The organism is Streptomyces sp. CHD11 (assembly GCF_018638295.1).
GTDB lineage: Bacteria > Actinomycetota > Actinomycetes > Streptomycetales > Streptomycetaceae > Streptomyces.
This window is the reverse complement of sequence record NZ_JABTTS010000027.1, coordinates 1-112,473: the sequence shown is the minus strand read 5'-3', so window position 1 is coordinate 112,473 and position 112,473 is coordinate 1. Positions and strand designations below refer to the sequence as shown.

The window sequence follows — 112,473 nt, the reverse complement described above, 5'->3', positions numbered from 1 at the left end:
CGTCCGTGCAGAGCGCGGCCCGTACGCCGGACACCTTGTTGGCGGCGATCGAGGCGCCGGTACCGGTCCAGCAGCACACCACCGCCTGGTCGGCCGCCCCGTCGGCGACCTCACGGGCCGCCGCCTCGGAGCAGACCGCCCACTGCGGGTCGTCCCCGGGGTTGAGGGCGCCGTGCACGCGTACGTCGTGGCCGCGCTCGCGCAGTTCGGCGAGGAGGGCGCGGGCCACGGGTTCGTCCATGTCGGAGGAGACGGAGATCCGCATACGGCGAGCCTACCCGCCGTCCCGGGCGTGCTGACGGGCGTTCAGCCGTGCGGGGGCGGCCGGTGGCTTCCGGTCGGGCCGGCCTGGTGCCGGGCCGCGCCGCCCGGTCCTAGACTGGCACCTCGTGACGTGCCGGATGACCTGCTGGAACGCGGTGGCACTGCCCGTTCGTCAGAGTCGAGGAGCGTGCTTTTGTTCTACTACCTGCTCAAATATGTGCTGCTGGGCCCGCTGCTGAGACTGGTCTTCCGGCCGCGAATAGAGGGCCTGGATCATGTTCCGTCCTCCGGGGCCGCCATCGTCGCGGGGAACCATCTGTCGTTCTCGGACCACTTCCTGATGCCGGCCGTCCTCAAGCGGCGCATCACCTTCCTCGCCAAGGCCGAGTACTTCACCGGCCCCGGCCTCAAGGGCCGGCTGACGGCGTTCTTCTTCCGCAGCGCGGGCCAGATCCCGGTCGACCGCTCCGGCAAGGACGCCGGACAGGCCGCCATCCGGGAGGGACTGGGGGTGCTGGGCAAGGAGGAACTGCTCGGCATCTACCCGGAGGGCACGCGCTCGCACGACGGCCGCCTGTACAAGGGCAAGGTCGGAGTCGCGGTGATGGCCCTTCGGGCCGGCGTCCCGGTGATCCCCTGCGCGATGATCGGCACCTTCGAGGCGCAGCCGCCGGGCACGGTGATCCCGCGCATCCACCCCGTGGTGATCCGCTTCGGCGAACCGCTGGACTTCTCGCGCTACGCCGGGATGGAGGGCGAGAAGGCGATCCTGCGCGCCATCACGGACGAGATCATGTACGCCATCCTCTCCCTCTCCGGGCAGGAGTACGTGGACACATACGCGGCTGTCGCCAAGGCGGAGGAGGCCGAGCGCAAGGCGGAGGCCGGGCGCCGGTTCCCGCGTCTGCCGCGGGGCTGAACCCGCGGGCTCTCGGGTGAGGGGGCGGCCGGCGCCCGGTGTCCGGCGTCAGGCGCCGGATGNGCGGCCGGAGCGCTCCGGCCGCCCCCTCACCCGAAGGCCGGAGCGAGGGAGGACAGCGCCTCGTCGAGAAGGCACCGCACCGGCAGGGCGTCCGGCGCCACGGCGGTCAGGAGCACCGTGGGGGCCGGGGAGCGGCAGGACGGCGGCGCCCTCCCCCGGCTCCCCCGCGGCGACCGGCTTCTTCTCGAACTCCGGTCGGGCGACGACGAGCTGACCGACGGCCCGGTGCCCGCCGAGTACGGCGGGACCGTCCCGTCCGCCGGGCGCCCCGGGGCCGCAGGCCAGTTCCTGGTCAAGGACGGTGCGCCCGCGATCCGCGCGGTCAGCCGGGAGGTGAGTCTCCCGGCTGCTCTCCGGCCCGCCCCAGCACCTGTTCCTCACGGAGCACGAGCCGGGCCGGGCGGACGTCCGTGGAGGACGCAGCCCGCTCCCCCCGACGGAGAACAACTGTCGGGGCAGCCGGCGCAGTTCGCCTCCCGCCCCGACGGGTCAGACGTACGTCGTAGCCTGCCTCGGCCGGGTGCCCGCCCGGAAGTGCCAGGCCGGCGGTGGCCGACCGCACCGGAGACGGGCACCCGGTTCCACGTCCGCCCGCAGCGTGAGCCGGTCCCCGCCGAGAGGGGCGCTCATGGCGCCGACCAGCAGGACGTGCGCCTCGGCCGGGCTCCCCCGGGTCCGTCCCAGGGCCAGTTGGCCCCTCGCTCCCCCGCACCGGCGGACAGGTCCCGCCCCGGCCGTCGGCGCGGGCGCGGACCCGGGCGGCGGCCCGCACGCCGGCCGTGTTCACGCGGTCCGCACGGCGAGCCGCTTCCTTACCCAGTCGGCCAGTCCGTCACCCCGGCCCCGCCGCGCAGCGACTGAAGGAGGACGGGCAGCGGGCCATCTGCACGCGGAAGCGCTGTCCAGGGCCCTGCGGGTCCTGGCCGGCGAACGGCGCACGGCCAGGGTCACACTCCCGCCCGCTTCCGGCAGTTGACACCGACGGGTCCAAAGCACGCGGACCCGTCGGCGGAGGCCGGCGGCAGGCGTCGAAACGGACCGAACGGCGTACCACCATCCGGCGTAGACGAACCTCCTGTTCTGAGACCGTTCAAGTTGCGCGGGACCCGTCACCCGAGGACGGAACGGAACATTCCGCCGCTGGTCCGGGGCTCACCCCGGCCCTGGACAACGGATCGAACGGCCCAGCGTTCATCCGAACGGATGAGTGGTGAGTAACAACACAAACCCCCCGTTCCGTTGTGTTTTCGATCGCGTGATGAGCCAAGATCGCTGACTGACGACAAGACCCCGCCGCCGCGGCGGGGCGATCCGGGCGGACGCCGAGTCCTGCCGCCGCGCGGATGACCGGTCGACAGGAGTGGATCGGCAGGAGTGGAGGACCCAAGCACGACGGGTCGCCGGAACCCCGGTTCCGAGCAGCCCTTGGGGTGAAGCCGCACTCGTGCGGCCGGGCCACTTCGCCAGCCCGAATCCGACAGGTCATCCTTCACAGGCGGCTGACGAAGGGTTGCGCATGACTGCGCTCAATCGTGTCCCGTCTCTCATGGCCCGCGCCGGTACGGCCTCGGCCCTCACCCTGGCCGCCGTGGGCGCCTCCCTCGTGGTCCCCGGAGCCGCCTCGGAGGCGGACGCCGCCGGCCACGCCACCAAGGCACTGCGTATCGCCGCGTCCAAGAAGGGCTCGCCGTACCAGTGGGGCGCCACCGGACCGAACCGGTTCGACTGCTCGGGTCTGACGCTGTACTCGTTCAAGAAGGCCGGCAAAAAACTGCCGCGCACCGCCGCGCAGCAGTACAACAAGACGCGCCACATCTCCTCCGGCAGCCGCAAGGCCGGAGACCTGGTGTTCTTCCATTCGGGTGGCTACGTCTACCACGTCGGCATCTACGCGGGGAAGGGCAAGATCTGGCACGCCCCGAAGACCGGGGACGTCGTACGTCTGCAGAAGATCTGGACCCGGAGCGTCTCCTACGGCCGCGTGAAGTGACCCCGCCCGGCGGGAGGCCCGGCTGGGGTCTTGCGTTCGGATCAGGCCGGACGCCGCGAGCCCGGCCTGATGCGAACGAGAGACCCTAAGGCTCCTGCTGTCCCGCCGTGACCGCTTCGGCGGCCGGGACGGCGCCCGTCCAGGGAAGTTCGACCGAGACGGTCTTCCCGCCCTCACGCGTGGGGCGGATCCTGAGTCTGCCCCCGCATTCGGCGGCCAGCCAGCGGATGATGACCAGCCCCCGCCCGTTGTCCTGCTGGACGGCGGCGGGCAGCCGTTTGGGAAAACGGGGATGACTGTCCGTCACGCCGATGTGCACCCGTTCGTCGCGGACCAGGACGACGTCCACCGTGAAGGTGGGTGACTGCCCGCACGTGTGCTGCACCGCGTTGGTGGCGAGTTCCGAGACGATCAGCCTGACGGTGTCGGCCAGCTCCGCGTCCGCCGGCATGCCCCATTCCCCCAGTGTCCCCACCACATGGGCGCGCGCGGCGGAGACCGAGGCGGGCTCGCTCGGCAGAGTGACGGATGCTTCCAGATGGTCTGCCATGGCGATGTCGTCCCTTTCCCACGGGCCGCGGTCCGACACGGAGCGGTTGGTTCGAGTACGGTCCCGCACTGGTGGTTCGTCGCCAGACTGCCATCCCCGCACGGCGCGGGGCTGCGATCCACCAAGATATGCATATATCTGTCGCTCAAAGCGGTGAACTCTGCGACGGGAGACCGTATCCGGGCGGCCCGGAGGGAGTAAGGAGAAGCCCATGCAGCACGGGCCCGCGGTGCGCCGCCGCAAACTGGGCGCCGAATTGCGCGCGCTGCGCACCTCGGCGGGACTCACCAGCGGTGAGGCGGCCCGGCTGGCGGGCTGGCACCAGTCGAAGGTGAGCCGGATCGAGACGGGCACGAGCGGGGTGAAACCGGCCGACGTACGGTTACTGCTCGACGTCTACGGTGTGGCCGATCCGCAGCTGCGGGAGTTGCTGCTGGTGCTGTCGGGCACCGGTGACGACGGCGGCCGGCATCACTGGTGGCACGCCTACCGCGGGGTGTTGCCGCCGACCTACCGGGACTTCATCAGCCTGGAGTCGCAGGCGAGCGCGATGCGCACCCTGGAGACCACGGTGATCCCGGGGCTGCTGCAGACCCCGGAGTACGCGCGGGCGGTGACCGCGGCGGCGACGGAGGGCGCGTCGGAGGAGCGTCTGGACACGCTGGTGGAGGTGCGCCTGGCCCGGCAGGACGTGCTGCGGACGGATCCGCCTCTGGAGCTGAGCGCGGTCCTGGACGAGGCGGTGCTGCGCCGGGAGGTCGGCGGGCCCGGGGTGATGGCGCGTCAGCTCGACCGGCTGGTCGAAGCGGCCCGGTTGCCCCAAGTGCGGCTGCGGGTACTGCCGTTCAGTGCCGGAGCACACATCGGAGTGACCGGTCCTTTTGTAATCTTTTCGTTTTCGCGCACTTCTGATCTCGACGTGGTTGTTCTCGACCACTTGACGAGTAGCCTCTATCTGGAGGGGAAGGAAGACCTCCGGGCCTACATGGAGGCCTTCGACACCCTTTCCCTTCACGCCCTTTCACCCGAGGACTCGCTGGATTTCATCGCCGGCGCAGCAGCCGGCGCGTAAGGAGGCACGATGCCCGCACCGCCTCGGACCATCCCTTCCAGCCGCGCACTCCACGGCGTGCCATGGCTGCGCAGCAGCTACAGCACGGGTGCGAACAACTGCGTCGAGACGGCCAGGCCGGCCGCCGGCCCGCTGGCCGGACTGCTCGCCGTGCGCGACTCCAAGGACCCTGACGGACCCGCGCTGCTCTTCTCCCCCGGGCGCTGGACGGAGTTCGTGACCGCGGTCCGCTGACGGGGCCCCGCATCGACCGACCGGCCCCTTTCACCCGTCGATCCGTCGATCCGTCAACTCGTCACCCCGTCATCGAGCGACGCACGGCCGTGTCCCGCCGACTCATGGTCGCGTCTCGCCGATCACTCGTACAGCGCGTTCGATCTCTGCCCCGGACAGGTCCGCGCGGGCGGTCAGTCTGAGCCGTGAGATGCCGTCGGGCACGGAAGGAGGCCGGAAGCAGCCCACGGACAGGCCGGCCGCCCGGCAGTCGGCCGCCCATCGCACGGCCTGCTCCGGGGTGGGGGCACGCACGGAGACGACCGCGGCGTCCGGACACACCGCTTCCAGACCCGCTGCCGTCAGACGCGTGTGCAGCTCGCGTGCCACCGTTCCCGCCCGCGCCGCGCGCCCGGGTTCGCGGCGCAGCAGCCGGAGCGCCGCCAGGGCCGCGCCCGCCGCCGCGGGGGCGAGTCCCGTGTCGAAGATGAACGTCCGCGCCGCGTTGACCAGATGCTCGATCACCCGCGCCGGGCCGAGCACCGCTCCGCCCTGGCTGCCGAGCGACTTGGACAGCGTCACCGTGACGACGACGTCGTCGGCGCCCGCGATCCCCGCCGCGTGCGGAGCGCCGCGGCCGCCCTCACCGAGCACGCCGAGACCGTGCGCGTCGTCGAGGACCAGACCCGCGCCGTACTCCCGGCACACCCCGGCCAGTTCCGCGAGCGGGGCGGCGTCGCCGTCCACCGAGAAGACGGTGTCGGACACCGCCACGGCGGGTCCGTCGTGCCCGTCCAGCGCCTTGCGTACGGCATCGGGGTCACGGTGCGCCGCGACCCGCGTGGTGCCGCGGGCCAGCCGGCAGCCGTCGATCAGGGAGGCGTGGTTGCCCGCGTCGGAGACGATGGCGGAGCCGTGCGGGGCCAGCGCGGTGACGGCGGCCATGTTGGCGGCGTAGCCGGAGGAGAAGACCAGGGCCGCCTCGAAGCCGCAGAACCCGGCCAGCTCGCGTTCCAGCTCGGCGTGGAGCTCCGTGGTGCCGGTGACCAGCCGGGAACCGGTCGAGCCGCCGCCCCAGGTCCGCGCGGCCCGCGCGGCGCCCTCGGTGACCTCGGGGTGCCGGGCCAGCCCGAGGTAGTCGTTGCTCGCCAGATCGAGCAGCGGCGTGTCGGCGGCCCGGGGACGCAGGGTGCGTACGAGTCCGGCCCGGCGGCGCAGTTCCGCCTGCTCGTCGATCCAGCCGAACGCCATGGGTCCTCCGGGGATTTTGTAGGCAGTGGACAGACAGTAGCCGGGGGCCCGTCGGGCCGCTGTGTGGCAATAGCCACACGCCCGAGCGCCTCTGTTGTACGAACTCTCCTTGGCCCGAGCGGGTCGGGTAGGACAGGATCGGCTCTCATGGACCTGCTGAACACGCTGGTGGACAAGGGGCTTCGGCGCGAGACGCCGACCCGCGCGGAAGCACTGGCCGTCCTCGCGACGTCCGACGACGACCTGCTCGATGTGGTGGCCGCCGCCGGAAGGGTGCGGCGGCACTGGTTCGGCCGGCGGGTGAAACTGAACTATCTCGTCAACCTCAAGTCCGGTCTCTGCCCGGAGGACTGCTCCTACTGTTCCCAGCGGCTCGGCTCCAGGGCGGACATCCTCAAGTACACCTGGCTCAAGCCGGACCAGGCGTCCCGGGCCGCCGCCGCCGGGCTCTCCGGCGGCGCCAAGAGGGTGTGCCTGGTGGCCAGCGGCCGGGGCCCCACCGACCGTGACGTGGACCGGGTCTCCGACACCATCAAGGCCATCAAGGACCAGAACGAGGGCGTCGAGGTGTGCGCCTGTCTGGGGCTGCTCTCCGACGGCCAGGCGGAGCGGCTGCGTGAGGCCGGCGCGGACGCCTACAACCACAACCTCAACACCTCCGAGGCGACGTACGGGGACATCACGACCACCCACACGTACGCAGACCGGGTGGACACGGTGCGCAAGGCCCACGCGGCGGGTCTGTCGGCCTGCTCGGGCCTGATCGCGGGTATGGGCGAGCGCGACGAGGACCTGGTCGACGTGGTCTTCTCGCTGCGCGAACTGGACCCGGACTCGGTGCCGGTCAACTTCCTGATCCCGATGGAGGGCACACCGCTCGCCAAGGAGTGGCACCTGACCCCCCAGCGCTGCCTGCGCATTCTGGCGATGGTGCGGTTCGTGTGCCCCGACGCCGAGGTGCGGATCGCCGGCGGCCGCGAGGTGCACCTGCGCACGATGCAGCCCCTCGCGCTGCACCTGGCCAACTCGATCTTCCTCGGCGACTACCTCACCAGCGAGGGACAGGCCGGCCGGGCGGACCTGGAGATGATCGCGGACGCCGGGTTCGAGGTCGAGGGCACCGGAGAGGTGACTCTGCCGGAACACCGCGCGGGCGGCGGCTGCGGATCGCACGAGGGCGCGGGAACGTGCGGTACCGCGACCGCGGACTCCCGCGGCGGCGCGCCCGAGGAGCCCCGCACCGACCTGGTCGCGGTCCGCCGCCGGGGGGCCGGAACGGATCTCGCGCCCAATGCCTGAGCGGTCCGTCGCCGAACTGCTGGAACTCGACCGGCGGCACGTCTGGCACCCCTACGGCCCCATGCCGGGCCGTCAGGAACCACTGGTCGTGGAGTCGGCGAGCGGGGTGCGGCTGAGGCTCGCCGACGGGTCGGGGGAACTGGTCGACGCGATGGCGTCCTGGTGGTCGGCGATCCACGGCTACAACCACCCGGTGCTCAACGAGGCAGCGCGCGGGCAACTGGAGCGGATGAGCCATGTGATGTTCGGCGGGCTCACACACGAGCCCGCCGTGCGGCTGGCGGAACTCCTGGTCGGTATGGCCCCGGAGGGCCTGGAGCATGTGTTCCTCGCCGACTCCGGGTCGGTGTCGGTCGAGGTCGCGGTGAAGATGTGCCTGCAGTACTGGCGTTCGCTGGGCCGGCCGGAGAAGCGGCGGCTGCTGACCTGGCGCGGCGGCTACCACGGCGACACCTGGCAGCCGATGTCGGTGTGCGATCCCGAGGGCGGGATGCACGAGCTGTGGAGCGGGGTGCTGCCCCGTCAGGTGTTCGCCGACGCCCCGCCCGTGGAGTACGAGGAAGCGTACGCCGCCCGTCTGCGCGAGACGGTCGAACGGCACGCAGGTGAACTGGCCGCGGTGATCGTCGAGCCGGTGGTCCAGGGCGCGGGCGGGATGCGGTTCCACTCCCCCGCGTACCTCCGGGTGCTGCGCGAGGTGTGCGACGCGCACGACGTGCTGCTGGTGTTCGACGAGATCGCGACCGGGTTCGGCCGCACGGGAGCGCTGTTCGCGGCGGAGCACGCGGCGGTGACACCGGATGTGATGTGCGTCGGCAAGGCACTGACCGGCGGTTATCTGACCATGGCGGCGACACTGTGCACCGGCCGGGTGGCCGAGGGCATCTCGCGCGGTGAGGTGCCGGTGCTGGCACACGGTCCGACGTTCATGGCCAATCCGCTGGCGGCGGCCGTGGCCTGCGCGTCCATCGGGCTGCTGCTCGGGCAGGACTGGCTCGCCGAGGTCAGGCGGATCGGGACGGGCCTGCGCAACGGGCTGGCGCCCGCGGCCGCGCTGCCCGGTGTGCGGGACGTGCGGGTGCTCGGCGCCATCGGGGTCGTCCAGCTCGATCACCCCGTCGACATGGCGGCGGCCACCCGGGCCGCGGTGCGTGAGGGTGTGTGGCTGCGCCCGTTCCGCGATCTGATCTACACCATGCCGCCGTACGTCACGGGCGACGAGGACGTGGCGCGCATCGCCCGCGCGGTGTGCGCGGCGGCGAAGGAGGGATGACATGCCGGTGATGGTGATCACGGGCACCGGCACCGAGGTCGGCAAGACCGTGGTGACGGCCGCGCTCGCCGCGGCGGCGCTGGCGGCCGGCCGGTCGGTCGCCGTGCTCAAGGCGGCGCAGACCGGCGTGCGGCCGGGCGAGCCCGGGGACGCCGAGGAGGTCGTCCGGCTGGCCGGCGCCGTGACGGCGGACGAGCTCGCCCGCTATCCCGATCCGCTGGCCCCGGCCACGGCGGCCCGCCGGGCCGGCCGGGCCCCCGTGCGTCCGCACGAGGTCGCCGAGCGGGCCGCCAAGCTGGCCACGGAGCACGATCTGGTCCTGGTGGAGGGCGCGGGCGGGCTGCTCGTACGGTTCGACGCGGCGGGCGGCACCCTGGCGGACGCGGCGGCACTGCTGTCCGCGCCGGTGCTGGTGGTGGCGCCGGCGGCGCTCGGCACCCTGAACGCCGCGGAGCTGACGGCCCGGGAGCTGCGCGGGCGGGGGCTGGACCTGGCGGGTGTGGTGATCGGCAGCTGGCCCGGCGAGCCGGATCTGGCGGCGCGCTGCAACCTGCTGGACCTGCCGGACGTGACGAGGGCTCCGCTGCTGGGCGCCGTACCGGCCGGGGCGGGCGCCCTCGGGCCCACCGCATTCCGTACATCGGCGCCCCGGTGGCTGGCGCCGCGTCTGGAGGGGACCTGGGACGCCGAGGCCTTCCAAGTACGCGAGGCCCCCTGACGCGGGCGCGGCGGGGCCGCCCTCCCCACCGCGAGAGCCGGCACCCCCGCCCCGGCATCCGGCCGCCTGCGCCACACCGGCCGCACCCGCCCGGAGGACTCACCCGACGCGAGCCCCACACCCCGCCGCCCGCCCCGGTACGGGGTCTCTCCGGGATCGTGGCGGATGTCCGGTGATCACCGGGTTCGCCGGAGGGGTCCGGGGGGAGAATCCGCGTAGGCCCGTCCCCGGGGAGGTCCTCATGCAGTCGCGGTCCGCCCGCTTGGCGGGTACGGCACGGGATCCCGTGCACCACCCCGTGTTCGCCCGCTACTACGCCCGGGCCAGCGTGGCCGCGGAGACCCGCCTGGGCATGGCGGCAGTGCGCGGCAGACTGCTCACCGGGCTGTCCGGCCGGGTGGTCGAGGTCGGCGCGGGCAACGGTCTGAACTTCGCGCACTACCCCGGCGCCGTCTCGGAGATCGTCGCCATCGAGCCGGAGCGGGCGCTGCGCGCGCTGGCCCTGGAGGCCGCCCTGCGCGCCGACGTACCGGTGGATGTGGCGCCGGGTACGGCGGAGGCGCTGCCGGTGAAGAGCGGGGCCTTCGACGCGGCGGTGCTCTGCCTGGTGCTGTGCAGTGTGCGGGACGTTGCGCGGGCACTGGCGGAGGTACGGCGGGTGCTGCGACCCGGCGGCGAGGTGCGGTTCTTCGAGCACGGCCGGGGCGGCGGCCGGGTCATGCACTTCACCCAGCGGACCCTGGACCGCACGGTGTGGCCGCCGTTGGCAGGGGGCTGCCACGTGGCGCGGGACGCGGTCGGCGCGCTGCGGGAGGCGGGGTTCGTCCTCGGTCCGTACCGGCGGTTGATGATGCCCGAGAACGGGCCGGCCCTGCCCCAGTCGTACTGCGTGCTCGGTACCGCGTGGCGGCCGGCGGGCGACGACCCCGCCGGCGGCGGCTGACCACTCGTTCCAGCGGCGCTGTCCGGCCGCAGCGCGGTCGCTTCCCCGCCGAGGCCGGCGACGACTCGACAGGACACGACCTTCGCGGAGACCGCGCGTCCACGCCGCCCCGGGCGCCGCGCCGCGCGGCATCGGCATCGGCCCTTCACGGCTCCGTTCGCGGCCCTCGACGGCGCGCCCCTGCACCCGCGTCCACGTCGGCATCGCCCACCCGGACAACGCCCCGACGCGGCGGTCGGCGCTCGTCCAGCGCTCCGGTCTCCGCTCACGCCGCGCGGGAGGTGCTCCCGGTCGCGCCTGCGTTCCGTGACGGAATGGTGCCCCTTACACCGGACTCGGGGGACCCGACCTGGGAGGGAGACGGTCCCGCACTCACGGGGGATATCGCCTGTGGGCGGCATCACACTACCCTCGGCGCGACACACGACCGGATGTCCCTGCACGAGGAGGCGGCCTTGTCCACATCTGCTGCGGAGCACGCCCCCGGCGTCGCGCCGGGTGACGGGGTAGCGGCCCGCGCCCGCGGCCTGACCAAGGCGTACGGCTCCGGCGAGACGGCCGTGATCGCCCTGGACGCGGTGGACGTGGACATCTCGCGCGGACGGTTCACCGCGGTCATGGGGCCGTCCGGCTCCGGCAAGTCCACGCTGATGCACTGCCTGGCGGGTCTGGACACCGTGTCCGCCGGACAGGTGTGGCTGGGAGAGACCGAGGTCACGGGACTGAAGGACCGCGAACTGACCCGGTTGCGGCGCGACCGGGTCGGGTTCATGTTCCAGTCGTTCAACCTCATCCCGACCCTGGACGCGCGCGAGAACATCACGCTGCCCATGGACATCGCGGGCCAGAAGCCCGACGAGGAGTGGCTGGACCGGGTCATCGACACGCTGGGCCTGCGGGACCGCCTGCGGCACCGGCCCGCGCAGCTGTCGGGCGGCCAGCAGCAGCGGGTGGCCTGCGCGCGGGCGCTGGCCTCGCGGCCCGAGCTGATCTTCGCTGACGAACCGACCGGCAATCTCGACTCCCGGGCGGGCCTCGAGGTCCTGGGCTTCCTGCGCGAAGCCGTGGACGGACTGGGCCAGACCGTCGTCATGGTCACCCATGACCCGGGCGCCGCCGGCCACTCCGACCTGGTGCTCTTCCTCGCGGACGGCAGGATCGTCGACGAGATGCCCCGGCCCACGGCGGAGTCGGTGCTGGAACAGATGAAGCGTTTCGACGTGACCCGCGCACCCGAGAAGGACTGACGCCGTGCTGAAGGCGACGCTGAGGAGCTTCCTCGCGCACAAGGGGCGGCTGATGCTGTCCGCCCTGGCCGTCGTGCTCTCCGTGGCGTTCGTCGCGGGCAGCCTGATCTTCTCCGACACGGTCTCCCGTACCTTCGACCGGCTGTTCGCCTCCTCGTCCGCCGATGTGACCGTGACGCCCCCGGACGACCTGGAGTCGTCGGTGCCCACCGGAGCGGTGCGGACCCTCCCGGCCGACCTCGCCGGGCAGCTCTCCCGGCTCGACGGTGTCGAGTCGGCCCGCTCCGATGTCGAGGTCCAGAACCTCACGATCGTCGACAGCGACAACGAGTCGGTCGGACCGACCACGGGCGCACCGACCATCGCTGTGGACTGGTACGTCAGCGACCGCAGTGTGGTGGAGCTGACCTCCGGCCGGGCCCCGCGCGGAGACGGCGAGGCGGCACTGGACGCGGACACCGCCGAGGCCAAGGACGTGGAGATCGGCGACACCCTGTCCGTACAGGCACAGCCCGGCACCTTCCGGGTCGAGATCGTCGGCATCGCCACGTTCACCACCACCAATCCGGGCGCCGCCCTGGTCTTCCTCGACCCCGAGGTCGCCGCCGCCCGGCTGCTGGGCGACGCGGACCGGGCGACCAGCGTCTCGCTGACCGCCGCACCCGGCGTGTCGGACGAAGAGCTCGAGCAGCGGGTCACCGCGGAGCTCGGCGCCGGCGCCTACGAGGTGCGGACGGCCGCCGAGACGGCCGAGACGGCGGCCGAGGAGCTCGGCGGGTTCATCGACGTGATCAAGTACGTGATGCTCGGCTTCGCCGGGATCGCGGTGCTCGTCGGGATCTTCCTGATCGTCAACACCTTCTCGATGCTGATCGCCCAGCGGACCCGCGAACTGGGTCTCCTGCGCGCGCTCGGCGCGGACCGGCGGCAGGTGCGCCGGTCGGTGCTCACCGAGGCGGTGCTGCTCGGCCTGGTCGGCTCGACGCTGGGCCTGGCTGCCGGCATCGGCCTCGCCTTCGGTCTGATCCGGCTCATGAGCGCCTTCGGCATGAATCTGAAGACCGCGGAGATGGCCGTCGGCTGGGCCACGCCCGTCACGTCGTACGCCGTGGGGGTGGGCGTCACCTTCGTGGCGGCGTATCTTCCGGCACGCCGTGCGGCGGGGGTGTCGCCGATGGCCGCGCTGGCCGACGCGGACGGCGGTGGGGCGGGGAGGCCGCTGCGCACCCGTGCGGTGGCGGGGTCCGTGGTGGGTGTGCTGGGCGCGGCCGCGCTGACGGGCTGCGCACTGGCCTCCGACACCTCCTCCGCGGCCGCGCTGCTGGGGCTCGGAGTGGTCCTCACCCTGATCGCGACCGTCATCGCCGGGCCGCTGCTGGTGCGGCCGGTGATCCGGGTGCTGGGCGGGGTCTTCCCCGCGCTGTTCGGTCCGGTCGGCCGGATGAGCCAGCGCAACGCCCTGCGCAACCCGCGCCGCACCGGCGCCACGGCGGCCGCGCTGATGGTGGGACTCGCCCTGGTCAGCGGGATGTCCGTGGCCAGCGCCTCGATGTCCCGGTCCTTCGACGAGCAGATCGACAGGACGCTGGGCGCCGACTTCGTGATCCAGAACGCCAACTTCCTGCCGTTCCCCGGGGAAGTCACCGAACGGGTGCGGGACACGGAGGGCGTGGGGCTGGTCGTCCGGCAGCGGTTCACACCGGTGGCGGTGCGGCTGCCGGACGGGGAGCGGATCGAGACCACCGCGGCCGGGTACGACGACCGGGTCGACGACGTCGCACGCGTGACCTACACGAGCGGCGACACCGCGGCGGCGCTGGCGGACGGCGCCGTCTCCATGGACGCCGGCTTCGCGGAGAAGCATGACGTCCGCGTGGGCACCGCGGTCCCGGTCGAGTTCCCCGGGGGCAGCAGCACCGAGCTGACGGTGGCCGCCCTGACCGATGCCGACGGCAGCGAGGGCTTCGGGATGGAGGGCGCGGTGGTCTTCGGCATCGCGACGGTCGAGGAACACGTGCCGGACGGGCAGGACTCCGCGCTGTACGTCAACGCGGCCGACGGGACGAACGTGGACGACCTGCGCGAGCGGCTGGACGCGGCGCTCGACCCGTATCCGCAGGTGCAGGCCCGTGACCAGGCCGACTACAAGGAGCTGGTGCACGAACAGATCGCCGTCCTGCTGTATCTCGTCTACGCCCTGCTGGGGCTGGCGATCGTCATCGCGGTGCTGGGCGTGGTGAACACCCTGGCGCTTTCGGTGGTGGAGCGCACCCGCGAGATCGGTCTGCTGCGGGCGATCGGCCTGTCGAGACGGCAGCTGCGGCGGATGATCCGGCTGGAGTCGGTGATGATCGCGGTGTTCGGCGCGGTCCTGGGGCTCGCGCTGGGACTGGTGTGGGGTCTGTGCATCCAGCAGGTGCTGGCCCTGCAGGGCATGACCGCGCTCGCGATCCCGTGGGGCACCGTCGTCACCGTGGTGATCGGGGCGGCCGTGGTGGGCATCGCGGCGGCTCTGCTGCCTGCGCTGCGGGCGTCGCGGATGAACGTGCTGGAGGCCATCGCCCACGAGTGAGCCGCGTCGCGGCCGGCCGGTCCGGATGGTGGAATTCCGGGCCGGCCGCGGTGTCGGGTGTCGAGAATCGGCGCATGACCGAGCTGCGGATACGGGTCGCCGGGCCCGCGGACCTGGACGATGTGCCGGCCTTCTGGAAGGTGGCCGCCGAGGGTACGAGCATCAGTGACGACCGGGCCGGGGTGGAGCGCCTGGTCGCCCGTGATCCCGGGGCGCTGATCCTCGCCGAGGGCGACGGTGCGCTCGCCGGCACGGTGATCGCGGGCTTCGACGGCCGGCGGTGCCATCTGTACCGGCTGGCCGTGCACCCGGACCGCCGGCGTCAGGGGATCGCCTCCGCGCTGCTGGCCGCCGCGGAGGAGAGGTTCCTGCGGCTCGGCGGGCGCCGTGCTGACGCGATGGTGCTGGGGCGCAACGAGAGCGCGCATCATGCGTGGCGCGCCGCGGGGTATGCGCCGGAGGAACAGTGGCGGCGCTGGGTGAAGCCCTTCGACGGCTGATCCGCGGCCCGCCGGCCATCCTTTGCCGCTCTTTTGCGCTCGGATGGCCACTCGGTCCTTCATGAAAGGTTGTGTGCGTCCGCCGATGGACGAGCCTCCCGGTCCGCGACACCGCGCATCCGTTCCCGTCCTGTCCGACCATGGGACAGAGGTGACCCGATGACCGAATCGCTCCTCCTGCTGGCGGCGATCCTGCTCTCACTCGCCTGCGGCGTGTTCGTCGCGGCCGAGTTCTCCCTCACCACGGTCGAGCGGGGGGAGCTGGAACGCGCCGTGGAACGCGGCGAGCGGGGCGCGGCGGGCGCGCTCAAGGCCGTACGGAGTCTGACCTTCCAGCTCTCCGGGGCGCAGCTCGGCATCACGGTCACCAACCTGGTGGTCGGCATGCTGGCCGAGCCGTCGATCGCGGCTCTGATCGCGGGCCCGCTGGAGAACATCGGCGTCTCCGGTTCGGTGGCGCGCTCCCTGGCGCTGGTGATCGGCACGGCGCTGTCGACCGTCTTCCTGATGGTGGTCGGCGAGCTGGTGCCGAAGAACTGGGCGATCTCCTCACCGCTGGCCGTGGCCAAGCGGGCGGGCAACGTGCAGCGCTGGTTCAGCGCCGCGTTCCGCCCGTTCATCACCCATCTGAACAACACGGCCAACCGCATCGTGCGCCGCATCGGCATGGAACCGGCCGAGGAGCTGGCGTTCGCCCGCGGGCCCCAGGAGCTGGCGGCGCTGGCGCGGCACTCCGCCAGGGAGGGCGCCCTGGAGCCGGACACCGCCGAGCTGTTCGTGCGCACACTGAACCTGGCGGACCTCACCGCGGAGAACGTGATGACCCCGCGTGTCCAGGTGATCGCCCTGGAGGTGCAGGCGACCTGCGAGGACGTGGCGACCGTGACCCGGGCGACCGGGCTGTCCCGGTTCCCGGTCTACCGCGAGACGCTCGACGCCGTCGTCGGCACCGCGCACGTCAAGGACGTACTGGCGCTGCCGGCGGAGCGACGGGCCCGGACCCCTGTGTCGGAGCTGATGCGCGAGCCGCTCCTGGTCCCCGGATCGCTCACCGTCGACCGCCTTCTCGACCGGCTCTCCGGGCGGCGCACCATGGCCGTGGTGATAGACGAGTACGGCGGCACGGCGGGGGTGGCCACGCTGGAGGACATCGTCGAGGAGGTCGTCGGCGAGGTCCGCGACGAACACGACCCGCACGAGACCCCCGACCTGGACCGGGCCGGCACCGACGAGGACGGGCGGACGCTGTTCTCGGCCGACGGTGCCGCGCGCGTGGACCAGCTCGCCCGGGTCGGCCTGGGCGCGCCGGAAGGGCCCTACGAGACCCTCGCCGGGCTGATCGCCGCCGAACTGGGCCGGATCCCGGACGTCGGCGACACCGTGGAGGTCGCGGGCTGGCGGCTGGACGTGGTGGACGCCTCGGGCCGCCGCGCGGCACGCGTCCTCATGCACGCGCCGCCCGGCGAACGGACCGCCGCGGAACGACGCACGAACTCGGCCACGGACGACAAGGGAGCGCGGCGATGACCGTCGTACAGCTGTTGACCGGTCTGGCGATGCTGGTCGTCAACGCCTTCTTCGTCGGCGCCGAGTTCGCTCTGATCTCGGTCCGCCGCAGTCAGATCGAGCCGTACGCCGACCGGGGCGAACGCCGTGCCAGGAGCGTGCTCTGGGGTCTTGAGCACGTGTCCGCGCTGATGGCGACCGCGCAGCTCGGCATCACGCTGAGCACGCTGGTCCTCGGCATCGTCGCCGAGCCGGCGATCGCGCATCTGCTGGAACCGGTCTTCCACGCGGTGGGTGTCCCCGCCGGCGCGGGGCACGCCGTGTCCTTCGTGATCGCGCTGGCGCTCGCGACCTATCTGCACATGCTGCTCGGAGAGATGGTGCCGAAGAACGTCGCGCTCGCCGAGCCGGTGCGCAGCGCGCTGGCCCTGGGGCCGCCCCTGGTGGCGCTGACCCGTGCGCTGCGCCCGGTGATCTTCACGATCAACGCCTTCGCCAACACGCTGCTGAAGCTGTTGCGGGTCGAGGCGCGCAACGAGGTCGTCGCGACCTTCTCGGACGCCGAACTGGCCCAGATCGTGAAGGACTCCGGCGAGGCCGGGCTCATCGACGACCGCGCGCGGGAGCGGCTGAACGACGCGCTGGAGCTGGGCCGGCGGCCGGTGCGGGACGTGGCGATGCCGCTGGAGCACGTGGTCTACGCGCGCGAGGGTGTCACACCGGAGGGTCTGGAGCAGTTGTCGGCGGAGTCCGGTTTCTCCCGATTCCCGGTGGTGGACGAGCAGCGGCGGATCGCCGGCTATCTGCATGTGAAGGACGCCCTGGACGCCTCCCCGCGCGATGCGCCGTTCCGGCCGGCGGACATGCGGTCCATCGCGCGGGTCCGGGAGAACACCCCGATGGACGACGTCCTCACCGCCATGCGCGGCAGCCGCACACATCTGGCGGCCGTCCTCGGGGCCGACGGGCGGCTGGCGGGGCTGGTGACGATGGAGGACGTCCTGCAGGAGCTGTTCGGGCAGCGGGCCTGAGAACCGGCCGCCCGACCGACCGCCGGGTATGTGCCACGGGATACCATCTCTGTCGCCATGCAGACGAATCCCACTCACAGCAGCCTCGTCGCCCTGGGCGACTCCTTCACCGAGGGCATGTCCGACCGGCTCCCCGACGGCACCTACCGCGGCTGGGCCGATCTCCTCGCCGCCCGGATGGCGGCCGCCGCCCCCGGATTCCAGTACGCCAACCTCGCGGTGCGCGGCAAGCTGATCCGGCAGATCGTCGACGAGCAGGTCGGGGTCGCCGCGGCGATGCGGGCCGACGTCGTCACGCTGGTCGGCGGACTCAACGACACCCTGCGGCCCAAGTGCGACATGGCGCAGGTGCGGGATCTGCTGACCGAGGCGGTGGAGCGGCTGGCCCCGCACTGCGGGCAACTGGTGCTGATGCACAGCCCCGGCCGCCAGGGACCGGTCCTGGAGCGGTTCCGGCCCCGCATGGAGGCGCTGTTCGCCTGTATCGACGAGCTGGCCGAGCGCCACGGCGCACTGGTCGTCGACCTCTACGGGGCACCCGCGCTCGGCGATCCCCGGCTGTGGGACGTGGACCGGCTGCACCTGACCTCGGAGGGGCACCGCAGGGTCGCGGAGGCGGTGTGGCAGACGCTCGGCCACACGCCGGAGGACCCCGAGTGGCACCTCCCCCCGGAGGCGGCCCTCCCGCCGCGCTGGGTGGCGCGCCGGGCCGCGGACGCCCGCTTCGCCCGTCAGCATCTGCTGCCGTGGATCGGCCGCCGCCTCACCGGGCGCTCCTCGGGCGACGGCCTGCCGCCCAAGCGGCCCGAACTGCTGCCGTACGAGACCCGGTAGCCGGGCCGGGCTCTTGTAGCTTCCGCCGAACCACCCGGTGGCTCCGGCCTGCACGAATCGCCAGTAGAATCCGTCCACGTGACTCCTGCGCCCGCCAAGCCCCGTATCCCGAACGTCCTCGCCGGACGCTACGCCTCCGCCGAGCTCGCCACGCTCTGGTCGCCCGAGCAGAAGGTGAAGCTGGAGCGCCGGCTCTGGCTCGCCGTGCTGCGGGCCCAGAAGGACCTCGGGATCGAGGTGCCCGACACGGCGCTCGCCGACTACGAGCGCGTCCTCGACCAGGTCGACCTGGCCTCGATCGCCGAGCGCGAGAAGGTCACCCGCCACGACGTGAAGGCACGGATCGAGGAGTTCAACGACCTCGCCGGGCACGAGCACGTGCACAAGGGGATGACCTCCCGCGACCTCACCGAGAACGTCGAGCAGCTGCAGATCCGGCTCTCCCTGGAGCTGGTCCGCGACCGCGCGGTGGCGGTGCTGGCGCGTCTGGGCAGGCTGGCCGGCGAGTACGGCGAACTGGTCATGGCCGGCCGTTCGCACAACGTGGCCGCACAGGCGACCACGCTCGGCAAGCGGTTCGCGACCGCCGCCGACGAGCTGCTGGTCGCGTACGGCCGGGTGGAGGAGCTGCTGGGCCGCTACCCGCTGCGCGGCATCAAGGGTCCGGTCGGCACGGCTCAGGACATGCTGGACCTGCTCGGCGGGGACGCGGAGCGGCTCGCCGAGCTCGAGCGGCGGATCGCCGCTCATCTGGGCTTCTCGCGGGCTTTCACCAGCGTCGGCCAGGTCTACCCGCGCTCGCTGGACTACGAGGTCGTCACCGCGCTGGTGCAGCTGGCCGCCGCGCCGTCGTCGCTGGCGAAGACCATCCGGCTGATGGCCGGACACGAGCTGGTCACCGAGGGCTTCAAGCCGGGCCAGGTCGGTTCCTCCGCGATGCCGCACAAGATGAACACCCGCTCCTGCGAGCGCGTCAACGGCCTGATGGTGATCCTGCGCGGCTACGCCTCGATGACGGGCGAGCTGGCGGGCGACCAGTGGAACGAGGGCGACGTGTCCTGCTCGGTGGTGCGCCGGGTGGCGCTGCCGGACGCGTTCTTCGCCCTCGACGGCCTGCTGGAGACGTTCCTGACGGTGCTCGACGAGTTCGGCGCCTTCCCCGCGGTCGTCGCCCGCGAGCTGGACCGCTACCTGCCGTTCCTCGCCACCACCAAGGTGCTGATGGGCGCGGTGCGCGCGGGCGTCGGCCGGGAGCTGGCGCATGCGGCGATCAAGGAGAACGCCGTGGCCACGGCCCTCGCCATGCGGGAACAGGGTGCCGAGCGCAACGACCTCCTCGACAAGCTCGCCGCCGACGAGCGGCTGCCGCTCGGCCGGGACGAGCTTCAGGCGCTGATGGCGGACAGGCTGTCCTTCACGGGCGCCGCGAGCGGGCAGGTCACCGCCGTCGTCGGCCGGATCGACGAGATCGTGAAGCGGCACCCGGAGGCCGCCGGATACGCCCCCGGGGCGATCCTCTGACGCGCTTCACCCGGGAGGAGCTCCAGGCCGCCCGCGACCGTCTGGTACCCGACGTGGTCGCGGACGGTCTGCGCGTGCTGTTCTGCGGCATCAACCCCGGTCTCATGACGGCCGCGACCGGCCACCACTTCGCCCGCCCCGGCAACCGCTTCTGGCCGGCCCTGCACCGCTCCGGCTTCACCGCCGTACCGCTGCACCCGTCGGAGCAGCGGGAGCTGCTGTCGTACGGGCTGGGCATCACCAATGTGGTGGCGCGGGCGACCGCGCGCGCCGACGAGCTGAGCGCCGAGGAGTACCGGGAGGGCGGGCGGCTGCTCGCCGCGAAGGTGGCCCGGCTCCGGCCGCGGTGGCTGGCCGTGCTGGGGGTCACCGCGTACCGCGCGGCGTTCGACGACCGGAAGGCCCAGGTGGGACCGCAGGCGCGGACCATCGGCGGGACACGTGTGTGGGTACTGCCGAATCCGAGCGGGCTGAACGCGCACTGGACGCCGGCCGCGCTGGCGGAGGAGTTCGGCCGGCTGCGGGAGGCCGCGGCGCGGGAGTGACGGCCCTCGCTCAGGGCGGCGCGGTCTCCGTGACCACCGCCAGCAGCCGGACCTGGTCGGCCGGGTCCCGGTCGGCCACCGCAACCACGGCCCAGCGGCCGGTGCCCGGGACCTCCCAGACCCACGCCACCGCCGCGCGGGCGCAGAGCCCGGCCCAGGGCTCGGGTATCTTCTCCTCCCCGGTGCGCAGCAGGACCGTCTGCAGGTTGAAGGGGATGACGTCGCCCCAGCGGGAGGCGAGCACCTCGTAGACGGCGTCGCGCTCCTTCTCGAACTGGTCCACGGTGGCCGCCCGGTCGGCCGGGTCGCCGTCGCCCGGCCCGGGGCCGCTCTCCAGGATCGCCACATGGTGACCGGGAGCCCCGGAGCCGACGTCCGACGGGCCGTGTTCCGCCGGGAAGGGGCGGAAGCACAGCTCGTCGATGAGGGCGATGTGCCGGGCGATGTCCATGGGTCCAGTAAACCCGCCGCCACTGACACTTGGCGGTGTGTCAGCCCACCGCGGGTCAGGCGTCCCTGCGGCGCAGGCTCCACGCTCCTGCCAGCAGGGCGGCGGCCGCCCACAGCGCGGTCACGGCAAGTCCCGACCAGGGGCCGAGTGTTCCGTCGGGGGTCTGCCGCAGAACGACCTGTCCGGCCCGGTCGGGCAGGAGGTCGGTGGCGGTGCCCGCCGCGCCGCCGATCACGAAGGACACCACCAGGACGAACGGGATCAGCACCGACAGCGTGGCCACTCCGCTGCGCAGCAGGGCGGCGAGACCGGCCGCGAGAAGAGCCATGAGGGTCAGGTAGACGCCGCAGCCGGCCACCCCGCGGATCTGCTCCGCGGTGGTGAGGTCGTCCGCCGCGTCACCGAGCCCCGCCCGCCCCGCGAAAAGGGCCGCCACGGCGCTCAGCAGCCCGACGAGCAGGGTGGTCACGGCGATCGCCGTGACCTTCGCGGCGAACCAGTGCCCACGCCGCGGGACCGCGCCCAGCGAGAGCCGCAGCGCTCCGTCCTGGTACTCCGCCGATACCGCCGTGGCGCCGAAGGAGATGGCGGCGATCTGTCCCAGTACGGCACCGGACAGGACCGTGAACAGGGGATCGGCGTCCGGTTCGGCGGAGTTGTCCACTCCGGCGACCGCGGAGAACGCCGTGGTCACCGCGAACAGGACGAGCAGCGTGCCGGGGAGCGAGCGGACGGTGCGGATCTTCAGCCATTCGGCGCGGAGCACGGGTGCGAACGGCATGGTCAGGCCTCCTGGTGCCGTGCGGTGAACTCGGTCTCGGCAGCGGTCAGATCCAGATAGGCCTGTTCCAGCGTGCCCTCCTCCGCGAGGAGTTCGAGGATCGGCACGCCCGCGGCGGAGACGAGGCGCCCGATGTCGTCCACCCGCGCGTCCGGCACGGTCCAGTGCCCGTCCGGATGCTCCGCGGCCTCGTGGCCGTGTCGCGTGAGGGCGCTCAGGAGGGCGGCGGGATCGGACGTACGGATCCGGACGGCGGGGCGTACCCGCGCGCCGATGAACTCCCGCACGGGTGTGTCGGCCAACAGCCGGCCCCGCCCGAGGACGACGAGGTGGTCGGCGAACGAGGCGGTCTCGTTCATCAGATGGCTGGAGACCAGGACGGTGCGCCCCTCGTCCGCCAGCCGGCGCAGCATCGCGCGGATCCAGACGATGCCTTCCGGGTCGAGGCCGTTGGAGGGCTCGTCGAGCATGATCACCTCCGGGTCGCCGAGCAGTGCGGCGGCGATGCCAAGGCGCTGGCGCATGCCCAGGGAGTACGTCCGCACCCGGTGGCGGGCGGCCGGTCCCAGGCCGGTCTCCTCCAGCACCTCGTCGACCCGGTGGTCCGGGATCCGGTGGCTCGCCGCGAGGACGCGCAGGTGGTTCCGGCCGGTGCGGGCACCGTGCGCGGCCTGCGCGTCCAGCAGCGCGCCGACATGGCGCAGGGGTTCCCGGATCGCGGCGTAGGCGCGCCCGCCGACGGTCGCCGAGCCCGACGTCGGGTGGTCGAGGCCGAGCACCAGGCGCATGGTGGTCGACTTCCCGGCGCCGTTGGGGCCGAGGAAGCCGGTGACGCGGCCGGGCCGGACGCGGAAGGTGAGGTGGTCGACGGCTCGCCGGGTGCCGTACTCCTTGGTGAGGTCCTGCACGTCGATGCTGGTCATGTGCATCAGCGTGGCCGCCGGACGAGGGCGCCGCGTCCCCCGGGCGGGGAGACCGCCTCCCCCGGGCGGGGGAGGTCAGCGGTCGGCGGGCCCTGACAGGATGCCGCCATGGTCCGCATCCTGCGTCCGCTGCTGCGAGGGACGACGTACACGCGTCTGCTGCATCTCTGGATCCCCGGACTGCCCTTCAGCGTGTGGATGTTCATCGATCCCGGGACGCCCTGGGTGCCCGTGCTCGTGCTGCCGGCGCTGGGACTGGTCCCCGCGGTGCGCAGGGGTGAGGGGGTGCAGGCCGCGCTGCTGCTCACGCCGAGCGAGCGCGAGCCGGGGTTCTCGGAGGAGTTCTCGGCGACATGGCGGGACCGGATGCGTACCGTGCTGTGGCTGGCGGTGCGTACGGTGCTGGCGACGGTGACGGTCTTCGTCACGGTGTGGCTGCCGCTGCTGGGCTACTCCCTGGTCCAGGTGGCCACCGGAACGGTGCCCGGTGGCGTGCCGGTGCTCGAGGACGCGCGGCACCACTGGGCCTACGCGCTGCTCGTCCCGTTCCCGCTGATCGTGCTGGGCGCGGCCCTGGTGGGTCTCGGCGCGCTCGTCACCGCGGTCGCGCGCGGGCTGCTCGGCCCCTCCCCCGCGGAGCGTCTGGCCGCGCTGGAGGCCAGGACCGAACAGCTCCTGGAGCGCACCCGCATCGCACGCGAGCTGCACGACTCCATCGGTCATGCCCTGACCGTCGCCGTCGTGCAGGCCGGTGCCGCGCGGGCGGCCGGCGATCCGGAGTTCACCGACCGGGCGCTGGACGCCGTCGAGGAGACCGGACGGGCGGCGCTGGAGGACCTGGAGCGGGTCCTGGGCATCCTGCGCGAACCCGAGAAGCCCGTCGGCGGCCGGCCGACGCTCGTGGACGCCGGCCGTCTGCTGGAGTCCGCCCGCGCGTCCGGGGCGACGGTCGACGCCGAGGTGACGGGCCCGCTGGAGACGGCTCCCCGGCCGGTGTCCCGCGAGGGTTACCGCATCCTGCAGGAGTCGCTGACGAACGCGCTGCGGCACGCGGGAGCGGTCCCGGTACGGGTGAGGATCCGCGTCGCCGGCAGCACCCTGGTCCTGGAGATCCGCAACCGGCTGACGCAGGACGTGCCGGGCCCCGGGCGCGGGAACGGACTGCGCGGCATACGCGAGCGCGCCGCGCTGCTGGGCGGCCGGGCGTGGACGGGGCCCGACGGGGACGACTGGCGGGTGCGGGTCGAGCTGCCGCTGGGCTGACCTAGGCTGGCCGGATGCCGGTGACCGTACTGCTCGTCGACGACGAACCTCTCGTACGCGCGGGGCTGCGGGCCGTCCTCGAGGCGCAGCCGGACATCGGGGTCGTCGGGGAGGCGGCCGACGGGGTGGCGGTGATCCCGCTGGTTCGGCGGCTGCGGCCGGACGTGGTCGCCATGGACGTGCGCATGCCGCTGATGGACGGCATCGAGGCCACGCGCGCGTTGCTGCGGTCGGTCGGCACGCCGCCGAAAATCCTCGTCGTGACGACATTCGAGAACGACGAGTACGTCTACGGGGCGCTGCGCGCGGGCGCCGACGGGTTTCTGCTGAAACGGGCGCGGCCCGCGGAGATCGTGCACGCGGTGCGGCTGGTCGCCGAGGGCGAGTCGCTGCTGTTCCCCGCCTCGGTGCGCCGGCTCGCCGCCGAGTTCGGCGACCGCGGCAACAGCGCGGCGCGGTCGGTGCTGGAGCGGGCGCGGCTGACCGAGCGCGAGGGCGAGGTGCTGCGGCTGATGGCGCGGGGCCTGACCAACGCGGAGATCGCCGTCCGGCTCGTGGTGGGGACGGAGACGGTGAAGTCCCATGTGAGCTCCGTGCTGGCGAAACTCGCGGCGCGGGACCGGACCCAGGCGGTGATCGCGGCCTACGAGTCGGGCTTCGTGGTGCCGGGGTGAGCGGTGTCCACGGGGCGGGTCCGGGCACCCCCGCCCGGAGGTCGCCGGGGTCCGCCGCGCCGAGTACGATCCGCCCCACACACGCACGAGCTCGGAGGACGGACGGTGGGTCGGCTGACCGGCGGGGACCCCTCGCTGCTGCGGAGGATCAACTCCGCTGTGGTGCTGCACGCGCTGCGGGCCACGGACTGCGCGACGCTGACCGAGGTCACCCGGGTCACCGGACTGTCCCGGCCGACGGTCGAGGGCGTGGTGGAAGGGCTCATCGAGGCGGGGCTCGTCGTGGAGACGGTGGCCGAGGAGGGCATCGCGCGGCGGCAGGGGCGGCCCGCGCGGCGGTTCCGGTTCCGGGCGGAGGCCGGGCATCTGCTCGGCCTGGAGATCGGCGTGCACCGGGTCGCCGCGCTGCTGGCCGATCTGGACGGCCGGGTGATCGGCGCGCAGGCACGGGAGGTCGACGAGACGGTCGACGCGGACGAACGGCTGGAGCGGCTGCTCGCGGCCGTCGAGGAGCTGCTGCGCCGGGCCGGTGTCCCGCGCGGGTCCCTGCGGGCGGTGGGGGTCGGCACCCCCGGGATCGTCGAGGCCGACGGCACGGTACGGCTGGGCACGGCGCTGCCCGGCTGGACGGGGCTGGGCCTCGGCGACCGGCTGAGCCGGTCCTTCAAGTGCCCGGTGCTGGTGGAGAACGACGCCAACGCGGCCGTCGTCGCCGAGCACTGGAAGGGCGCCGCCAAGGACACCGACGACGTGGTGTTCGTGCTGGCCGGGCTGAGTCCGGGCGCCGGATCACTGATCGGCGGACGGCTGCACCGGGGGTACGGCGGGGCGGCCGGGGAGATCGGCGCGCTGCACCTGCTGGGCCGGGAGGCGACGCCTGAGACGCTGCTGTCCACCACGGACGAGCCGCTGCACCCGCTCGACGAGCAGGCCGTCGCCCAGGTCTTCGCCCAGGCCCGCGAGGGTGACGAACGGGCGCGCGCGGCCATGGACCGCTTCATCCACCGGCTGGTCCACGACGTGGCGGCGCTGGTGCTGGCCCTCGACCCCGAACTGGTCGTGATCGGCGGCTGGGCGGCCGGTCTGGACGGTGTGCTGGAGCCGTTGCGCGGCGAACTGGCCCGCTACTGCCTGCGCCCGCCCCGGGTGTCCCTCTCCCTGCTGGGCGAGGCGGCGGTCGCCACGGGCGCGGTACGGCTCGCCCTCGACCATGTGGAGGAGCAGCTGTTCGCCGTGGAGGGCACGGTGACGGCCCGCCGGTAGGCCGGTCCGGTGGCCGTGCCCGCCCGCCGGGGGGCACGGCCACCGTGAGCGCCCGGCGCCGTCGGAGCCTGGCGGACCGTGAGGTCAGGAAGCCTGTCGTTCCGGGCCGTGGTGGATCTGCACGCCGCCGGAGTCGCCGAACGTCAGCCGGCAGGTGTCCGCGCGGTAGGTGGCCACCGAGAGCGCGGCGGTGCGGCCCCGGGCGATGAAGCGCGTGGTGACGACGAGGACCGGTGCGCCGGGCAGCCGGTCGAGTTCCCTGGCGTCGTCCGCGCGGGCGGAGCCCAGCTCCACGGTGTTCTCCTGCCGCTCCAGCTCGAGGTGCTGCAGTTCCCTCAGCACCGCCCGGGCGCGCGCCGCGCCGGACGGCGCGTCGATGCCGGACAGATCGGGCACCGACTCGGCCGGGACGTACAGCAGTTCGGCGGCGACGGGCTGGCCGTGCGAGACACGGGAGCGCCGCACGGTGTGCACGGGCTCGTCGCGTCCGGTCACCAGCGTCTCGGCGACGGTGGCCGGCGGTGTCCCGAGGGCGCAGTCGAGGGTCTGCCAGGCGTCCAGCGGTCCTCCCGGCCAGGCGTGCTGGGCCGTGCCGACGGAGACACCCATACGGGGCGGGGCGACCGTGGTGCCCACGCCGCGGCGGCGCTGCAGCCTGCCCTCCAGTTCGAGCTGCTCCAGGGCCTGGCGGAGCGTGGCGCGGGCGACACCGAAGCGGGCCGCGAGATCGCGCTCGTTGGGCAGGATCTCGCCCACGGTGAACTCCGAGTCCAGCGCTTCGCTGAGCACGGTCCTGAGATGCCAGTACTTCGGTTCCGGCACCGTTTCCAGCTGCGTGGTCCCCACCCTGTCCTCCACGATCGCCGTGTCCGGCGGCGTTTTAGCGCCCTTGTTTATTAAAGGTTGTTTCACTTCTCAGCGACCATAAGGCGGCCCTCACCCTTGGTCAATACCAATGGGCGCGGCGGCGCAGGCCCGGCGGGACGAGGGACCCGGCGCGCAGGGGGCTGCTGCACCACGGCGGGGAGCGGGCGCAGCTTGCCGGGGTTGCGGATGACGCGGACCGCCTGGACCCGGCCGCGTCCCGGGTGGTGCCGGGCATCACCCGGGAGCGGGAGCGGGGCTACCCGTCGGTAGCAATTGCTGACAAGCTGTCTACGGCGTCAGGCGGCGTCACTCGCCGCGAGTCCCAGACGAGGAGAACTCTCATGTCCGCGACCGTCTCCTTCAAGGTCACCTCTCCCCTCGGACCGGTGCCCGTGGCCCTCTCCCACGCGCGCGTGGGCCGCGGTGAACCACTGCTCCTGCTGCACGGCATCGGTCATCACCGCCAGGCCTGGGACCCGGTGGTGGACATCCTCGCGACCGAACGCGAGGTGATCACGGTGGACCTGCCCGGATTCGGCGCCTCCCCCTCGCTGCCCGACGGTCTCACCCACGACCTGCCCACCATGAACGCCGCCCTCGGCGCCCTCTGCGAGGCGCTGGACCTGGACCGGCCGCATGTGGCCGGCAACTCGCTCGGCGGTCTGCTGGCCCTCGGCCTCGGCCGCGAGCGGCTCGTACGGTCCGTCACCGCCCTGTCCCCGGCGGGCTTCTGGACCCCGGCGGAGCGGCGGTACGCGTTCACCGTGCTGCTCGGCATGCGCCGGGCCGCGGAGCTCATGCCGCTTCCCCTGGTCGAGCGTCTCGCCCGTTCCGCGGCCGGCCGGGCGGCACTGACCAGCACCATCTACGCCCGCCCCGGGCGCCGTTCACCGGAGGCCGTGGTCGCCGAGACACTCGCGCTCGCCGGGGCCACCGGGTTCACCGAGACCCTTCGCGCGGGCGCCACCGTACGGTTCACCGACGACGTGCCCGGCATTCCCGTGACCGTCGCCTGGGGCACCCGGGACCGGTTGCTCATTCCCCGGCAGGGTGTCCGCGCGAAGCGGATCATCCCCCGCGCGCGACTGGTCCGGCTGCCGGGCTGCGGCCACGTTCCCATGAACGACGACCCGGCGCTGGTGGCCCGCGTCCTCCTCGACGGCAGCCGCTGAACGTGCGGCCCGGGGGCGCGATCGCGGGCGGCGTGGAAGGTGATCGCCGCCGGCGTGCCGATCGGTCCGTCGCACCGGACGCGACCGGGGGCAGGGAGCGGCGGTCGCGGAGCCGCCGCGGTGTGTGAAACGCCGCCGGATCACCGGCACCGTGTGGCTGACGGCGCCAGGCGCACCCACCCGGCGCGGGACTACCGGACCGACGGACCGCGTCCGGTGACTTCGAGCCGTTCCGGGAGTCCGCCGGGCGGGTGGGGGTGAAGGCGCCGAGCTCTCCCACGTCTCCACCGGGCTGTTCACGAAGACACTGCAGCCGTACCTCGTCGGTCAGTTGTGCAGCACATCGGACAGAAGTACGGCCTTTACCCTTCAGTCACAGCATGTTCGTGATCACGAAACACGATTCCTTCACAGTGCCTGTATGAGTCGTGACATGTCTGAAGTGAAGTACACCCGGCACGGCGGCCCCGCGCAGTCCGGCCGGAACCCGGCCGGACCCGCCGCGCGGTGCACCGCCGCGTTCCACGCGTGGTGGGCACGCCGCCACGGCCACGCGCCTCCGGCGCACGATACCGGCGACGCCCCACCGTCCTCCGCCGCGCGCGGGGAGAGCGTGCTGTGGCGGATGCGGACCACGGTGAAGGACGAGCCGGGTGCCCTGGCCGCACTGTGCACGGCCCTGGCCGAGCGTCAGGTCGACATCCTGAGCCTGCAGACGCACCCGCTGGGCGAGGACATCGTGGACGAGTTCCTGCTGCGCGCGCCGGCGGGCACGGACCTGACCACCGCGGTGACGCTCGCCGGGGGCAGGGACATCTGGACCGAACGGGCCGACGCCCACGATCTGGTGGACGCCCCGACCCGGGTGCTGTCACTGGCCGCCCGCACCGCCTCGGACGCCGCCGAACTGCCCCTGGCACTGCGCCAGCTGCTGGGGCGGTGCACGATCCGCTCACGGCCCGCCGCCCCGGCCTCCGGCGAAACCGCGGCCGGGGCCGTACCGGCGGAGGGGAGCCTGGACGACACCGTCATCCGGCTGCGTGACCCCGAGGGCGGTGTGCTCACCGTGGAGCGGCCGTATCTGCCCTTCACGCCCACCGAGTTCGCCCGCGCCCGCGCGCTGGTGGAGCTGGACGCCCGGCTCGGCCCGCGGATGCCGCGCGGCCGTGATCTGCTCACACTGCCGGAGGGCGGTGACCTCTCCGTGCGCCGGGCGGACACCGGTGATCTGGCAGCCGCGCGGGCGATGCACGAGCGGTGCTCCCCCGAGACCCTGCGCAGGCGGTACCACGGGCCGGTCGGTGACGCCGACCGTTACCTGAACCACCTGCTCAGCCCGCGCTTCGGGCGGACGCTCACCGCACAGACCGCCTCGGGACGGATCGTCGCCCTCGGTCATCTGCTGTGGGACGGTGACGAGACCGAGGTCGCGCTGATCGTGGAGGACGCCTGGCAGCGCCGGGGCATCGGCGGGGAACTCCTCACACGGCTGGTGTCCATGGCGGCCGAGGCGGGCTGCGCCCAGGTGTACGCCGTGACGCAGGCGGCCAACACCGGCATGGTGGCCGCGATGCGCGGCCTGGGCCTGCCGCTCGACTACCAGATCGAGGAGGGCACCCTTGTGATCACCGCCCGCCTGGACGCCGTACCGGCCGGCCGGGTACGGGGGTCCGGTGAGCGGATCGGCCGGCCGTAGGGCCCGTCCGGGCCCCGCGGGCGACGGCCCGGACCCGGTGGCAGGCGCACCCAGCGCGCGGGAACGGGACACGGCCCGGCGCTCGCCGGGCCGTTCCCCGCGTCCGGTGTCTCAGCCCCGGGCCAGCGCCCGGGTGCGGTCGGGCGTCGTCCCGGTCCGCTCCCCCAGGGCCGCGTCCAGATCGGCCCACAGGTCCTCGATGTCCTCCAGACCGACCGAGAGGCGCAGCAGCCGGTCGCTGACCCCGGCGTCCCTGCGGTCGTCGGCGTCGACGATGCGGTGGCTGATGGACGCCGGGTGCTGGATGAGGGAGTCCACGCTGCCGAGGCTCACCGCGGGGGTGATCAGCCGTACGCCGGCGATCACCTCGTGCGGGTCGCCGTTCACCTCGAAGGCGACCATCGCCCCGCCGATGGCCGGGTAGTGCACCCGGCTCACGCGCGGGTCGTCGGCGAGCCGGGCGGCAAGCTCCGCCGCGGACGCGGACGCGGCCCGCACCCGGACCGGCAGCGTCGACAGGCCCCGCAGCAGCAGATAGCCGGCCAGCGGATGCAGCACGCCGCCGGTGGCGAACCGCACCTGGCGCAACCGCCCCGCGAACTCCTCGTCGCAGGCCACCACACCCGCCAGCACGTCCCCGTGACCGCCGAGGTACTTCGTCGCGCTGTGCAGCACCAGTCGCGCCCCCTGCTCGGCCGGGCGCTGCAGGACCGGGGTGGCGAAGGTGTTGTCGACCAGCAGCGGCACGGAGCCGCACGCGTGGGCGACGGCCGGCAGATCGACCTCGGCGAGCGTGGGGTTGGCCGGGGACTCCACCAGCACCAGACCGGTGTCCGGACGCAGCGCGTCGGCGACCCCGGCCGGGTCGGTCCAGGTCACCTCGGAGCCGAGCAGCCCGGCGGTCAGCAGATGGTCGCTGCACCCGTACAGCGGCCGAACGGCGACGACATGGCGCAGCCCCATCGAGCCGCGGACCATCAGGACGGCGCTGAGCGCGGCCATGCCACTGGCGAAGGCGACCGCCGACTCGGTGCCCTCCAGCCGGGCCAGCGCGGTCTCGAAACGGGCGACGGTCGGGTTGCCGAGCCGCCCGTAGACGGGCGGCCCGTCCGGTTCGGCGCCGGTGGTGGCGAAGGCGTCGATACGGGCGGCCTCGGCGCGGCTGTCGTACGAGGGATAGGTGGTGGACAGGTCGATCGGCGGGGCGTGCAGTCCGAGTCCGGCGAGATCGTCCCGGCCGGCGTGCACGGCCTCGGTGGCGAGTGCTCTGGTGGTGCGTCGCGTGTCCATGCCCATGTCCATGGAAGCAGGGTGAACACCGAACGGGTCTGTGGTGGCGGTTGCCGTGCTACGTTCGGCCGATGGCCGAATCTGTCGTACTGGATCCGGTGGACCTTCATCTGCTGCGGCTGTTGCAGAACGACGCCCGGGCGACGTACCGGGATCTCGCCGCGCAGGTCGGGGTCGCACCGTCGACCTGTCTGGACCGGGTGACCCGGCTGCGCCGCTCCGGTGTGATCCTCGGGCACCGGCTGAAACTGGACCCCGCCAGGCTGGGGCGGGGTCTGCAGGCACTGCTGTCGGTACAGGTCAGACCGCACCGGCGAGAGCTGGTGGGCCCCTTCGTGGAGCGGATCCGGGTCCTGCCGGAGTCGCTGACCGTGTTCCATCTGACCGGCCCGGACGACTACCTGGTGCATGTGGCGGTCGCGGACATGGCGGATCTGCAGCGGCTGGTACTCGACGAGTTCACCTCACAGCGCGAGGTGGCGCGGGTGGAGACCCGGCTGATCTTCCAGCAGTGGGACTGCGGCCCGATGCTGCCGCCCTCTCCCTCCGCACAATCCGGGTGACGCGCGGCGGGCCGCGTACCAGGATGGTCCGCATGTCACAGACCAACAGCTCCCTCCCCCGTCAGGTCGCCGACGCCTACGTCGACCAGCTCATCGCCCTCGACCCGATCACCGGCACGTATCTCGGAGTGAAGGAGAGTTCCTCCCTGCTGCCCGACCTCTCGCCGGCCGGGCAGGAAGCGGCCGCCGAGCTGATCCGGGCCACGCTGGGACGGCTCGGCGAGGCCGAGCGGCAGCCCGGCGCGGACAGCGACGCCGAACGCCGCTGTGCCCGTCTGCTGCGCGAGCGGCTCACCGCGGAACTGGCCGTGCACGAGGCCGGCGAAGGTCTGCGCGCGGTGGGCAACCTGGGCACCGTCGCCCACTCGGTGCGCGAGGTGTTCACCGTGACGCCGGCGGGGACGGAGGAGGAATGGTCGGCGATCGCCGGGCGGCTGCGCGCGGTCCCGGCGGCCCTGGCCGGCTACCGGGAGTCCCTGGCACTCGGCCTGGAGCGCAAGCTGTACGCGGCTCCGCGCCCGACGCGGACGTTCGTCGGGCAGCTCTCCGAGTGGGCGGACACGGGCCAGGGCCGCGGCTGGTTCGAGGACTTCGCCGCCGGGGGACCGGACACGCTGCGCGCGGAGCTGGACGAGGGCGCCGGCGCGGCGACCGCGGCCGTCGTCGGGCTGCGGGACTGGATGCGCGATGTGTACGCGCCTGCCGTGGAGGACGCGCCGAACACGGTGGGCCGGGAGCGCTACGCCCGCTGGTCCCGGTACTACAACGGCACCGACCTTGACCTGGACGAGGCGTACGCGTACGGCTGGTCCGAGTACCACCGCCTGCTCGGCGAGATGAGGAAGGAGGCGGAGAAGATCCTTCCCGGCGCGCGGACGCCGTGGGTGGCCCTGGAACACCTGGACGAGCACGGACGCCACATCGAGGGCGTCGACGAGGTCCGCGCGTGGCTCCAGGGCGTGATGGACCGGGCCGTCGAGGCCCTGGACGGCACCCACTTCGACCTCGCCGACCGGGTACGGAAGGTGGAGTCCCGGATCGCCCCGCCCGGCAGTGCGGCGGCGCCGTACTACACACCCCCGTCGGAGGACTTCTCGCGGCCCGGATGCACCTGGCTGCCCACCATGGGACTGACCCGCTTCCCGGTCTACGACCTGGTCTCGACCTGGTACCACGAGGGTGTCCCCGGCCATCACCTCCAGCTCGCGCAGTGGGTGCACGTCGCCGGGAACCTCTCGCGCTACCAGGCCTCGGTGGGCATGGTCAGCGCCAACGCCGAGGGCTGGGCGCTGTACGCGGAGCGGCTGATGGACGAACTCGGCTTCCTCACCGACGCGGAGGAGCGACTGGGCTACCTGGACGCGCAGATGATGCGGGCGACCCGGGTCATCGTCGACATCGGTATGCACCTGGAGCTGGAGATCCCGGCGGACTCGCCGTTCCACCCGGGTGAGCGCTGGACGCCGGAACTGGCCGAGGAGTTCTTCGGGTCGCACAGCAGCCGGCCGGCGGACTTCGTGGAGAGCGAGCTGACCCGCTATCTGACGATCCCGGGCCAGGCCATCGGCTACAAGCTCGGCGAGCGGGCGTGGCTGCTGGGCCGGGCCAACGCCCGCGAGCGGCACGGCGACGCCTTCGACCTCAAGGCCTGGCACATGGCCGCGCTGTCCCAGGGCTCGCTGGGCCTGGACGACCTGGTGGACGAACTGTCGGCGCTGTGAGCCGGGTCAGCGCCGGAATCCGCCCTCGGAGTCGATGACCTGACCGGTGATCCAGTCCGCCTCGTCCGTGGCCAGCCACGCGATGAGGCGGGCCGGGTCGTCGGGCATGCCCCAGCGTCCCGCGGGGAAGAGCGCGGCGACGGCGTCGTACTCCTCGCCGGTCAGGTAATCGGTGTCCACCGGGCCGGGGTTGACGGTGTTCACGGTGACCGCGTGCTCGGCCAGACCGGTCGCCAGGGAGCGCGTGACGGAGGCCAGGGCGCCCTTCTGGAGGGCGTAGGCGATCTCGCCCGGCATCCCGCCGGCGATGTCCTGCCCGGAGGTCATCATCATCACCCGCCCGCCCGGGGTGCGGGCCGGCAGGGCGGCGCGGTGCCGGGCGTGGGCCTGGACGAGCAGCAGCACCGAGCGGGCGTCGACGGCCCAGTGCGCGTCGAGCATGGCGGCGTCGATCGTGTCGAGGTCCCCGTCGGAGCCGCTGAGGGCGTGGTTGGCGACGAGGATGTCGAGACGGCCGCCGAGCGCCTCCGCCGCGCGGGCGTGCAGTGCGGCGGGTGCTTCGGGTGCGGACAGGTCACCGGGTCCGGAGAGCACCCGCGCGCCGGGGTCGCCGAGGGCCTCGCGCACGGAGGCGGTCACGTCCTCGGGGCGGTCGGCGCCCCAGGGCATGGCGGCGTCGTGCGGCACATGGTGGTGCAGGTAGACACTGGCCCCGTAGGCGGCGAGCCGCCGCGCGACGGCGTGGCCGATGCCGCCGCGTCTGCTGGCCCCGGTGACCAGCGCGGTCCGGCCGCGCAGGGGCAGGGGGTCACGGCGGAGCGATTCGGGGGCGGGGTGCGGAAACCTGGGCATGATCGCCCATCATGGGTCACCCAGGGGGCCGGCGCACGCGAATATCCCCGCCCGGGCCGGTACTCCGCCGCCCGGCCCGCCCCACGCCCCGGTTCTGCGTGTCATCGCCGCGTCCGGCGGGTCGGCTCCCTTCCCGGACGGAGGGGCCCGGCATCCCGCATCCCCGGCCGTCGGTGCCCACGGGTGACCGGGTGAGCCGGTGAGCCGGTGAGCCGGTGAGCCGGTGAGCCGCCTACCCGTTCCCGCGCTGCCGCAGCCGCGAACCGGAGCGGTCCTTCACGACCTCCAGCTGGGCGTGTATCCGCCGCCGCAGATCGGCGACGTGGCTGACGATGCCGACGCTGCGGTCGCGTTCGCGCAGGGAGTCCAGGACGTCCAGGACCTCGTCGAGGGTCTGGTCGTCGAGACTGCCGAAGCCCTCGTCGATGAAGAGGGTGTCCAGCCGGACCCCGCCCGCCTCGTCGGTGACGACGTCCGCGAGACCGAGCGCGAGGGCGAGGGACGCGAAGAAGGTCTCGCCGCCCGAGAGGGTCGCGGTGTCGCGCTCCCGTCCGGTCCAGGCGTCGACGACGTGCAGTCCGAGGCCACTGCGGCCGCGGCCGGTGCGGTCGTCGGAGTGGACGAGGGTGTAGCGGCCGGACGACATGCGGTGCAGCCGTACGGTCGCGGCGGCGGCCACCTGTTCGAGCCGGGCGGCGAGGACGTACGACTCCAGGCGCATCCGGCGTTCGTTGTCCGCCGAGGTGCCGGCGGCGAGACCGGCCATGCGGGCCACGCGGTCGTACTCCTCGCGCAGCGGCCCCAGCCGGCGCACCGAGGCGGTGGCCCGCTCGGAGAGCCGGTCGAGTTCGGTGCAGCGCCGGACGGCGGCGTCACGTGCGGAGGCCGCCTCGCGTACCCTGCGGCCCGCGTCGTCGGCGGTTCGCTGAGCGGTGGCGAGGTCGGCGGGCGGCTGCTGCGCGGCGGCCGCCGTCTCCGGTTCGGCGAGGACCGCGCGTACGGCGGCCTCCTCGTGCTGCCAGGCGTCCAGGCTGCGCTGGAGTTCACGGTGCTCCGCGTCGTCCAGGAGGGCGTCGGCCGCGGCCTGCGGGGTGTCGAAGCCCGCGCGGAAGGCGGCGTCGGCGAGCCGTGCGTCGGCCTTCTTGAGGCGCTGGGCCGTTTCCCCGGCGGCCCTGGCCGCGTCGGCGGCGGCCGCGAGCCGCGCCGCGCTCTCCTCCAGCTGTGCGGCGCGCGCGGCGACGCTGCCGGCCTCGCCCCGCGCCTGGACCAGCTCCGCCTCCAGGGCCGCGCGTTCCTGCTCCATGCGCTCGCGGTGGCCCACGCGGGAGCCGGCCCGGACGGCCGCCTCGTGCTGGGCGGTGATCCGCAGTCCGTGCTCGTGCTCCGCCCCGCGCAGCCGCTCCTGCACGGCGTGCAGCCCGGCGGCGGCGTCCCGCTCCCGGGTGTACTGCCGCTCCAGATCCTCCACCGCGCGGGCGAGTTCCCCGGTGGGGGTGTCCCCGGCTTCGGCACTCGCTGCGGCCAGCGCCTCCCGTACGGGGCCGAGCCTCCGCTCGGCGTCGGCGTGCCGCTGGTCGGCCCGCTGGGAGTCGGCCAGGGCTCGCTCCTCCGTCTCGCGGTCGACGTGTCCGTCGACCTTGCGGGCGGGGGCCGGGTGTTCGGTGGCGCCGCAGACCGCGCAGGGTTCGCCGCCGGCGAGTCCGGCGGCCAGTTCCGCGGCGATGCCGTTCAGCCGCTGTTCCTTCAGGTCGAGCCAGCGCCGGCGGGCGGTGAGCGCCTGCTCGTGGGCGGTACGGACCTCGCCGGCGGCCGCCTCCGTCTCCCCGGCGAGCCGATCGCGCGCCCGCGCGGCGTTCAGCCGCCGGAGCGCGGGATCGCGCCGCGCGGCGAGTTCACCGGCCCTGGTCGCCGCCTCCTGCGCGGACGCGATGCCCGCCTGGAGGGCGGCGCGGGTCTGCACCCAGCCGGCCAGCCAGGTCTCCGCTTCCTGGAGCGTCTCCTCGTCGGCGCGTTCCTGGCGCTCCAGACCGGCGCGCTCGTCGTGGAGTTCCGTCAGCCGCCGCTCCGCGCGGCGGGCCGACTCCAGTCCGCCCAGTTCCTCGGCGGCCCGCCGGGCGGCGGCCGCGAGGCCGGCCGCTCCCGCGTCCGCCAGGGAGGCCGGGAGGGCCGCACGCGCGTCCGTCTCCCCGGCGGCCGCGCGCCGGTGCTCGGTCTCGGCGGAGTCCCGTAGCTCCAGGGCGGGGGCGACGGTCTCCGCCTTGCGGGCGCGCTCCATACGGGCCTGGGTCTCCCGGTGGGCGCCGGCCCGCTCCTCGAGCCGTACCGCCCGCTCCCGCGCCTTGGCGAACCGGCGTTGCAGCCGGTCCCGTTCGCGTATGACATCCAGGGAGCGGTCGGCGGCGTCCAGGGCGGACTCGGCGGCGTCCAGGCGGCAGCGGGCGGCGGTGAGCTGCTCCCGGGCGGTGCTGCGGGCGACGGCCGCCGCACCCAGTACGGCATCGGCCAGCCCCGGTTCACCGGGCGCCAGTTCGGGCAGCTCCATGGTGCCGTCCGCGGCCTGCTGCATCCGGTGGGCGTCGGCCAGCAGCTCGGCGTCGCCGTCGCGCACCCTGGACTCGGCCGCCCGCCGGCGCTCGGCGAGGCGCTTCTCCACGTCGGCGAAGCGGCGGGTGTCGAAGAGCCGGCCCAGCAGCTTGCCGCGGGCTTCGGCGTCGGCGCGCAGGAAGCGCGCGAAGTCCCCCTGGGGCAGCAGCACGACCTGGCAGAACTGCTCCCGGCTCATGCCGAGGAGCTGGGTGATCTCCTCACCGATCTCCTGGTGCGAGCGGCTGAGATCCTTCCAGGTGGCCGCGGCGGCGTCGCGTTCGCGCAGCCAGGTCTGGGCCTTGTCCACCGTGGTGCCCGCGCGGCGGCCCTTCTTGGCACGCTCCCAGGGCGGCTGCCGGGTGATCTCCAGCCGCCGGCCGGCCACGGTGAGCTCGAGGGTGACCTCCGTACGCGTGCCCGGGGCGGCGTGATCGCTGCGCAGCGCCATGCCCTGGCCGCTCTGCCGGCCCCCGGGGACGGAGCCGTACAGCGCGTAGCAGACGGCGTCCAGGACGGAGGTCTTGCCGGCGCCGGTGGGACCGTGCAGCAGGAAGAGGCCCGCGGCGGACAGCTCGCCGAAGTCGACGCTCTGCGTGCCCCCGAAGGGCCCGAAGGCCGTGATGTCCAGCCGGTGCAGCCTCATCGCGCCACCTCCCGTACCGTCTCGTCCGCGCGGACCGCGTCGAAGGCGTCCCGCAGGACGGTCCGTTCGTGCGCGTCGGGTCCGGCGCCGCCGCGGACGTGGGTGACGAAGTCCTCGGCGATCTGCTGGTCGTCGCGGCCGGCGAGGCGGCGGGCGTAGGAGATGCCGGGGTCGCCGGCGGCGCGGGCCGGGTCGAAGACGAGGCTGAGGGTGTGCGGGAAGCGCTCGGTGAGCCGGGCCATCGGGTCGGCGGGGCGGACCGGGTCGGTGAGCGTGGCCTCGATCCACGCCTCCTGGTGCCGGGCCAGCGCGGGGTCGGCGAGCAGGTCCTCCAGGGTGCCGCGGATCCGGGCCAGCGCGCGGGGCACGGGGCAGTCGACGCGCTCGGCGGTGACGGTTCCGTCGGCGGCCAGGTCGACCAGCCACATGGTTTTGCGGTGGGCGGTCTCGGAGAAGGAGTACGGCAGCGGGGAACCGGAGTAGCGCACGCGGTCGGTCAGGGTCTGGCAGCCGTGCAGGTGGCCGAGCGCCACGTAGTCCACTCCGTCGAACACTCCGGCGGGTACGGAGGCCACTCCGCCGACGGTGATGTCCCGCTCGCTGTCGCTGGGTTCGCCGCCGGTGACGAAGGCGTGGGCGAGGACGACGGAGCGGGTGCCGGGGGCACGGCCGGCCAGGTCGGCGCGGACGCGGTCCATGGCGGCGGCGAGCACGGCCTCGTGCCCGGCCCGCTCCACCGCGAACTCATCGCGTACCAGGGCGGGTTCGAGGTAGGGAAGTCCGTAGAAGGCGATGTCCCCGTGGGCGTCGGACAGCAGCACCGGAGTGCCGCACGCGGACGGTTCGGTCCGCAGATGGATGCCGGCCCGGCCCATGAGTCCGGCACCGACGCCGAGACGGCGGGCCGAGTCGTGGTTCCCGGAGATCATCACCGTCGGCACACCGAGACCGGCGAGACGGTGCAGGGCGTCGTCGAACAGTTCGACCGCGGCGAGCGGCGGCACCGCGCGGTCGTACACGTCCCCCGACACGACCACCGCGTCCACGTCGCGCTCACGCACGGTGGTGACGAGGTGGCGGATGAACTCGGCCTGGGCACCGAGCATGCCGACCCGGTGGAAGGACCGGCCGAGGTGCCAGTCGGACGTGTGCAGCAGTCTCATGATTCCCGCAGCGTATCCGCCGGGTCCGACAGCACGGGCGGTTACTCCCGTATCACCCCGTCATGACCCGCACCGAACACGCAGATTGCACGACGAAAGGAACATATGGGCATCCTGTCGCGGTGCGGTCACGCGTCACCGTAGGCCTCCCCTCCCAGCTCGAACCCGGCCGTCCCCGCGGTCGCGTCGGCGAGCCAGGCGCGGAAGGCGGGCACGTCGGCGTCCGGGAGACCGATCCCGATCGTGACCTCCTCGCCGTAGTGCACGTCGCGCACCTCGCGTCCGGTGGCACGCAGGTCGTTCTGGACCTTGCCCGCCCGCTGGTGGTCGACGGTCACCGTGGCCAGCCGGAAGCGGCGCCGGGTGATCGTGCCGAGGGTGTCGAGAGCCTCTCCGACGGCTCCGCCGTACGCGCGGATGAGACCGCCCGCGCCGAGCTTGACGCCACCGTAGTAACGGGTGACGACGGCGACCACGTACCGCATGTCCCGGCGGAGCAGCATCTGGAGCATGGGGACGCCGGCGGTACCGCCGGGCTCCCCGTCGTCGCCGGCCCGCTGGGTGGAGGCGTCCGCGCCGATGACGTAGGCGAAGCAGTTGTGGGTGGCGTCCGCGTGGTCCCTGCGGACGGCGGCGATGAAGTCCTGTGCTTCCCGCTCGGTGGCCGCCGGGGCGAGGGCGCACAGGAACCGGGAGCGGTTGACCTCGGTCTCGTGCACCCCCGCGCGGGCGACGGTGCGGTACTCGTCCTGCATCCGGCCAGCCTATGCGCCGACGCGCGGGCGGGGCCGACGGGGCTGTCGCTTCCCGCCCCGGGGAACGGTGAGCGAGGTCAGCAGGGCGGTACGGGGGGCGAGGTCCCGCCAGGCGGGGCCGCGCCAGGACAGTACGGCGATCGCTGAGGTGGGGAACTTCCCGCGGACACGCTCCAGCGTGTCGTCCAGGCCGTCGCCGGCCAGGGTCAGGACGAGGTTCTCCAGTCCCGGGTTGTGGCCGACGAGCAGCAGCGTCCCGACCTCGGCCGGTACCTCGTGGATCACGGCCAGCAGTGCGGGGACGTCCCCGTGGTACAGCCGCGGATCGTGGTGGACCGGCGGCGGTGTGCCCCACTGCGCTGCGGCCCGTTCCCAGGTCCGGCGGGCGCGCACGGCGGTGGAGCACAGCGCGAGTCCGGGCAGGCGGTCCGATGCGGCGAGCGCGCGTCCGGCGGCGGCCGCGTCCCCGCGGCCGCGTGCGGCGAGGGGGCGTTCGTGGTCGGTGACGCCCTGCGGGCGGGCCGACTTGGCGTGACGCAGGACGACCAGCCGGCGCGGCGGTCCCGCGCCGGCGCGTTCGGTCATGCCGGGGATCCCAGATCGCGGGTGAGGTGCAAGCCGAGCAGACGGTCGGCGTAGGCGTAGGTCTCGAAGCGGGCGCCGTCCGCCAGGTCCGGGTCCTTCTCCACCGCGTGGAGGACGCTCAGCACCCGGGCCGTGTCCAGATCGTCCTCCCACGCGGTGCGCAGGTCCGCGCGCACCCGGTCGGGGACGGGCCGCGAGGGCCGGTGTGCCCAGGCCGCCACCGCTCGGCGCCAGCGGCCGAGAGTGTCAGCGGCCTCGTCCAGGGCGGTCGGACCGACGGCCACGGTCTCGTTCCTGGGACGCCCGAGCAGAGTGAGGCGCAGGACGGCGGGGTCGGTGCCGCCCGGCGGGTCGGGTGCTTCCGCTTCCTGGCGCACGGGCGCCACGCGGACGCGCACCCCGTCGGGGATCTCACCGCCCTCGGCCACCACATGCAGCACCTGCGCCTCGCCGAGACCGGGGCCGGAGTCCCGGCCGTCCTCGAAGGGACGGACGCCGAGGGCCGCGCCGGCCGCGCGGAGCTCCGCCTGCTGCCGCTGGCCCCTGAGCAGTGCCCACACCGGCGTGCCGCCCAGCTCCAGGGCGCGGACGAGCAGATCGGCGACGAGCAGGACACGCAGGTTCGTCGGGTCGAGCCCTCCGGTGTGTGCCTCGACACGGGTCAGGCCCCGCCGGGCGGGGGCGGCGTCGACGGGCTGGCCGGTTCGGGCGTCGGTGATGCGCAGCACGAGGTGAGCGTAGGCGCGTGAGTGGGCGTACGCAGGTATCTGGGGCGGTTTTCGGGGTGCCGTACCGGAAACCCGGCGCCGGGCGGTCCCGCGGCCGGTACATTCCACCGCCCCCGCGGAGACGGACGGCGACGGGAATCACCGCGGGTGCCGCGTCGTTGTGGGCGTGACAGCGTTTTTCACGGCTCAAGACGCGGGGACACGCGTCACGAGTCACGACTCCCGGGAGGCCGACGGTGCACGGCGACGAGGCGACGGTACGCAAGATCCTCACCGGACTCGGTGACACCTGGGCCGTGGTGGGCCTGTCGCCGAACCGGCAGCGCGCGGCGTACGGCGTCGCCCAGGTGCTCCAGCGGTTCGGCAAGCGCGTGGTGCCGGTGCATCCGAAGGCGGAGACCGTGCATGGCGAGCAGGGCTACGCCTCGCTCGCGGACATCCCCTTCCCGGTGGACGTGGTGGACGTGTTCGTCAACAGCGACCTGGCCGGAGCGGTCGCGGACGAGGCCGTGGCCAAGGGCGCCGGGGCGGTGTGGTTCCAGCTCGGCGTCATCGACGAGGCGGCCTGTGAGCGGACCCGCGCGGCGGGCCTGGAGATGGTGATGGACCGCTGCCCGGCGATCGAGATACCCCGGCTCGGATAAGGCCTGTTCCGGGGGCGCCGCGCCGCCATAATGGCGCGATGGACCCGAGCCCTCAGGAAGCCGAATCCCCCGCCCCGCGGCGCTTACCGGTCGTGATCGTGGGCGCCGGTCCCGCCGGGCTCACCGTCGCGGCGATCCTCCGGGCGGCCGGTCTGGACTGTCTGGTCCTGGAGACGGAGACCCGGGAGTTCATCGAACGGCGGCCCCGGGCCGGGGTGATCGAGGAGTGGGCGGTACGCGGTCTGCAGCGGCGGGGGCTCGCGGCGAACCTGCTGGAGCGGGCCGAACTGCACACGGCGTGCGAGTTCCGTTTCGGCGGGGAGCGCCACCGGTTCGCGTACCGGGAGCTGAGCGGCAGCCACCACTGGGTCTATCCGCAGCCGTTGCTGGTGACGGACCTGGTGCGCGAGTACGCGGACGTGCGGGGAGGACACATACGGTTCGGCGTACGGGACGTCCGGCTGCACGATCCGGACGGCGACCGTCCGTCGGTGTCGTACGTGTGCCCCGCGAGCGGGCGGCGGGAGGTCGTGGCCTGTGAGTTCATCGCCGGGTGCGACGGGGCCCGCGGGGTGACCAGGGCGTCCCTGGTGCCCGGACGGGCCCGCGTCGCGCGGCACGACTACGGCATCGGCTGGCTGGCCCTGCTCGCCGAGGCGCCGCCGTCCGCCGACTGTGTGCTGTTCGGCTGCCATCCGGACGGCTTCGCCGGTCAGATGCCCCGCAGCCCCGAGGTGACCCGCTACTACCTCCAGTGTCCGCCCGGCGACGACCCGGAGAACTGGCCGAACGAGCGTGTCTGGGCGGCGCTGCGGCGCCGGCTCGGCGCGGCGGGGGCGGCCCCGCCGGCCGAGGGGCGGCTGATCGAGAAGCGTGTGCTGGACATGCACGACTACGTGACCGAACCGATGGCGTTCGGACGGCTGTTCCTGGCCGGGGACGCGGCACACCTGGTGGCGCCGATCGCCGCCAAGGGCCTCAACCTCGCCCTGCACGACGCGTTCCTGCTCGGCGACTCCCTGGTCGCCCGCCTCACCGAAGGTGACGGCACGGCGCTCGCCGGGTACTCGGCCGAGTGTCTGCGGCGCGTGTGGGACTACCAGGAGTTCTCCCAGTGGCTCTCCGAGCTGTACCACGGCGGCGCGGCGGGCGATCCGTTCCGCGCGGGCACCACCCTCGCCCGGCTGCGCCGCCTGTTCACCTCCCCCAGTGCCGCCGCTTCCTTCGCGGAGCAGTACCTGGGCACGGCCGCGCGCTACTGAGGCGAATCCGCGGTCGGATCGCGGCCCGGATCTCCCGCCGGGCGTCACCACGGGCTGACGGCGTCCCTGGTCCACGCCGGCCCGGAACCGGTACCGGGAGCGGCGGACCCGCAGCTGCCGCTGGTCCACCACACGGTGGGCTGACCCTCAGGCCCCGGGCGCCGCGCCGAGCCCTTCCCGTACGACCGCTCCCGGAAGGTCCGCGAACGCCTTGCCCGGCACCAGCAGCTTGCCGCGCCGCCGCCCGCTGCCGACCAGCACGTACGGCAGATCCACGACGGCCGCGTCGACCAGCAGCGGCCAGTCGGCCGGGAGTCCGACGGGGGTGATGCCGCCGTACTCCATGCCGGTCTCCCCCGTGGCCGTGTCCATCGGGGCGAAGGACGCCTTGCGGGCGCCCAGGTGACGGCGTACCGCGCCGTTGACGTCGAGCCGGGTGGTGGACAGCACGACACACGCGGCGAGGGTGGTCCCGGCGCCGCGCCGGCCCGCCACCACCACACAGTTCGCCGAGCTTTCCAGCAGGTCCCGGCCGTAGTGCTCGACGAAGACGGCGGTGTCGGCCCAGCGCGGGTCGGTGTCGACGTAGAGGATCCGCTCGGCGGGTACCCCGCCGCTCCAGGCGCGGACCGCCGCGGCGACCGGGGCGGTGAGCTCGTCCAGGCAGTCGGTGGCGGGGGTGGCGTGGTCGAAGTCGCCGATGGGTGCGCGCATGGTCGCACCGTAACAGCCGTCCCACGGCCGCTCGAGGCCGTCTCAGCGGACGGGCGGAACCGAGACAGCCATGATCATCTCCATCGGCGCCTTGCCCCGATTGCCGTACGTGTGGGGCGTGTTGGCCTCGAAGGAGGCGCTGGCACCGGCCGGGACACGGTGCTCGGCCCCGTCGACGGTGAGCGTCAGCTCGCCCGCCGTGACATGGAGGAGTTCGACCGTGCCGGCGGGGTGCGGGTCGGAGTCGCTGCTCTCGCCCGGCATCAGCCGCCAGTCCCACATCTCCAGCGGTCCCGGGGCCTCCGTGCCGGCGAGCAGCCGGCTGAAGCTGCCGTCCTCGGTGTGCCACAGCCGCACGGCCTGGTCCGCGGGGACGATGCGGACCCTGGGGCCCTGTTCGTAGTCGAGCAGGGTGGGGACACTGACGCCGAGCGCGTCGCCGATCTTGACGACGGTCCCGATGCTCGGATTGGTGCGGGCCTGTTCGATCTGGATGAGCATGCCGCGGCTGACTCCCGCCCGCGCCGCGAGCGTGTCGAGGGTGAATCCGCGCTCGGCGCGCCAGCGTCTGACGTTACGCGCCAGCGACTGGGTCAGCAGGTCGAGGTCCGACACGTCCCATCCCTTCGGTCCGCTGTGGTGAATACCGGGGTTCAGCCTGCTCGACCACGGTGTGGCGCACCCGATCGTGCACCGCACTGTACTGCGGGGCCCACCGTCCCAGCACTCTTCCCCCTGGCCACCGGCCTTCCGTGCGGGCATCGGGGCTGCCGTGGCCGGTCTCGCCGGTGCGGCGGCCGCACGCGGCCGGGGCTGCGGCCGGCGGCGGCGTGCGGATTGCTCAGCTCCCGGGTTCCAGTTCGGCGAGCCGCGCCGGGCCGGCCGCGTCCAGTTCCGCGAGCCGGGCCACGCTCTTCTCGTCCAGCAGCGACAGGGCCCGCAGCTGCTCCGGGGTGACATCCTCCGGAATCGGCACGGGTGCCGGGGTGCGCAGGGGCGGCTGCCAGCCGTCGGCGGGGGTCCAGCGGCGTACGACCCGGGCCGGAGCCCCCGCGACCACGGCGTGATCGGGCACCGTGCCCCTGACCACCGCGCCCGCGGCCACCACCACGTTCCGTCCGACCCGCGCGCCCGGCAGGATGACCGCGCCGGTGCCGATCCAGCATCCGGGGCCGATCTCCACCGGTTCCATCCGGGGCCACTGCTTGCCGATGGGCTCGTAGGGATCGTCGTAGGAATGGTTGGTGGAGGTGACGTAGACGTACGGTCCGAAGTAGCAGTCGCTGCCGATGGTGACGGTCGTGTCGGCGATGACATGGCTGCCGCGGCCCAGGACGACCCCGTCGCCGATGCGCAGGATCGGCTCGGGACCGAGGTCGAGACCGGGCATCAGGCCGGCGGTGAGCGTGACCTGCTCGCCGACGATGCAGTGCGCGCCGATCCGGATCCAGGGTTCGCCGAACACCGTGCCGAGCGGGAAGGCGAGCCTGGTGCCCGTTCCCATGGCGGCGAAGCGGAAGCGGCCGGGGTGCTCGGCGGTGACCGAGCCCGTGCGCTGAGCCCAGGCCCAGCCCGCGTGGACCGCGCGCTGGGCGAGGCGGCGCGGCCAGGACGAGAACGTGTTCTTGCGCTTCGGCACGCGTTCACCGTACTGAGCGCATCACGCCGTGATGCCGTCGACGGGCTGTGATCTTCGCCCCACGGCGTGGCGTACGGTTCCGTCCCGTACCGGACGAGGAGGCGACGATGACGCACAGGGCACTGATCACAGGCGTCGGCGGTAGGGAACCGAAGGTGGCGGACGGGGTCTTCGTGGCGCCGACGGCGAGTGTGATCGGGGACGTGACGCTGGAGGCGGGGGCGAGTGTCTGGTACGGCGCGGTGCTGCGGGGTGACGTGGAACGGATCTCCGTGGGCACTGACAGCAATGTGCAGGACAACTGCACGCTGCACGCCGATCCGGGTTTCCCGGTGACCGTGGGCGAGCGGGTGTCCATCGGGCACAACGCCGTGGTGCACGGGGCGGCCGTCGGGGACGACTGTCTGGTGGGGATGGGGGCGACCGTGCTGAACGGTGCGGTGATCGGGGCGGGGTCCCTGGTGGCCGCGCAGGCGCTGGTGCCGCAGGGCATGGTGGTGCCGCCGGGGTCGCTGGTGGCGGGGGTCCCGGCCAAGGTGCGGCGGGAACTGAGCGCGGAGGAGCGGGAGGGGCTGACCCTCAACGGGGCGATGTACGCGGAACTGGCGACGGCGCACCGGGAGGAGTACGGAGCGTGACGGGAGTCGCGGACGGTCCGGCGGGCGCCGGCCGCGCCCACGCGGCCGGCCGCGGCCGCGCACGTCCCCGTGCCCCCGCGCCTCCGGGCCCCCGGGCGGAGCTCCGCTGCTCCCCGCGGCCACGGCTTCGCCCGGCGCTCAGGCGTTCCAGCTCCACTCGGCCACCTCGGGCAGGTCGGTGCCGTACTCACGGATCCACGCGTGGTGCCGGCTGCGCGCGTCGGCCATCCGCTGCCGTACGGCGGCGGCGCGCACGGCGAGCCCGGGGACGCGGTCGATGACGTCCATCACCAGCCGGTAGCGGTCGAGATCGTTGCGGACCACCATGTCGAACGGTGTGGTCGTGGTGCCGGACTCCTTGTAACCGCGCACATGCAGGTGCGGGTGGCCGTTGCGGCGGTAGGCGAGGCGGTGGATCAGCCAGGGATAGCCGTGATAGGCGAAGATCACCGGCTTGTCCGCGGTGAACAGGCCGTCGTACTCGAACTCCGTCATACCGTGCGGATGCTCCTCGCGGGGCAGCAGCCTGGCGATGTCGACGACGTTCACCACCCGGACCGCGAGCTCCGGCAGATGGCGGCGCAGCAACTGCGCGGCGGCCAGCACCTCCTGGGTGGGCACGTCACCGGCGCAGGCCAGTACGACATCGGGTTCGCCGCCGTTCTCGGTGCCCGCCCACTCCCAGATGCCGGCGCCCCGTGCGCAGTGGACGCGCGCCTCGTCGATCGACAGCCAGTCGTAGCAGGGCTGTTTGCCGGCCACGATCACGTTGACGTAGTCGCGGCTGCGCAGGGCGTGGTCCGCGACGGACAGCAGGGTGTTGGCGTCCGGCGGCAGGTAGACCCGTACGACCTGGGGGCTCTTGTTGAGCACGTGGTCGACGAAGCCGGGGTCCTGGTGGGAGAAGCCGTTGTGGTCCTGGCGCCACACGTGCGAGGTGAGCAGGTAGTTGAGTGAGGCGATGGGCGCGCGCCAGGGCAGCTCGCGCGAGGTCTTCAGCCATTTGATGTGCTGGTTGACCATCGAGTCGACGATGTGCACGAACGCCTCGTAACAGGAGAACAGTCCGTGCCGGCCGGTGAGGAGGTAGCCCTCGAGCCAGCCCTGGCAGAGGTGCTCGGAGAGGATCTCCATCACCCGGCCGTGCCGGTCGAGATGCTCGTCGACGTCGAGGATGCCGGCCTGCCAGGCCTTGCCGCTGGCGTCGTAGACGGCCTGCAGCCGGTTGGACGCGGTCTCGTCGGGGCCCACGAGCCGGAAGTCCCGCCGGCCGGCGGTGTCCCGCATGACCCGTTGCAGGAGGTCGCCCAGGACCCGGGTGGGCTCGTGGAGGGTGGTGCCGGGCTTGTCGACGGGGACGGCGAAGTCGTCCAGGGACGGCATGGGCAGTTCGCGCACCAGCAGTCCGCCGTTGGCGTACGGGGTGGAGCCGAGGCGCCGGGTGCCCTCGGGGAGCGGCGCGAGCACGTCCGCGACGGGCCGGCCCTCGCCGTCGAACAGTTCCTCGGGCCGGTACGACTTCAGCCAGGCCTCCAGTTGCCGCAGGTGCTCGGGGTTCTCGCGGACGCCGGGCAGCGGCACCTGATGGGCGCGCCAGGTGCCCTCGACGGGTGTCCCGTCCACCTCGGCCGGGCCGGTCCAGCCCTTGGGGGTGCGCAGCACGATGAGGGGCCAGCGGGGGCGTTCGCTCACGCCGTCCTCGCGGGCGGCGCGCTGTGCCGCCGCGATGCGGTCCAGCGCGGTGTCCAGGGCCTGCGCCATCGCACGGTGCACGTCGGCGGGGTCGCTCCCGCTCACGTGGAGGGGCTCGTGGCCGTAGCCGCGCAGCAGCGCGTCCAGTTCGGGCTCGGGCAGCCGGGCCAGGACGGTCGGGTTGGCGATCTTGTACCCGTTGAGGTGCAGGATCGGCAGGACGGCGCCGTCGTGCACCGGGTCGAGGAACTTGTTGGAGTGCCACGACGCGGCCAGCGGCCCGGTCTCCGCCTCGCCGTCACCGATCACACAGGCGACCAGCAGGCCGGGGTTGTCGAGGGCGGCGCCGTAGGCGTGGGCGAGGGAGTAGCCGAGTTCGCCGCCCTCGTGGATGGAGCCGGGGACCTCGGGGGCGACGTGGCTGGGCACACCGCCGGGGAAGGAGAACTGCCGGAACAGCCGTGCCATGCCCGCCGCGTCCCGGCCGACGTCCGGGTAGGTCTCGCCGTAGCTCCCCTCCAGCCAGGAGTTGGCCAGCACGGACGGGCCGCCGTGGCCCGGCCCCCAGATGCACAGCGCGTCCAGCCCGCGCGCCGCGATCACCCGGTTGAGGTGGGTGTACACCAGGTTCAGTCCGGGTGAGGTGCCCCAGTGCCCGAGCAGCCGCGGCTTGATGTGCTCGGGCCGCAGCGGCTCGGTGAGCAACGGGTTCGCCAGCAGGTAGATCTGGCCCGCCGAGAGGTAGTTGGCGGCCCGCCAGTGGGCGTCCAGGGTGCGCAGTTCCTCGTCGCTCAGTACGGTCCGGATGTCCTGGTGCTCAGGCATGGATGACTCCGTGAAAGGCCGGTCGTGACGGCCGGCGGCGTCGGCGGGGAGGGCGGCAGGGCACGCCCCGGGCATCGGGGAGCGGGTGACCAGTTTCCCGCGCTTCGACACATCCCGCCCGGCGGAACGGCACCATGTGGCTCAATCGGTCCGCCGGGCGGACGGTGGGGCGCGGGTGCGCCGGGACGGACGGGTGGCGGAGATCCCGGCGCGCCCTGCGCGGCGTGGACACGCCGGGACGGGCGTCGCTCAGCCGTGGGCGACGACGGCGACGGGGGCGGCTCCGTGATGCATCACCGCGTGGGTGATGGCCCCGATGTGGGCGCCGAGCGGGTTGCGGCGGGTCCGGCGGCCGACGACCACCAGCGAGGCTTCCGCGGAAGCCTCCACCAGGCGGACGGACGGGCTGCCGCCGAAGGACTCCTCGACGACCTCCACCCCGGGGAACTTCTCGCGCCAGGGCGCGAGTACCCGGGTCAGGTTCTCCGCCTGCTCCCGGGCGATGTCGTGGTACACGTCCGGCGCGGCCGCGAGGCCGTAGACGTAGTACGGCGGCAGGGCCCAGCCGTGCACCACGCGCAGAGCGGTGTCGCGCCGCTGCGCCTCCTCGAAGGCGAACCCGATCACCGGCTCACGGGGCCGGTCGGCGTCCAGACCGAGCAGCACGGGCCGGTAGCGTGTGGCGGCGGACGGAATGCCGGTGGGATCCGGCTCGTGCTCGTCGGCGGCCTGTTCGCCGGCGCGGACCAGGACGACGGGCCGCTCTGCGCGGGCCACGACGACGAGTCCGACCGAGCCCACCAGGAACCCGCCGAGGGCGCCGAGCCCCCGGGAGCCGAGTGCCAGCAGCTCGGCGTCCTCCGCGGCCCTGGTCAGCACCTCGTACGGCATACCGTCGATCTGCTCGTGCGTGACCTCGAGTCCGGGATGGCGCAGCCGCAGCCCCTCGGCGGTCTCGCGCGGCATGCTCACCCACCTGTCGGCCGGGAGGGCTTCCGGCGCGGGGCCGGGCCGCCGGACGTGGAGCAGCCGCAGCGGCAGTTCGCGCCGTACCGCTTCGCGGGCAGCCCACTCGGCGGCGGCACGGCTCTCCGGTGAGCCGTCGAGTCCGACGGTGATGGCGCGGGTCATGGTGGGTTCCTCCCCTGCGTCGGGACGATCACCACGATTCTGGCCGGGACGCTGTTCCGGCGGTAGGGCCACAGGTCCCGGCCCGCCGCCGGACGGGCCCGGACGACGGCGGGGAGGCGGAGGCGGAGGCGCCGGGCACGGAGCGCCGGGGTCCGACGTCCCGGAGTATGGGCCGACCGGCCCATGGCCCGGGACGGCGGACGGGGTGACGCTGGGAGGACAACGGCAGTCGCAGACGCCCCGTCCGGGAGGCCCGCCATGTTCGCACCCCCGTCCCCCAGCATGCCGCGCGCCCTGCCCCTCGACCACCGGGACCGCCTGGTGCGGACCGCCCGTGAGGTGTCCTTCCCGCAGGGGACCCGGCTGTTCGAGGAGGGCGGCCGCGCGGACCGGTTCTGGGTGATCCGCACCGGCACGGTCGAACTCGACATGCATGTGCCCGGCCGCCGTGCCGCCGTGATCGAGCGTCTCGGGCACAACGAACTCGTCGGCTGGTCCTGGCTGTTCTCCCCGCATGTGTGGCAGCTGGGCGCCGAGGCGGCGACTCCGGTACGGGTCTACGAGTTCGACGCCCCGGCCGTGCTGGCGCTGTGCGAGGAGGATCCCGTACTGGGCCGCGCCGTGGCCCGCTGGGTCGGCGACGTGGTGGCCCACCGGCTGCACGCCTCCCGGATACGGCTGCTGGACCTCTACGGCCCGTACGGCGCGGGCGTGTGAGGAACGCCCGCCGCGGCCCGTACCGGGCCGGGGTCGGCCGTGGGGGCGCAGGGTCCGGACGACGGTCGTCCCACCGGTCACCGCGCCGTCCTCGCGGCGGATGACGATCGACACGGGGAACGGGGGGCGGCATGTGGCCCGCCTCCCGTGGTGGTGGCATTCGACCTGGTCGGGCAGGGCCGGCACGGCACGCTCGGGTGCGGTCTCCAGGAACCGGAGGCAGAGGGCGCGGGTCATCGGCGCCGTGGCGCGAGCATCTCGCCGATGGGCATCCGCTCTGCGCTCACGGCCGGATGTTACCCACGGGTAGCCCCGGCTTGCCGGAGGCACGGCGTTCCCTTTGCTACGTCCCTGTCAAAGGGCGGTGACCTGTTCGTGTCCGGGGCGCGGCTACTGTTGCTGTCCATGTGGCCAGGACAGCAGCCGCCCGGGGGCGAGCAGAACCCGCAGTCGGACAATCCGTACCAGCAGCCGGGGTACCAGCAGCCGAATCCGTATCAGCAGCCCGGCTATCAGCAGCCGGGTCCGTATCAGCAGCAGTGGGGCGATCCGTCCACGGTCGGCATGCCTCAGCCGCCGAAGGGCGGCGGGAACCGGACGAAACTGGTGGCGATCATCGCCGCGACGGCCGTGGTCGTCGCCGCGGGAGTCACCGGGTTCCTGGTGCTCGGCGGTGACAAGGACGAGGAGGCCGACAGCAAGAAGGACGCCAAACCGTCCGCGACCGCGTCCGCCACCCAGGAGACGTCCACGGAGCCGAGCGCCTCCGCCTCGGGCGGCAACCCGCGCGGCGGCGACGAGGAGAAGGCGACGATCGCGGGGTGGCAGGTCGTCGTCAACACGCGCTTCGGCACCAAGTTCGACGTCCCCGCCGACTGGGAGATCGAGACTCCCGGCACCAGTGTCGGCTTCGAGTGGGAGGAGGAGGACGGTGAATGGGGCCGCACCACCGTGACCGCACCGGCCTATCTGAAGTCGAAGTGGTGCACCACCGACGACAACAAGGACGGCCGCGAGGAGGACACCTCCCTCGCCACCGCCGGAACCCGCGGTGAGAACGGCGCCAAGACCACACAGCAGGCGGCCGAGACCCGGGTGCCGTGGTGGATCTACGGCGGGTACACCCAGCCCGACAAGAAGAGCATCAAGCAGGTGAAGCCGAAGCCCTACACCACCACGTCGGGCATCGCGGGCCACGTCACCTCGGCGTACTCGGTGAACACGCCCCAGAAGGGAAAGTGCGAGAGCGACGGCAAGGCGATCACCTTCGGGTTCAAGAACGGCGCCGGTGACTTCGTCACCTGGAACCTGTACGGGGCCAAGGGCGTCAGCGACGAGATCCCGGAGTCGACCGTGCAGAAGATCCTCAGCACGGTGCGCCTCACGGAGGAACCCCCGACGGGGACGTAGCAGGCCAGGGGGCCGGCAGAGCATTTGGCAAGTCGGCCCCCGCCCGGCGATAGTCACGGGGTGCCGACCACCTCCGTCCGCCGCCGTCCCGTCTGGGCCGGCCGCAACTACTCCCTGCTGACCGCCGCCGCCGTGGTGACCAACCTGGGCAGCCACGGCGCACTGATCGCCGCCGCGTTCGCCGTACTGGGTGCGGGCGGCGACGGCGGCGACGTGGGTCTGGTGGCCGCCGCGCGCACCCTGCCGCTGGTGCTGTTCCTGCTGATCGGCGGTGCCGTCGCGGACCGGCTGCCGCGGCACCGGGTGATGGTCGCGGCCAACGTCCTGAACTGTGGCTCGCAGGCCGCGTTCGCGGCGCTGGTCCTGGCGGGCGAGGCACAGCTGTGGCAGATGATGCTGCTCAGCGCGCTCGGCGGCACCGGTCAGGCGTTCTTCAACCCGGCGGCCGAAGGCATGCTGCTGTCCTCGGTGACCGGCGAGCAGGCCGGCCGGGCGTTCGCGGTGTTCCGCATGGCGATGCACGGGGCGACCCTCGGCGGTGCCGCTCTCGGTGGCGCGATGGTGGCCGTGATGGGGCCCGGCTGGGTACTGGCCGCGGACGCGGCGGCCTTCGCGGTGGCAGCGGCGCTGCGGGCGTTCCTCGATGTGAAGCACATACCGCCGCGCGCTGCGGGCGGCGGCATCCTCGGCGACCTGAAGGAGGGCTGGCGGGAGGTCACCGGCCGGCCGTGGCTGTGGGCCATCGTGGTCCAGTTCTCCCTCGCCAACGCGGTCGTCGGCGCGGCCGACGCGGTCTACGGCCCGCTCGTCGCCCGGGACCACCTGGGCGGGGCCGCGCCGTGGGGCGTGGCGCTGGCCTGCTTCGGCGGGGGCACGGTGGTGGGCGCGCTGCTGATGACCCGCTGGCAGCCGCGCCGTCTGCTGCTGGTCGGCACCCTGTGCGTCTTCCCGCTGGCGCTGCCGTCCGCCGCGCTCGCCGTGCCGGCCCCGGTCGGAGTGCTGTGCGCGGTGATGTTCGTGACCGGTGTGTCCGTTGAGGTGTTCGGTGTCTCCTGGATGACCGCGCTGCACCAGGAGATCCCCGAGGAGAAACTGTCACGGGTCTCGGCGTACGACTGGTTCGGCTCGGTCGCGCTGGTACCGGCGGCGATGGCGCTCGCGGGCCCGGCCGAGACGGCGTTCGGCCGCCCGGACGCGCTGTGGGGCTGCGCCGTGCTGGTGGTCGTCGCCACCGCGGCGGTCCTGTGCGTCCCGGACGTCCGCGATCTGCGCCGCCGGACGCACGGCGTCACGGCCGCGCTTCCCGTACCGAGGGACGCGGAGCACTCCGTACGGGATCTCGGGCCGGCGTCCCGGGACTGAACCATGTCCGCGCGGGCGCCGGGCGCGGTCGCGGTCGCCGCGTCGGCCGCCCCCGCCGCCCGGCGCGGCCGGCGGTCGCCGGGCGTCCGTCCGGGCCGCCGCGACCCGGACGAGACCGGGACAGGGCGTGGGGTGCGGCCGGCTGCGCGTCGGTGAGGGGCATCTCGATCCCCGATCCCCGGGAAGGCTCCGCGGAGCCGGTTCGCGGGACCGCGGCGTGTCACACGGTCAGCCGATCCCGAAGGCTCCCGCGGGAGGCGCGGGCGACGGTACCGCGTCCTCGTCCCGCACCGGCCGCGCGCCGGCCATGAAGTCCCGCAGCGCGGCACCGTGTTCCACCCGGGCCGGGAAGGCGTCGGCGGCACTCGCGCGGGACAGGCCGGCGATGTCCAGGGGGTGGTCGGCCCCGGCCAGGACCGCGTTGCCGAAACGCCGGCCGCGCAGGACCCCGGGCTCGGCGATCAGCGCCAGCTCCCCGAACCGCGTCCCCAGAGTGGCGAGCTGGGAGCGCAGGAAGGCGAACGGGGCCGCGTCCGCGAGGTTGGCGAGGTACACACCTCCGGGCCGCAGAACGCGCGCGGCCTCACGGACATAGGCGACGGAGGTCAGGTGCGCCGGTACCCGTGAGCCGCCGAAGACGTCGGCGACCAGGACGTCCGCGCTGTCGTCGGGGGCTGCCTCCAGCCAGGCCCGGGCGTCGGCCGCGTGCAGCGTGATCCCGGCGCCGGCGGGGAGGGGCAGTTCCCCGGCGACCAGGTCCAGCAGTCCCCGGTCGACCTCCACGACGTGCTGCACGGAGCCGGGCCGGGTGGCGGCCAGATAGCGGGGCAGAGTGAACGCGCCGCCGCCGAGGTGCACCGCGTCCAGGGGTGCGCCCCGCTCGGCGACGACGTCCAGGACGTGCCCGAGCCGCCGGGCGTACTCGAACTCCAGGTGCGTCGGCTCGTCCAGGTCGACGTACGACTGCGGCGCCCCGTCGACGGTCAGCAGCCAGGCCCGCTCGCGGTCCACGTCGGGCATCAGCTTCGCGGTGCCGTGACCGACGGTTCGGGTCACGGAGATGGGCTCGCTCACCGCTCCATTGTCCCCGCGGCCCGGACGCGGGACCGCCCCCCCCCCGCACGGGGGCGGGCCGCCGGGCNGCGCGGCACAGGCCAAAACCCCGCCGGCATCCCCCCCCCCCCGTCCGGGGGGCGGGCAGCCGTCCTCCGGTCAGCCGACCGACGTCACCGTGCCGGCCCCGACGGTGCGTCCGCCCTCCCGGACGGCGAAGCCGAGCCCGGCCTCCAGCGGCACGTCACGTCCCAGCTCGACCGTCATCGTCACCGTGTCCCCGGGCCGCGCCACCGCCGTCCCACCGAGGTCGACGTCGCCCACGACGTCCGCCGTACGGATGTAGAACTGCGGGCGGTAGCCGGTCGACACCGGTGTCGTACGGCCGCCCTCGCGAGCCGGCAGCACATACACCCGCGCGGTGAAACGCCGGCCGGGCGCCACACTGCCCGGCGCGGCCACCACGTGCCCGCGCCGCACCGCGTCGCGCGGCACCCCGCGCAGCAGCAGCGCCACGCTGTCCCCGGCCTGCGCCTCCTCCATGGGCTTGCCGAAGGTCTCCAGACCGGTCACCACGGTCTCCGTCTCGGCGCCGAGCACCTCGACCCGGTCGCCGACCCGGACCGTGCCCCGCTCCACCGCGCCGGTCACGACGGTGCCCCGGCCGGTGATGGTGAGCACGTTCTCCACCGGCAGCAGGAACGGCGCGTCCAGGTACCGCTCGGGCATGGGCACATAGGTGTCCACCGCGTCGAGCAGCGCCTCGACCGACGCCGTCCAGCGCGGGTCGCCCTCCAGTGCCTTCAGCCCGGAGACCCGTACGACGGGCGCGGTCTCACCGCCGTACCCGTGCGCGGAGAGCAGGTCGCGGACCTCCAGCTCGACCAGGTCGGCCAGCACCGCGTCCTCGCCGTCGTCCACGGCGTCCGCCTTGTTGAGCGCGACCACGATGTGGTCGACGCCCACCTGGCGGGCGAGCAGTACGTGCTCGGCCGTCTGCGGCATGATCCCGTCCAGCGCGGAGACGACGAGGATCGCCCCGTCGAGCTGCGCGGCCCCGGTGACCATGTTCTTGATGTAGTCGGCGTGGCCGGGCATGTCGACGTGCGCGTAGTGCCGGGTGTCGGTCTCGTACTCGACGTGCGCGATGTTGATGGTGATGCCGCGGGCGGCCTCCTCCGGGGCCCGGTCGATGCGGTCGAACGGCACGAAACTGCCCGTACCGCGCTCGGCGAGGACCTTGGTGATGGCGGCGGTCAGGGTGGTCTTGCCGTGGTCGACATGACCCATCGTGCCGATGTTCAGATGCGGTTTGGTGCGGATGTACGCCGTCTTGGACATGGCGGTACCTCGAAGCCTCTCGGTGGTGACGCGTGGTGACGCGTGACGCCCCCGGGCGCGGCGGATCGGCGCGCGGCCGGGACGGGGACCCCGGGAACCTGGCCGACCCTCCCCCTGGGGGGTCCGCCGGACTATCCGGGGAGGGTCAGCTTCGGGCGCCGTCGACTGCGGCGAGGAGAGCGGGGACGGCAGCCTTCGGGGCATCCGCGACGGCGGATGCTGCGAGGTGGAAGGCGTACCGGAACATGGCTCGATCCTTGCCGACAACCCGCCACGCGTCGACTGGTTTTCGGTGCCGGGCCGCTACGCCCCGATGTTCTTCAGCGCCTCGCGTACCGACAGCGGCGCGAACCGTCCCTGCTCGCGTGCGAGGAAGGACCGCACGGCGTCCGGGTCGGTCCTGGCGTACTCGCGCAGGCACCAGCCGATGGCCTTGCGGACGAAGAAGTCCGGATGGCCGGACCGGCGCAGGCAGAAGGCGAAGAGGCGTGCGCTGTCGGTGTGTTCCCTGTAGCGCAGCTGGTGGAGCAGGGCGGTGCGGACGAGCCACATGTCGTCGTCGGCGATCCACTCGTCCATGTCGGCGGTGAGCCGGGGGTCGGCGGCGACCAGCGCCCCGACGACATGCGCGGCGAGCAGGTCGACGGTGTCCCACCACGGGACCGTGGTGACCAGATGCCTGGTGACGGGCAGAAAGCCGGAGGAGCAGTGCCGTACGTGCCGGCGCAGATAGTCGACCGCGAAGTAGTGGTACTCGCGTTCGGGCAGCTCCCAGCAGCGCAGGGCGACGGCGGCGCAGTCGGCTTCGCCGGGCCGGGGCAGTCCCGCCGTGACCGTACGGGACAGGGCCCGCCGGGCCGGGGCGGTGATGCCGAGGAACGGGGCGACGTCCTTCATGTAGGCCCGCATCGCCGGGGCGCGCTCCGGGTCGGCCGCGGGCCCGTAGGCGGCCGTGAGCCGTTCCAGCACCGTGTCGGCGAGCGGGCTGACCGGTGGACGCGGTGCGGACGCCGCCGTTCCGTCCCCTGTGACGCGCATGAGACGAACACTACGGCGATCACACATATTTGTCGGTTACTGTCGCCGGATGCTCGATGCCACCACCCGCTCTGGGGGCACCGCCGCGGTCTCTCCCCGGACCGCCGCCACCGGCCTGCCGGTCGCCGTACCCCCGCCCGCGCCCGCTCTCGTGCCCACCACACGGTTCGCCGCCCGGTGCGCCAGAGCGCTGCTGTCCCCGTGGTCACGGCTCTCCCTGCTGGTCGTGCTGCTGGCCTCCGCGTCGGCGACGATGCTGGTCCTCGAGCCGCAGCGGCTGCTGACCGACGGCTGGCCGGACCGGCTCGGCGGGGCGGTGGCGGTGGCGGCGTACGCGGTGGCCTACGGGGTGTGCACGGTGTCGTTCGTGCCGCGTCCGCTGCTGAACCTCGCCGCGGGGGCGCTGTTCGGCTCCCAGCTGGGCCTGGTCGCGGCGCTGGGCGGCACGGTGCTGGGCGCCGGGCTGGCCTTCTGTCTGGGACGGGCGCTCGGCCAGGAGGCGCTGCGTCCGCTGCTGCGCGGACGCTGGCTGAAGGCCGCGGACAACCAGCTGAGCCGGCACGGCTTCCGCTCGATGCTGGCGGCCCGGCTGTTCCCCGGCATCCCGTTCGCGGCGTCGAACTACTGCGCCGCGGTCTCCCGTATGGGTCTGTTGCCGTTCCTGCTGGCGACGGCGCTCGGCTCGGTACCGAACACCGCCGCCTACGTCGTGGCCGGCGCCCGCGCCTCCACGCCGACGTCGCCGGCCTTCCTGATCGCGCTGGCCTGCATCACCGTGCCGGGCCTGGTGGGCGCGGTGGTGGCGTGGCGCAAGCGGCACCAGCTGCGCGGCCGGTGAACGTCCCGGCGGTACGTCAGACCCGTTCGGGCGTCGCCGGGTCGGCGGAACGGCTCCCCACGGCGGCCTGATCACGTCACCCTCAGGGCGCCGGGCCGTCATCCCGCTTCCGCCAAGGGTTCATCTCGGGGCGTTACGCTTCCCCCCTCGGCGCACCTGATCATCGATCACCGCACACGGCGTGCGCCCTTCGCCCGTTCACGATCGGCACTTGGACTCCGCTGCCTCATGTCTTGGTTTGAATCCCTCATCCTCGGACTCGTCCAGGGGCTGACCGAGTTCCTGCCCGTCTCCTCCAGCGCCCATCTGCGGCTGACCGCCGCCTTCTCCGGCTGGGAGGATCCGGGCGCGGCCTTCACCGCGATCACCCAGATCGGCACCGAGACCGCGGTGCTGATCTATTTCCGCAAGGACATCGGCCGGATCCTGTCCGCCTGGACCCGCTCCCTGACGGACAAGGAGATGCGGCGGGACCAGGACGCGCGCATGGGCTGGCTGGTCATCGTCGGCTCGATCCCGATCGGTGTGCTCGGCCTGACCCTCAAGGACCAGATCGAGGGCCCGTTCCGGGATCTGCGGCTCACCGCGGCGATGCTCATCGGCATGGGTGTCGTGCTCGGCGTGGCCGACCGGCTCGCGGCGCGGGACGAGAGCGGCGGCCGGCACCGCGCGGCCAAACAGCGCAAGGACCTCGGGGACCTGACGGTCAGGGACGGTCTGATCTACGGCTTCTGCCAGGCGATGGCGCTCATCCCGGGTGTCTCCCGCTCCGGCGCCACCATCAGCGGCGGCCTGTTCATGGGCTACCGGCGCGAGGACGCGGCCCGCTACTCCTTCCTCCTCGCCATCCCCGCGGTGCTGGCCTCCGGCCTGTACGAACTGAAGGACGTGACGGAGGACGGGCACGTCTCGTGGGGCCCGACGCTCTTCGCGACGGTCGTCGCCTTCGCGGTCGGATACGCGGTGATCGCCTGGTTCATGAAGTTCATCTCGACCAAGAGCTTCATGCCGTTCGTCTGGTACCGCATCGCACTCGGCATCGTCATCATTGTGCTGGTCAGCGCGGGTGTGCTGAGTCCTCATGCGGCCGAATCCGGCGGCTGAACCAGGGCCGCGCAGATAGCGCTATCTAGCATTTCCTAGCACCTGACTGCAGCACCACACCATGATCATCTCCCACTTGTCTCCCACCTGGGAGGCGGGACGCACTCCCTCTGAAGGGTGTTGCAATAGTCGGCAGGGGCGGCCGCACCGCGGCGCTGGTCGGCCGCCCCTCGTGCACTGCGCTCGGGTTCAGAAGCCGCGGGTGGTGAGCCACTCATCCAGCGCGACGGAAACGATGTCGCCGATGGGCAGGTGGTCGAGTTCATTGTCCAGGGCTAAGAAGCCGTTGTCGTACCGCTCTGGGGACTTGGTGATCGAACGGTCGTCCCGATTGGGTGGTAGTGGGGTGCTCGGCGCATGAGAGGAGGGCCTCCTGAACAGCTCGTTGGTGTCGAATCACCGAGCATCAGGAGGCCCTGGTGTCGCAGTCTTGCGTGCCGATGCCCGTGCAGTCCACCGCGGGCACCCGGGAGTGTGACTGTCTGGCTCACCGGTTCGGAAACGCTGCCGACCATCCGCTGCACGAGCGCCGTTACCCGAGTGACATGACGGACGCGGAGTGGGCGGTGGTGCGGCCGCTGCTGCCGGAGCCGGGCTGGATGCGCGGCCGGGGCGGGCAGCTGGAGGCGTACTGCCACCGCGCGATGCTGGACGCCATCGCCTATCTCGTGGACAACGGGATCAAGTGGCGGGCGATGCCGGCCGACTTCCCGCCGTGGGACCGGGTCTACGCGTTCTTCCGCCGCTGGCGCGACCACGGCCTGGTGCGGGAGTTGCACGACCGGCTGCGCGGGCAGGTCCGCGAGAAGGCGGGGCGGGATTTCCGGCCGACGGCCGGGGTGATCGATTCGCAGTCGGTCAAGGCGGACGCCGTGGTTGGCGCCGACAGTCGTGGCTTCGACGGCGGCAAGCTGGTCAACGGCCGCAAACGGCACGTCGTGGTCGACACCCTCGGCCTGCTGCTCGGCGTCATGGTCACCGGCGCGGATGTCGGCGACCGGGCCGCCGCCCATGTCCTACTGGAACAGGTGGCCTTTGCCCACCACCGCCTGGCCCTCGTCTGGGCCGACGGCGGCTACACCGGCAGTCTCGTCGAGCACTGCCTGGCCACGTTCGCCCTGGTGGTGGCGATCGTCAAACGCAGCGACAACGTGAAGGGGTTCGTGGTGCTGCCCAAGCGGTGGATCGTCGAGCGTCTTTTCGCGCACCTGATGCGCAGCCGCCGCCTGGCCCGCGACTTCGAGCGCCGTATCACCAGTGCCGAGGCGATGATCTACTGGTCGATGACCGTCCTTATGGCCCGTCGCCTGGCCCGGCCACACCGGGAGCGAGGGTGAACCGTCCGGGCGTGGGCTCGGCCAGCCAGCCCCGGGCGACCAGGCGTTTCGCCTTCGACCGCAATGCCTCCACCCGTGCCGGCACCACGTCCATGCCGAACACCGCGGCCATTTCCTGGCAAGTCAGCGGCTCCTGCCCCAGACGGGCCCGGTCCGCGGCTGCGTGAAGGATCCGCTGGTAGTCGACCGACAGCACCGACGAGGCCATCCCCGCACGCCACACCGGCACCTGCGATTTCGGCCGGGCCGCATCACGGGACGCCCGCTGTCCGTCTGCCTCCTGCGGACCGGCAGCGTCCTGAACGCCGGCTTCGGCGGCCCCGTCGGGAGCCAGAACCGTGTCGACCCGCCGCCGGGCGATCACCCACTCCTGCCATTCCTCCTCGGCCACGGCCAACTCGGCCTGGATACGGTCGGCTTCCTCACGAAGCCCGTCGACCCGGCGTCGAGCAGCGTGCTCCTGTTGTTCCAGCAGTCCGATGATCGAGGGCATTCGCGGCCTCCCACGGAGCGACAACGAGACAGGCCACTACTTTCACGGACCTACCGCACCTATCCACGACCTGCGGAAACTCGCTGATCACACTCGGAAAGACAACAGCGTCTAAGCGTTTGATCCGCTTCTTCAGCTTCAGCGCGGCGGGGACCGACGAGTCGAGACCCTCGCGCGGGATGATGCACTGGTTGAGGACGATGGCGGCCTCGGAGATGTTCTTGGGACGGCCGGGACCGTGGGCGTACGGCGTGCCCTCGCTGTGCCTCTCATGCGATTGCACGTCCTGTTCCTGGTGAGGTCTGGGTGCATCGGTCCTGACCGGGAACGCCGTACCGCCTGCCGCCGGAGCAACTGCCGGGCGTATGGCCACCTCGGCGGTCGGTGCCGTATCAGAAGCCGCTGACGTGATGTCGGCTGGGCTGTGCTGCGCAACGGGCTCGGCGGGCTGAGTGGGTTGGACCAAGGCCTCCAGGCTGGGAAGCGGAAACCACTGGCGGCAGCAGTCGCTCGTCCAGCTCGCCCATGGCTTCCGTCCCTGCCTCGGCGCCGAGGTTTTCGGCCGGGCCCTGCGCCGATGCCGCCAAGGGATGGTTCGGATTACCGCTGCGTGGGCGTGGTGGGGCGTGTGTGAGGCGAGGCGACGAAAACTCCGACAAAACGGTCTGCTGGCGGATAGTTCGCGAGACTATTTGGCCAATGGATTGCTTTAAGTAATTGTCCTGAAATGGGCGTAGTAGGCAGATGTGGGCCCCGAGTGTCGGTTAAGCGGGTGATGCATGAGCGGCGAGCGGGGGCGTGCGGGCCATGGGTTTCGTTGCTCGGGCCGGAGCGCGGTGATCGCGATTTCGATGGCGGGAGAGGGCTGCGCGTGAGCCGCGCCGTTGATGGCGAGGCCTCCCGTCATTCGGATACCAAGATCTCCAAGAGATGGGTTAAAGGGGTGAACCTGCTGGTCAGGGGATCTGGCCGGGTGGGCGGGACGTTGCCTTTCGAGTTTTTCGGGCCGGTTCGTTGTGCAGTTGACGCAGGGTGGGCGCGAACGGCACCGCCCGGCGGGGCCATGGTCGTGGGCGGGCATGGGGAGTCGCGCCTTGGGGACGCCGGCTCGGGTCCCCGGGGAGGGGATGTGCTGCTCAGCGGCGTTCCGTTTTAAGCCCGTTGCTGACGATGCCGTCAGAGGTGGAGAGGCTTTCGCACTAGGGCAACGGTGTTGAGGCGGGCGCGCGTGAGTGCCACGTCCAGGGCGCGATGGTCTGACCGTGCAGGGTCGAGGCCATGCGCCAGGGCCGCCGCGTCTGCCGAGTTCAACCTGACGGCTACCGTGTTCCGCTCGCGTCCCTTGGACTGGTGCGCGGTAAGGCCAGGTATCAGCCGGTCGTTTGCGAGCCGAAGTTGTAGACGATTGAGCGCGCGGAGCGGTTTGCGCGCTAGCTGTGTCGCAGCGGTTACCGGAATGTGCTCCGTGAGACTGCGTGTCAGTCGCTGCCACACCAGGGCCGGTTGGTCGCCGTACTTGAGGTCAGTTATCGCGGACTGCAGGCAGGGGCGGAACGTTGTCTCTAAGAGGTCGCGCAGATAGGCGCGGTGGTGGGACCCCAGCAGCAGGACAGGCACTGGTCTTGGCGATCATGGAGTTGCGACGCTCTGTGATCACCGGGGAGACCTGTGCCTGTACTGCCATCATGGCTGACCGAACCACTCTGGGGCCAATTCGCCGCCCTGCTGCCTGCGCGGCCGGCCTACGTGCCGACCCATCCGCTGGGCTGCCACCGCCCACGCATCAGCGACCGGATCGTCTTCGACAAGCTGCTGCAGCTCCTGCGCTTCGGCTGCTCCTACCAGGCGATCGCCGACACGACCTGCTCGGCCACCACGATCCGCAACCGGCGCGACGAGTGGATCGCCCTGGATGTCTTCGCCAAACTCAAGCAGATCGCGCTGGAGTCCTACGACCGCATCGCCGGCCTCATGCTGGACCAGATCGCCGTTGACGGCTCCATTACCAAAGCCCCCGGCGGTGGTGAGGCCGCAGGGCGATCGCCGGTCGATCGCGGCAAACAGGGTTTGAAGCGTTCTGGCATGACGGATGGTTATGGCATCCCACTGGGCCGCGTGCTGGCTGGAGCGAACCGTCACGACTCCCCGCTGCTCGCCCCGACTCTGGACCGCCTGGACGACCTGGGACCGCTGCCCTACAACGTCACCGTGCACCTGGACGCCGGCTACGACTCTGACAAGGCCCGCGCCCTGCTCGACGAGCGCGGCCTGCACGGCCGCATCGCGCACAAGGGTGAGAAGGCACCGATCCAGGCAAGCCAGAGGTAGCACGTCGAAAGGACCCACGCCTGGCAGAACGCCTTCTACCGCCTCGCCCGCTGCTACGAGCGCCGGGCGACTGTCATCGACGCCTTCTTCGACCTCGCCGACACCATCATCACCGTCCGTAGCCTGATCCGACGGGCATGGACCACCCACCGCTGGGACGAACGCCCGAACCGCCGCCCATGAAAGCACCCCTATCTGGGGACCTCTCGACGGCGTTGACAACGAGCCGTCGTCGGTGGTCGGTGCGCCGGGCTGCGGGCCATGGGGGTCGAGTGCGCCCGCCGACTGCTATCCCGGGGTGCTGTCTTCGGTCATGGCCTGGGTGCCGATGACGTTGAGGAGCCGGAGCCGGTCGGCGGCGTCGCTGCCAGGAGCGGCGGTATAGGCGACGATGCGCAGATCGCTGCCGGGAGCTACGAGCACGTCACAGTCGAAAGTGAATGTGCCGACATCGGGGTGATGGACGGTCTTGGTGTCCGACTCATGGACGCCCACGATGCCCGTGTCCCACAGGCGTGCGAAGTCGGTGCTGACACCCCGCAGGTCCTTGATCAGGGAGCGCAGGGCGGCATCGGCGGGGTAGCGGGCGGTCGTCGCCCTGAGATCGGCGACCACGGCCGCCTCGAACCGGGCCTCCTGCTCGGGGGTGTGGCTGACCCGGCTGGGCAGACCGGCGAAGTGCCGCCAGACGATGTTGCGCTCGCGTCCGCGCAGCGCGGACAGGTCTCCGAACAGGGCAGCCCACAACGGGCTCCACAGAATCAGGTTCCAGGCGGCGTCGTGCACGCTCAGCGGTGAGCCGTCCAGCTGGTCGAGCAGCCTTCGGACCCCCGGTGGGATGTGCGCCGACAGCTGCCCGGGGCCCGGCGCCGGCTGGCCCGCGAGGAGATACAGGTATTCGCGCTCGGCTGCCGACAGCCGCAGGGCGCGGGCCAGCGCGGACAGGACCTGCGCCGACGGGGAGGTGGCCCGGCCCTGTTCCAGGCGGGTGATGTAGTCCACCGACAGGTCGGCGAGCTGCGCCAGTTCCTCGCGGCGCAGTCCGGCGGCCCGACGTACCCCGCCCGCGGGCAGTCCGACCGTGGCGGGGGCGATCCGGTCCCGCCAGCCATGCAGGGCTCTGCCCAGTTCCCTGGATTCGTTCACCGTCCCAGTATCCGGCCGCCGCGCCCGGACAGCCTGGTACTGCTGGTCCACTGGCTGAGGCGGGCACTGCCTGTTCGTCTGCGGTGCGACGACGGTGGAGACATCACCGACCCACCGATCACCGGAGTGAGCACATGACCACCACATTGATCACTGGAGCGAACAAGGGACTCGGTTTCGAGACGGCTCGTCGCCTGATCGAGGCCGGGCACACCGTCTACGTCGGGGCACGCCATGCCCACCGCGGCCGAGAGGCCGCCGCGCGGCTCGGCGCCCGCTTCGTTCAGCTCGACGTCACCGACGAGGGCTCCGTCAAAGCCGCCGCCGAATTCGTCCGCGCGGACGCCGGCCGCCTCGACGTCCTGGTCAACAACGCCGGGATCGCGGGCGCGCGCAAGCTCGGTCGGGTCGGCGAGGTCACCGGGTCCGACATGATGACCACGTACGACACGAACGTCTTCGGCCTCGTGCGTGTCACGCACGCCTTCCTGCCGCTGTTGGAAGCAAGCGATGCCCCGGTTGTCGTCAACGTCAGCAGCGGTCTGGGCTCGCTGGCGGCGACCGCCGACCCCAGCCGGGTGGAGTTCCAGGTGACGTTGCTGGACTACAACTCCTCCAAGACCGCGCTGGTCATGGTCACCTCGCAGTACGCCAAGGCTTTCCCCGCCATCCGGTTCAACGCCGTCGACCCCGGCTACACCGCCACCGACCTCAACGGCCACCAGGGCACCCAAACCGTCGAGGAGGGCGCGGAGATCATCATCCGCATGGCCTCGATCGGCGCCGACGGCCCGACCGGCGGCTTCTTCGACAAGACCGGCCCGGTCGTCTGGTAACGATCCGGTCGCTGATGCGTGGGCGATGGCAGCCCAGCGGGTCGGTCGGGTCGTAAGCCGGCCGCTCAGGAAACAGCGCGGCGAATTGGTCCCAGAGCCGGCTGATTACAGAGCGTCGCAACTCCAGGATCACCAAGATCTGCGCCTGCTTCGCCGACGGGGACGCCCTGCGCCAATCTGCGCGACCTCTAACCTCGCGCTTATACGAGGTGGGGTGTCCGAGGTTTGATCAAATAAGCGGAGAGTGCTCCTGAGCTGCAACGATGGGACTTGTCTAGGGTCCTGTCGGCTGCAGGGAAAGAAGCACTCTCCAGGTGAAGAAGCGTATCGGGTCGTACCCGCGTGTCCGCATCGAGGGCGGCGGCCGGACGGTGGTCTCGCAGGCCGGGGGCGTGCTACTGGTCGAGGCCGTCCGCAAGACCGGCCTGGATTCCGCGATATCAGCGGCGCTGACACCGTGGCGGAAGCCTCGGGCGGTGCACGACCCGGGCAAGATCCTGCTGGACGTGGCCCTGGCGGTCGCGCTGGGCGGCGACTGCCTCGCGGATGTCGCCATGCTGCGGGCCGAGCCGGCCGTGTTCGGGCCGGTGGCCTCCGACCCGACGGTCTCCCGCCTCATCGACACCCTCGCCGCTTCCGGCGAGAAGGCCCTGCGGGCCATCCGTGCCGCGCGGGCTGAAGTCCGCCAACACGTCTGGCAGTTGGCCGACCGAAACGCGCCTGATGCAGGCGGGACGGTGACCGTCGACCTCGACGGGGTGCTGGTGATCGCACACTCGGACAAGGAGGACGCCGCACCGACGTGGAAGCGAACCCACGGCCACCACCCGCTGATGGGGTTCGTCGACCACGGACCGGGCGGCACGGGTGAACCGGTCGCGGCCCTGCTCAGGCCAGGCAACGCGGGAGCGAACACGGCCACCGACCACATCACCGCCGCTCAACTGGTTTTGGCCCAGCCACCGAAGAAGTACCGGCGCGGGCACCGGACCCTGATCCGCACCGACTCCGCGGGCGGCACCCACGACTTCGTCGCCTGGCTCGCTCAGCGGGGACGGTGGCTGTCCTACTCGGTCGGCATGGTGATCACCGAGGCGATCCACCAGCATGTGCTGAAGGTTCCGGCATCGGCATGGACGGCGGCCGTCGAAGCGGACGGCGAGATCCGCGACGGCGCCTGGGTCGCTGAACTCACCGGCGACGTTCTGGACGGCTGGCCCAAGGGCATACGGCTGATCGTCAGGAAGGAACGGCCGCACCCCGGGGCCCAGTTACGGCTCACGGACGCGGACGGCATGCGGCTGACCTGCTTCGCCACCAACACCTTGGGCCGGCCGATCGCCGAGCTCGAGCTCCGTCACCGGCTGCGGGCGAGGGCCGAGGACCGGCATCCGCGCCGCCCGGGCCACCGGCCTGCGCAACCTGCCCCTGCACCGCACGGCCCAGAACCGGATCTGGCTGGAGATCGTGCAGATCGCGCTCGACCTGCTGGCCTGGATGCCGATGCTCGCCCTGACCGGTAAGGCCAGGCTCTGGGAGCCCCGCCGACTACGGCTCCGCCTGTTCACCGCGGCCCGACAGCTCGTGACCACCGGCCGTCGGCGAATCCTCCGCCCGGCCCGGCATTGGCCCTGGACCGGCGAGATCACCGCCGCACTCGCACGGCTCGCGCTCCTGCCGAACCCCGGCTGACCAGCCCGCCCCCGTCCCTACGAGAGACCCCTCCGGCCGGAGCAGTGGAACCCGGCGTCCACCCGAGACGACACTCGGGCCCTCAACCTGCCCCACCTCGATCCACGGCCCGTCACGCAAGATCGAGGCTAACGAGTGCTGCAGCTGAGGGTGGAGATGGGCTTCTGGCTCCTCGATGATGACCGTTGCGTGAAACGGGGCCGTGGAGAAGAAGGAGTCTGCCTCGGAAGCCGCCTCCGCTTGTGTTTGAGCCAGGTTCTCGAGCGCCTGCCGTGCCTGCTCCTCCTCGGATGGCACTTCGCGCTCAAAGTCCCCGGTCGCGGCAGCCACACAGCGATCATCCCCATCGGATGCGCGCTCACCGACGATGTGCGACGCTGCGAAGCGCGCCTACTTCGTCTCGTTCGGGTGGCTCGTGTGCACCTGCTCCAGGAAGACCGTGCGCTCGTGGACGTAGAACCAGATGCGCGCGGTGCCCTTCGCAGTCGGTTTGTGCTGCCACCGCTCATGGGTCGCGCCGCCACGCTCGATGACGCCGAGTTCACCCTTTAGCCGATAGTTCGTCGGCGTCGTGGACAGTGGCGTCCGCGTGAGGAAGTCCCAGGTCTCCGTCATGGGGTTGCGGATCGTCGCAACGAGGTCGCGCCATCCCTTCTGCGCGTCGGCTGTGGCGAAACGGATCTCGTACTCGATCTTCTTCGGAGGGCGAGGAACCAGCTCGCCCTTCCTGGCGGCCGCCACGGCTACGGACGCTCCACGGTCTCATCGTCGTCGAACCACTCCAGACCGGCGCTGCCGCTGCTGAGCCCGGCCGCGACGGCCGTGGCCGTCTCCTTCCAGGAGGTCAGCTCTGCGATCGCGAGGTGCGGCTGGTCGGTGGCAAACGACGCGCGCGCCGCATCGACGAGGTCCTGCGCGCAGGACTCCCGGTCGGCCGGCGACAGCGCGAGCATCCAAGGGAAGGCCTTGGACATCCGCTCGGCGAGCGAGCCGCGGTCGTCGAGGGTGACGGTGATGAGCTGCGCGGCAAAGTTCAGCAAGCGGGCACGACCCTCGGCCTCGCGCTGCGACATCAGGACCAGAGCCTCGCCGTCGCGCCGGGTCACCGTCACGGGGTGGTCCTCGGCCTCGGCGAAGACCTCGGCGGAGTGCTTACTCAGGTCCGAGGAGCGCCGAGTCGCCACGGGGAGGTCTGCTGCTATGGTCATGGATCCATAGTATTCGGAACGTATTCGGAAGTCTAGGGGAGGCCGCAGAGTGCGTGCGCCAGACTCGACCTCCGGATGCGGTCCGATGCCAGATCTCAGCCTTCCTTGACGGTTGAATGGAAGGTCTCTACTCGCAGTTGCCCTGACCATGGAGCAGGAGATTGCCGATTCGCTGCAAACCAGGTGGCTGCGCTTCGTGGCCAGCGATGGAGAGCACTGGAAGGTGCCATCTCCCACTGCTTTCGCATTCGATCTTGAAAAGTGGTGGAAAACAGCAGGTCAAGTCCGCTCGGTCAAAGTCGTCATAAGTTCGTTCATGAAGTTCATCTCGACCAAGAGCTTCATGCCGTTCGTCTGGTACCGCATCGTGCTCGGGATCGTGATCGTCATCCTGGTCTCCGTGGGCGCCCTCAGCCCGCACGCGGCGGAGTCGGCGGGCTGAGACCGTGCGGCGGGAAGGTGACCCGGGCACGTGACCGAACACATACGGCTCGGGTAGCCGTCCGGTAGCGCACTGTCAGTCCGTGGCCCTAGGCTTGTCGGCATGTCCCCCGATTTAACGACCCCTGGTTCCGTGCGGTCCGCCGCCGAGGTCAACGAGCAGATCCGCGCCCTGTGGCTGCGCGCGGGCGGCTCCCTGTCCGCCCAGGAACGCGCGGAGTACGAGTCGCTGGTCGTCGAGTGGGCGGCGGCGATCCGCGGCCGGGTCGCCGAAGCGGCCTGACCGTCCCCCGCGGTAACGGCACACCTCGGCGTCCGCCCGCCGCTCCGCCCGCGGTACGCCTCGACGCCGTCACGCGTCCGCGCTCCCGGCCTGCTTCCCCGCACCCGCACCCGCACCCGCGAGATGCCCTCAGCGTCCGCCCGCCACCCGCAAGACCGTCCCCGTGGTGTACGAGGCGTCCGGCGACATCAGCCACGCCACGGCAGCGGCGATCTCCTCGGCCTGCCCGGCGCGCCGCAGCGGGATCGACCCGGCGGCCTGCCGGGCACGGTCCGGGGCACCCATGGCGGCGTGCATCTCCGTGTCGACGACGCCCGGGGCGACCGCGTTGACCCGGACGCCGTCCGGGCCGAGTTCCTTGGCCAGGCCGAGGGTGAGGGTGTCGATGGCGGCCTTGGTCGCCGCGTAGTGCACGTACTCGTTCGGACTGCCCAGCGTGGCGGCGCCCGACGAGATGTTCACGATGACGCCCTCGCCCCGGGGAACCATCAGCTGGGCGGCCCGCCGCGAACAGAGCAGCGTCCCCATCAGGTTGACGTCGACGACCCGCCGCAGGGTGCCGGTGTCGGCCTCGGTGAACCGCCCTAGCGGTCCGGTCACGGCAGCATTGTTCACCAGCCCCGTCACCGGCCCCAGCTCCCGCTCCGCCACCTCGAAGAGCCGCTCGGCGTCCGCCTCGACGGCCGTGTCCGCGCGCACGGTCACGGCCCGCGCCCCGGCCGACCGCACCCCCTCCGCCACCGACTCGGCGGCGGCGGCGTCGCGGACGTAGTTCACCACCACGTCGTGCCCCTCCCCCGCGAGCCGCAGACAGGTCGCGGCCCCGATCCCCCGGCTCCCACCGGTGACCACCGTGACCAGACGCTTCATGAATACCTCCTGGCGAGTACGCGGACGAAGACCCTCAGGCTCGCAGATGGGCGAGCACTTCCCCGTCAAGCGGCAGAGGACGCTCCTGCGGCAGCATCCCCGCCGCGCGCTCCGGCTCCCCCGCGCGCACCAGCGCACGGATCTCGGCGGCGAGCGGCGTCATGTCCTCGATGCCGGTGATCCACTCGTCGGCGTACCGCGCGGCCGCCTCTCCCGCGAGCCCCAGCTGCAGCGAGCGGTACGGCAGCGGACGGAGCCACAGATCCCGCTCCGGGTCCCACTGCACCCGCGCCGGCGCCTGCCGCAACCGCTGCTTCCAGGCCGCCGCGTCACCGTGCAGTTCGGGGACGTGGTGCGACAGGCAGGCGTTGCGCAGCGCCCAGACGAACCCCTCCCGGCTGATCTCCACGGCCAGCACCGTCTCCTGGTCCTTCTTCGTGCCCCAGCCACAGCGGTACATCATCCAGAGGAAGGAGGGCTTGATCCATGTCATGCGCTCCCGGCTCCAGGAGGACGGGAAGCGGCCGTGGCGGGTGGCGGCACGGCCTATGTCCGGGTTGTAGGCCTGGTAGACGGTGAGGGTGGACTCGGTATGGCGGGCGCGCACCTCGACGTGTCGGCGGCGCCCGGCCGGCTGATCGCTCACGGTGTACAGCTTCGGCCGCGGAGGGTGCCGTGAGCCAGTGAATATCGCCGCACGCCCCTTGGCTGAGCCCGCCGCATGGTCAACACTGAGCCGATGACCCAGCGTGTGGAGCTCGCGACCGTGAGGGACCGGCTGGCCCTGGACGGACTCGTCACCGAGTACGCGGTGGCCGTGGACGACGGTGACTGGGAGGCGTACCGGGGACTGTTCACGCCGGACGGGCGGGCGGACTACCGCTCGGCCGGCGGTGTCGAGGGGAGCGCCGGAGCGGTGGCCGGGTGGCTCGCGAAGAGCTTCGCGGAGTTCCCCGTGCGGCAGCATCTGATCGTCAACCGGCGGATCCGGTTCGGGCTCCTGGAGCAGGACCGCGGTGACACGGCCCGGGTGCGCGCCGACTATATGAGCCCGATGGGCGGCACCGGGCCGGAGGGGGCGTCCGCCGCGCCGGACCTGCTGAGCGGCGGACGGTGCGCGTTCTCGATGGTGCGTAGGGACGACGGCTGGCGGCTGAACGAGGTCGTCGTCCGGGAGATGTGGCGCCGGGTTGACGGCCCGCGGGCCGCCCCTGTGGTCAACTGAACCGGCCCGGGCTGTTCCGGATCACGTCCGGGACGCACACTGGAACGGGCACGGGGTAGGGAGGCGCCATGAGGACGTTCGGCGACTGGCTCGCCTCCCCCTGGCGCCGCTCGGCCGCCGCCGCTGTCGTGGGCGCCCTGCCCGTTCTGGCGTTTCCCGCCCCGTCCCTGTGGTGGTTCGCCTACGTCGCCCTGGTCCCGTGGATGCTGCTGGCCCGTGCCGCGCCGTCGGGGAGGCGGGCGGCCTTCGACGGCTGGTGGGGCGGGTTCGGTCTCATGCTGGCCATGCACCACTGGCTGCTGCCGAACCTGCACGTGTTCACCTTCGTCATCGCCGCCCTGCTGGGCGCGCTGTGGGCTCCGTGGGGATGGCTGGTGCGGCGGCTGCTGGGCGGGGTGCCGTCGCGGGGGCGGGTCGCGGCCGCGCTCGTCGTGGTGCCGTCGGGGTGGCTGGCGGCCGAGCTGGTCCGCTCCTGGGAAGGGCTCGGCGGTCCCTGGGGCGTGCTCGGTGCGAGCCAGTGGGAGGTGGAGGCCGCGCTGCGGCTGGCCTCGGTGGGCGGGGTGTGGCTGGCGAGCTTGCTGGTCGTTGCGGTGAACGTCGTCGTCGCCCTGCTCGTCGCCGTCCGGCAGGCCCGGGTGCCGGCCGTGGCCGGGCTGGTCGCCATCGCCGCCGCCACCTCCGCCGTCTGGGTGTGGTCGCCGCGCCCGGACACCGGCGACCGGGTCCGCGTCGCGCTGGTGCAGCCGGGCGTCGTCACCGGCCGCGACAGCGCCGACCGGCGCTTCGACCGTGAGGAGCGGCTCACCCGCGAACTGGCCGGCCGGGATGTCGCCCTGGTCGTCTGGGGCGAGAGCAGTGTCGGCTTCGACCTCGGTGACCGCCCCGACCTGGCGCGGCGGCTGGCCGCGCTGTCCCGCGACACGGGCGCGCGGATCCTCGTCAACGTGGACGCCCGGCGTTCGGACAGGCCCGGCATCTACAAGAGCTCGGTGCTGACCGGCCCGGACGGCCCGACCGGGGACCGGTACGACAAAATGCGGCTGGTTCCGTTCGGCGAGTACGTTCCGGCGCGCTCCCTGCTCGGCTGGGCGACCTCCGTCGGCAGGGCGGCCGGCGAGGACCGGCGGCAGGGCACCGAGCAGGTGGTGATGGACGCGGGAGGCGGGCTGCGGATCGGTCCCATGGTGTGCTTCGAGTCGGCGTTCCCCGACATGAGCAGGCATCTCGCCGAGGACGGCGCCGATGTGCTGCTGGCCCAGTCCTCCACGTCGACGTTCCAGCGGAGCTGGGCGCCCGCGCAGCACGCCTCGCTCGCCGCGCTGCGCGCCGCCGAGACCGGCCGCCCGATGATGCACGCGACCCTGACGGGCGTCTCCGCCGTGTACGGGCCGGACGGCGGGCGGGTCGGCCCGCGGCTCGGCACCGACACCGTTGCCGCGCAGGTGTACGAGGTGCCGCTGGCGCGCGGCACCACGCTCTACGTCCGCTTCGGCGACTGGCCGCTGTACGGGGCGCTGCTGGTCCTCGGCACGTGGGGCGTCACCGAGGTGGTGCGATTCAGGCGGCGCGCTCGTAAATCGCTCGTACCACCCGTTCGCACAGCTCATGGGTCGCCAGGGCGTCCCGGGCACTGAGCACCTTGCCCGCGCGCACGGCGTCCAGGAAGGCGAGCGCCACCTGCTCGATGCCGCGCTGGCGTGCCACCGGGACCCAGTCCCCGCGCCGCCGTACGGTCGGCTGCCCCTTGTGGTCGATCACCTCGGCGAGGTTGACCACCTGGCGTTTGGTGTCCTGCCCGGAGACCTCCAGGATCTCCTCGGCCGAACCGCTGAGGCGGTTCATCACACCGAGCGCTGTGAAACCGTCACCGGCCAGCTGGAGCACCACGTGGTGCAGCAGCCCGCCTTCGGTACGGGCGCGCACGGTCACGTCGTCGACCGGGCCCGGCGCCAGGAAGCGCAGGGTGTCGACGACGTGGATGAAGTCGTCGAGGATCATCGTGCGCGGTTCCTCCGGCAGCCCGACGCGGTTCTTCTGCATCAGGATGAGGTCGCGCGGATGGTCGGCGCACTGCGCGTAGCCGGGGGCGAAGCGGCGGTTGAAGCCGACGGCCAGGCTGGTGCCCCGCTCCTCGGCGAGGGTGACCAGCCGCTCCGAGTCGGCGAGTCCGTAGGCGAGCGGCTTGTCGACGTAGGTCGGTACGCCCGCCTCGAGGAGCCTGGTGACGATCTCCGGATGGACCTCGGTCGGCGCGTGCACGAAGGCCGCGTCGAGCTTCTGGGCGAGCAGTGATCCGAGGTCCGCGTGGCGCCGGCCGGCGGGGAGGTGGAGACCGTCGGCGACCCGGTCGAGGGTCGCGGGGGTGCGGGTCTGCAGGTGCAGTTCCACGCCGGGCTGGACGGCGAGCACCGGAAGATAGGCCTTCTGCGCGATGTCACCGAGTCCGATGCAGCCGACCTTCACGGGGTGTTCTCCTCTAGCCATAGCCTGCCGTGGTCCGCTGCGAGCATACGGGTTCACCCGCTCCCGGCTCGGTTCGCATGCGTGGCCACGGGCGGGCGCCGTTCAGGCCTTGGACCCCGCTCGCACGCCTGGAGCGCCGGGCGGAGACGTGACGTTCTCCCTCGGCGCCGGTCGTGCTGCCCGTGCCGGGGCGCGGGTGCGGAGGCGCGTGCCGGCCTGCGCGAACCGCCCGCCGGCCGCTCGATACGGCAAAGTCCCGTGCGGAGCATCGATGCTGAGCGAGGATGTGCGCATGACATCCCAGCGCAGTGAACCCGCCGTCGACGCCGACGAGCGCACCATGCTCGAGGGCTGGCTCGACTACCACCGCGCCACCCTCGCCCGGAAGTGCGGGGGACTGACCGACGAGCAGTTGCGCACCTCCTCGGTGCCGCCCTCGAAGCTGTCCCTGATGGGCCTGGTGCGGCACATGTCGGAGGTCGAACGCGGCTGGTTCCGCAGGGTGCTCGCGGACGAGGACGCGGGCCCCCTCTACTACAGCGAGGCCGACCGGGACGGCGAGTTCCATCTGTCCGGGGCGGACACGTGGCAGGAGGCGTACGCCACCTGGCAGACCGAGATCGGCGTCGCCCGTGAGAACGCGGCCGGCTTCGCCCTGGACGATCCGTCACGGGGCCGCGACAGTCACAGCGCCGACCCGTACAGCCTGCGGTGGATCTACACCCACATGATCGAGGAGTACGCCCGTCACAACGGCCACGCCGATCTGATCCGCGAGCGGATCGACGGCGCCACCGGCGAGTGACGTCAGCCACCGCGTTGCCGGGGCCCCCGTACGGGGCGGGAGATCACTCGTGCGGGGCATGCTGCGCCTGTCCGTCCCCTCCCGGGCGGCCGGAGCCAGCAGAGTGGCGCGGGTGCATCGAACGACGACCACAGCAACGCTTCTGGTGACCGTGGCGGTCTCCGCCCTCTCGGGCTGTATGACGGTCCAGCGTCCCCTCGCGCCCGGCCCGGCGACGGCCCCGGCGGGGACCGCTCCACGTCCGGTGGGGACGAACGAGACGCAGATCGTGCAGGCACCGGCGAGCGAGGCGCTGGAGATGGTCGGCACCCCCCGGCCCCCTGCGGCCACCGCGTCGCCCTCGCACCGCGCCGGCCGCGGCGCCGCGCCGGACCCGGACCCCGCCGACGGCAGGAACGGGCAGCCGCGCTCCGCCCGCCCCGAACCGGACCGGGCGGTCCCCCCGCGACGCCCGCCGGTGGAACTCCCCGACATCACGGCGTCGGTGCGCCCCGGCGCCGGCGGCGGCGCGGACCTCTGCGCGCTGGGCAGGGAGTACGGCGGCTGGCGTGCGGACAGCCCGGAGGCCGCGATCTGCCAGGACACCTACGGCCGCTGACCAGGCCGCTCCGGCACCGGCGCACGGCAGCCGGGCGGACCCCGGCGGCCACGGACCCGGCCCCGCGGACCGGCACGGACGCCGCGCGGCGCGCCAGGGCACGGGCACGGGCACGGGCACGGGCCACGAATCGTCTCCGACCGGCACGCGCGGCACGGAGGTGACGTGCGCGACAGGGCGGCCGGTGCGGACACGCTCGATGAGCAGCCGCCTGCCGTGAACGGTCAGCCGGGCATTACGGTGGGACACGAAGACCTCCGTGCGGTGCAGTCCTAGACAGCTCCACCACACCGGAGGTCTTCGCCATGTTCAAGCCCCGCCAGCGTTGACAACGCTCGTGATCAATACACCTAGCGCCGCAGTCCCGGCGGCACCCGGCCGCCGGGCGGGTCCTCCTCGTCCAGTCGGAGCTCCAGCCGCCGGATGGCGGAACGCACGCCCTGACCGTAGCGGTCGTCGGCGAGGGTGCGGGCGGCGTCCCGGGCCCGGTGGAGATGGCTGCGGGCGGCGTCGGAGCGGCCGAGGCGGGCGTAGTCGGCGGCGAGGTTCAGTTGCAGTGAGGGGTAGAAGGCACGCACCGCGGGGGAGTTCTCGTGCGCGCCGGCGCGGTCGTCCGCGGCCTCCTCCGCCGCGGTCAGGGCCCGCAGATCCCAGGCCAGTTCGTCCCCGGGGTCGTCCTGGGTGTCGGCGAGGTAGTGCGCGAGGGTGCAGCGGTGCAGCGGGTCGCCGTGCTCACCGATCTCCGCCCACAGCCCGAGGAAGCGGTGCCGGGCCTCCTCGCGGTCCCCCGCGTGGTGCAGCATCACGACCTGACCGATCCGCGTCAGCACGGCGTCCGGCGCCGCCTGCCCCTGTCGCTCCGCCACCACGTCCTCCGCACCGGTCGCCGGCTGTCACCACCGACGCTAACCGCCGGCGGGGGCGATACCGGACAGGCCGCTCCGTGGCACCCGGGCGGCCCGGTGCGGATCCGGCGCGGACCCGCACCCGGCGCGCCGAACGGCCTCAGCCCAGGGACGGCAGGGACCAGTCGATCGGCTCATGGCCCTGCGCGGCCACCGCCTCGTCGATCCGGGTGAACGGACGGGATCCGAAGAACTTCTTCGCCGACAGCGGCGAGGGGTGCGCCCCCTTGACCACCACGTGCCGGCTCTCGTCGATCAGCGGCAGCTTCTTCTGCGCGTAGTTCCCCCACAGCACGAAGACCGCAGGGTCGGGGCGGCCGGCGACCGCGCGGATGACCGCGTCGGTGAACCGCTCCCAGCCCCGGCCCTTGTGCGAGTTGGCCTCGCCGGCGCGCACCGTGAGCACCGCGTTGAGCAGCAGCACGCCCTGCTCCGCCCAGGGCATCAGATAGCCGTTGTCCGGAACGGGCGTGCCGAGATCGGTGTGCATCTCCTTGTAGATGTTCCGCAGGGACGGCGGGATCCTGACGCCCGGCCGGACCGAGAAGCACAGGCCGTGGCCCTGGCCCTCGCCGTGGTAGGGGTCCTGGCCGAGGATCAGGACCTTGACCTTGTCGTACGGTGTGGCGTCCAGCGCCGCGAAGACCTCCTCGCGGGGCGGATAGACGGGACCCCTCGCCCGCTCCTCCTCGACGAACCCGGTCAGCTCCTTGAAGTAGGGCTGCTGCAGTTCGTCGCCCAGAACCCCGCGCCAGGACTCGGGCAGCATGGCGGTGTCGGTCACGTCAACGTCCTCACATGTGCGGTCACTTCCAGGCCACAGAACCTACAGGCGACCACTGACAACCGGCCCGGCGGCCGTGCGTCCGGCGCTACCAGCTGGTCTTGCGGGACAGCTGCCACATCATCATGATCGTGGACGGGTCCATCGAGCGCTCCGCGCCCGAGATGTCCCGGCTGGCCGCCACGTACTGCCGGCCCTGCCACAGGGGCAGCAGCCGCGCGTCCTCGACGAGGATGTCCTGGGCCTCCTCGAACTGCTTCACCACGTTGCCGCGGTCGCTCTCCCGGCGGGAGCTGGGCAGCAGCTCGGTCGTGATCTTCTCCGCCTCGTAGGGCGTGCCGAGCGCGTTCTGCTTGCCGACGAACGGGGCGATGAAGTTGTCCGCGTCCGGGAAGTCCGGCGACCAGCCGCGTCCGAACACCGGGTACTCACCCTTCTGGTAGCCCTCGACATACGTCTTCCAGGGGCGGCTCTTGAGGGTGATGTCGAAGAGTTCCGACGCCTCCAGCTGCCGCTCGAGCTCCTTGAACTCCAGCCCGGTCTCGGAGCCGTAGCGGTCCGTGGTGTACCAGAGGGTGAGCGGGACCGGCTCGTCGATGCCCGCGTCGGTGAGGATCTCCCGGGCCTTGTCGACGCTGGGCTCGCCGTAGTCGTCGAAGAAACCGGTGGTGTGCCCGGTCAGGCCCTTGGGGACCATCGAGTACAGCGGGTCGACGGTGTCCCGGTAGATCTTGTGCGCGATCGCCGCGCGGTCGACGATCTGAGCGATGGCCTGGCGCACCGCCTTCTTGCCGGACCACGGGTCCTTCGGGTTGAACACCAGGTAGTTGATGTCGGTCCCGGTGCCTTCGATGAGCTGGATCTCCTCCTCCTTGGAGGCCTTGCCCTGGAAGTCGATGACGTCGTCCGCGGCCAGACCGCGGTACGTCAGGTCGAGTTCGTCGTCGCGCAGCGCTTTGACCATGGCGGCCGAATCCTGGAAGTAGCGGACGGTCACCGCGCTGTTCTTCCGTTCGGCGAAGCCCTTGTACCGCTCGTTGCGGACGAGTTCGGCCCTCTTGCCCTCCTCGTACGAGCCGAGGGCGTACGGCCCCGAACCGACGACGCCGGCGTCCTCGCGCAGCGCGTCCGCCGGGTAGGAGTCCGGGTCGACGATCGACATCGCGGGGGTGGCGAGCACGAACGGGAAGGTGGCGTCCGGCTTGTTGAGGTGGAAGACGACCTCGCGCTCGCTGGGCGCCTGCACCCTCTCGAGGCTGCCCAGCAGACCGGCGGGGCCGCCGTTGACGTTGATCTGCCGGATCCGGTCGATCGAGTGCTTGACCGCCTTGGCGTCGAGCGTGCCGCCGTCGGAGAACGTAAGGCCCTCGCGCAGTTCGCAGCGGAACACCTTGTTGGAGCTGTCGGAGAACTCGCAGCTCTCCGCGGCGTCCGGCTGAGGGCTGGTCGCTCCGACCGGGTAACTCAGCAGGGTCTGGTAGATGTTGCGGAACAGCTCCCAGGAGCTGTCCCAGGAGGCGGCAGGATCCAGCGTGCTGGGCGAGCTGGTGGTTCCCACGACGATAGGTCCCTCGTCGTCCGGGTCGCCGGGGGACAGCAGTCCGCATCCGGTCACCAGAGACGATATGGACGCGATGGCCGCCACCCGCCGCAGGCATCGGTTCCGGTTGAACACGCGCACGCTCCTCGATCTGCCATGCCAAGGGTCGGCAGACCATACCGCAGGGAAACGCCCGCTGACCCTCCTCCGGAGGACCCTTGAGATCAACTCTCCGATGACTACGTTGTCACTCGCCGTTGTGGTCCCGATACACCGACACCGGCGCCGTTTTCGTCAACGGAGGGCCCTTTCCGGGGCCGTCCGGAACGGCCCCCGCGCGTGTGCGCGAGGCACGCGCGGGGGCCGCTGGGGGGGGTCAGGCCACGCCGGCGTTCAGGAAGATGCCGCCGTCGACGACCAGGGTCTGGCCGGTGACCCAGTCCGACTGCTCGGAGGTGAGGAAGGCGGCGGCGCCGCCGATGTCGGACGGCACGCCGAGCCGGCCCAGCGGGTATCCGGCGGCGGCCTCCGCTTCCCGGCCCTCGTACAGGGCCTGCGCGAACTTGGTCTTCACCACCGCCGGGGCGATGGCGTTGACCCGCACCGCGGGCGCGAACTCGTGCGCCAGTTGCTGGGTCAGGTTGATCAGCGCGGCCTTGCTGACGCCGTAGGCGGCGATGAACGGCGAGGGCGCGAGACCGGCGACGGAGGCGATGTTGACGATCGCGCCGCCGTTGTCCTTCTGCCAGGCGTGCCAGGTCTTCTGCGCGAAGCCCAGCGCCGAGATCACGTTGGTCTCGAACACCTTGCGCGCCACGTTCAGGTCGAGATCGGCGATCGCCCCGAACACCGGGTTGGTGCCGGCGTTGTTGACCAGGTAGTCGACGCGGCCGAACGCCTCCATGACACGCTCGACGGCCACGGCCTGGTGGGCCTCGTCGTGTGCCTTGCCTGCGACGTACACGGCCCGGTCCGGACCGAGTTTCTCGACGGCCTCCTTGAGGGCGTCCTCACCTCTGCCGGTGAGGCACACCCGGTCGCCGCGCGCGACGAGCGCCTCGGCGACGCCGTAGCCGATGCCGCGGCTGGCACCGGTGATCAGGGCGACCTTGCCCGAAAGTTCCACAGCAGTCATGTTCCCGGTCTTCCTAGTCGAGCGGTCCGCCGGCGACGTACAGCACCTGGCCGGAGACGAAGCCGGCGGCCTCGCCGGTGAAGAAGGCGATGGCGTTGGCGATGTCCTCGGGCTCGCCGACGCGGGCGACCGGGATCTGGGTGGCGGCGGCGGCCTTGAAGTCCTCGAACCCCATGCCGACGCGGTCCGCGGTGGCCTTGGTCATCTCGGTGGCGATGAAGCCGGGAGCGACGGAGTTGGCGGTGACGCCGAACTTGCCGAGTTCCTTGGCGAGGGTCTTGGTGAAGCCCTGCAGACCGGCCTTGGCGGCGGAGTAGTTGGCCTGGCCCCGGTTGCCGAGCGCGGACGAGGAGGACAGGTTCACGATCCGGCCGAAACCGGCGTCGACCATGTGCTTCTGGCATGCCTTCGACATCAGGAAGGCGCCGCGCAGATGCACGTTCATGACGGTGTCCCAGTCGGAGACGCTCATCTTGAACAGCAGGTTGTCGCGCAGCACGCCCGCGTTGTTGACCAGGATGGTGGGTGCACCGAGTTCCTCGGTGATCCGCGCGACAGCCGCCTCGACCTGCGCCTCGTCGGAGACGTCGCAGCCGACCGCGAGGGCCTTGCCGCCGGCGGCGGTGATCTTCTCGACGGTGTCCTTGCAGGCGGCCTCGTCGAGGTCGATCACGGCGACCGCGCGGCCTTCGGCGGCCAGTCGTACGGCGGTGGCGGCGCCGATGCCGCGCGCGGCGCCGGTGACCACCGCGACCCGCTGCTCAGTGGTGGACATTGCTGCTTCTCCTCGCCCTAGGGGTGCGGCTCCTGCGGCCGGACTCAGTTCAATGAGCGACCGCTTAGTACCTTCAGCAGACGTGACGCTAGAAGCCCTGGCACCCGGTGTCAACGGCACCCCGCGCGTGTGTGATCCATTCCCTGCGCGAACGCCCCGGCGACCGGTCCGCGCGCGGCGTCCGCGCCCCCGGGCGGCACCCGATCGGCTCAGCGCCGCGCGCCCCCGCGCCGGAGCACCCATAGCGTCGAAGCGCGAGCCACCCGTGGCCGGAAAGGAGGCGCTCCATGCGTCGTCGCACCGGTGCCATAGGCACGCTGATCGCGCTCTGTGCGATCGTGCCGTTGGCCGACACCGCTCACGCCCAGGACCTGGACTGCAGCGACTTCACCTACCAGGAGGACGCGCAGACCTTCTTCGACCTGGACCGGAGCGATCCGCACCGGCTCGACGAGGACCCGGGTCCGGACGACGGCGTGGCCTGCGAGGCACTTGCCCGGCGGGGCCTCACCTCGTCCACCTTCCGGCCCGCGCCGTCCGCCTTCCCCTCCGCCACCGCTGCGACCGGGTCACCGTCACCGTCCCTGACCACCGCTTCGCCCACCCGGACGGCTACGGCCACGCCGGCGCCGGCGGCCCCGACCACGACGGCCCTCGACACCGCGGCACCCACCACGACAACCGCCGCGCCGACGGCTTCCGCCCCCGTGGCGCCGACGCGCGGCGTGGCGGGCGGACTGGGCGGGTCCTCCGGGTCCGGACCCAGCGGCCGGGACATCGGCGTCGGCGCGGCCTTCGTGACGGGCGCCCTGCTCGCGACCGGCTACCTCATGAGACGCCGGCGCCCCTGACCCCGCCCGGAAGCCGCACCGGCCGGTCGCGCCGGGGCGCCGCGTCCGCCCCGGGGAGCACGGCGGTGACACCGCGCCACTCCGCCGTCCGCGTCCGACCGGCCATCGGACAGCGGACAGCGGCCATCGGACAGCGGCCATCGGACGGCGTCCGCGGCCCCGGTCAGCGCACGAGCAGGTCGAGCAGCCGGTCCGTCTCAGCCGCCGGATCGGCCGTGAGCCCTGTGTGCACGGGGCCGGGCTGGACGATGGTGGACCGGGGCGCGATCAGCCAGCGGAAGCGCCGCCCGGCATCGTCCCCCGCCGCCTGCCCCGCGGCGTCCCCGCCCGCGCAGACACCCTCGACCGCGCGCAGCGCCGCCCGTACACCGGGCAGGTCGGCCGTGGGGTCGAGGGCCAGCAGCCGCGCCTCGTCGAGGTGGGTGCGGGCGGCGACGAAGGACTTCCGGCGGCAGTACACGAGCACCCCGGCGTTGACGCACTCGCCCCGTTCGATGCGCGGTACGACCCTCATCAGCGCGTACTCGAAGACGTGCCGGTCGCTCACTGCTCCCCCTGAAGGCCGCGGATGCGCTGGTGGACGGTGCCCGCGCGGGCGAGCAGCGGCCTGGCGTAGGCCTGCCGGAGCTCGTCGGGCGTGTCGAAGCCCGGCTCGCCGGCCAGCCAGACGTCGGGGATCTCCGCGGTGACCTCGGCCAGCAGTTCCCCGGTGATCCGCGGCGCCAACTCCTCCGCCGCGGCCGCGACGTCCGGCGCGAAGGTGTTCAACGCGTGGTCGGAGGCGTCGTAGGGGCGGGCGGCGGAGACGGCGGCGCCGGGCCAGTTGTGGTGCCAGATCATCGTCGCGCCGTGGTCGATGAGCCAGAGTTCGCCGCGCCGGCGGAGCATGTTGGGGTTGCGCCAGGAGCGGTCGACGTTGTTCACCAGTGCGTCGAACCAGACGATCCGCCCTGCTTCCCCGGAGCCGACCTCGGAGGCGAGCGGGTCGAAGCCTAGGGCGCCGGAGAGGAAGTCCATGCCGAGATTGGTGCCGCCGCTGGATCTCAGCAGCTGTTGCACCTCCTGCTCGGGCTCCCCGAGCCCGAGCACCGGATCGAGCTCGACGGTGGCCAGCCGCGGGACCCTCAGCCCCAGTCGGCGGGCGAGTTCGCCGCAGACCACCTCGGCGACCAGCGTCTTACGGCCCTGCCCGGCACCGGCGAACTTCAGGACGTACATCCCGAGATCGTCGGCCTCGATCAGTCCCGGCAGCGAACCGCCCTCGCGCAGCGGCGCGATGAAACGGGTCGCGGTGACTTCCTTGAGCATCGCCCCAGGTTACTGGCGTGTCACCGCACGTCGGACGCGGCCCGGGAGGGAAGGACCGCGCCCGACAGGGAAACGACAGTCGTGATTTACGTCCGTCCGACCGCGGGCACGTCAAGCTTCCGGTACCGCCTGAACAGCGTGGGCCCGCTGACCGTACCTCTCCCTAGATCAACTGTCTGCCCCCGGAAGGGACACACCGGCATGAGCGCATCGTTTCAATCCGCATCCGGACCCGCCCGTCGAACCGTCGTGGCGGCGGCCGGAGCGGCGGGCCTCGCCGTCGCGCTGACCGCGTGCGGGGATTCCGACGACGGGTCCAGCTCCTCCGCGGACTCCGGTTCCGCCGGCGGCGCGTCCGACGACACCGCCGGCGCGACACTCGCCTCGACCGCCGACATCCCGGAGGGAGGGGGCAAGGTCTTCGCCGACCGAAAAGTCGTCGTCACCCAGCCCTCGGCAGGCGAGTTCAAGGCCTTCTCGGCGACCTGCACCCACCAGGGCTGCGCGGTGAAGAGCGTCGCGGACGGAGTCATCAACTGCCCCTGTCACAACAGCAACTTCTCGATCGCCGACGGCAGTGTGAAGGGCGGCCCCGCGAAAGCACCACTGCCCGCGGTGGAGATCACCGTCAGCGGGGACTCGATCACCCTCGCCTGAACCTGCCGCGACATGAGAGAAGGGACCGTATGACCGCCACGCAGCGCCGGGGCCGGAAGATCATGATGATGCCCGGCGAGCTGGACGACTTCCTCACCGGCCAGCGCACCTGCCGGGTCGCCACGGTGTCCGCCGACGGAGCGCCGCACGTCAGCACGCTCTGGTTCGCCTGGGACGGCACCTCGCTGTGGCTCTACTCCGTGGTCCGCAGCAAGCGGTGGGCGGATCTGCGGCGGGATCCCCGGGTGGCGATCGTGATCGACACCGGCGAGGAGTACGACGAACTGCGCGGCGCCGAGCTGTCCGGGCGGGTGGAGTTCGTGGGCGAGATCCCGCGCACGGGTGAGCTGCACGCGGAACTCGACGTCCCCGAGACGCTGTTCGCCCGCAAAAACTTCGGCCTGGACGAGATGCCCCACGACGGCCGGCACGCCTGGCTGCGCCTGACACCCGAGAAGATCGTGTCCTGGGACTTCAGGAAACTGCCGCAGCCGCCCGGGTCGTAGAGGGCTCGCCGCTCCCGCCGGTCGCCCCTACGCGCTCACCCGCCGCCCGCAGTGCCCGCACCGCCGCCCGGATGGACGGGCGGCGGTCCGCGTCCGCGCGCCAGACCACGTGGACATGCCGTCGCAGGCGCTGCCGGAGCGGGACGGTCACCACCCCGTCGGGCAGCGGATTGCGGCCGAGTACCGGGGCGATGCAGACGCCGAGCCCCGCGGCGACCAGGCTGAGCTGGGTGTGGCTCTCGGCGGCGCGGTGGCCGACGATCGGCTCGATGCCCTTGGAGCGCAGGGTGAACATCAGCCACTCGTGGCAGAACTCGCCCTCGCCCCAGGTGATCCACTCGTCCTCGGCGAACTCGGCGAGATCCACCTCCTCCCGGCCGGCCAGCCGGTGACCGGCCGGCAGCGCCACATCGGCCGGATCGTCGAGCAGCAGCGCCTTGACCAACCCGTTGGGCAGCGACATCGGCTTGTTGTACCAGTCGAGCACGACGGCGAGATCGAGATCCCCGCGCACCACTCCCCTGACGCCCGCCTCGGGTTCCAGTTCGCGGGAGCGCACGCGCAGCGCGGGATGCCCTTCCCGCAGATCCGCGAGCGCGACCGGGAACAGCCCCCGCGCCGCGGTCGGGAACGCCGAGACCCGCAGCTCCCCCGCGACCTGACCGCGCTGCGCCTCCAGATCGGACTGGGCGAGTTCGACCTGGGACAGGATCCGCGCGGCATGCTCGGCGAGCAGCCGGCCCGCGTCGGTGAGCCGGACACCCCGCCCGTTCCTGGCGAGCAGTTGCTGACCGACCTCGCGCTCCAGTTTGGACATCTGCTGGGAGACGGCCGAGGTCGTGATGTGCAGCCCTTCGGCCGCGCCGCTGACCGACCCGTGCCGGGCGAGGGCGTCCAGGGTGCGCAGGCGCTCCAGGTTCAACATGTAAGCGATGCTACGAGATACCGCGTGCGAAATCTCGATTGTGCTACGAGATCACCGTGCAGCATCGTTGCGTCCATGAGCAGCGTCACCGCGACCACCACCACGCCGGGCCCGGCCGGCCACGCCCCGGACCGCACCCGCCCCCGTCTGGACTGGCGGCTGCGTTTCGCGGCGCTGTCCCTGATCTGGGGCTTCAGCTTCCTCCTCATCAAGGTCGGCACCCAGGGCTATGCCCCGTTCCAGGTCACCCTCGGCCGGCTGGCCTTCGGGACCGCCGTCCTCGCGGTCGCCATGGCGGTACGGCGGGAGCGGCTGCCACGCGGTGTGCGGACCTGGGGCCATCTCGCGATCGCCGGTTTCCTGCTGAACGCCCTGCCGTTCTCGCTGTTCGCCTTCGCGGAACTGACCATCCCGTCCACGCTGGCCGGCATCTGCAACGCGACCTCGCCGCTGTGGGGGATGGCGCTGTCGCTGGTGGCGCTGTCCGAGGACCGGCCGACCCGGGTGCGGGTGGCGGGGCTGGGCCTGGGTTTCCTTGGAGTGCTGACCGTTCTGGGCGCCTGGCAGGGTTTCCAGGGACTGGACGCCCGGGGCACCGCTCTGGCGCTGCTCGCCTCGCTGAGCTATCCCGTCGGCTGGATCTACGTCCGTCGCACCCTGGCCGGCAGCAGCCACTCGCACCTTTCCCTCACCGGTGGCCAACTGCTGCTGGCGACCGTCCAGCTGGCCGTCGTGACCCCGTTGTTCACCAGCCTTCCGAACACCTTCGCCGTCGGGCCGCTGCTGGCGGTCGCGACCCTGGGCACGCTGGGCACGGGGCTGGCCGTACTCCTCCAGTACGGTCTCGTCGCCGAGGTCGGACCCACGACCGGCCAGATGGTCACCTACTTCGTCCCGGTGATCGCCGCCGCGGCCGGCATCGTGCTGCTCGGCGAGACGCTGAACTGGTCCACACCGGTGGGCGCGGCGATCGTGCTGGCGGGCGCGGCCCTGACGCAGATGAAGCCGAAGCGCCGGCCGTGACCACGCCACGACGGCGCCCCGCCCCCGGCCGCCGCGCCGGGAGCGCCCCACCGGGCGCAGCCGCCCCTCTGGAGCCGACGGCCGGAGCGCCCGCACCAGACATGCTGAATCCGCCCGAGCCCGGGACCGCCCCTCCCGGCCGCACGCGCCCGCCGCTCGTCCGCCCGCGCCTTGCGTCGCGCGCGTCCACTGCCGCCGGCACCGGACGGCCGCGTGACGATCCGCGCCGCCCGCCGCACTCCGAGCGCGCCGCTGGTCATGGCTGACGGCGGCGGTCCTGCCGGTGCCGGTGTTCCGCGCCTCAGGCGTAGGTCCGCTCCGGCCCTCCGGCGGGGCCGAGTGCCAGGGCGATCGACTCGGCCAGGGGCTCGATGTCCCCCTCCCGGAGTCCCGAGACGGTGACGCGGATGCCCGGCGGCGCGTTCGTCCGGAAGCGGGCTCCGGGGGCCACCGCCCAGCCCGCGTGCAGCAGCCGGGCGACGGCCGCGGTCTCGTCCGGGACCGGCACCCAGACGTTCATGCCGGTGCGCCCGTGCGCGACGATCCCGCGCCGGGCCAGCGCCCCGGTCAGCCCGTCCCGGCGCCGCCCGTATCCTGCCGCCACGGCCGCCGGATCCACCGCGGCCTCGCTCCACAGCCGCGCCACCGCACGCTGGACGATCAGACTGACCCAGCCCGGCCCGAGCCGCTGCCTGCCCCGCACCCGGTCGAGGGTGACCGTGTCCCCGGTGAGCACGGCGAGCCGCAGATCGGGGCCGTACGCCTTGGCCGCCGAGCGTACGAAGGCCCAGCTCCGGGTGGGCCCGGCGAGGGGGTGGAGGGGGTGGTCGACGATGTGATGCCCGTGGTCGTCCTCGATCAGCAGCGTGTCCGGGTGATCGGCGAGCACCGACCGCAGAGCGCGCGCACGTGCGCCGCTCAGGGCCGCGCCGGTCGGGTTCTGCGCGCGGTCGGTGACGATCAGGGCGCGCGCGCCGTGCGCCAGGGCCGCCCGTACGGCGTCGGGGAGCGGACCCTCGTCGTCGACGCCGACCGGGACGGTCCGCAGCCCCAGCGCCGGGACCAGGTCCAGCAGACTTCCCCAGCCGGGGTCCTCCACGGCGACCGCGTCCCCGGGACTGAGATGCGCCGCCAGTACCCGCTCGACCGCGTCCAGGGCGCCCGACGCGACGGCGACGGGGCCGTCGGGAACACCGTCGGCGTCCATCCCCGCCCGGGCCAGACGTGCCAGCCCGGGGTCCACCGGCGCGTGTCCGTACAGCACCGGCTCCCGGTCGCCCTGCCCGGCCGCCGCCGCGAACGCGCCGGCGAGCGCCGGCAGCAGCGCGGGGTCCGGGTTGCCCTCGGAGACGTCCCGCACGCCCGGCGGGACCTCCACCCGCATGGCGTCGCGCGCCGTGGTCGCCGGCTTGGACCGCACCCGGCTGCCCCGTCGCCCGGCGGTCTCGATGACCCCACGCTCCCGCAGTGTCCGGTACGCGGCCGCGACGGTGTTCGGATTGACCTCGAGCCGTTCCGCCAACTCCCTTATCGACGGAAGCAGTTCACCCGGTCTCAGCTCCCCCTCGCCCACCCCGCGCTCGATGTCCGCGGAGATCTCCGCTGCACGCCGCCCACTGATCCGATACTCTCCTAGCACAAAGCCAATTATGCACTAGTACAATGGAGAGCGCCATGCAGGGGAGCACGCCACCGCGGCAGCGGCCCGCCATCACCACCTATCCGCCCACCGAGCGCACCGTTCCCACCCGCTCCCCCGGCCGAGCCGCGTACGACAAGGAGCTGGTGCACGCGATACTCGACGAGGGCTACGTCTGCCATCTCGGTTTTGTCCGGGACGGAGCGCCGGTGGTGCTGCCGACGCTCTACGGCCGGATCGGCGAGGTCCTCTACGTCCACGGCTCGACCGGCTCGCGCCCGCTGCGGGCGGCCGGCCGGGCCGACGCCGGCCTGCCGGTCTGTCTGACCGTCACCCACGTCGACGCGCTGGTGCTGGCCCGCTCGGCGTTCCACCACTCGGTCAACTACCGCTCGGTGGTGGTGCACGGTCTCGCCCACGACGTGACCGACCCCGAGGAGAAGCGGCAGGCCCTCGACGCCCTGGTCGACCATGTCGTGCCGGGCCGCGCCGCCGACTCCCGGCCGGCCGACAGGAAGGAGCTGGCCGCCACCGCGGTGCTCCGGCTCGAACTGGCCGAGGTCTCCGCCAAGCTCCGCACGGGCGGCGCGAACGACGAGCCCGAAGACCTCGGCCTGCCGCACTGGGCCGGTGTCGTCCCCCTGCGCAAGGGCTACGGCACACCGCTCGCCGACCCGGGTCTCGCCCCCGGCACCGCCCTGCCCGGCTACCTCGCGGCCCTGCACTCCTGATCCGCCCCTGCTTCCCGGGACGCGGCGCCGCCACTCACGCTCCGGCCGGACGGCCCTGGCGGGTACCTCCGTACGTTCAGCCGTCGCACTGCGTGTACGCCCCCGGGCCCAGCGAGGGGGCCGCTGGTCGTGACCGGAGGTTCCTTCCGCCCTCGCCACCCTTTCCCGTCCCGCAAGCGGAGCTCCGCCCCGGACCCGGCTCCTCGAACGCCGGACGGGCTGGATGCCACCCGCCGGAACACGGCCTCCCGGGATGCCTCGACACCGGCGGACGGGCCGGCGGACGGGCCGGCGCACCTGACACGGAGGCCCGCGCGCTGTCCTGCGCCGGGACCCTGTCTGACCCGGGACACCGGCGCCCCGTGACCCGCGGAACCGGCGGAACCCGCGGCTCGTCCAGCGCATGGCCCCGGCGCACCGCCCGGCCGGGGGCACTCCCACCGGGGAGGGCCCCCGGCCGTCACGCGGTCACGCGGTCACGCGGTCACGCGGTCACGGCGGCAGGCTCCCCCTTGCGGGCCCGTGCGCCCCGGGCCTCGCCCACCGCGAGCCCCGCGACCGAGCCCAGCATCAGCAGGGTGCCGGCCATCGTGCCCACCGTCAGCCGCTCACCGAGCAGGGTCACCGCGAGCACCGCGGCGCTCACCGGCTCCAGCAGCATGATCACGGACACGGTGGCCGACCGCACCACGGCGGCGCCGGCGAAGTAGAGCCCGTACGCGAGCGCCGTCGGCACGGAGGCGACGTACAGCAGGAGGAAGAGCAGCGCACCGGGCGCGTCGGTGTGCGGCACCAGTCCCTCGGCCGCGGCAAAAGGCAGCAGCACCAGGCTGGTGACCGCGAACGCCCTCACGGTCGTACCGGAGGAGTCCACCACCCCGTCGCGGCCCCACCAGCGGGTGAGCAGGGTCATCGTCGAGTAGCCGGCCGCGGACAGCAGGGCGAGCAGGACGCCCCAGGGTTCCACGGTGGTCTCTCCACCGCCGAGGACGAGCACCACCAGTCCGGCGAGCGCGCCCACGACGGCGGCCAGTCCGCCGCGCCCCAGCCGCTCGCCCATGGTCAGCCGGGCACCCAGAGCGATGAGTACGGGCCCGGCGCCGAGGGTGACGACGGTGGCCACGGCGAGTCCGGTGGCGGAGACGGCCGCGAAATAGGCGGTCTGGAAGACCGCGAGCCCGACACCGGTGGCCGCGGCCCGCAGCACCCGCCGGCCCAGGGGCTCATGGGTGGTGCTCCGCGCGCGCCGCGACAGCGACCGGGCGGCGAGCAGCAGCACGAGCCCCAGCGCACAGCGCCAGAAGGACAGCGAGACGGGCCCCATGTCGCTGGTCCGGTAGACCAGCGACGCGGCCGCGCCCGCGGTGCCCCAGGCGGCACCGGCGACGATCAGATAGAGGAGGCCCCGCCCGACGGGCAGGCCTGAGAAGGCGTTCGACACGTGTTCTCTCCGCAGATGCGCGCACCCCGCACATCGGCGTGGGTGCGGAAGTTCGGGAAGGGATCCCGGTCAGCCCTGGCCGTGGCCGGGGCGGCGGGATCCGCGGACTTCGTCTGCGGGCAGCACCGTTCCGCCCGGCGACCGGCCGGGCGGGTGTACCGGAGGGCCCGCCTCAGGCGGCCGGAGGCGGAAGAACGAGAGCGCGCGCATGCATGATCAGCACCTTATGCGGTGGTTCCCGGTGTGGACAACTCCCGTTCGGATCCCCCCGCGGCCACCGGTTTCCCGGAATTCCTCGCCGGAGCCGACGACTGGGCGATGAAGGCGCCCGTGAGCACGACCGCGCCTCCCACGATCTGCGGCGCCGACAGATACTCGCCGAGCAGGACCCAGGCGAGGACGGTGGCGATGACCGCCTCCAGACAGGCCACGACACCGGCGACCTGCGGCGAGAGCCGGCGCACCGACACGACCCCGGTGATGTACGCGGCGACGGTGGCGACCAGGACGATCCAGCCCAGCAGGACGAGGGCGGCGACCGGGGTGCCGTCCATCTCCGCGCTGCCGGTGAGCACGGACCACTCCATCGACCAGGGACGGGAGACGACGGTCAGGACGGCGGTGCCGATCAGCAGCCCGTAGGCGATCACGCCGAGCGGGTCGGGTGCTTCCGCACCGTCGCTGCCCTGGTCGGACAGGACGAAGTAGCCGACCTGGCAGCAGGCGGCGCCGAGCGCCAGCAGCAGTCCGAGGACGTCGAAGCCGAGGCCCGACCACACCTCCACCACGCAGGCGAGCCCGCCCACCGCCAGGACCACGCCGACCGCGGCGGCGCGGGTCACCGGCCGCCGCTGCACGAACCGCACCCAGCCGAGCACGAGCGCGGGCGCCAGATACTCGACCAGCAGGGCCACCCCGACGGGGATGCGGGAGATCGCGGCGAAGTAGCAGGCCTGGACGCCGGCCACGGCGAACAGACCGAACCCGGCGAGCAGCCCCGGCCGGCGGCGGACCAGCCCCCGGTGACGCACGGCCAGCGGCAGCATGACGAGCGCGGCGCCCGCCACCCGGAGCCAGACGACGTGGAGCGGGTCGAGGCCCGCCTCGATCAGCGGCTTGGCCGCCACACCGGATCCCCCGAAGGCCACGGCGGACAGCAGCGCGAGACTGAGCCCGACGCCCCTTCCCTGGTGGCTCCGGGTACTGACAGAGGTAGGCACCGGCACATGATGACAGGCGTGGACAGGAGCGTCACCCCCTATGGCACCTGTCTCACCGACTGGACGGCGACTCCAGCCGGGTGAGCAGCTCGCCCGGATCGATCCCGGCGCGCCGGAGCACCTCGACGGCGCGTGCCTGCGGGTCCGCGACGATCGCCGCGAGCAGGTCCGTACCGCGGGCGGGACCCGAGCCGTTCCGGGCGGCGCGCTCATGGGCGTACTCCATACAGCCCGCGGCCAGCGGCGAGAAACCGGCGGCCGCCGTCACCACGGGAAGACCCCCGGAGTCCTCGACCGAGCCCTGCCAGCGCAGTCCGTAACCGATGCTCCGCTGGACGAGGTAGCCGAGCAAACGCGCGATCCGCGGCCCCTCGCCGAGGACGGCCCTCACCTCGCAGTCGGATTCCAGCAGCGAGTGCAGCAGATGGGCGGTGTCGATCTGGCGATCGCCGTCCCGGACCACCCGACGGCGGGCACCGGCGACCGCTCCCGCCAGCTCGGCGCTGAGCCCGGCATCACCGTCCGAACGGTGGATGCCCTGCTGCTTCTGCGGCTCACGGGCCTGCTGCCGGGGGATACGGGGTCGCACATCCCCTACCTCATCAGTCCCGCGGCCGCGGGACATCCCCGTCGGGAAGCATCTTGGCGTCCCACGGGAAGCGGACGCCGGGGGCCGCGATCTCCTCCTTGCGAAGGAGATCAGGGCGTTCCGCGCCGGGGGCCGCGCGCCGGTCCGCGTACGTCCCCGGCCGGTCCGGCCCGGTGCGTCGGTCCCCGTCGGCGTCCGGACCTTCCCGGAGACCGGACCTTCCCGGAGACCGGGCCGGCACGCGGTGATCGGCCCGACCGGGGCGGTGACCGGACGGCGGGCTTGGCCCGCGGCTTCCCGCAGCCCGTACGGTTTCGGCATGCGGATACGAATCGTCGACGCCTTCACCGACCGGCCCTTCGCCGGGAACCCCGCCGGGGTGCTGCTCCTGGACGCCTACGCCTTCCCGGACGATGACCGGCTGCAGAACATCGCCATGGAGGTCAACCACGCCGAGACCGCCTTCGCCCACCCGCTGCCCGAGGGCGGGGAGGCCGACTGGGCGCTGCGCTGGTTCACCCCGGTCACCGAGGTCTCGATGTGCGGCCACGCCACCCTGGCCACCGCGCATGTTCTGCACACCTCCGGCGCGCACAAGGGCCCGGTGCGGTTCGCCACCCGCAGCGGTGTCCTCACCGCCACTCCCGGCGACGACGGCGCCGTCACACTCGACTTCCCCACCGCACCGCTCACCGCGGTCGACGTCCCCGAGGGCGTCGCGGAAGCGCTCGGCGCCCGGGCGCTGACGGCGTTCGACACCGGTCCGAGCGTCGGGGACCTGCTGGTCGAGGTCGACGACGAACGGACCGTGCACGCCCTGCGGCCCGATCTCCCGGCCCTCACCGCCTTCTCCGAGCGCGGCGTCATCGCGACCGCCCGCGCCGAGAACCCCGCCCTCGGCTACGACTTCGTCTCCCGCTGCTTCTTCCCGAACGTCGGCATCGACGAGGACCCGGTCACCGGCAGCGCGCACACCGCGCTGGCCCCTTACTGGTCCCAGCGTCTCGGCCGCCCCGTCCTGACCGGCCTGCAGGCCTCACCGCGTTCCGGCCGCGTCCGCACCGAGGTGCGCGGCGCCCGCACGCTGCTGAGCGGACGGGCGGTGACCGTCATCGAGGGCGACCTGCTGGTCTGAGCCCCGGCCCGGTCCCCCACCACGCCAGAGGAGGCGTACGGCCGCACCGTACGCCCCCTCCCCTGCCGTCTCACGCCGTCGGCAGCCAGTCCACTTTCCCGGCCAGCAGCGCGTATCCCACGAACGCCCCGATGTCGAGCAGCGTGTGCGCGACCACCAGCGGCCCGACGCGTCCCCAGCGCCGGTAGAGGTACACGAACACCACGCCCATGACCATGTTCCCGATGAAGCCGCCGATGCCCTGGTACAGGTGGTACGAACCGCGCAACAGCGAACTGCCCGCCATCGCGGCGCCCGGGGACCATCCCAGCTGGTTCATCCGGCGCAGCAGATAGGCGAGGACGATGACCTCTTCGACGATCGAGTTCTGCAGCGCCGAGAGGATCAGCACGGGGTACTTCCACCACACCTCGGGCAGCGCCTCAGGCACCACGGTGAGGTTGAAGCCGAGCCCGCGGACGGCCAGGTAGAACGCGATACCGCTGCTGCCGATGACCGCCGCGACGGCCGCCCCGCGGCCGAGATCGAACCACGGACGGGTGCGGTCGAAGCCGAGGACGCGCAGTCCGACGCCTTCACGCAGCAGGAAGTGCGCGACCAGGGCCACGGGGACGAGCGCCGTGGTGATCCCGAAGAGCTGCCAGGCCAGATCCAGCCAGGGGCGTCCCGGCGCGGCCGAGGCGTTGAGGGTGGCCGCCTGGTCCTTCAGTCCGCCCGGCCGGGTGACCGAGCCGACGAAGCTGATCAGCGCCGACACCGCGCTCGCCCCGAGGGAGAGCGCCAGCACCAGCAGTGTCTCGTCCCGGAGCGTCCTTTGCGACAGCCTCCGCTCAGGAAGGGAATCGGCCCCCTGACCCGCCTCCGCCTGCACTCCTGCCTCCCCATCGCCGATCGGTCCGATCAGTATGAGGGCAGGGGCTGTGGGCCCGGCCGGGGGGCCGCCGCGTGGGTCAGCCCGTGGGCACCGGCTCCGGCAGGCCCACCGGCCAGGTGTGCACGGGGGCCCCGTGCTGCATCAGCTCCCGGTAGCGGCGGGTGGTGGCGGCCAGGGCCGCATCGCGGCCCATGCCCAGGTCGAGGGCCCGGTGGAAGGTCGCGGACTGCCAGCTCGCGCCGTTCACCCGGCGCCGGCACCGCTCCTCGATCACACCGAGGTACAGATCCCGGTCGGCGGGCTCGACGCCCCACGCGTCGAGNTCCGGCGCTGGGCCCGGGGGCGCGGCGCGGCAAGCTGGTGGAGTTAGCCCGTTGCGGTGTCGTCGAGCCGGAGCACCCGGCCGATCGCGTCGAGCCCGGCCTCGGCGAGCGGCAGCAGTTCGTCCCGTACGAGAGTGACCGCGTCCACCTCGCCCAGACCTCCCAGACGGCCCCGGCGCGGCCAGGTCAGGCGGGCGTCGATGCCGTACCGGCAGGCGGCGTCGAAGTTGGCGGCGGCGGCCTCGAACGGCAGCCGGCTCCACACCGGACGGCTGTCCTCGGCGAGGGCCCGGACGACTCCGTAGTAGAAGGCCGCGTTGGCGATCACATCGGTGATGGTGGGCCCGGCGGGCAGCACGCGGTTCTCCACCCGCAGGTGCGGGACGCCGTCGGCGATGCCGTAGACGGGGCGGTTCCAGCGGTAGACCGTGCCGTTGTGCAGAACGAGTTCGGCGAGCGAGGGGACACCGCCGCGGTCCAGCACCTCGAGCGGGTCCTCCTCGTCACAGATGGGCAGCAGGGCCGGGTAGTAGCGCAGGTTCTCCTCGAAGAGGTCGAACGCCGAGGTGACCCAGCGCTCCCCGAACCAGGTGCGCGGCCGCACTCCCTGCGCCTGGAGCTCGGGCGGGCGGGTGTCGGTGGACTGCTGGAACAGCGGGGGCCGGGACTCGCGCCACAGTTCGCGGCCGAACAGGAACGGCGAGTTGGCGCCGACGGCGATCTGCGCGGCGGCGACGGCCTGTGCCGCGTTCCACACCCCGGCGAACCGCTCCGGGGTGACCTGGAGGTGCAGTTGCACCGAGGTGCAGGCGGCCTCGGGCGCGATCGACTTCGAGGTGCAGCTGAGGCGTTCCACGCCGTCGATGTCGAGGGTGAAGTCCTCACCGCGTGCTGCCACGATCTGGTCGTTGAGCAATGCGTAACGGTCGACGTCGGAAAGGTTCGAGGAGACCAGGTCGTCCCGGTCCAGCGTCGGCAGGATGCCGATCATCACGATCCCCGCGTCCACCTCGCCGGCTTTCCGGTCGGCATAGGCGAGAGAGGTGCGCAGTTCCTCGTCGAGCCGGTCGAATACCCGCCCGCCCAGTCGATGGGGAGCGATGTTCACTTCCAGATTGAACATGGCGAGTTCTGTCTGGAAGTCCCGGCTGGCGATCCTTTCGAGGACTTGCGCATTCAACATTTTCGGCATGCCGTCGGCACCCGTGAGATTCAATTCGATCTCCAGCCCCATGAGGTTCCTGGGGCGGTCGAACCGCTTCTCCGCCAGCAGTCGCTCCAGCCCCGTCAGGCAGCTGCGGAGCTTCTCGCGGTAGCGCTGGCGATCGGACAGGTCGAACTGGCCTGCCACGACCTTCTCCCCCATCGAAGCGTCCCTCCTCGGATGGGCGGACCGAAGATCGGCCGCCGGGGTCCCGGTCCACAAGGGAGGATGCCCCGCGGATGCGATCGATAACGCCCCGGACGAACCCTTCGCCCGCTACTCTGGTCGATAGTGACCGGTGGCACATTCACGGGGCATGGCGCAGGAGGCGTGACGGGCACCGGATGCGAACTCGTGAAAAGCGCCGACGAGAATGCGCCGACCGCACCACGGACATGTTCCGAGGTCACCGACGTGAGCTCACTCGGAAACCGGGATCATATTCGCATTTCACCGGCCAGAAGGACCCTTGTCCGCCGGACCGAAAGCGGCTAGACGAAACATAGTCCGAACACGCGTCGTATAAACTGCGCCCACAAGGCAGAAGGTTGGCGCCCACGGTCGAGCGATCCAGCCGAGAGGTGGCGTGCGGCAGTCCTCGCCCCGCCTCTCGCGCCCAGACCCCGGCCCCCGGCCTCTCTGACCTTCGCGAGCTGACAGCGCCGTCCGCCCCGCCACGCCCCGCCCTCGCGCCACCGTGCCTTCCAATGAGAGGCGACCCACCATGCCGCTGCATGTACCCCCGGCTCCCGCGCCCGCCCTGCGTTCCGTCCTGACCGCGCTCTCGTCACCGACCGCGGTCCGGGAGGCGCGAACTCCCTCGCTGCTCGGCACCCAGGGACCCACCTCACCCGAACTCCCCCTCCCCGTGCACGTTCTGGACCGGGTCACCGCCGACGGCGAGACCGCGACCCGGCTGGCCGGCTGGCGCTTCCTGATCCGCACCGGTGACCGTGCGGTGGCCGCCGCGGACTCCGTGCTCACCGCCGACGGCTGGACGTTCTCCCGCTTCTTCGAGGGCCCGTACATCGCCTCCACCGAGCTGGCACTGCGTCAGGCCGAGGCCATGGCACAGCCGTACCAGCCCCGGCTGCTGTCCGTGCCCGGCCTCTACATGCTGGCGCTCTGGCTGCACGGCGACACGGCCGCGGACGGTGCCGCCGGCCACCCGGCCGCCACCGACCTGCTCGTCCCGCTCGCGCCGGCACCGCCCGGCATCGCCGCCCACCGCGCGCACCGGGTCACCGACCTGCTCCCCGTCCTGACCCATCGGGTCGCTCCGACCCGCCTGCTCGGCTCGCCCGCCTGAGACCCCGCCGTCCCCCGCCGTGCGTGCCTCGCCGCCCGTGACCGGGCGGCGAGGCACGCACGGCGGACTAGCTCCATCAGGCCACGGTGAACCACCCGAAGTGACAGTGCAGTTGGGATGAACCGTCCGCGCGGGTGACGCGTCCTCACCCAGTGAGGAACGGTGCCGCGAAATCCCTGCGGATCCTCGTCCGTGGGGCAACACTGGTTTCGACCGACGTATCACGACGGGGGACGGTCATGAACGAGGCTTCACGCCACGGAACCGCATCGACAGCCGACTCAACGGTCACCACAGAGCGAGAGATCCCACCCATGTGCCAGCACCAGCCACCGTGCCGCTCAGCCGACTCCGCCGACCGGGAATCCGCCCGGCTCGTGGCGCACCACCCGGAGCAGGGCTGGAGCCTGCTGTGCAACGGTGTCGTCCTCTTCGAGGACACCGGCGAGCTCCTGCCCGACGGCAGGGTCATCGCCCCGCAGCGCCCGCCGGGCGCCAGCCTGACCACCGCCTGAACACGACCGGGCGGTATGGGCCGCCGGGGCAGTACAGGGGCCGGAACGCAGGACCTCCCGCGCACCGGCCCCGACGCGTGTCCGGTGTGCGTCACGCAGCGTGGCCGGCCCTTCGGAGAAGCGTGACCGGCTCCTCCTCCCGGCCGGAGCCCGTCCCGCCCGCGTATCCCCACGGGCGTCCGTTCGCCGGAGGCCACGGGTCCGGGAGCGGACCGCGGAGGTCCCTGCCCGCGGCGGCCCCGGCCCGCGTCCTATCGTGACCGGCATGCAGTCCTACACGATCGGCCAGGCAGCCAGGCTGCTCGGAGTGAGCCCGGACACCGCCCGCCGCTGGGCGGACGCGGGACGTGTCGCCACCCACCGCGACGACGGCGGACGGCGGCTCATCGACGGCCGGGATCTCGCCGCGTTCTCCGTCGAGCTCGCCAGGGCGGGCACCACCGGGGAGGACACCCCGTACACCTCCGCCCGCAACGCCTTTCCCGGCATCGTCACGGCGATCAAGCTCGGCGACGTCGCGGCCCAGGTCGAGATCCAGGCGGGCCCGCACCGCCTCGTCTCCCTGCTCACCCGCGAGGCCGTCGAGGAACTGGGGCTGGAGGTCGGCGTGGAGGCCGTCGCGCGAGTGAAGTCGACAAACGTCCATATCGACCGCTTTTGATCTATACAGGAACAGGGCAGCGCATCTGCGCACCCTTCTCACCCTGCACCTCGCTCACGCGAGGGTGGAACGTATTTTCCCCTGGCAGATGCGTCGGTATCATCGACGGAGTGGACGAGCTCTGCGTGCGCGTCCCCGACCCGCCGAGGGAGCCTCCGACATGATCCGTTCCGTACGACGGACCCGCGCGCCCCGCCGGACCGCCGTCGGAGCCGTTGCCGTACTGGCGCTGAGCGGCTGCGCGCAGCCCTCCCCGGGAGCGGAGGCGGAAGGCGTCACCGGCCCGGTCACCGTCTTCGCCGCCGCCTCCCTGAAGGAGACCTTCACGGAGCTGGGTGACCGGTTCGAGAGGAAACACCCGGGGACCGAGGTCGCCTTCAGTTTCGGCGGAAGCGACGCCCTGGCGGCCGGGATCAACAACGGCGCCCCCGCCGACGTCTTCGCGGCGGCCGGGACGGCCACGATGCGGACCGTCACGGACGCGGGCCGCACGGCGGGCCGGCCGGGCACCTTCGTCCGCAACCGGCTGCAGATCGCCACCGCACCGGGCAACCCACTGGGGATCGGCTCTCTGAAGGACCTGACCGCGTCCGGCCTGAAGGTCGTGCTGTGCGACAGGACGGTTCCCTGCGGCGACGCCGCACGGACCGCGCTGGCGGCCGGCGGCGTCGAACTGACACCCGCTTCCTACGAGCAGGACGTCAAGAGCGCCCTGACGAAGGTCGAACTCGAGGAGGCCGACGCGGCCGTCGTGTACCGCACGGATGTGCGCGCGGCCGGTGACAAGGTGGAGGGCGTGGAATTCCCCGAGTCCGCCGAGGCCGTCAACGACTACCCGATCGCTCCGCTGAAGAACGCCCCGAACCCGTCGGCGGCGAGGGCGTTCGTGGACCTGGTCCGGTCTTCCGAGGGCCGGACGGTGCTGGGCGGCGCGGGATTCCTGCAGCCGTGACCACCGGCCGGAGATCTCCCCGGAAGGCACACCCCCGCCCGCCCGGCCGAGGTGTCCCGCTCGCCCTTCTGCTGCCCGCCCTGCTGGGCCTGGCCTTCCTCCTGATTCCCCTCCTCGCCCTGCTGCTGCGTGCCCCCTGGCGCAGCCTGCCCGCACAGCTGTCCGGCCCCGGGGTGTGGGAGGCGCTGCGTCTGTCGCTGCTGTGCGCCACCATGGCGACCGCGCTCAGCCTGGTCCTCGGCGTTCCGCTGGCCTGGCTGCTGGCCCGTACCGATTTCCCGGGCCGGAGTCTGGTCCGGGCGCTGGTGACGCTGCCACTGGTCCTGCCTCCCGTGGTCGGCGGTGTCGCGCTGCTGCTGGCGCTGGGCCGCAACGGAGTCGTCGGGCAGTGGCTGGACGCGTGGTTCGGCATCACCCTGCCGTTCACCACCGCGGGCGTCGTCCTCGCCGAGACGTTCGTGGCGATGCCGTTCCTCGTGATCAGCGTCGAGGGCACCCTGCGGGCCGCCGACCCGCGCTACGAGGAGGCGGCCGCGACCCTGGGCGCCTCCCGTTTCACGGCGTTCCGGCGCGTGACCCTGCCGCTGATCGCTCCGGGCGTCGCGGCCGGTGCCGTACTGGCCTGGGCGCGGGCCCTCGGGGAGTTCGGCGCGACCATCACCTTCGCCGGCAATTTTCCCGGCCGCACGCAGACCATGCCGCTCGCCGTCTACCTCGCCCTGCAGAACGACCCGGCCGCCGCGATCACCCTCAGCCTGATGCTGCTGGCGGTGTCCATCGCCGTACTGGCCGGGCTGCGGGACCGCTGGATGAGGACCGTCTGACGATCATGCCGAAGAAGCCTGGCAGGAAGAAGCCCGAGGGGACGGCCGGCCCCGCCGGCACCACACCCGCCGCATCCGCCCCGGCCCGACCCGCCGCCGAAGGGCTGGACGCGCACCTCGTGGTGGACCGCGGCTCGTTCCGCCTGGACATCGCGCTGACCGCCGGGCCCGGTGAGGTCGTCGCCCTGCTGGGCCCGAACGGCGCGGGCAAGACCACCGCCCTGCGCACCCTCGCCGGCCTCGCGCCCCTCACCCGCGGCCATCTGCGGCTGGACGGCGCGGAGCTGCACCGTACGCCGCCCCAGTCGCGTCCGGTGGGCGTCGTCTTCCAGGACTACCTGCTCTTCCCGCACCTGACCGCCCTCGACAACGTGGCCTTCGGACCGCGCTGCCGGGGCGCCGGCAAGGCGGAGGCCCGCGCCCGGGCCGCCGAGTGGCTGGAGCGGATGGGCCTGGCCGAGCACGCCGGTGCCAGGCCCCGGCACCTGTCCGGTGGCCAGGCCCAGCGCGTGGCGCTCGCCCGCGCCCTGGCCACCCACCCGCGGCTGCTGCTGCTGGACGAACCGCTCGCCGCCCTGGACGCCCGCACCCGGCTCGAGGTGCGCGCCCGGCTCCGCCGCCATCTGGCCGACTTCGAGGCCGTCGCCGTCCTGGTCACCCACGATCCGCTGGACGCCATGGTGCTCGCCGACCGTCTGGTGGTCGTGGAGCACGGCCGGACCGTGCAGAAGGGCACACCGTCCGACATCGCCCGGCACCCGCGCACCGGGTACATCGCCCAGCTGGTCGGCCTCAACCTCTACCGCGGGCAGGCCGAGGGCCACACCGTCCGGCTCGACGCGGGGCCCGCCGTCAGCACCACCGACCGCCTCTCCGGGCCCGCCTTCGTGGCGTTCCCGCCCGGTGCGGTGACCCTGTACCGGGACCGGCCCACCGGCTCCAGCGCCCGCAACCTGTGGCGCTGCGCGGTCGCCGGACTGGAGACCCACGGGGACCAGATCCGCGCGGAGCTCACCGGTGAGCTCTCCCTGACCGCCGACCTCACCACGGTCGCGGCCGCCGAACTCGACCTCCATCCGGGCGCGCCGGTCTGGGCCGCGGTCAAGGCGACACAGACGCACGCGTACCCGGCGTAGCGGCGGGGCATGGCGAAGGGCCCGCTCCGCACGCCGGAACGGGCCCTTCGCCGTGGTGTCAGTCCTCGTACGCGTCCAGCGGCGGGCAGGAACAGACCAGGTTCCGGTCGCCGTAGGCCTGGTCGATGCGGCGCACCGGCGGCCAGTACTTGTCGGCGGCGCTCACTCCGGCCGGGAAGACGGCCTCCTCGCGGGTGTACGCGTGGTCCCACTCCCCGCCGAGGGCGGCGGCGGTGTGCGGGGCGTTGCGCAGCGGGTTGTCGTCCGCGGGCCACTCACCGGAGCCGACCCTCTCGATCTCCGCGCGGATCGCGATCATCGTCTCGCAGAACCGGTCGAGTTCGGCCAGGTCCTCGGACTCGGTGGGCTCGATCATCAGCGTGCCGGCCACCGGGAAGGACATCGTCGGCGCGTGGAAGCCGTAGTCGATCAGCCGCTTGGCCACATCGTCCACGCTGACGCCGGTCGCCTTGGTCAGCGGGCGCAGATCGATGATGCACTCGTGCGCGACCAGCCCGCCGGGACCGGTGTAGAGCACCGGGTAGTGGGGTTCGAGGCGCTTGGCGATGTAGTTGGCGCTGAGCACGGCCACCTGCGTGGCCCTCTTGAGGCCCTCGCCGCCCATGAGCCGGACGTACGCCCAGGAGATGGGCAGGATGCCCGCCGAGCCCCACGGCGCCGCCGAGACGGGCCCCACGCCCGTCTCCGGCCCGGCCTCGGGCTGGAGCGGGTGGTTCGGCAGGTAGGGCGCGAGGTGTGCCCGCACGCCGACCGGGCCGACGCCGGGACCGCCGCCGCCGTGCGGGATGCAGAAGGTCTTGTGCAGGTTCAGGTGCGAGACGTCGCCGCCGAAGTGACCGGGCTTGGCCAGCCCCACCAGGGCGTTGAGGTTGGCGCCGTCGACGTAGACCTGGCCGCCGGCCTCGTGCACCTCGGCACAGATGTCGGCCACGTGCTCCTCGAACACCCCGTGCGTCGACGGGTACGTGATCATCAGCACCGCCAGCTGCTCGCGGTACTGCGCGATCCTGGCCCGCAGGTCGTCGACGTCGACCTCGCCGTCGTCGGACGTCCTGACGACGACGACCTTCATGCCGGCCATGACGGCGCTCGCCGCGTTGGTGCCGTGCGCGGAGGACGGGATGAGGCAGATGGTGCGCTGTTCATCGCCATTGGCCCGGTGGTAGCCGCGTACGGCGAGCAGCCCGGCCAGCTCGCCCTGGGAACCGGCGTTGGGCTGGAGGGACACCTTGTCGTAGCCGGTGACCTCGGCGAGACGCTCCTCCAGCTCGCGGATGAGCGTGAGATAGCCCTGTGCCTGCCCGGCGGGCACGAAGGGGTGCAGCTGACCGAACTCGGGCCAGGTGACCGGTTCCATCTCGGCGGTCGCGTTGAGCTTCATCGTGCAGGAGCCCAGCGGGATCATCCCGCGGTCCAGCGCGTAGTCGCGGTCGGCGAGCCGGCGCAGGTAGCGCAGCATCGCGGTCTCGGAGCGGTGCTGCCTGAAGACGGGGTGCGTCAGGTACTCGTCGTCGCGCAGCAGGGCGTCCGGCAGTGTGTCCGGCGCAGCCGCGTCCAGCGCCTCGATGTCCCCCTCGACGCCGAAGGCGGTCCAGACGGCGGTCAGCTGTGCCCGCGTGGTGGTCTCGTCGCAGGCGATCGAGACGTGGTCGGCGTCGGCCAGACGCAGGTTGACGCCGTTGTCACGGGCGGCGGCGACGACCTCGGCGGCGCGCCCGGCGACGCGCACGGTCAGCGTGTCGAAGTAGGAACCGTGCACGATCTCGACCCCGCCCGCCCGCAGTCCCTCGGCGAGGACGCCGGCGTACCGGTGGGTGCGCCGGGCGATGGTCCTCAGACCCTCGGGACCGTGGTAGACGGCGTACATGCCGGCCATGACGGCGAGCAGCACCTGCGCGGTGCAGATGTTGCTGGTGGCCTTCTCGCGGCGGATGTGCTGCTCACGTGTCTGCAGGGCGAGGCGGTAGGCCTTGTGTCCGTCCGCGTCGACCGAGACACCGACGAGCCGTCCGGGCAGGCTGCGCGCCATCTTCTCCTGCACGGCCATGTAACCGGCGTGCGGTCCGCCGAAGCCCATCGGCACGCCGAAGCGCTGGGTGGTGCCGACCGCGATGTCCGCGCCCAGCTCACCGGGCGACTTCAGCAGAGTGAGGGCGAGCAGGTCGGCGGCGACGGTGACGAGCGCGCCGAGCGCGTGCGCCTGGTCGACGACGGGCTTGATGTCGCGTACGGCACCGGAGGCGCCCGGGTACTGGATCAGCACTCCGTTGATCTCGCGCTCGGCGAGTGCGGCGGGGATGCCGTCGCTCAGGTCGGCGACGACGACCTCGACGCCGGTGGGCTCGGCGCGTGTCTCGATCACCGCGATCGTCTGCGGCAGGGCGTCCGCGTCGACCAGGAAGAGACCCTTCTTGTTCTTGCCCATGCGCCGCGACAGCGCCATCGCCTCGGCGGCGGCGGTGCCCTCGTCGAGCAGGGAGGCACCGGAGGTCGGCAGGCCGGTGAGCTCGGCGACCACGGTCTGGAAGTTCAGCAGCGCCTCGAGCCGGCCCTGGGAGATCTCCGGCTGGTACGGCGTGTACGCCGTGTACCAGGCGGGGTTCTCCATCACGTTGCGCAGGATGACGGGCGGGGTGAAGGTGCCGTAGTAGCCGAGCCCGATCATGGAGCCGAGCACCTCGTTGCGGTCGGCCAGCGCACGCAGCTCGGCCAGCACCTCGGCCTCGCTCCGCGCATCCGGCAGATCCAGCGCTTCGGCGTTCTTGATGACGTCCGGTACGGCGGCGGCCGTCAGCTCGTCGAGCGAGCCGTAACCGACCTGGGCGAGCATCTTGGCCCGGGCCTCGTGGTCGGGGCCGATGTGACGCTGTTCGAAGGGGATTCCCCGTTCGAGTTCGGAGAGCGGAGTGCGAGGGGCGGTCATTGAGGAGGCCTCCTGGTCCGACGACCTTCGAGGGGCACCACGGCACAGGTGCCCGGACGGCCTCCCCCTCTGTCATCTCAACCTGAGAGCTTCACCGGAACGCCCGGGGCGGTCCGGTTTTCACCGTCGGTGAGAGCGGAAGCCGTCGACACCCGCCCTGCTTTCCAGAGTGACCTCGTCCGTGCGGTACGTGTGCCTGAGAGATTCCGGGGAGGATTTGCTCCTTCGGCGCCTCCGATGGTGCCTGGAGGACTCTCCCGCACGGGGTCAGCAGCCGTTTGCCAGCGTACCAGCGAGCACACCACCGGGTTTTCGAGTGGCCGCACCGCCGATTGTGCCGTTTTGTAGTGCTTACGGATGAGTGTGCGACCAGTGGAGGGCCCGTGCAGACCGACATCGATCCGCGCCACCTGATCGGCCGCAAGGCGTTCGACCGCAACGGAACCCGGATCGGCACGATCGACGAGATCTACCTCGACGACGCCACCGGCGTACCGGAGTGGGCGGCGATACGCACCGGCCTGTTCAGCAGGGACGCCTTCGTCCCCCTGGAGCCCAGCGAACTGATCGACGGCGCCCTGCACGTGCCGTTCGAACGGACCCTGATCAGGGACGCACCCGACTTCGGCGTGGGCCGCCATCTCTCCCCCGAGCAGGAACTCCAGCTCTACCACCACTACGGCCTGGACATCGCCGCACCTCCGGCCCTCGATGACCGTGACTTCGGCAAGCTCGCGGGCAGGGACAAGCAGGTCTGATCCACCCCGCTCACCGGCTCTCCGCCACCGGACCCCCGCCGGCCTCCGCCGCCTCGCCCTCCCCCGGTCCTCGTGACACCAGCGGCAGCGGATCGGCCGGCTCCAGGGCGGGGTCGTCGGTGCGGAAGGTCCGCACCCGGCCCGGCGCGGAGCCGGGGGTCTCGAAGCGCACGGTGACCCGGCCCAGACCGCTGCCCTGCACCCAGCCGTGGCCGTGCGCGGTGTGCCGTACGTCGTGTCCCGCGGGCCAGTGCCGCTCGGGGGGCGTCCGGCTTCCGGCCGCGGACGGGGCCCCGGGCTCCTCCGCGGGGACCGGCTCCTCCTCGACGCCCGCCGCCTGCGCGAACAGGTCCTCCTGCGTGTAGTCGGCCAGTCCGCTGACCCCCACCCCGAGCAGCCGCACACCGCCGGTGGTGTCGACCGAGTCCAGCAGCCTCGCGGCGGCCTCCCGCACCACCCCTGGATCGTCCGTGGGTCCGCGCAGGGTCTCGGACCGGGTGAGGGTGGAGAAGTCGTACCGGCGCACCTTGAGCACGATGGTCCGTCCGGACAGCCCCGCCTCGCGCAGTCTGCGCACACACCGCTCGGCGAGCCGCCGCACCTCCGTGGCGACCCGCACCCGGTCGTGGATGTCCACGTCGTACGTGTCCTCCACCGAGACCGACTTGGTCTCCCGCTCGGAGACCACGGGCCGCTCGTCCCGCGCCAGCGCCATCGCGAAGAGCGCGTGCCCATGGGCCTTGCCCAGCAGCCGTACCAGCTCGTCCTCCCCCGCCCCGGCGAGCTCCTCGACCGTGTGGATCCCGGCCCGGCGCAGATGATCACCGGTCGCGGGCCCCACGCCGGGCAGGGTCCGGACGGGGAGCGGTCCGAGCAGCGCCCGCTCGGTGCCCGGCTCGATCAGGACCAGTCCGTCCGGCTTCGCCTGCTCCGACGCGATCTTCGCCAGCATCTTGGAGGCGGCCAGCCCCACCGATCCGGTGAGCGTCGTGGTCGCCCGTATGTCCGCGCGGAGCTTCGCCCCGGCCAGGCGGGCGGACCGGTCGTCCCAGGCGTTGCCGCCGGCCTCCAGGTCCACGAAGGCCTCGTCCAGACTGAGCGGTTCCACCAGGGGGGAAAGGGACCGCAGCAGTCCCATCACCTGACCGCTGACCGACCGGTAGAGGGCGAACCTCGGCACCAGATACGCGGCGTTCGGCGCGAGCCGCCGGGCCTGCGCCATGGGCATCGCCGAATGGACGCCGAACACCCGGGCCTCGTACGAGGCGGTGGCGACCACGCCACGCGGGCCGAGACCGCCCACCACCACGGCCTTCCCCCGCAGGCTCGGCTTGGACGCCTGCTCCACCGAGGCGAAGAAGGCATCCATGTCGAGATGCAGGATGGTGGGCGCGGATCTCACACTCCGATGCTGCCCCACACCACTGACAATGCCCTCACCGGAGGGCCGGGCGGGTCGCGGACGGGGCCTCAGACAGCCCGGTTCCGCCGCCGCGCCAGCTCGTCCATCGGATTGTGACCGACCAGGGTCTCCCCCGTGTCGACGCGCTCCCCGTGCAACTGGGACAGCGCGCTGTCGACGTCCCGCCACACCACGCCCACCGCGATACCGAAGACACCCTGGCCGCCTTGGAGCAGGGCGTGCACCTCGTCGGGCGAGGTGCACTCGTAGACGGTGGCGCCGTCGCTCATCAGCGTGATGCGCTCCAGGTCACAGAATCCGCGCTCACGCAGATGCTGTACAGCGGTACGGATGTTCTGCAGGGACACACCGGTGTCCAGGAACCGCTTGACGATCTTCAGGACGACGACGTCGCGGAAGCTGTACAGCCGCTGCGTCCCCGATCCGTGGGCCGGTCGCACACTCGGCTCGACCAGTCCCGTGCGAGCCCAGTAGTCGAGCTGCCGGTAGGTGATGCCGGCCGCGGCGCAGGCCGTCGGCCCCCGGTATCCGACCTCCTCGGACGCCATGGCCGCCCCTCCGCCGCCCGGTACGGCCGCCGGCCGCTGCGAGGCGTGATCGATCGCCCCGCCGTGCAGGGGGTATCCCCCGCCCGGGCGGAGCCGGGAGCTCTGGGGAGGATACGGCCCGCCCGCCCCGAAACCGTGTCCGGGGGCACCCCCAGCCGTACCGTCGCCGCTGCTTCTCACGCCGACCTCCGTCCTTGACCTGCCTCCTCGAAGGTAGGCAGTCACCAAGGGTGCGTCAACGATCGCCACACTCGGCACGCCGAGTGATAATCACCCTAAGAGTGGTTTACCGTGCCTCATGCCGGGGAAAGGGTGGCCGAATGGCCGCTTCGACGGCCCCGACGGGCCGCCCGCACGGCGGCACTCGCCCCCTCACTGGTTACTGGTTCCGAAGTCCTCCGGCGAGATCTGGTCGAGGAACTCGCGGAACTTCTCCACCTCGTCCTCCTGCTCGTCCGGGATGGCGATCCCCGCGTCGTCGAGCACCGTGTCGCTACCGTAGATCGGCGTGCCCGTGCGCAGGGCCAGCGCTATGGCGTCGGAGGGACGGGCGCTCACCTCGACCCCGCTGGCGAAGACCAGCTCCGCGTAGAAGACGCCCTCGCGGAGATCCGTGATGCGCACTTCCGTGAGCTCCTGTCCGACGGCTTCCAGCACGTCCTTGAACAGGTCGTGGGTCAGCGGCCGTGCCGGCGCCATGCCCTGCTGGGCGAAGGCGATGGCCGTCGCCTCCCCCGGTCCGATCCAGATGGGGAGGTAGCGGTCGCCGCCCACTTCACGCAACAGCACGATCGGTTGGTTGGAGGGCATCTCGACCCGGACACCTACGACATCGAGCTCGTTCACACAGCAACCCTAGGCCGTGCCCGGGACGTTTGGGTAGTCGGGCAGGGATCAGGTGGCCGATCCGGCCCCGTCGACCCCCCGCTCAGGGCAGCCGTACCCCGAGCGCCGACTGCACCAGTGCCGCGTGCAGCTTCACCGTGAGAGAGGCCAGCTCCTTGGTGCGGGCCTCCGCGTGCGCCCTGGTCTGCGGGTTCCGGTGGCGCCGCAGCGGGGCGACGACCTGGTCCACCAGAGAGGCCTCGCGGTCGGCGGCGGCCTTCATCGCCCGGAGATGGCGCGGCTCGATCCCGAACCGCCCCAGCTCGGTGATGAGCCCGGCGAGGGTCACCGCCTCGGCGTCGTACAGCCCGTCCGCCACCGGGGCGAGCAGGCCGTACGACTCCCACTCGGCGAGCTCGGCCTCACCGACACGGGCGGCGGCGAGCAGCTCGCAGCGCCCGATACGGGCCGGCGCGGACCCCTCGGCGGTGGCCCCGGGAGCGGCCTCACCCTCACCCTGACGGCCCAGCGCCGGCAGCGGGACGGCCTCACCGCGCTCCATGGCCGCGAGGTGCTCCCGGATCACCTTGAGCGGCAGGTAGTGGTCCCGCTGCATCCTCAGCACACGGCCGAGGCGCTCGACGTCCCCGTCGCTGAACTTGCGGTACCCGGAGGAGGTCCGCCGCGGTTCGATCAGCCCCTCCGACTCCAGGAAGCGGATCTTGGAGATGGTGACCTCGGGGAACTCCTCACGCAGCACGCCCAGCACCGCGCCGATGCTCATGAGTCCGGTGCCTTCGGCGGCGGCGCCGTTGCCGGCACCGCCGCTCGGTGTCTGGAGCATGGACCTTCCCTGGGGGCCTCCGGCCGCGACCGGGGTCGTCAGTAGCCCCGCTGGCTCGCGTAGAAGACCAGCCGGTACTTGCCGATCTGCACCTCGTCACCGTTGGCCACGGCGACCTGGTCGATCCGCTCCCGGTTGACGTAGGTGCCGTTCAGGCTGCCGACGTCGGCCACCGTGAACGATCCGTCCGGGCCCCGGCGGAACTCCACGTGCCGGCGGGACACCGTGACGTCGTCCAGGAAGATGTCACTCTGCGGGTGACGCCCGGCCGTGGTCAGGTCGCCGTCCAGCAGGAAACGGCTGCCCGAGTTCGGCCCGCGGCGCACGACCAGAAGCGCGGACCCCACCGGCAGCGCGTCGACGGCCGCCTGCGCCTCGGGAGAGAGCGTCGGCATCGCCGTCTGGCCGGTGGCCTCGGCGTCGTAGGCCTCGAGACCGGAGATCGAGATCGTGGACGTCGTCTCGGAGGGGCGCTCGGGAGCCACTCCGGGCTTCAGCGGCGCACCGCAGTTGGAGCAGAAGCGGCTGTTTTCCGCGTTGCGGTTACCGCACCTCGTGCACACCAGGGCCGACATGGACGGATCCTCCTGCCGCGGCTGCCCACCTGGGGCCTGGGACGCGTACGGGTCGGGGTACCCACCACCCGTACCCGAGGTCGACGGTTGCCCGAAAACTATGCCGCCCGGCTGCGCGGGGTCAACGGACGACGCGCCCTGGCCCACCTGGTCCCGGAACAGCGGACGCCGACCTTCCGCATCAGGCTGCGCGCGATGGCGGGCGGTCGCATTGTCGCCGTCGCCTCGCCGCGCGCTCTTGCCGAACAACTTCCCAAACAACTTCACGGGCGATTCCCCTTGACCGAAACAGACCCGCCCGTGGGGCAGGACGAACCCTGACTGAACACATTGGCCGACCCGGACATCTTCACAACGTCCGCCTCCGCCAGACAGTTTCCACCACGCACCACCCATTCGGTGCGCCGACCCCCCGCAACCTCATGCCCTCGCCGGACGGCCCCCATGCACCCCCGGTTCACCGGGAGGACGACCGAGCGTAGTCAGGCCGCTCCGCCGCCCGCAAGGCATCCACAACGATCTTGGTGGACCGCTCCACGGTAACGGTGGCCCGTTCCTTCTCGAGAGTCTGCACCACGCCTCCGGGGATGTTGAGCGCCGGCTCGAGGTCCTGCGACTTGCCGATGACCTTGAAACGGTACGGCGCGGTGATCTTGTTCCCGTCCACGTCGACGCCGTTGCCGGAATCCGTCAGATAGGTGCCCGCGACCACGCGCACACCGTTGACCTGAATCGCCTCGGCGCCGGCCGCACGCAACTCCTGGATGGCGTCCAGCAGCATGTTCGCCTCGACCGTCCCCTTCGTGTCCTCGATGGTCATCGTGATGCCGGGGCCCTGTGCGGCCACGGTGCCCGCCAGGACGCCGAGTTGCCGTTCCTTCTCGATCGTCTGCTTCCGCGCCTCCTCGGCCTGGTCGGAGCTGTTCTCCAGCTCGTCGCGCTGCTCCTCCAGACCACGCCTCTCGTCTTCAAGACGTTCTGTGCGGTCATCGAGTTCATCGAGGATGCGTACAAGATCTTCCTGCCGGGCCCCGCGCAGCGCGCTGTCGCCGTCGCTGTGGGAGGCGACCTGGACGGCCAGACCGAAGCCCAGACCGAACAGCAACAGGGCGACGATGAGCTGCGCCCGGGTCAGCCGCGGTGGCCACAGCCCCTTCACCAGCCGTTGCCGCCCGCTCAGCGCGGCCCCGGCGGGCTCCCGTGGAGCGTCCTCCTCCGCGGCCGCCGGAGCGCCGGCGGGCACCTCGGCGGGCAGTTCCCTGCGCAGACCGGCCGGGGGCGGGTCCGCGGGAGCGGTCCTGGGCCGGGACACCGTCGGGCGCGTAGACGCCTCGTGCTCCTGACCGTGCTCGTGCTGCTGCTCGTTCATCGGCCTCACGCCCGGAACACGTGACGGCGGATCGCCGCAGCGTTGGAGAAGATACGGATGCCGAGGACGACCACGACCCCGGTGGACAGCTGGGCCCCCACACCGAGCTTGTCGCCGAGGAACACGATCAGCGCGGCGACGACGACGTTCGACAGGAACGACACCACGAAGACCTTGTCGTCGAAGATCCCGTCGAGCATGGCCCGGAGACCTCCGAACACGGCGTCGAGCGCCGCGACGACGGCGATCGGCAGATAAGGCTCGACGACCGCCGGAACCTCGGGCCGGACCAACAGTCCGGCCACGACTCCCACGACGAGGCCCAGTACGGCGATCACGATGTGCCCTTCTCGGTTATCGGTTGTGCGGTACGTACGATCACGCTCGGTGCGGCGGGCAGCCGGACGTCGTCCTCCGTGGAGATGGCCGTCCGGATGCCGTAGTTCTCCTGCAGGGCATGCAGGTACAACCCGTCCGCGCTGTTCTGGAACCGGTCGCTCATCGCTCCGCCGTCCCCCACCGCCAGCACCGTGTACGGGGGCACCAGCGGCCTGTTGTCGACCAGTATCGCGTCTCCCGCGGCCCTGATCGCCGACAGGGCGGTCAGGCGCTGTCCGTTGATCGAGACGGCCTCGGCGCCGGACTCCCACAGACCGTTGACCACGCGCTGCATGTCGCGGTCCCGCACCCGCCCGGTGTCGGAGAACCCGGAGGCGGCCCGGGCGTCCGAGCCGCCGCCCCCGCCGGCGTCCTCGGCGTCGTCCACCACCAGGCGCACGCCGGGACCGTGGACCGCGGTGGCACCGGACAGGATCCCCACCAGCGTGGACCGGTCGCCCTCGCCGCTGTCCCGCAGCGCTTCACGCTGCCGTGCGCTCACGTCCGCGCGCAGCTCGTCGACGGCGTCCTCGAGCCTGTCCGCCGCCGCGGTCTCCTGATCGATCCGGTCGATCAGCTCCTCGCGCTCCTTGGCGACCACGGGAGCCTCGACGCGGGCCTGCGCGGCACCGACGGTCACGATCAGCGCGGCCAGGACGAGTCCGCCGGCGAGTCCGAGTTTCGCCCTGAGGGTCTTCGGCATGCCGCCGCCCCCCGCGGACTGCTTCCGGGCGGCGGCTTCGGCGTATCCGTCGTCGAGGCTGTGGTCCATGACGTCGGAGATCAGCGACATGGAGGCGTCCGGGCGCGCGGGCCGCGCGGATGTGCTCCCAACGGGGGGTTGCTGCGGCATGCCGCACATCGTCGCACGCCGCGGCCGGTACCTCCGAAACGGCCCCGCCGACGTGCCGGACGGGTCCGTCGGGACTCCGTCCGGCACGTCGGCGGGGCTCCCGCCCGGTCCGTCACCGGGCGGCTGCCCTCCTACCTGCCCGCGCTGTCCACGACCGCCGACCACTCGTCGAGGAGGGCCTGCGCCGAGGCGTCGTCGGGACCTTCGGCCCACAGATGGGTGACCGCCTCCGCCGGGTCGGGCAGCACCATCACCCAGCGGCCGTCGGTCTCCACCACGCGCACGCCGTCCGTGGTGTCCACGGAGCGGTCTCCGGCCGCCTCGACGACCCGCCGCATCACCAGACCCTTGACCGCCCACGGGGTCGCCAGATCCCGTTTCAGCACATGCGCCCGCGGGATCCGCGCGTCGATCTGGCTGAGCGTGAGCTGGGTGCGGGCCACCAGCCCGATGAGCCGTACGAAGGCCGCTGTGCCGTCGTAGACGCTGCTGAACTCCGGGACGATGAAGCCGCCCTTGCCGTCGCCGCCGAAGATCGTCCCCTCTTCACGGCCGACGCGCGTGAGGTCGTCGGGCGAGGTGGTCGTCCACTCGACCTGCGTTCCGTGGTAGGCCGCGACCTGTTCGGCGATCCTCGTCGTGGTCACCGGCAGCGCGACCCGGCCGCTGCGCCGCTCGGAGGCGATGAGGTCGAGCATCACGAGCAGCGCCCGGTCGTCCTCGACGATCCGGCCCTTCTCGTCGACCAGGGACAGCCGCTCACCGACAGGGTCGAACCGTACGCCGAAGGCGGCCCGGGAGGACGCCACGATCTCCCCGAGCCGGACCAGCCCCGAGCGCCGCATGTCCGCCGTCTCGGTCGGCCTGGATTCGTCCAGACCGGGGTTGATGGTCAGCGAGTCGACACCCAGCTTGCCGAGCAGGCTCGGCAGCACCAGTCCGGCACTGCCGTTGGACGCGTCCACGACCACCTTGAGGCCGGATTCCGCGATCCCGGTGATGTCGACGTTGCGCAGCAGCGACCCCGTGTAGGAGTCGAAGACGCTCGCCGGGAAGTGCAGATCCCCGATCTCTCCGGGGAAGGCACGCCGGTACTCCTGCCGTGCGAAGACGCGGTCGAGCTTGCGCTGGCTGCCCTGCGAGAGGTCGGCGCCCTGCCCGTCGAAGAACATGATGTCGACGGAGTCCGGCACCCCGGGCGTGGTCCGGATCATGATGCCGCCCGCGCTTCCCCGCGCGGTCTGCTGCCGCGCCACGGGCAGCGGTACGTTCTCCAGGTCCCGTACGTCGATGGCGCTGGCCTGCAGCGCGGAGATGACCGCGCGCTTCAGAGCGCGGGCACCCCGGGAGTGGTCGCGGGCCGTGGTGACGGTCGAGCCCTTCTTGAGCGTCGTCGCGTAGGCGCCGGCCAGCCGTACCGCGAGTTCCGGAGTGATCTCGACGTTCAGGATCCCGGACACTCCGCGGGCCCCGAAGAGATGGGCCTGGCCCCTGGACTCCCAGATGACCGAGGTGTTGACGAAGGCACCGGCCTCGATGGTCTTGAACGGGTAGACCCGCACATTGCCCTGGACGATCGATTCCTCACCGATCAGGCATTCGTCTCCGATGACGGCGCCGTCCTCGATCCGCGCGGCCCGCATGATGTCGGTGTTCTTGCCGACGACACAGCCCCGCAGGTTGCTGTGCGGTCCGACGTACACGTTGTCGTGCACGACGGCCTTGTGCAGGAAGGCGCCGGACTTCACCACGACGTTGGACCCGACGACGGTGTGCTCGCGGATCTCCGCACCGGACTCGACCTTGGCGTAGTCGCCGATGTAGAGGGGGCCGCGCAGGTCGGCGTCGGGGTGCACCTCGGCGCCCTCGGCGACCCAGACCCCGGGGGAGATCTCGAAGCCGTCGATGTCGACGTCGACCTTGCCCTCCAGGACGTCGGCCTGCGCCTTCACGTAGCTCTCGTGCGTGCCGACGTCTTCCCAGTATCCCTCGGCGATGTAGCCGTAGACGGGCTTGCCTTCCTTCATCAGCTGCGGGAAGACATCACCGGACCAGTCGACGGGCACGTCGGCCTCGACGTAGTCGAAGACCTCCGGCTCCATGACGTAGATACCGGTGTTCACCGTGTCGGAGAAGACCTGCCCCCAGGTCGGCTTCTCGAGGAAGCGCTCGACCTTGCCTTCCTCGTCCACGATGGTGATGCCGAATTCCAGCGGATTGGGCACGCGGGTCAGACAGACCGTGACCAGAGCGCCCTTTTCCTTGTGGAAATTGATCAGCTCGGTGAGATCGAAGTCGGTGAGGGCGTCGCCGGAGATGACGAGAAAGGCGTCGTCCTTCAGCGCCTCCTCCGCGTTCTTGACGCTTCCGGCGGTACCGAGGGGCTTCTCCTCGTTGGCATAGGTGAGCTCCATTCCGAGCTCCTCGCCGTCACCGAAATAGTTCTTGACGAGCGACGCAAGGAACTGGACAGTCACAACAGTTTCGTTGAGCCCATGCCTTTTGAGCAGCCGCAGAACGTGCTCCATGATCGGCCGGTTGGCCACCGGCAGGAGCGGCTTGGGCATGCTTGAGGTCATGGGGCGAAGGCGGGTGCCTTCGCCTCCGGCCATCACGACGGCCTTCATGTCGGAAGCGTCCTCCTCGAAGAGACGACGGTCTGCCGATTTCACCCGCCAGGTCGGCCGGCACTTTCGGTGCGGGCCGTCGCGCCACGATGCGCGTACGAATCAGCGGGCTCTATCGGCCACAGCGTCCGCACGAACCAGACGGCGGACTTGGACCACGTAAAGCACTCCTGCCCACCAATACAGGGTTGTACCCCATCCCGCGAACGCCCAGCCGAAAATAGCAGCGAGTGACGAGATCCAGCCAGTTCCGTCACTGAGCAGGAGCAGTGGGAACGCGTACATCAGGTTGAAGGTGGCGGCCTTCCCCAGGAAGTTCACCTGCGGGGGTGGATAGCCGTGCCGCCTGAGGATGCCCACCATCACCAGCAGCACCAGCTCACGGGCCAGCAGTACGGCGGTCAGCCAGAGCGGCAGGATCTCGCGCCAGGTGAGGCCGACGAGGGTCGAGAGGATGTAGAGACGGTCGGCGGCCGGATCGAGCAGCCGGCCCAGGCTGCTGACCTGGTTCCACCGCCGCGCGAGCTTGCCGTCCAGGTAGTCGCTGACTCCGCTGAAGGCGAGCACCAGCAGCGCCCACCCGTCGCTCTTCGGGCCGCCGAACTCCGGCCTGAGGATCAGCCACAGGAACACGGGTACGCCTACGAGCCGCGCCATGCTGAGCATGTTCGGGATGGTGAGGACGCGGTCTGTCTGCACCCGCGTCTCCTGGACCTCCACCCGGGATCCTCCTGTGGAATGTTGTCGACGGTGCCCCCCGACCTTACCCCAACGCAAAAAAGCTCCGGCTCTCGGGCTGTATGCCCAAGAGCCAGAGCTCTAATAGGAGTTCGGCGGCGTCCTACTCTCCCACAGGGTCCCCCCTGCAGTACCATCGGCGCTGTAAGGCTTAGCTTCCGGGTTCGGAATGTAACCGGGCGTTTCCCCTACGCTATGACCACCGAAAC

The 112,473-nt window shown here is 72.3% G+C and carries 104 protein-coding genes, 1 rRNA gene, 7 pseudogenes and 2 riboswitches (1 of these 114 only partly in view); of the genes and pseudogenes, 54 read left to right on the top strand and 58 right to left on the bottom strand.

Annotated features, from left to right (window positions below; genetic code table 11):
• Positions 1 to 265: the 5' portion of an RpiB/LacA/LacB family sugar-phosphate isomerase gene (locus tag HTV45_RS24495; RefSeq protein WP_215208024.1), read on the bottom strand. 191 nt of this gene lie to the left of the window's left edge; the window shows 265 of its 456 coding nt (coding positions 1–265); it begins with the start codon at positions 263 to 265; its stop codon lies off the left edge, out of view.
• Between the two features lie 192 nt (positions 266 to 457).
• On the opposite strand from HTV45_RS24495, the gene HTV45_RS24490 reads away from it, so the two are divergent.
• Positions 458 to 1,183, top strand: coding sequence for a 1-acyl-sn-glycerol-3-phosphate acyltransferase (locus HTV45_RS24490; RefSeq protein ID WP_215208111.1), 726 nt, complete (start codon positions 458 to 460; stop codon positions 1,181 to 1,183).
• 89 nt (positions 1,184 to 1,272) lie between these two features.
• Here HTV45_RS24490 and HTV45_RS34480 read toward each other — a convergent pair.
• A pseudogene (locus HTV45_RS34480) lies at positions 1,273 to 2,033 on the bottom strand (urease accessory protein UreD).
• Positions 2,034 to 2,556: 523 nt separating this feature from the next.
• Positions 2,557 to 2,759: riboswitch (cyclic di-AMP (ydaO/yuaA leader) on the top strand.
• 3 nt (positions 2,760 to 2,762) lie between these two features.
• Between HTV45_RS34480 and HTV45_RS24485 the strand changes: the two are divergent.
• Entirely contained in the window at positions 2,763 to 3,236 is a 474-nt protein-coding gene (locus tag HTV45_RS24485) for a C40 family peptidase (RefSeq protein WP_215208023.1), read from the top strand.
• 85 nt (positions 3,237 to 3,321) lie between these two features.
• Here the strand turns inward: HTV45_RS24485 and HTV45_RS24480 are convergent, their stop codons facing one another.
• Positions 3,322 to 3,786, bottom strand: a complete 465-nt coding sequence (locus HTV45_RS24480) for an ATP-binding protein (RefSeq protein ID WP_215208022.1) — start codon at positions 3,784 to 3,786, stop codon at positions 3,322 to 3,324.
• Positions 3,787 to 3,997: 211 nt separating this feature from the next.
• Here HTV45_RS24480 and HTV45_RS24475 point away from each other — a divergent pair, with 211 nt between their 5' ends.
• Both HTV45_RS24475 and HTV45_RS24470 read left to right on the top strand, forming a co-directional pair.
• Positions 3,998 to 4,858 carry a helix-turn-helix transcriptional regulator gene (locus HTV45_RS24475; RefSeq protein WP_215208021.1) on the top strand — a complete coding sequence of 287 codons (861 nt, stop codon included), beginning with the start codon at positions 3,998 to 4,000 and terminating at the stop codon, positions 4,856 to 4,858.
• Positions 4,859 to 4,867: 9 nt separating this feature from the next.
• Complete coding sequence (locus HTV45_RS24470) at positions 4,868 to 5,092, top strand: DUF397 domain-containing protein (RefSeq protein ID WP_215208020.1); 225 nt, start codon at positions 4,868 to 4,870, stop codon at positions 5,090 to 5,092.
• A 102-nt stretch (positions 5,093 to 5,194) separates the two neighbouring features.
• On the opposite strand, the gene HTV45_RS24465 is transcribed toward HTV45_RS24470, so the two are convergent.
• Entirely contained in the window at positions 5,195 to 6,322 is a 1,128-nt protein-coding gene (locus HTV45_RS24465) for an 8-amino-7-oxononanoate synthase (protein WP_215208019.1), read from the bottom strand.
• A 147-nt stretch (positions 6,323 to 6,469) separates the two neighbouring features.
• Between HTV45_RS24465 and bioB the strand changes: the two genes are divergently transcribed.
• The 12 genes from bioB (at position 6,470) to mug (ending at position 20,311) form a co-directional block, all read left to right on the top strand.
• Positions 6,470 to 7,621, top strand: coding sequence for a biotin synthase BioB (bioB, locus tag HTV45_RS24460; protein ID WP_215208018.1), 1,152 nt, complete (start codon positions 6,470 to 6,472; stop codon positions 7,619 to 7,621).
• Positions 7,614 to 8,894 carry an adenosylmethionine--8-amino-7-oxononanoate transaminase gene (locus HTV45_RS24455; protein WP_215208017.1) on the top strand — a complete coding sequence of 427 codons (1,281 nt, stop codon included), beginning with the start codon at positions 7,614 to 7,616 and terminating at the stop codon, positions 8,892 to 8,894. Before bioB ends, HTV45_RS24455 begins: the two co-directional genes overlap by 8 nt.
• A gap of 1 nt (position 8,895) precedes the next feature.
• Entirely contained in the window at positions 8,896 to 9,612 is a 717-nt protein-coding gene (bioD, locus tag HTV45_RS24450; protein ID WP_215208016.1) for a dethiobiotin synthase, read from the top strand.
• Positions 9,613 to 9,853: 241 nt separating this feature from the next.
• Positions 9,854 to 10,555 (top strand): class I SAM-dependent methyltransferase, encoded by a 702-nt coding sequence (locus HTV45_RS24445; RefSeq protein WP_215208015.1) that lies wholly within the window; start codon positions 9,854 to 9,856, stop codon positions 10,553 to 10,555.
• 455 nt (positions 10,556 to 11,010) lie between these two features.
• Positions 11,011 to 11,802, top strand: a complete 792-nt coding sequence (locus HTV45_RS24440; protein WP_215208014.1) for an ABC transporter ATP-binding protein — start codon at positions 11,011 to 11,013, stop codon at positions 11,800 to 11,802.
• 4 nt (positions 11,803 to 11,806) lie between these two features.
• Positions 11,807 to 14,374, top strand: coding sequence for an ABC transporter permease (locus HTV45_RS24435; RefSeq protein WP_215208013.1), 2,568 nt, complete (start codon positions 11,807 to 11,809; stop codon positions 14,372 to 14,374).
• Between the two features lie 74 nt (positions 14,375 to 14,448).
• Positions 14,449 to 14,874 (top strand): GNAT family N-acetyltransferase, encoded by a 426-nt coding sequence (locus HTV45_RS24430; protein ID WP_215208012.1) that lies wholly within the window; start codon positions 14,449 to 14,451, stop codon positions 14,872 to 14,874.
• A gap of 159 nt (positions 14,875 to 15,033) precedes the next feature.
• A complete protein-coding gene (locus tag HTV45_RS24425) occupies positions 15,034 to 16,401 on the top strand; it encodes a hemolysin family protein (RefSeq protein ID WP_215208011.1) in 1,368 nt (455 codons plus the stop codon).
• Positions 16,398 to 17,411, top strand: a complete 1,014-nt coding sequence (locus tag HTV45_RS24420; protein WP_215208010.1) for a hemolysin family protein — start codon at positions 16,398 to 16,400, stop codon at positions 17,409 to 17,411. The genes HTV45_RS24425 and HTV45_RS24420 overlap by 4 nt, the downstream gene beginning before the upstream one ends.
• 57 nt (positions 17,412 to 17,468) lie before the next feature.
• A complete protein-coding gene (locus tag HTV45_RS24415; protein WP_215208009.1) occupies positions 17,469 to 18,245 on the top strand; it encodes an SGNH/GDSL hydrolase family protein in 777 nt (258 codons plus the stop codon).
• A 78-nt stretch (positions 18,246 to 18,323) separates the two neighbouring features.
• The gene (purB, locus tag HTV45_RS24410) at positions 18,324 to 19,766 is read left to right on the top strand and encodes an adenylosuccinate lyase (protein ID WP_215208008.1); all 1,443 of its coding nucleotides are present in this window, start codon (positions 18,324 to 18,326) and stop codon (positions 19,764 to 19,766) included.
• Positions 19,763 to 20,311 (top strand): G/U mismatch-specific DNA glycosylase, encoded by a 549-nt coding sequence (gene mug / locus HTV45_RS24405; protein WP_215208110.1) that lies wholly within the window; start codon positions 19,763 to 19,765, stop codon positions 20,309 to 20,311. Before purB ends, mug begins: the two co-directional genes overlap by 4 nt.
• A gap of 10 nt (positions 20,312 to 20,321) precedes the next feature.
• Here the strand turns inward: mug and HTV45_RS24400 are convergent, their stop codons facing one another.
• The 3 genes from HTV45_RS24400 to HTV45_RS24390 are packed head-to-tail and all read right to left on the bottom strand — an operon-like array spanning position 20,322 to position 22,466.
• A complete protein-coding gene (locus HTV45_RS24400; RefSeq protein WP_215208007.1) occupies positions 20,322 to 20,762 on the bottom strand; it encodes a hypothetical protein in 441 nt (146 codons plus the stop codon).
• Positions 20,763 to 20,817: 55 nt separating this feature from the next.
• On the bottom strand, positions 20,818 to 21,543 hold the full coding sequence (locus tag HTV45_RS24395; RefSeq protein ID WP_215208006.1) for an ABC transporter permease: 726 nt from the start codon (positions 21,541 to 21,543) through the stop codon (positions 20,818 to 20,820).
• 2 nt (positions 21,544 to 21,545) lie between these two features.
• Positions 21,546 to 22,466 carry an ABC transporter ATP-binding protein gene (locus HTV45_RS24390; RefSeq protein WP_215208005.1) on the bottom strand — a complete coding sequence of 307 codons (921 nt, stop codon included), beginning with the start codon at positions 22,464 to 22,466 and terminating at the stop codon, positions 21,546 to 21,548.
• Positions 22,467 to 22,574: 108 nt separating this feature from the next.
• Here HTV45_RS24390 and HTV45_RS24385 point away from each other — a divergent pair, with 108 nt between their 5' ends.
• The 3 genes from HTV45_RS24385 (at position 22,575) to HTV45_RS24375 (ending at position 25,666) form a co-directional block, all read left to right on the top strand.
• Complete coding sequence (locus HTV45_RS24385; protein ID WP_215208004.1) at positions 22,575 to 23,729, top strand: histidine kinase; 1,155 nt, start codon at positions 22,575 to 22,577, stop codon at positions 23,727 to 23,729.
• Between the two features lie 14 nt (positions 23,730 to 23,743).
• Positions 23,744 to 24,403 carry a response regulator transcription factor gene (locus HTV45_RS24380; RefSeq protein ID WP_215208003.1) on the top strand — a complete coding sequence of 220 codons (660 nt, stop codon included), beginning with the start codon at positions 23,744 to 23,746 and terminating at the stop codon, positions 24,401 to 24,403.
• Positions 24,404 to 24,508: 105 nt separating this feature from the next.
• Positions 24,509 to 25,666 (top strand): ROK family transcriptional regulator, encoded by a 1,158-nt coding sequence (locus HTV45_RS24375; RefSeq protein ID WP_215208002.1) that lies wholly within the window; start codon positions 24,509 to 24,511, stop codon positions 25,664 to 25,666.
• Positions 25,667 to 25,750: 84 nt separating this feature from the next.
• Here the strand turns inward: HTV45_RS24375 and HTV45_RS24370 are convergent, their stop codons facing one another.
• Positions 25,751 to 26,512, bottom strand: coding sequence for a GntR family transcriptional regulator (locus HTV45_RS24370; protein WP_215208001.1), 762 nt, complete (start codon positions 26,510 to 26,512; stop codon positions 25,751 to 25,753).
• Between the two features lie 362 nt (positions 26,513 to 26,874).
• On the opposite strand from HTV45_RS24370, the gene HTV45_RS24365 reads away from it, so the two are divergent.
• Together HTV45_RS24365 and HTV45_RS24360 are read left to right on the top strand one after the other, a co-directional pair.
• Entirely contained in the window at positions 26,875 to 27,705 is an 831-nt protein-coding gene (locus HTV45_RS24365) for an alpha/beta fold hydrolase (RefSeq protein ID WP_215208000.1), read from the top strand.
• A gap of 433 nt (positions 27,706 to 28,138) precedes the next feature.
• Complete coding sequence (locus tag HTV45_RS24360; protein WP_215207999.1) at positions 28,139 to 29,401, top strand: GNAT family N-acetyltransferase; 1,263 nt, start codon at positions 28,139 to 28,141, stop codon at positions 29,399 to 29,401.
• 111 nt (positions 29,402 to 29,512) lie between these two features.
• Here the strand turns inward: HTV45_RS24360 and HTV45_RS24355 are convergent, their stop codons facing one another.
• Positions 29,513 to 30,703: a PLP-dependent aspartate aminotransferase family protein gene (locus HTV45_RS24355; RefSeq protein ID WP_215207998.1), complete on the bottom strand. Its 1,191-nt coding sequence runs from the start codon at positions 30,701 to 30,703 to the stop codon at positions 29,513 to 29,515.
• 59 nt (positions 30,704 to 30,762) lie between these two features.
• On the opposite strand from HTV45_RS24355, the gene HTV45_RS24350 reads away from it, so the two are divergent.
• Both HTV45_RS24350 and HTV45_RS24345 read left to right on the top strand, forming a co-directional pair.
• The gene (locus tag HTV45_RS24350) at positions 30,763 to 31,254 is read left to right on the top strand and encodes an Lrp/AsnC family transcriptional regulator (protein WP_215207997.1); all 492 of its coding nucleotides are present in this window, start codon (positions 30,763 to 30,765) and stop codon (positions 31,252 to 31,254) included.
• 32 nt (positions 31,255 to 31,286) lie between these two features.
• Complete coding sequence (locus tag HTV45_RS24345) at positions 31,287 to 32,975, top strand: DUF885 domain-containing protein (protein ID WP_215207996.1); 1,689 nt, start codon at positions 31,287 to 31,289, stop codon at positions 32,973 to 32,975.
• A 6-nt stretch (positions 32,976 to 32,981) separates the two neighbouring features.
• On the opposite strand, the gene HTV45_RS24340 is transcribed toward HTV45_RS24345, so the two are convergent.
• From HTV45_RS24340 to HTV45_RS24315, 6 genes are all read right to left on the bottom strand, one after another.
• The gene (locus HTV45_RS24340) at positions 32,982 to 33,827 is read right to left on the bottom strand and encodes an SDR family oxidoreductase (protein WP_215207995.1); all 846 of its coding nucleotides are present in this window, start codon (positions 33,825 to 33,827) and stop codon (positions 32,982 to 32,984) included.
• A gap of 232 nt (positions 33,828 to 34,059) precedes the next feature.
• Positions 34,060 to 37,056 (bottom strand): AAA family ATPase, encoded by a 2,997-nt coding sequence (locus HTV45_RS24335; protein ID WP_215207994.1) that lies wholly within the window; start codon positions 37,054 to 37,056, stop codon positions 34,060 to 34,062.
• Positions 37,053 to 38,219: an exonuclease SbcCD subunit D gene (locus tag HTV45_RS24330; protein WP_215207993.1), complete on the bottom strand. Its 1,167-nt coding sequence runs from the start codon at positions 38,217 to 38,219 to the stop codon at positions 37,053 to 37,055. Before HTV45_RS24330 ends, HTV45_RS24335 begins: the two co-directional genes overlap by 4 nt.
• 128 nt (positions 38,220 to 38,347) lie before the next feature.
• A complete protein-coding gene (locus tag HTV45_RS24325; protein WP_215207992.1) occupies positions 38,348 to 38,974 on the bottom strand; it encodes a YigZ family protein in 627 nt (208 codons plus the stop codon).
• Positions 38,975 to 38,983: 9 nt separating this feature from the next.
• Entirely contained in the window at positions 38,984 to 39,559 is a 576-nt protein-coding gene (locus tag HTV45_RS24320) for a histidine phosphatase family protein (protein WP_215207991.1), read from the bottom strand.
• Positions 39,556 to 40,287, bottom strand: coding sequence for a hypothetical protein (locus HTV45_RS24315; protein ID WP_215207990.1), 732 nt, complete (start codon positions 40,285 to 40,287; stop codon positions 39,556 to 39,558). Before HTV45_RS24315 ends, HTV45_RS24320 begins: the two co-directional genes overlap by 4 nt.
• 236 nt (positions 40,288 to 40,523) lie before the next feature.
• On the opposite strand from HTV45_RS24315, the gene HTV45_RS24310 reads away from it, so the two are divergent.
• Positions 40,524 to 40,931, top strand: a complete 408-nt coding sequence (locus tag HTV45_RS24310) for a CoA-binding protein (protein WP_215207989.1) — start codon at positions 40,524 to 40,526, stop codon at positions 40,929 to 40,931.
• A gap of 38 nt (positions 40,932 to 40,969) precedes the next feature.
• Positions 40,970 to 42,193, top strand: a complete 1,224-nt coding sequence (locus HTV45_RS24305; protein WP_215207988.1) for a 4-hydroxybenzoate 3-monooxygenase — start codon at positions 40,970 to 40,972, stop codon at positions 42,191 to 42,193.
• Positions 42,194 to 42,340: 147 nt separating this feature from the next.
• On the opposite strand, the gene HTV45_RS24300 is transcribed toward HTV45_RS24305, so the two are convergent.
• From HTV45_RS24300 to HTV45_RS24290, 3 genes are all read right to left on the bottom strand, one after another.
• Entirely contained in the window at positions 42,341 to 42,907 is a 567-nt protein-coding gene (locus HTV45_RS24300; RefSeq protein WP_215207987.1) for a YbaK/EbsC family protein, read from the bottom strand.
• A 42-nt stretch (positions 42,908 to 42,949) separates the two neighbouring features.
• Positions 42,950 to 43,522: a helix-turn-helix domain-containing protein gene (locus tag HTV45_RS24295; RefSeq protein ID WP_215207986.1), complete on the bottom strand. Its 573-nt coding sequence runs from the start codon at positions 43,520 to 43,522 to the stop codon at positions 42,950 to 42,952.
• Positions 43,523 to 43,748: 226 nt separating this feature from the next.
• Positions 43,749 to 44,546 carry an acyltransferase gene (locus tag HTV45_RS24290; RefSeq protein WP_215207985.1) on the bottom strand — a complete coding sequence of 266 codons (798 nt, stop codon included), beginning with the start codon at positions 44,544 to 44,546 and terminating at the stop codon, positions 43,749 to 43,751.
• Positions 44,547 to 44,653: 107 nt separating this feature from the next.
• Here HTV45_RS24290 and HTV45_RS24285 point away from each other — a divergent pair, with 107 nt between their 5' ends.
• On the top strand, positions 44,654 to 45,184 hold the full coding sequence (locus tag HTV45_RS24285) for a gamma carbonic anhydrase family protein (RefSeq protein ID WP_215207984.1): 531 nt from the start codon (positions 44,654 to 44,656) through the stop codon (positions 45,182 to 45,184).
• A 138-nt stretch (positions 45,185 to 45,322) separates the two neighbouring features.
• Here the strand turns inward: HTV45_RS24285 and HTV45_RS24280 are convergent, their stop codons facing one another.
• A complete protein-coding gene (locus tag HTV45_RS24280) occupies positions 45,323 to 47,701 on the bottom strand; it encodes a phosphoketolase (protein ID WP_215207983.1) in 2,379 nt (792 codons plus the stop codon).
• Positions 47,702 to 47,950: 249 nt separating this feature from the next.
• Complete coding sequence (locus tag HTV45_RS24275) at positions 47,951 to 48,832, bottom strand: universal stress protein (RefSeq protein ID WP_215207982.1); 882 nt, start codon at positions 48,830 to 48,832, stop codon at positions 47,951 to 47,953.
• A gap of 258 nt (positions 48,833 to 49,090) precedes the next feature.
• Between HTV45_RS24275 and HTV45_RS24270 the strand changes: the two genes are divergently transcribed.
• The 3 genes from HTV45_RS24270 (at position 49,091) to HTV45_RS24260 (ending at position 52,321) form a co-directional block, all read left to right on the top strand.
• Positions 49,091 to 49,549 carry a Crp/Fnr family transcriptional regulator gene (locus HTV45_RS24270; RefSeq protein WP_215207981.1) on the top strand — a complete coding sequence of 153 codons (459 nt, stop codon included), beginning with the start codon at positions 49,091 to 49,093 and terminating at the stop codon, positions 49,547 to 49,549.
• Positions 49,550 to 49,954: 405 nt separating this feature from the next.
• Positions 49,955 to 50,959, top strand: coding sequence for a hypothetical protein (locus HTV45_RS24265; RefSeq protein ID WP_215207980.1), 1,005 nt, complete (start codon positions 49,955 to 49,957; stop codon positions 50,957 to 50,959).
• 60 nt (positions 50,960 to 51,019) lie between these two features.
• On the top strand, positions 51,020 to 52,321 hold the full coding sequence (locus HTV45_RS24260; RefSeq protein WP_308309745.1) for an MFS transporter: 1,302 nt from the start codon (positions 51,020 to 51,022) through the stop codon (positions 52,319 to 52,321).
• Positions 52,322 to 52,549: 228 nt separating this feature from the next.
• Here the strand turns inward: HTV45_RS24260 and HTV45_RS24255 are convergent, their stop codons facing one another.
• The 3 genes from HTV45_RS24255 to HTV45_RS24245 form a co-directional block, all read right to left on the bottom strand.
• Entirely contained in the window at positions 52,550 to 53,395 is an 846-nt protein-coding gene (locus tag HTV45_RS24255; protein ID WP_215207978.1) for a spermidine synthase, read from the bottom strand.
• 138 nt (positions 53,396 to 53,533) lie between these two features.
• Complete coding sequence (tuf, locus tag HTV45_RS24250) at positions 53,534 to 54,715, bottom strand: elongation factor Tu (protein WP_215207977.1); 1,182 nt, start codon at positions 54,713 to 54,715, stop codon at positions 53,534 to 53,536.
• Positions 54,716 to 55,018: 303 nt separating this feature from the next.
• A complete protein-coding gene (locus HTV45_RS24245; RefSeq protein ID WP_215207976.1) occupies positions 55,019 to 55,753 on the bottom strand; it encodes a DNA alkylation repair protein in 735 nt (244 codons plus the stop codon).
• Between the two features lie 49 nt (positions 55,754 to 55,802).
• Here HTV45_RS24245 and HTV45_RS24240 point away from each other — a divergent pair, with 49 nt between their 5' ends.
• From HTV45_RS24240 to HTV45_RS24230, 3 genes are all read left to right on the top strand, one after another.
• Entirely contained in the window at positions 55,803 to 56,591 is a 789-nt protein-coding gene (locus HTV45_RS24240) for a TVP38/TMEM64 family protein (RefSeq protein WP_215207975.1), read from the top strand.
• Positions 56,592 to 56,819: 228 nt separating this feature from the next.
• Positions 56,820 to 57,695 (top strand): undecaprenyl-diphosphate phosphatase, encoded by an 876-nt coding sequence (locus HTV45_RS24235; RefSeq protein WP_215207974.1) that lies wholly within the window; start codon positions 56,820 to 56,822, stop codon positions 57,693 to 57,695.
• Between the two features lie 545 nt (positions 57,696 to 58,240).
• On the top strand, positions 58,241 to 59,032 hold the full coding sequence (locus HTV45_RS24230; protein ID WP_251692670.1) for an IS5 family transposase: 792 nt from the start codon (positions 58,241 to 58,243) through the stop codon (positions 59,030 to 59,032).
• Here the strand turns inward: HTV45_RS24230 and HTV45_RS24225 are convergent.
• A complete protein-coding gene (locus tag HTV45_RS24225; protein ID WP_215207973.1) occupies positions 58,989 to 59,525 on the bottom strand; it encodes a hypothetical protein in 537 nt (178 codons plus the stop codon). The genes HTV45_RS24230 and HTV45_RS24225 overlap by 44 nt on opposite strands.
• A gap of 1,668 nt (positions 59,526 to 61,193) precedes the next feature.
• Here HTV45_RS24225 and HTV45_RS24220 point away from each other — a divergent pair.
• A pseudogene (locus tag HTV45_RS24220) lies at positions 61,194 to 62,036 on the top strand (IS5 family transposase).
• A 105-nt stretch (positions 62,037 to 62,141) separates the two neighbouring features.
• Here HTV45_RS24220 and HTV45_RS24215 read toward each other — a convergent pair.
• Complete coding sequence (locus tag HTV45_RS24215; protein ID WP_308309744.1) at positions 62,142 to 62,999, bottom strand: helix-turn-helix transcriptional regulator; 858 nt, start codon at positions 62,997 to 62,999, stop codon at positions 62,142 to 62,144.
• A 134-nt stretch (positions 63,000 to 63,133) separates the two neighbouring features.
• Between HTV45_RS24215 and HTV45_RS24210 the strand changes: the two genes are divergently transcribed.
• Positions 63,134 to 63,835 carry an SDR family oxidoreductase gene (locus tag HTV45_RS24210; RefSeq protein ID WP_215207971.1) on the top strand — a complete coding sequence of 234 codons (702 nt, stop codon included), beginning with the start codon at positions 63,134 to 63,136 and terminating at the stop codon, positions 63,833 to 63,835.
• On the opposite strand, the pseudogene HTV45_RS35060 reads toward HTV45_RS24210, so the two are convergent.
• Positions 63,834 to 63,965 (bottom strand): annotated as a pseudogene (locus HTV45_RS35060) (IS5/IS1182 family transposase); the annotation flags it as partial. The gene HTV45_RS24210 and the pseudogene HTV45_RS35060 sit on opposite strands and share 2 nt — an antisense overlap.
• Before the next feature lie 184 nt (positions 63,966 to 64,149).
• Here HTV45_RS35060 and HTV45_RS24200 point away from each other — a divergent pair.
• Positions 64,150 to 65,527, top strand: a pseudogene (locus HTV45_RS24200) (IS1380 family transposase).
• Positions 65,528 to 65,917: 390 nt separating this feature from the next.
• On the opposite strand, the gene HTV45_RS24195 reads toward HTV45_RS24200, so the two are convergent.
• Both HTV45_RS24195 and HTV45_RS24190 read right to left on the bottom strand, forming a co-directional pair.
• Entirely contained in the window at positions 65,918 to 66,268 is a 351-nt protein-coding gene (locus HTV45_RS24195; RefSeq protein WP_076094230.1) for a hypothetical protein, read from the bottom strand.
• A gap of 2 nt (positions 66,269 to 66,270) precedes the next feature.
• Positions 66,271 to 66,735, bottom strand: a complete 465-nt coding sequence (locus HTV45_RS24190; protein ID WP_215207970.1) for a prevent-host-death protein — start codon at positions 66,733 to 66,735, stop codon at positions 66,271 to 66,273.
• A 301-nt stretch (positions 66,736 to 67,036) separates the two neighbouring features.
• On the opposite strand from HTV45_RS24190, the pseudogene HTV45_RS24185 reads away from it, so the two are divergent.
• A pseudogene (locus HTV45_RS24185) lies at positions 67,037 to 67,177 on the top strand (undecaprenyl-diphosphatase); the annotation flags it as partial.
• Positions 67,178 to 67,279: 102 nt separating this feature from the next.
• Positions 67,280 to 67,459 (top strand): hypothetical protein, encoded by a 180-nt coding sequence (locus HTV45_RS24180; RefSeq protein ID WP_215207969.1) that lies wholly within the window; start codon positions 67,280 to 67,282, stop codon positions 67,457 to 67,459.
• Positions 67,460 to 67,588: 129 nt separating this feature from the next.
• On the opposite strand, the gene HTV45_RS24175 is transcribed toward HTV45_RS24180, so the two are convergent.
• Together HTV45_RS24175 and HTV45_RS24170 are read right to left on the bottom strand one after the other, a co-directional pair.
• Positions 67,589 to 68,329, bottom strand: a complete 741-nt coding sequence (locus HTV45_RS24175; RefSeq protein WP_215207968.1) for an SDR family NAD(P)-dependent oxidoreductase — start codon at positions 68,327 to 68,329, stop codon at positions 67,589 to 67,591.
• A 34-nt stretch (positions 68,330 to 68,363) separates the two neighbouring features.
• A complete protein-coding gene (locus tag HTV45_RS24170; RefSeq protein WP_215207967.1) occupies positions 68,364 to 68,975 on the bottom strand; it encodes a DUF4291 domain-containing protein in 612 nt (203 codons plus the stop codon).
• Positions 68,976 to 69,068: 93 nt separating this feature from the next.
• Between HTV45_RS24170 and HTV45_RS24165 the strand changes: the two genes are divergently transcribed.
• Together HTV45_RS24165 and lnt are read left to right on the top strand one after the other, a co-directional pair.
• The gene (locus HTV45_RS24165; RefSeq protein WP_215207966.1) at positions 69,069 to 69,554 is read left to right on the top strand and encodes a nuclear transport factor 2 family protein; all 486 of its coding nucleotides are present in this window, start codon (positions 69,069 to 69,071) and stop codon (positions 69,552 to 69,554) included.
• A 68-nt stretch (positions 69,555 to 69,622) separates the two neighbouring features.
• Entirely contained in the window at positions 69,623 to 71,188 is a 1,566-nt protein-coding gene (lnt, locus tag HTV45_RS24160) for an apolipoprotein N-acyltransferase (protein ID WP_215207965.1), read from the top strand.
• Here lnt and HTV45_RS24155 read toward each other — a convergent pair.
• Complete coding sequence (locus HTV45_RS24155; protein WP_215207964.1) at positions 71,112 to 72,017, bottom strand: Gfo/Idh/MocA family protein; 906 nt, start codon at positions 72,015 to 72,017, stop codon at positions 71,112 to 71,114. The two genes, lnt and HTV45_RS24155, sit on opposite strands and share 77 nt — an antisense overlap.
• A gap of 292 nt (positions 72,018 to 72,309) precedes the next feature.
• On the opposite strand from HTV45_RS24155, the gene HTV45_RS24150 reads away from it, so the two are divergent.
• Together HTV45_RS24150 and HTV45_RS24145 are read left to right on the top strand one after the other, a co-directional pair.
• A complete protein-coding gene (locus HTV45_RS24150) occupies positions 72,310 to 72,822 on the top strand; it encodes a DinB family protein (protein ID WP_215207963.1) in 513 nt (170 codons plus the stop codon).
• 103 nt (positions 72,823 to 72,925) lie between these two features.
• Positions 72,926 to 73,420 (top strand): hypothetical protein, encoded by a 495-nt coding sequence (locus HTV45_RS24145; RefSeq protein WP_215208107.1) that lies wholly within the window; start codon positions 72,926 to 72,928, stop codon positions 73,418 to 73,420.
• A 162-nt stretch (positions 73,421 to 73,582) separates the two neighbouring features.
• Here the strand turns inward: HTV45_RS24145 and HTV45_RS24140 are convergent.
• The 6 genes and pseudogenes from HTV45_RS24140 to fabG all read right to left on the bottom strand — a co-directional run.
• Positions 73,583 to 73,669, bottom strand: a pseudogene (locus HTV45_RS24140) (leucine zipper domain-containing protein); the annotation flags it as partial.
• A gap of 101 nt (positions 73,670 to 73,770) precedes the next feature.
• Complete coding sequence (locus tag HTV45_RS24135; RefSeq protein ID WP_215207962.1) at positions 73,771 to 74,286, bottom strand: hypothetical protein; 516 nt, start codon at positions 74,284 to 74,286, stop codon at positions 73,771 to 73,773.
• A gap of 139 nt (positions 74,287 to 74,425) precedes the next feature.
• On the bottom strand, positions 74,426 to 75,109 hold the full coding sequence (ung, locus tag HTV45_RS24130) for a uracil-DNA glycosylase (protein ID WP_215207961.1): 684 nt from the start codon (positions 75,107 to 75,109) through the stop codon (positions 74,426 to 74,428).
• Between the two features lie 88 nt (positions 75,110 to 75,197).
• Positions 75,198 to 76,784: an ABC transporter substrate-binding protein gene (locus tag HTV45_RS24125; RefSeq protein ID WP_215207960.1), complete on the bottom strand. Its 1,587-nt coding sequence runs from the start codon at positions 76,782 to 76,784 to the stop codon at positions 75,198 to 75,200.
• A 241-nt stretch (positions 76,785 to 77,025) separates the two neighbouring features.
• On the bottom strand, positions 77,026 to 77,784 hold the full coding sequence (locus tag HTV45_RS24120; RefSeq protein ID WP_215207959.1) for an SDR family oxidoreductase: 759 nt from the start codon (positions 77,782 to 77,784) through the stop codon (positions 77,026 to 77,028).
• 13 nt (positions 77,785 to 77,797) lie between these two features.
• Positions 77,798 to 78,559: a 3-oxoacyl-ACP reductase FabG gene (fabG, locus tag HTV45_RS24115; RefSeq protein WP_215207958.1), complete on the bottom strand. Its 762-nt coding sequence runs from the start codon at positions 78,557 to 78,559 to the stop codon at positions 77,798 to 77,800.
• Positions 78,560 to 78,846: 287 nt separating this feature from the next.
• On the opposite strand from fabG, the gene HTV45_RS24110 reads away from it, so the two are divergent.
• Positions 78,847 to 79,410: an excalibur calcium-binding protein gene (locus tag HTV45_RS24110; protein WP_215207957.1), complete on the top strand. Its 564-nt coding sequence runs from the start codon at positions 78,847 to 78,849 to the stop codon at positions 79,408 to 79,410.
• Between the two features lie 163 nt (positions 79,411 to 79,573).
• Here the strand turns inward: HTV45_RS24110 and HTV45_RS24105 are convergent, their stop codons facing one another.
• Both HTV45_RS24105 and HTV45_RS24100 read right to left on the bottom strand, forming a co-directional pair.
• Positions 79,574 to 79,957, bottom strand: coding sequence for a DUF3037 domain-containing protein (locus HTV45_RS24105; protein ID WP_215207956.1), 384 nt, complete (start codon positions 79,955 to 79,957; stop codon positions 79,574 to 79,576).
• Positions 79,954 to 80,718 (bottom strand): HipA family kinase, encoded by a 765-nt coding sequence (locus HTV45_RS24100; RefSeq protein ID WP_215207955.1) that lies wholly within the window; start codon positions 80,716 to 80,718, stop codon positions 79,954 to 79,956. Before HTV45_RS24100 ends, HTV45_RS24105 begins: the two co-directional genes overlap by 4 nt.
• Positions 80,719 to 80,919: 201 nt before the next feature.
• Between HTV45_RS24100 and HTV45_RS24095 the strand changes: the two genes are divergently transcribed.
• Together HTV45_RS24095 and HTV45_RS24090 are read left to right on the top strand one after the other, a co-directional pair.
• Positions 80,920 to 81,375, top strand: coding sequence for a Rieske (2Fe-2S) protein (locus tag HTV45_RS24095; protein ID WP_215207954.1), 456 nt, complete (start codon positions 80,920 to 80,922; stop codon positions 81,373 to 81,375).
• Between the two features lie 29 nt (positions 81,376 to 81,404).
• Positions 81,405 to 81,881 carry a pyridoxamine 5'-phosphate oxidase family protein gene (locus HTV45_RS24090; RefSeq protein WP_215207953.1) on the top strand — a complete coding sequence of 159 codons (477 nt, stop codon included), beginning with the start codon at positions 81,405 to 81,407 and terminating at the stop codon, positions 81,879 to 81,881.
• Here the strand turns inward: HTV45_RS24090 and HTV45_RS24085 are convergent.
• Positions 81,850 to 82,806: a LysR family transcriptional regulator gene (locus HTV45_RS24085; protein WP_215207952.1), complete on the bottom strand. Its 957-nt coding sequence runs from the start codon at positions 82,804 to 82,806 to the stop codon at positions 81,850 to 81,852. The two genes, HTV45_RS24090 and HTV45_RS24085, sit on opposite strands and share 32 nt — an antisense overlap.
• A 75-nt stretch (positions 82,807 to 82,881) precedes the next feature.
• On the opposite strand from HTV45_RS24085, the gene HTV45_RS24080 reads away from it, so the two are divergent.
• Positions 82,882 to 83,829 (top strand): DMT family transporter, encoded by a 948-nt coding sequence (locus HTV45_RS24080; protein WP_215207951.1) that lies wholly within the window; start codon positions 82,882 to 82,884, stop codon positions 83,827 to 83,829.
• Between the two features lie 301 nt (positions 83,830 to 84,130).
• Here the strand turns inward: HTV45_RS24080 and HTV45_RS24075 are convergent, their stop codons facing one another.
• Positions 84,131 to 85,468 carry an aminotransferase class I/II-fold pyridoxal phosphate-dependent enzyme gene (locus HTV45_RS24075; RefSeq protein ID WP_215207950.1) on the bottom strand — a complete coding sequence of 446 codons (1,338 nt, stop codon included), beginning with the start codon at positions 85,466 to 85,468 and terminating at the stop codon, positions 84,131 to 84,133.
• 35 nt (positions 85,469 to 85,503) lie between these two features.
• Between HTV45_RS24075 and HTV45_RS24070 the strand changes: the two genes are divergently transcribed.
• Complete coding sequence (locus HTV45_RS24070; RefSeq protein ID WP_215207949.1) at positions 85,504 to 86,199, top strand: pyridoxamine 5'-phosphate oxidase family protein; 696 nt, start codon at positions 85,504 to 85,506, stop codon at positions 86,197 to 86,199.
• 484 nt (positions 86,200 to 86,683) lie between these two features.
• Here HTV45_RS24070 and HTV45_RS24065 read toward each other — a convergent pair whose 3' ends face one another.
• The 3 genes from HTV45_RS24065 to HTV45_RS24055 all read right to left on the bottom strand — a co-directional run bounded on the left by HTV45_RS24065 (position 86,684) and on the right by HTV45_RS24055 (position 89,449).
• A complete protein-coding gene (locus tag HTV45_RS24065) occupies positions 86,684 to 87,640 on the bottom strand; it encodes a DMT family transporter (protein WP_215207948.1) in 957 nt (318 codons plus the stop codon).
• A gap of 224 nt (positions 87,641 to 87,864) precedes the next feature.
• Positions 87,865 to 88,866: a DMT family transporter gene (locus HTV45_RS24060; RefSeq protein WP_215207947.1), complete on the bottom strand. Its 1,002-nt coding sequence runs from the start codon at positions 88,864 to 88,866 to the stop codon at positions 87,865 to 87,867.
• A gap of 46 nt (positions 88,867 to 88,912) precedes the next feature.
• Positions 88,913 to 89,449, bottom strand: coding sequence for a Clp protease N-terminal domain-containing protein (locus HTV45_RS24055; RefSeq protein WP_215207946.1), 537 nt, complete (start codon positions 89,447 to 89,449; stop codon positions 88,913 to 88,915).
• A 319-nt stretch (positions 89,450 to 89,768) separates the two neighbouring features.
• Between HTV45_RS24055 and HTV45_RS24050 the strand changes: the two genes are divergently transcribed.
• Positions 89,769 to 90,584, top strand: a complete 816-nt coding sequence (locus HTV45_RS24050; RefSeq protein ID WP_215207945.1) for a PhzF family phenazine biosynthesis protein — start codon at positions 89,769 to 89,771, stop codon at positions 90,582 to 90,584.
• Positions 90,585 to 90,654: 70 nt separating this feature from the next.
• On the opposite strand, the gene HTV45_RS24045 is transcribed toward HTV45_RS24050, so the two are convergent.
• On the bottom strand, positions 90,655 to 91,455 hold the full coding sequence (locus HTV45_RS24045; protein ID WP_215207944.1) for a CPBP family intramembrane glutamic endopeptidase: 801 nt from the start codon (positions 91,453 to 91,455) through the stop codon (positions 90,655 to 90,657).
• Between the two features lie 79 nt (positions 91,456 to 91,534).
• Positions 91,535 to 93,147, bottom strand: a pseudogene (locus HTV45_RS24040) (glutamate-cysteine ligase family protein).
• A 562-nt stretch (positions 93,148 to 93,709) separates the two neighbouring features.
• Between HTV45_RS24040 and HTV45_RS24035 the strand changes: the two are divergent.
• The 6 genes from HTV45_RS24035 to HTV45_RS24010 all read left to right on the top strand — a co-directional run bounded on the left by HTV45_RS24035 (position 93,710) and on the right by HTV45_RS24010 (position 98,382).
• Positions 93,710 to 94,294, top strand: coding sequence for a hypothetical protein (locus HTV45_RS24035; protein ID WP_215207943.1), 585 nt, complete (start codon positions 93,710 to 93,712; stop codon positions 94,292 to 94,294).
• A 314-nt stretch (positions 94,295 to 94,608) separates the two neighbouring features.
• Complete coding sequence (locus HTV45_RS24030; protein ID WP_215207942.1) at positions 94,609 to 94,809, top strand: DUF5999 family protein; 201 nt, start codon at positions 94,609 to 94,611, stop codon at positions 94,807 to 94,809.
• Positions 94,810 to 95,074: 265 nt separating this feature from the next.
• Entirely contained in the window at positions 95,075 to 95,470 is a 396-nt protein-coding gene (locus HTV45_RS24025; RefSeq protein ID WP_215207941.1) for a molybdopterin-binding protein, read from the top strand.
• Positions 95,471 to 95,630: 160 nt separating this feature from the next.
• Complete coding sequence (gene modA, locus HTV45_RS24020) at positions 95,631 to 96,422, top strand: molybdate ABC transporter substrate-binding protein (RefSeq protein WP_215207940.1); 792 nt, start codon at positions 95,631 to 95,633, stop codon at positions 96,420 to 96,422.
• Complete coding sequence (gene modB / locus HTV45_RS24015) at positions 96,419 to 97,246, top strand: molybdate ABC transporter permease subunit (protein WP_215207939.1); 828 nt, start codon at positions 96,419 to 96,421, stop codon at positions 97,244 to 97,246. The genes modA and modB overlap by 4 nt, the downstream gene beginning before the upstream one ends.
• Before the next feature lie 5 nt (positions 97,247 to 97,251).
• Complete coding sequence (locus HTV45_RS24010; protein WP_251692667.1) at positions 97,252 to 98,382, top strand: ABC transporter ATP-binding protein; 1,131 nt, start codon at positions 97,252 to 97,254, stop codon at positions 98,380 to 98,382.
• Between the two features lie 58 nt (positions 98,383 to 98,440).
• Here HTV45_RS24010 and gcvP read toward each other — a convergent pair whose 3' ends face one another.
• Positions 98,441 to 101,326, bottom strand: a complete 2,886-nt coding sequence (gene gcvP, locus HTV45_RS24005; RefSeq protein WP_215207938.1) for an aminomethyl-transferring glycine dehydrogenase — start codon at positions 101,324 to 101,326, stop codon at positions 98,441 to 98,443.
• A gap of 174 nt (positions 101,327 to 101,500) precedes the next feature.
• Positions 101,501 to 101,596: riboswitch (glycine riboswitch) on the bottom strand.
• A 113-nt stretch (positions 101,597 to 101,709) separates the two neighbouring features.
• On the opposite strand from gcvP, the gene HTV45_RS24000 reads away from it, so the two are divergent.
• Positions 101,710 to 102,084 (top strand): PRC-barrel domain-containing protein, encoded by a 375-nt coding sequence (locus HTV45_RS24000; protein ID WP_215207937.1) that lies wholly within the window; start codon positions 101,710 to 101,712, stop codon positions 102,082 to 102,084.
• A gap of 10 nt (positions 102,085 to 102,094) precedes the next feature.
• Here HTV45_RS24000 and HTV45_RS23995 read toward each other — a convergent pair whose 3' ends face one another.
• From HTV45_RS23995 to rrf, 11 genes are all read right to left on the bottom strand, one after another.
• Positions 102,095 to 103,486: a DNA polymerase IV gene (locus tag HTV45_RS23995; RefSeq protein ID WP_215207936.1), complete on the bottom strand. Its 1,392-nt coding sequence runs from the start codon at positions 103,484 to 103,486 to the stop codon at positions 102,095 to 102,097.
• Positions 103,487 to 103,554: 68 nt separating this feature from the next.
• Complete coding sequence (locus tag HTV45_RS23990) at positions 103,555 to 104,235, bottom strand: MerR family transcriptional regulator (RefSeq protein ID WP_215207935.1); 681 nt, start codon at positions 104,233 to 104,235, stop codon at positions 103,555 to 103,557.
• A gap of 192 nt (positions 104,236 to 104,427) precedes the next feature.
• Positions 104,428 to 104,901, bottom strand: coding sequence for a bifunctional nuclease family protein (locus HTV45_RS23985; protein ID WP_004934251.1), 474 nt, complete (start codon positions 104,899 to 104,901; stop codon positions 104,428 to 104,430).
• An 82-nt stretch (positions 104,902 to 104,983) separates the two neighbouring features.
• Positions 104,984 to 105,724, bottom strand: a complete 741-nt coding sequence (locus tag HTV45_RS23980) for a MerR family transcriptional regulator (protein WP_215207934.1) — start codon at positions 105,722 to 105,724, stop codon at positions 104,984 to 104,986.
• A 38-nt stretch (positions 105,725 to 105,762) separates the two neighbouring features.
• On the bottom strand, positions 105,763 to 106,695 hold the full coding sequence (locus HTV45_RS23975; protein WP_215207933.1) for an FHA domain-containing protein: 933 nt from the start codon (positions 106,693 to 106,695) through the stop codon (positions 105,763 to 105,765).
• A gap of 61 nt (positions 106,696 to 106,756) precedes the next feature.
• A complete protein-coding gene (locus tag HTV45_RS23970) occupies positions 106,757 to 107,668 on the bottom strand; it encodes a DUF881 domain-containing protein (protein WP_251692664.1) in 912 nt (303 codons plus the stop codon).
• A 5-nt stretch (positions 107,669 to 107,673) separates the two neighbouring features.
• Positions 107,674 to 108,006, bottom strand: coding sequence for a small basic family protein (locus HTV45_RS23965; RefSeq protein ID WP_003988855.1), 333 nt, complete (start codon positions 108,004 to 108,006; stop codon positions 107,674 to 107,676).
• Positions 108,003 to 108,839 (bottom strand): DUF881 domain-containing protein, encoded by an 837-nt coding sequence (locus HTV45_RS23960; RefSeq protein WP_251692677.1) that lies wholly within the window; start codon positions 108,837 to 108,839, stop codon positions 108,003 to 108,005. Before HTV45_RS23960 ends, HTV45_RS23965 begins: the two co-directional genes overlap by 4 nt.
• A gap of 191 nt (positions 108,840 to 109,030) precedes the next feature.
• Positions 109,031 to 111,526 (bottom strand): mannose-1-phosphate guanyltransferase, encoded by a 2,496-nt coding sequence (locus tag HTV45_RS23955; protein WP_215207931.1) that lies wholly within the window; start codon positions 111,524 to 111,526, stop codon positions 109,031 to 109,033.
• Between the two features lie 102 nt (positions 111,527 to 111,628).
• Complete coding sequence (locus tag HTV45_RS23950; RefSeq protein WP_215207930.1) at positions 111,629 to 112,246, bottom strand: CDP-alcohol phosphatidyltransferase family protein; 618 nt, start codon at positions 112,244 to 112,246, stop codon at positions 111,629 to 111,631.
• A 108-nt stretch (positions 112,247 to 112,354) separates the two neighbouring features.
• Positions 112,355 to 112,471: ribosomal RNA gene (gene rrf / locus HTV45_RS23945) — 5S ribosomal RNA — on the bottom strand.
• Positions 112,472 to 112,473: the final 2 nt, after the last annotated feature.

Bases quoted from the DNA above. Each gene is read 5' to 3' on its own strand.
- HTV45_RS24485 (WP_215208023.1), top strand. From the start codon at position 2,763: ATGACTGCGCTCAATCGTGTCCCGTCTCTCATGGCCCGCGCCGGTACG.
- HTV45_RS24480 (WP_215208022.1), bottom strand. From the start codon at position 3,786: ATGGCAGACCATCTGGAAGCATCCGTCACTCTGCCGAGCGAGCCCGCC.
- HTV45_RS24475 (WP_215208021.1), top strand. From the start codon at position 3,998: ATGCAGCACGGGCCCGCGGTGCGCCGCCGCAAACTGGGCGCCGAATTG.
- HTV45_RS24470 (WP_215208020.1), top strand. From the start codon at position 4,868: ATGCCCGCACCGCCTCGGACCATCCCTTCCAGCCGCGCACTCCACGGC.
- HTV45_RS24465 (WP_215208019.1), bottom strand. From the start codon at position 6,322: ATGGCGTTCGGCTGGATCGACGAGCAGGCGGAACTGCGCCGCCGGGCC.
- bioB (WP_215208018.1), top strand. From the start codon at position 6,470: ATGGACCTGCTGAACACGCTGGTGGACAAGGGGCTTCGGCGCGAGACG.
- HTV45_RS24455 (WP_215208017.1), top strand. From the start codon at position 7,614: ATGCCTGAGCGGTCCGTCGCCGAACTGCTGGAACTCGACCGGCGGCAC.
- bioD (WP_215208016.1), top strand. From the start codon at position 8,896: ATGCCGGTGATGGTGATCACGGGCACCGGCACCGAGGTCGGCAAGACC.
- HTV45_RS24445 (WP_215208015.1), top strand. From the start codon at position 9,854: ATGCAGTCGCGGTCCGCCCGCTTGGCGGGTACGGCACGGGATCCCGTG.
- HTV45_RS24430 (WP_215208012.1), top strand. From the start codon at position 14,449: ATGACCGAGCTGCGGATACGGGTCGCCGGGCCCGCGGACCTGGACGAT.
- HTV45_RS24425 (WP_215208011.1), top strand. From the start codon at position 15,034: ATGACCGAATCGCTCCTCCTGCTGGCGGCGATCCTGCTCTCACTCGCC.
- HTV45_RS24420 (WP_215208010.1), top strand. From the start codon at position 16,398: ATGACCGTCGTACAGCTGTTGACCGGTCTGGCGATGCTGGTCGTCAAC.
- HTV45_RS24415 (WP_215208009.1), top strand. From the start codon at position 17,469: ATGCAGACGAATCCCACTCACAGCAGCCTCGTCGCCCTGGGCGACTCC.
- HTV45_RS24400 (WP_215208007.1), bottom strand. From the start codon at position 20,762: ATGGACATCGCCCGGCACATCGCCCTCATCGACGAGCTGTGCTTCCGC.
- HTV45_RS24395 (WP_215208006.1), bottom strand. From the start codon at position 21,543: ATGCCGTTCGCACCCGTGCTCCGCGCCGAATGGCTGAAGATCCGCACC.
- HTV45_RS24390 (WP_215208005.1), bottom strand. From the start codon at position 22,466: ATGACCAGCATCGACGTGCAGGACCTCACCAAGGAGTACGGCACCCGG.
- HTV45_RS24385 (WP_215208004.1), top strand. From the start codon at position 22,575: ATGGTCCGCATCCTGCGTCCGCTGCTGCGAGGGACGACGTACACGCGT.
- HTV45_RS24380 (WP_215208003.1), top strand. From the start codon at position 23,744: ATGCCGGTGACCGTACTGCTCGTCGACGACGAACCTCTCGTACGCGCG.
- HTV45_RS24365 (WP_215208000.1), top strand. From the start codon at position 26,875: ATGTCCGCGACCGTCTCCTTCAAGGTCACCTCTCCCCTCGGACCGGTG.
- HTV45_RS24360 (WP_215207999.1), top strand. From the start codon at position 28,139: ATGTCTGAAGTGAAGTACACCCGGCACGGCGGCCCCGCGCAGTCCGGC.
- HTV45_RS24355 (WP_215207998.1), bottom strand. From the start codon at position 30,703: ATGGACATGGGCATGGACACGCGACGCACCACCAGAGCACTCGCCACC.
- HTV45_RS24350 (WP_215207997.1), top strand. From the start codon at position 30,763: ATGGCCGAATCTGTCGTACTGGATCCGGTGGACCTTCATCTGCTGCGG.
- HTV45_RS24345 (WP_215207996.1), top strand. From the start codon at position 31,287: ATGTCACAGACCAACAGCTCCCTCCCCCGTCAGGTCGCCGACGCCTAC.
- HTV45_RS24340 (WP_215207995.1), bottom strand. From the start codon at position 33,827: ATGCCCAGGTTTCCGCACCCCGCCCCCGAATCGCTCCGCCGTGACCCC.
- HTV45_RS24335 (WP_215207994.1), bottom strand. From the start codon at position 37,056: ATGAGGCTGCACCGGCTGGACATCACGGCCTTCGGGCCCTTCGGGGGC.
- HTV45_RS24330 (WP_215207993.1), bottom strand. From the start codon at position 38,219: ATGAGACTGCTGCACACGTCCGACTGGCACCTCGGCCGGTCCTTCCAC.
- HTV45_RS24325 (WP_215207992.1), bottom strand. From the start codon at position 38,974: ATGCAGGACGAGTACCGCACCGTCGCCCGCGCGGGGGTGCACGAGACC.
- HTV45_RS24320 (WP_215207991.1), bottom strand. From the start codon at position 39,559: ATGACCGAACGCGCCGGCGCGGGACCGCCGCGCCGGCTGGTCGTCCTG.
- HTV45_RS24305 (WP_215207988.1), top strand. From the start codon at position 40,970: ATGGACCCGAGCCCTCAGGAAGCCGAATCCCCCGCCCCGCGGCGCTTA.
- HTV45_RS24300 (WP_215207987.1), bottom strand. From the start codon at position 42,907: ATGCGCGCACCCATCGGCGACTTCGACCACGCCACCCCCGCCACCGAC.
- HTV45_RS24285 (WP_215207984.1), top strand. From the start codon at position 44,654: ATGACGCACAGGGCACTGATCACAGGCGTCGGCGGTAGGGAACCGAAG.
- HTV45_RS24280 (WP_215207983.1), bottom strand. From the start codon at position 47,701: ATGCCTGAGCACCAGGACATCCGGACCGTACTGAGCGACGAGGAACTG.
- HTV45_RS24275 (WP_215207982.1), bottom strand. From the start codon at position 48,832: ATGACCCGCGCCATCACCGTCGGACTCGACGGCTCACCGGAGAGCCGT.
- HTV45_RS24270 (WP_215207981.1), top strand. From the start codon at position 49,091: ATGTTCGCACCCCCGTCCCCCAGCATGCCGCGCGCCCTGCCCCTCGAC.
- HTV45_RS24265 (WP_215207980.1), top strand. From the start codon at position 49,955: ATGTGGCCAGGACAGCAGCCGCCCGGGGGCGAGCAGAACCCGCAGTCG.
- tuf (WP_215207977.1), bottom strand. From the start codon at position 54,715: ATGTCCAAGACGGCGTACATCCGCACCAAACCGCATCTGAACATCGGC.
- HTV45_RS24245 (WP_215207976.1), bottom strand. From the start codon at position 55,753: ATGCGCGTCACAGGGGACGGAACGGCGGCGTCCGCACCGCGTCCACCG.
- HTV45_RS24240 (WP_215207975.1), top strand. From the start codon at position 55,803: ATGCTCGATGCCACCACCCGCTCTGGGGGCACCGCCGCGGTCTCTCCC.
- HTV45_RS24235 (WP_215207974.1), top strand. From the start codon at position 56,820: ATGTCTTGGTTTGAATCCCTCATCCTCGGACTCGTCCAGGGGCTGACC.
- HTV45_RS24230 (WP_251692670.1), top strand. From the start codon at position 58,241: ATGACGGACGCGGAGTGGGCGGTGGTGCGGCCGCTGCTGCCGGAGCCG.
- HTV45_RS24225 (WP_215207973.1), bottom strand. From the start codon at position 59,525: ATGCCCTCGATCATCGGACTGCTGGAACAACAGGAGCACGCTGCTCGA.
- HTV45_RS24210 (WP_215207971.1), top strand. From the start codon at position 63,134: ATGACCACCACATTGATCACTGGAGCGAACAAGGGACTCGGTTTCGAG.
- HTV45_RS24190 (WP_215207970.1), bottom strand. From the start codon at position 66,735: ATGACCATAGCAGCAGACCTCCCCGTGGCGACTCGGCGCTCCTCGGAC.
- HTV45_RS24180 (WP_215207969.1), top strand. From the start codon at position 67,280: ATGTCCCCCGATTTAACGACCCCTGGTTCCGTGCGGTCCGCCGCCGAG.
- HTV45_RS24175 (WP_215207968.1), bottom strand. From the start codon at position 68,329: ATGAAGCGTCTGGTCACGGTGGTCACCGGTGGGAGCCGGGGGATCGGG.
- HTV45_RS24165 (WP_215207966.1), top strand. From the start codon at position 69,069: ATGACCCAGCGTGTGGAGCTCGCGACCGTGAGGGACCGGCTGGCCCTG.
- lnt (WP_215207965.1), top strand. From the start codon at position 69,623: ATGAGGACGTTCGGCGACTGGCTCGCCTCCCCCTGGCGCCGCTCGGCC.
- HTV45_RS24150 (WP_215207963.1), top strand. From the start codon at position 72,310: ATGACATCCCAGCGCAGTGAACCCGCCGTCGACGCCGACGAGCGCACC.
- HTV45_RS24120 (WP_215207959.1), bottom strand. From the start codon at position 77,784: ATGACTGCTGTGGAACTTTCGGGCAAGGTCGCCCTGATCACCGGTGCC.
- fabG (WP_215207958.1), bottom strand. From the start codon at position 78,559: ATGTCCACCACTGAGCAGCGGGTCGCGGTGGTCACCGGCGCCGCGCGC.
- HTV45_RS24110 (WP_215207957.1), top strand. From the start codon at position 78,847: ATGCGTCGTCGCACCGGTGCCATAGGCACGCTGATCGCGCTCTGTGCG.
- HTV45_RS24100 (WP_215207955.1), bottom strand. From the start codon at position 80,718: ATGCTCAAGGAAGTCACCGCGACCCGTTTCATCGCGCCGCTGCGCGAG.
- HTV45_RS24095 (WP_215207954.1), top strand. From the start codon at position 80,920: ATGAGCGCATCGTTTCAATCCGCATCCGGACCCGCCCGTCGAACCGTC.
- HTV45_RS24090 (WP_215207953.1), top strand. From the start codon at position 81,405: ATGACCGCCACGCAGCGCCGGGGCCGGAAGATCATGATGATGCCCGGC.
- HTV45_RS24085 (WP_215207952.1), bottom strand. From the start codon at position 82,806: ATGTTGAACCTGGAGCGCCTGCGCACCCTGGACGCCCTCGCCCGGCAC.
- HTV45_RS24080 (WP_215207951.1), top strand. From the start codon at position 82,882: ATGAGCAGCGTCACCGCGACCACCACCACGCCGGGCCCGGCCGGCCAC.
- HTV45_RS24070 (WP_215207949.1), top strand. From the start codon at position 85,504: ATGCAGGGGAGCACGCCACCGCGGCAGCGGCCCGCCATCACCACCTAT.
- HTV45_RS24050 (WP_215207945.1), top strand. From the start codon at position 89,769: ATGCGGATACGAATCGTCGACGCCTTCACCGACCGGCCCTTCGCCGGG.
- HTV45_RS24035 (WP_215207943.1), top strand. From the start codon at position 93,710: ATGCCGCTGCATGTACCCCCGGCTCCCGCGCCCGCCCTGCGTTCCGTC.
- HTV45_RS24030 (WP_215207942.1), top strand. From the start codon at position 94,609: ATGTGCCAGCACCAGCCACCGTGCCGCTCAGCCGACTCCGCCGACCGG.
- HTV45_RS24025 (WP_215207941.1), top strand. From the start codon at position 95,075: ATGCAGTCCTACACGATCGGCCAGGCAGCCAGGCTGCTCGGAGTGAGC.
- modA (WP_215207940.1), top strand. From the start codon at position 95,631: ATGATCCGTTCCGTACGACGGACCCGCGCGCCCCGCCGGACCGCCGTC.
- HTV45_RS24010 (WP_251692667.1), top strand. From the start codon at position 97,252: ATGCCGAAGAAGCCTGGCAGGAAGAAGCCCGAGGGGACGGCCGGCCCC.
- gcvP (WP_215207938.1), bottom strand. From the start codon at position 101,326: ATGACCGCCCCTCGCACTCCGCTCTCCGAACTCGAACGGGGAATCCCC.
- HTV45_RS23980 (WP_215207934.1), bottom strand. From the start codon at position 105,724: ATGCTCCAGACACCGAGCGGCGGTGCCGGCAACGGCGCCGCCGCCGAA.
- HTV45_RS23975 (WP_215207933.1), bottom strand. From the start codon at position 106,695: ATGGGTGGTGCGTGGTGGAAACTGTCTGGCGGAGGCGGACGTTGTGAA.
- HTV45_RS23970 (WP_251692664.1), bottom strand. From the start codon at position 107,668: ATGAACGAGCAGCAGCACGAGCACGGTCAGGAGCACGAGGCGTCTACG.
- HTV45_RS23960 (WP_251692677.1), bottom strand. From the start codon at position 108,839: ATGTCGCTGATCTCCGACGTCATGGACCACAGCCTCGACGACGGATAC.
- HTV45_RS23955 (WP_215207931.1), bottom strand. From the start codon at position 111,526: ATGAAGGCCGTCGTGATGGCCGGAGGCGAAGGCACCCGCCTTCGCCCC.